We start from the raw sequence: 97402 nt of genomic DNA, 5'->3' as shown, positions 1-97402 counted from the left end.
TGAACACCACCATTGGCCCCAGCCCACCCGCGGCGGCGTCCAAGCCGTCCGTATCCAACGACCCCAACCCGCGAATCCGTAAAACAACGGCATTGAGCCTAGCCGTTCGTACCGACACCGGGGGACACGCTTCGGGCCGCCGCGCCCGACCAGGCTCCTCGAGCTCCGCGACGGGCTCGCGACACAGTGCTCAGCCCAAGTCGTCGAAGGCGTCCGCGAGATCCAGGCCCACCAGTTCCGCGGCGGGCGGTGAGGCGATGCGGGCCGCGAAGTCGTCGCGGCGGTGCACCGACGTCTCCGCGTGCACGTCCTTGTGCACGACCACCCAGACGGTCACTTCGCCACGCGCGTCGTCGCGCACGCCCCAGTCGTCGGCCAGAGCCGTGATGATGTTGAGTCCGCGGCCGCCGCGCGCGGTCACCGACGGAGTGGCCGGAACCGGTCGGGTCGGGCCACCGCCGTCCGTCACCTCGACCGTGAGCCGGCCCCGGTCGTCCACCTCCCAGGTGACGCGTACGTCCCCGTCCTCTTTCATGTCGTCGCCCAGCGGTCTGCCGTGCCGGCACGCATTACTGAGCAGCTCGGAAAGGATCAGAACCGCATCGTCGACGATCGACTCCGGCACTCCGCTGCATCGCAGCTGATCACGCATCCGGTGTCGTGCTTCCCCCACGCCCGCAGGGCCATGGGGTACGGCCATGCACGACGACGCAGGCACCTCCTGTGCCACCACAAACGCCACCCCCGAGACCTCCTTTGCCCCACGCCACGGTGTGGATGCCCCAATGGACTGGACCGGAAACCGGCCAAACGGCCCTCGGTGGCGCACTCGAAACGATCGAACACGGAGCGAACGCGCCGGAGCACTCCTTGTGACGAATGGCGGCGAAGGTGGCCGAAAATCATCCCCGTCCGAGGTGCTTCAGCACCGCCGCCGGCCGGTTGGTGATGATCGCGTGCACGCCGAGGCGGACACAGAGGTCGACATCCTCGGGTTCGTTCACCGTCCACACGTGAACCTGGTGCCCCGCGCGCGTGAGCTTCTCGATGTACGCGGGATGGCTGCGCACGATCCGGATGCCGGGACCCGCGATCCGCACGCCCTGGGGCAGGCGCCCCTCGCGGTGGCGGGGCGAGACGAACTGCATCAGATAGACGGTCGGCAGGGTCGGTGACGCCTCCTGGATGCGCAACAGGGAACGGGCCGAAAAACTCATCACGCGCACGCGCGAGGGCTCGTCCGGCGACGGCGCATCCAGGCCGAATCGCTTGAGCAGGAGCAGCAGCCGCTCCTCGACCTGCCCCGCCCACCTGGTGGGGTGCTTGGTCTCGATGGCCAGCTCGACCCGGCGTCCGGCGTCCACGACCAGTTCGAGCAGCCGCTCCAGGGTCAGTACGGAGGTGTCGGCCGCGTTCCCCGCCCAGTCCGGGCTTTCCTCCAGATCCCTGCCGCCCTTGAGCTCCTTCAGATCCTTCCAGGAGCCGAAGTCGAGGGCGGCCAGATCGGCGAGCTCCAGGGCCGAGACGGCTCCGCGACCGTTCGACGTACGGTTGACGCGCCGGTCGTGCACGCAGACGAGATGGCCGTCCGCCGTGAGCCGTACATCGCACTCGAGGGCATCGGCACCGTCCTCGATCGCCTTCTTGTACGCGGCCAACGTGTGCTCGGGGGCGTCCTGCGAGGCACCGCGGTGGGCGACGACCTGGATGCGTTGCTGTCGTGCGTGGGTCACCGCGTCATGGTGCCACCGCGCGCGTGGGCAGCGAGAAAGTTCGGCCTAGCGGATGCGTCCGTTTCGCCCGGCATAAAGGATGGCAGCGGACGCACAGGAACGCCTTATGGTGCCCTGACGGCCGGTGGGAAAAGCTGAGCGCGTACAACTGCACACCTGGCCATACAACTGGTTCGTGACAGGACCATGCCGGTAATACGGGTGACAGTGGCTGCCCGAGCGCCGCTGTGAAGACCGTACGAGACCGGGCGGAGCGGCGCTCAAGGACGAGCGCCCACCCAGTCCGACCGGCGACGAAGCCGTGGATCGAGGAGAGAAGCTGTGAGCACCGAGAACGAGGGCACTGCGGTCCCACCGGCCCCGTCCGCACCTCCCGTGCCGGTGGACGCTCCCGCTGCTCCCGCCGCACAGACCCCGCCCGCACCCGGGCAGACGCCGTCCGGCGCCGAGGGCGTCCGCTACGACGACACGATGCGGCAGGGCGCGACGCCGCCCGTGGGCCACGGGGCGCCCGGCGCCGAGGCCGGTTCCCCCGAACCCGGGCCCGCGCCCGCCGGGGACTGGCCCCCTCCGCCGCCGGCGGTCCCGTCGTACGCGGGCGGTGACGGCGGCAATCACAACTGGGGCGCTTCCTACCAGCCGCCGCAGCCCAAGCCGGGCGGCCGGCGCGGCGGGCTGCTCGCGGGGGTCGTCGCGGCGGCCCTGATCGCGGGCGCCGTCGGCGGCGGCGTCGGCTACTGGGCCGCTGAGCGCGACGACAGTGCGGGCACCGGCTCGACGACCGTCTCCGCCTCGAACCCCGCTGACCTCAAGCGCGACCCCGGCACCGTCGCGAACGTGGCGGCCAAGGCGCTGCCCAGCACGGTCACCATCGAGGCCGAGGGCAACAACGGCGAGGGCGGCACCGGCACCGGCTTCGTATACGACAAGCAGGGCCACATCCTCACCAACAACCACGTGGTGGCGGAGGCCGTCGACGGCGGCAAGCTGTCGGCCACGTTTTCGAACGGCAAGAAGTACGACGCCGAGGTCATCGGCAACGCGCAGGGTTACGACGTCGCGGTCATCAAGCTGAAGAACGCGCCCAGCGACCTCAAGCCCCTCACGCTCGGCGACTCCGACAAGGTCGCCGTCGGCGACTCGACGATCGCGATCGGCGCGCCCTTCGGCCTGTCGAACACCGTGACGACCGGCATCGTCTCGGCCAAGGACCGTCCGGTGGCCTCCAGCGACGGCTCGGGCAGTAGCAAGGCCTCGTACATGAGCGCCCTGCAGACCGACGCCTCGATCAACCCGGGCAACTCCGGCGGACCGCTCCTCGACGGCAACGGCCATGTGATCGGCATCAACTCCGCGATTCAGTCCGCGTCCAGCGGCGGCCTGGGCGGCGGCTCGGGCCAGGCCGGTTCGATCGGCCTCGGCTTCGCCATCCCGATCAACCAGGCCAAGATGGTCGCCACGCAGCTCATCAGGACCGGCCAGCCGGTCTACCCGGTGATCGGCGCCTCGGTCTCCCTGGAGGAGGGCACCGGCGGCGCGAAGATCACCGAGCAGGGCGCGAGCGGCTCGGCGGCGGTCACGGCGAACGGCCCGGCGGACAAGGCCGGCCTGAAGCCCGGCGACGTCATCACCAAGCTGGACGACTCCGTGATCGACTCGGGTCCGACCCTGATCGGCCAGATCTGGACGCACAAGCCGGGCGACACCGTGAAGCTCACCTACACGCGCGGTGGCCAGGAGCGCACCACCAACGTGACGTTGGGCGAACGCAAGGGCGACAGCTGACCGACCCCGTTCCGCGACCCGCTACCCTGGTCCCGCGCCACCGCATCGCCGTTCAACGGCTTCGGGGGCGCGGGGTGGGTTGCCCGAGCGGCCTAAGGGAACGGTCTTGAAAACCGTCGTGGCGCGAGTCACCGTGGGTTCAAATCCCACACCCACCGCGCAGGTTGAAGGCCCCTGACCAGCACCATCGGTCAGGGGCCTTCGTCGTCTCAGCTCCGCCTCGCTACGCACTGATCCATCGGGGACGGGCGTCCGGGCGTCCGTACCGAAGGACGCGCGGCAGGACCGCACGCAGGCGGGCCAGGTCCTCTGCCGGGGCTTGAAGCCGCGCCTCGACGACAGGGTCGGTCAGTCCGAGGTCGTCCAGCGACTCGGGAGACAAGGACACCCGCAGCACGTCATCGTCCAACCGGACTTCTTGTACACAGCCATAGGCAGTGCCCTGGTCAGGTGTGATGAGGCAATGCGTGTTCATGCCCAACGACACTTCCTGTGCGTCGGGCTCGTCGAAGTCGCACATGAACAGCAGCGAGAACGCGTCCTCGTCGTCCGACTCCGCGACGCCTGCCATCAGGCAGTCGTCCGCGTCCGGATCGTCAAGCCCGCACGCGATCAATGCCGTGAACCTGTATGTCATGCAGGTGTTCTAGCGCTGAGGTCTGACAGGGAGCGGGCATAGTTCATGGTGAGAGGCGGCAGGAGCGGGTGTGTGACGTGAGGGATGTCCCCCGGATCATCGACCCCGCCTTGCCGGGCGTCGGGGGCCCTGTAGAGCGGGTCTGGTACGCCTCCTACGGTTCGAACATGCATCGCGACCGGCTCGCCGCGTACATCCAAGGTGGCCGTCCAGCCGGGGCTGGGCGGATGTACCCCGGCTGTCGCGACACCGCCATGCCGGCCCGCACCGTGCCGGTCGAGCTGCCAGGAGCGCTGTACTTCGCTACGAAGTCTCCGGTGTGGGGAGGGGGACGCGCGTTCTACGACCCTGGGATGACAGGGCGCGTGCTCGCTGTGGCGCACCTGGTGACGGCGCAGCAGTTCGCCGACATTGCCGCGCAGGAGATGTACCGGGAGCCGGGTACGGACCTCGACCTGTCCGGAGCGGTGACGGGAGGCCGCGCGGTGATGGGCGCAGGGCGGTACGAGACGCTGGTGTGCGCGGGCCGGTTCGGCGGGGTGCCCATACTGACGTTCACCGCGCCTTGGGGCCAGGACGACGTCCCCTGGGTCGCGCCGTCCAGCGCCTACCTGCGCTTCCTCGCGACTGGCCTCCTTGCCGCGGAGGCATGGACGGTCGCAGAGATCGCGAGCTACGTCACCGCGTGCCCCGGCGCGACAGGGCGCTGGACGCAGGAGCGCGTGACCGACCTTCTGCGCAAGGAGGCGGACTGAGCAGCGGGGCCGAGCAACAGGTACTACCTGCACGCAGTCAGTCGCGCCGCCGAGGCGATCGTGGAGCGCGCCTCCCGGTCCGTCAGGCCCGTGCGGATCGCGGCGTCCACCAGGGACTCGGTGAGGGTGGCGCCGAGACCGCTCTCGTAGGCGCGGCAGGCCGCCCAGAAGAGGCGGGTGTTGCGTTGCCCTTCATGGGCGCCGAGGACGAACTGGACGAGGCCCAGACCGTGCTGTCCCGGTCGGCCCGGATCCGGGTGGTGCGTGCGTGGAGGGGGCGTGAGCAGCCGCAGGAGCGTAGGCGGGCAGGGTGCGGGCGGCAGATGGGCGGTGCCCGGCACGGTCGCATAGACGCCGTGTTCGGTACGGGACCCGGGCCCGACCAGGTAACCGCCGGCGCCGCGGATGTCGATAGCCGGGGCGAGACGGCCCGCGGAGTTGGGCACAACGACGTGCGGCGGACCGGACAGCCATAGGTGCCGGCCGCCGCTCGGCGTGGCCACGACCACCGTGTCGGGGATCGTGAAGAGATGGCGTAAGGCCAGCTCACGCAGGGACGCGGAGGAGTTGGTACCGGTCTTGGTGTCCAGGTCGACGCCGATCAGGTGGTGCGGAGGAAGGCCACACGCGATGCCGTATCCGGTCGCCCTGGGCGCGGCGGTGAACAGCGCGCGGATGCGGCGCGGATCGGTCGTCGCGTCGTACACGCCATGACCGGCGAGGCCGCACTCGCCGTGGCAGCGCGGGGCCGACGGAGGGTCGTTGCGGTGCGGCGAGGGCAGCGCAGGCAGCTTGGTGTGGGAGAGCGGGAAGACGGCGAAGCCGCGCGCGGCGGCAGACAAGGCGTGCGCGAGCGCCAGGGTCGCGGGGGACGCGGTCGGAACGTAGGGCGGGGAATGCCGGTCGGTCGGAGCCATGAGCCTATTTTCGTACGAGTGTTCGAAGAAGGGAAGGTGGACGGGTCGGCTGAGGGTCTGTTCGCCAAAAATGTGCCGAAACGCTTCCTCGCTTGCGGCGACTGGGTTGTGATCACCCGGTCGGAGGTGTGCCTGGTGAAATGCTGCTATGTGGGGCGGAAGCAGGTTTATCGACATGTCCTCACGCTTGCGAGGGAAAAGCGCTGAACGGGGTGGTCCGGTGGAGATTCGGTGGGCAACTCTGGTCTCGCGACGTCGTGCACATCACTGGGGCGGTCGGCCAACTGCCCCGAAGCTTCCCGTACTTACCGGGCGCCGGATATCCGTCCGTGCCTCGGAGTACCGCCCTTCTGGAGGAAAACATGGCTTCCATCCGTACTGCTCGCGTTCTCGCCACCGTCGCCGCTCTGCCCCTTGCCGCGGCCCTGTTCTCCGGGGTGGCGACGGCCGACAACGGCTCGTTCGCGGACGACGGATCGAACGCGGGGGTGGCGACGGTCTCCGGCAGCGGGGTCGGACACAACAACAACGGCAACTCGTCCACCACGCAACAGCAGGCCGTCGGCGACGGCGCCTCGAACCAGAACAACAGCGCGCAGGTCAACGGCTCCGGTTTCACGGCCATCGAGCAGACCAACGCGCGCTACGTAGTGAACTTCTCCGATCTCTGGTGAGCTGACGGCCCCTGCCGGCAGGGGCCTTCCTCGGGGTGCGTGACAACTGCGCGGCGGTGCTTCGGCGCCGCCGCGCAGGCGTGTCAGGGGGCGCTGCCGGAGCTTGGTCCTTCTCCTTGACACTCGTACGGGACCTGACGGACAGTCAGGAAACCTTGTCGTTCGAGGTCCGGGAGGGCCGCCGCCGTGCACCTCGCCCCCACCGAGCGCCAGCATGCGCTGCGTGCCGAACTGCGCCAGAGCTTTCGTGCGTTGATGCCGCAGGGCCCGCCCGCGGCCGACGACCTCGCGGGGCAACGCCGAGTGCTGCGGCGCATGGGGGCGGAGGGGCTCCTGGGGCTCGGCTGGCCGGTCGCTTATGGCGGACAGGGGCGCGGCCCCGACGAACAGTTCGTGTTCTTCGACGAGGCGTACCGCGCGGGCGCGCCGGTCTCCATGGTCACGCTGAACACGGTCGGTCCTACGTTGATGAAGTACGGGACCGAGGAGCAGAAGGCGTACTTCCTGCCCCGGATCCTCAGCGGCGACCTGGTCTTCGCGATCGGTTACAGCGAGCCGTCGGCCGGGACCGACCTCGCGGCGCTGCGGACGCGGGCCGTGCGGGAGGACGCCACGGGTGACTGGCTCGTGGACGGCCAGAAGATCTTCACGTCGAACGCGCAGAACGCCGACTGGATCTGGCTTGCCTGCCGCACCGACCCCGAGGCCCCCAAGCACCGGGGCATCTCGATCATCCTCGTGCCGACCGACGCCCCGGGATTCTCGTGGACCCCGATCGAGACGGTCGGAGGACAGACCACGACGGCCACGTACTACGACGGAATCCGGGTCCCCGGCGCACATCTGGTCGGTGCGGAGAACGGCGGCTGGCAGCTGATCACCAACCAGCTCAATCACGAACGGGTGGCGCTCGCCGCGATCGGGATGCAGGCCGAGGACTTCTTCGACCAGGTCCTGGCCGCGGCGCGCACGCCCGATCCGGTGACGGGCGAGCGCCGCGTTGACGCTCCGTGGGTCCGGTCACAGTTGGCTGAGGCGCATGTCCGGCTGGCGGCAACGCGCCTGCTCAGCTGGCGTCTGGTAGGGGCTGTCGGGGCGGACCGGCTGAGTCCGGGGGACGCCAGCGGCGTGAAGTTCGCCGGAACCGAATCGGCGGTCGAGGTGTACCAGATATGTCAGCGGGTCGCGGGTGAGGTCGGGTGGCTGCGGAGGGGGTCGCCCGGGGCGTTCGGGTCGGGCGGTGGTGTGGACGCGGCGGGCGGTGGCGCCCACGTGGTGGGGGACGGGGAGCTGGAGCGGATGAATCGGGCGGCGCAGATCAACACGTTCGGGGGCGGGGTGAGCGAGGTGCAGCGGGAGATCGTGGCCACGATGCGGCTCGGGATGAAGCGGGGGAAGCGGTGAGCGGCATGGCGGTGGAGGTGGAGCAGGAGATGTTGTCCTACGAGAGGTTGCGGGCGTTCGAGGGGCTGGCCGCTGCCACGGCCGGCGAGGGCAGGGACCCGGTCAACGCACCGATGATCCGGCACTGGTGCGAGGCCATGGGCGACACCAACCCGGCGTACGAGGGGTCGGACGCCATAGCACCGCCGACGATGCTGCAGGCGTGGACGATGGCGGGCCTGTCCGGCTACGCGGGGCGCTCGGGGGCCTACGACGATCTGCTCTCGCTCCTTGACGGGGCTGGGTACACCTCAGTGGTCGCCACCGACTGCGAGCAGGAGTATCTGCGCCCGTTGCGGCCCGGCGACTCGATCGGTTTCGACGCGGTGATCGAGTCGGTGTCACCGCTCAAGACGACGAAGCTGGGTGCGGGGCACTTCGTCACGACGCGGATGGATGTCCGGGCGGGAGGGGAACTCGCTGGGACCCATCGCTTCAGGATCTTGAAGTACGCGCCGAGGCAGCGGGGGGCCAGCCCTCCGGCATCGTCGTCGGGGACAGGTTCCGCGTCCGCGTCGGCATCCGGATCCGCGTCCGCGTCTACGTTGGCGTCCGGAACCGGAACCGGAATCGCATCCGGAACCGGAATCGCATCCGGAACCGGAACCGCATCCGGAACCGCACCGAGGACAGCGCGCCCTCGTCCCGTCATGAACCGTGACAACAAGGGGTTCTGGGACGGTGTGGCAGCCCGTTGTCTGCTCATCCAGCGCTGCGGCGACTGTGCCGCGCTGCGCTTCCCCTGGCTACCGGGGTGCAATGGGTGCGGCAGTCAGGAGTGGGACACGGTCCGGGCGAGCGGTGAGGGCACGGTCTTCAGCTACGTCGTCATGCACCACCCGCCCTTTCCTGCCTTCGAGCCTCCGTACGCGGTGGGTTTGATCGAGCTGGCCGAGGGCGTGCGCATCGTCAGCAACGTCGTCGGGGTGCCCGCTGAGGAGGTACGCATCGGCATGCCGGTGCGGCTCGAGTTCCTGCGCGTGGACGCGGAGTACGAGCTGCCCGTGTTCCGGGTTCTTGAGGGTGGTGAGGCGTGAGATGGACTTCACCCCCACCACTGAGCAGGCGGCGGCCCGGGACCTGGCCGCGCAAATCTTCGGCGACCTCTCCACACCGGAGCGGCTCGCGCGTCTCGGCGGCGCCACGGACAGCGAACTGTGGAAGGCGCTGACGGATGCCGGCCTGGTCGGCGCCGTGGAGGAGACCGGGCTGCTCGGGCTCGTGCTGATGCTGGAGGAGCAGGGCCGGACGACGGCTCAGGTCCCGTTCGCCGTTCACTGTGTCTACGGGCTGCTCGCGGTGGCTGCCCACGGAAGCGAGGAACAGCGGAAACGACTGCTGCCGGGTCCGCGGGAGGGCTCGGCGGTGGTGACCGGGGCCTTCTCGGGGCGCGCCGGTGTCGAGGTGAGCACCACTGACGAGCCGGGGCGGGCACGGCTCACCGGGGCTGTGCCGTGGGTGCCCTGGTTGCGGGACGCGACGCACGTACTGGTGGCGGTACGGGACGAAGCCGCGTCCGCTGCCCACAGCCTGTGGATGATGCGGACGGCGGACACGCGGTGCGAGCCGGTGGAGCTGACCGCACCGTGGTCGGCCGGGCGGCTCGTGCTCGACGGGGCGGCTGCCGAGCGGATCGGAGGCCCGGCGGCGTACGAGGAGGTGCGGGCGGTGGCGCGGACGGCGTTCGCCGGGCTGCAGGCAGGTGTGTGTGCCGGGTCCTTGGCCAGGGCGGTGGCGCACACGAACCAGCGGGAACAGTTCGGCATGGCTCTCGCCGCCAAGCAGGGCGTGCAGCTCAGGGCCGCGGAAGCGCACATGGATGTCGAGGCCATACGGGTCACCGCGTACGAGGCGGCCTGGCGGCACGATGAGGGGCTCGCCTACCGGAATCAGGCGCTGACCGCCTCGTGGTGGGCGTCCGAGGGAGGTCGGCGCGTCGTGCATACGGGCCAGCATCTGCACGGCGGGGCAGGTGCCGATCTAGATCACCCGGTGCACCGGCACTTCTTGTGGGGGCGGCAGATGGACGGGTACCTCGGCGGAGGCCCCGAGATTCTGGAGGAGCTGGGCGGGCTGCTCGCCGCTCCGGAAGTGCGGGCGGAAGGAGAGCGCGTATGAGCGGCGACGAGGCACTGCGCGAGGCGTTGCTGAGGCCGGGCGCGGAGCTGCCGCCGCTGGAGATCCCGATCACCCGGACATTGATCGTCGCCGGGGCGATCGCCTCCCGCGACTACCAGGACGTGCACCACGACGCGGAGACGGCCCGGCAGAAGGGCTCGCCCGACATCTTCATGAACATCCTCACGACGAACGGGCTGGTGGGCCGCTACATCACCGATCACTTCGGACCCGCGGCGGTGCTGAGGAAGGTGGCGATACGTCTTGGGGTGCCCAACTACCCGGGGGACATCATGGTGCTGACGGGGACGGTCACGGAGGTCGTGAAGGCCGAAAGCAGCGGTGCCACAGCCACAGCCACAGCCACAGCCACAGCCACGGCCACGGCCACGGCCACGGACCTGTACGTGCCCCCTGCCACAACCACAGCCCATGTGAGAGTCACCGGCAGGAACGGCCTCGGCAACCATGTCACCGGCACCGTGACCATCACTGTGCCTACAGCAGTCACCATGCCTACAGCAGCCACCATGCCCACAGCAGCGCCCACAGATGAGGGGAGCCCCTCATGAGTGTGCGCGGCCGGGACCGACTGGGCGGCAAGGCAGCTGTCGTCGGGATCGGGGCGACCGAGTTCTCCAAGAATTCCGGGCGCAGTGAGCTGAAGCTCGCGGTGGAGGCGGTGCACGCGGCGCTGGACGACGCGGGCCTCTCCCCCGCCGACGTGGACGGCCTGGTCACCTTCACCATGGACACCAATCCGGAGATCACCGTGGCGCAGGCGACGGGGATGGGGGAGCTGTCCTTCTTCTCGCGGGTGCACTACGGCGGTGGCGCGGCCTGCGCGACGGTGCAGCAGGCAGCGCTCGCGGTCGCCGCGGGCGTGGCCGAGGTGGTGGTCTGCTATCGGGCGTTCAATGAACGGTCGGGCAGACGGTTCGGCTCGGGGGTGCGGCACCGGGAACCGTCGGCGGAGGGCGCGGCGCTCGGCTGGAACCTGCCGTTCGGGCTGCTCACCCCGGCGTCCTGGGTGGCGATGGCGGCGCAGCGGTATCTGCACGCGTTCGGGCTGACCCCGGGGGCGTTCGGCCACGTCGCGGTGGTGGACCGCATGTACGCGGCGACGAACCCGGCCGCGTACTTCCACGGCAAGCCGATCACTCTCGCCGATCACGAGGCATCGCGTTGGATCGTCGAACCGTTGAGGTTGCTCGACTGTTGCCAGGAGACGGACGGGGGGCAGGCGATCGTCGTCACCAGCGTCGAGCGGGCCCGCGATTTGCCGCACGTACCCGTCGTGATTGCCGCCGCGGCGCAGGGCGCGGGCCGGGCGCAGGAGCAGATGACCAGCTTCTACCGGGACGATCTGACAGGGCTGCCCGAGATGGGCGTGGTGGCTCGGCAGCTGTGGCGAACGGCCGGGGCGGGGCCCGGCGACGTGGACGTGGGGATCCTCTACGACCACTTCACACCGTTCGTGCTGATGCAGCTGGAGGAGTTCGGGTTCTGCGCGCCCGGTGAGGCAGCCGGGTTCGTGGCGGAGGAGCGGTTGCCGATCAACACGCACGGCGGCCAGTTGGGAGAGGCCTATCTGCACGGGATGAACGGCATAGCGGAGGGGGTGCGGCAGCTGCGGGGCACTGCTGTGAACCAGATATCCGGCGCGGCCACGGCTCTGGTCACCGCTGGCACCGGCGTCCCCACATCGGGTCTGATTCTGCGGGCGTACGGCTGAACGGGGCGCGTGTCCCCGGTCCGTGTGTGAGAGCGGCCCCTTCACTCGGTCCATGGATCGACAAAAGATGATCATTGGACTTGTGGGGCTCGCCCTGAGCCTCGGCGCGCTGCCCGCGACCGCGGCGGACGGAGCGCCGAAGGCCACCGCGATGAAAGCCACCGCGATGGAAGTCACCGCGGTGAAGGCCACCGCGACGAGGGGGATGGCGGAGTCCACCCAGTGGGGCCCCGAGGTGCGTACCTTCACCGGCTGGGCGTTCGACGTGTGCAGGGCGCCGTCGCTGGACAGCATGGAGCGCTGGCGGGCGTCGAACTACCAGGCGCTGGGCGTCTACTTCGGCGGCCGGGGGCGGGCGTGCCGGCACCAGCCGGAGCTGAACCGGACGTGGACACGGCAGGTGAACACCATGGGGTGGGGGATGTTGCCGGTGTACGTGGGGTCGCAGTCACCCTGCGTCGCGGCGCAGCACAAGAAGGGGGTGCGGATCGGGAAATATCCGTGGGGGCAGGGGGTGCAGGAGGCGCGGGACGCGGTCCGCAGAGCAGCGGCGCTCGCTATCGCGCGGTACAGCCCGCTCTATCTGGACATGGAGGCCTATAACTATCGGAAGCCGAAGTGCGCGCACACGACGCTGACGTTCGTGCGGGCCTGGAACAGGGAGGTGCGACGGTACGGCTATGTCCCGGGGTTCTACAGCAGCGCCGACTCGGGGGTGCGGCACATGGAGATCGCGCGGCGGGCCGGGGTGCGGGATCTGCCGTCGGTGATGTGGTTCGCCCGCTGGAACAGGAAACCGCATCTGTACCGGGAGCCCTCGCTGTGGAAGTACGCGTGGCATCCGCAGCGCAGGATTCACCAGTACGCGGGGAACGTGAAGGAGCGGCACGGCGGCCGCACGATGGTGATCGACCGGAACCTGGTGAGCGCCCCGGTGGCGCGGATCGGGTGAGGGGGCAGCGAGTGAGGGGGATCGGGTGAGGGGGAGGCGGCCACGGCGGTCCCTGTGGACATACTCTCCCGTAGTCGTACGCTCGGGGTGCGGTTCTCAGGGCCGGACCCTCAGGGTCCTCACCCCCTCCTCCACCTTCAGGAGGTGGGGATACCACCCCTCGTACAACCTGAGGCGGACGTGGCTTCGGGACCTCCGGCCGATCCGCAGGAGTGGGGCCGCTCATAGCGTGGAGCCATGACCGCAACCCTGGCGCCTGTCTGCACCAGCGCATCGAAGTCGGCGACGCGAACCCCGGCGGGAACGCACACCGCGCACCCGGCGCACCCCGCGCACAGCGGGCACTCCGCACCGGCCGTCCACCCCGGGCAGTCGGCCTACCCGTCCTTCGCTTCGTACGTCCGGGCGCGCCAGCCCGTGCTGCTGCGTACGGCCCGGTCACTGACCGCTAATCCGTGCGATGCCGAGGATCTGCTGCAGACGGCGTTGGCGAAGACGTACGTCGCCTGGGACCGGATCGAGGACCACCGGGCGCTCGACGGTTATGTGCGCAGGGCTCTGCTGAACACGCGGACCTCGCAGTGGCGCAAGCGCAAGGTCGACGAGTTCGTCTGCGACGAGCTGCCGGAGCCCGCGACCCCGGTGGCGGCGGACCCGGCCGAACAGCAGGCGCTGCACGACGCGATGTGGCGTGCCATCACGAGGCTGCCCGCGCGGCAGCGGGCGATGGTCGTCCTGCGGTATTACGAGGATCTGAGCGAGGCGCAGACGGCGGAGGTGCTCGGGGTCTCCATCGGCACCGTCAAGAGCGCGGTCTCGCGGGCGCTCGGCAAGCTCCGCGAGGACCCTGAGCTGCTGCCCGCGCGCAGCTGAGCACGGTGGTCAGCGGGCGGATGCACTGATCGATCATTCCCGGGAGTAGTGACATACCGCCTGGTATGCAGTGAGAATCGGCGGAACCCTACTGCTCCGTAGCGCCCCGGGAGGACGCCGTGCTGAGCACGATGCAGGACGTACCGCTGACCGTCACCCGTCTCCTCACGCACGGGGTGCGTGTGCACGGCACCTCGCGGATCACCACATGGACGGGCGAGGGTGAGCCGCACCGCCGTACGTTCGCCGAGGTGGGAGCCCGTGTGGCCCAGCTCGTGCACGCGCTCAGGGACGACCTCGGGGTGCGCGACGACGATCGTGTCGCGACCCTCATGTGGAACAACGCTGAGCATGTCGAGGCCTACTTCGCCGTCCCCGCGATGGGCGCGGTCCTGCACACGCTCAATCTCCGGCTGCCCGCGCAGCAGCTGGCGTGGATCGTGAACCACGCGGCCGATCGCGTGATCATCGTCAACGGCTCACTGCTGCCGCTGCTCGCGCCGCTGCTGCCCGGCCTGGAGACGGTCGAGCACATCGTCGTTTCCGGACCCGGAGACCGTTCGGTGCTTGAGGGCGCCGGTGCGCAGGTACACGAGTACGAGGAGCTGATCGCGGGGAAGCCGACCGCGTACGACTGGCCGGAGCTGGACGAACGTTCGGCCGCCGCCATGTGCTACACCTCCGGCACCACGGGGGATCCGAAGGGCGTCGTCTACTCGCACCGTTCGATCTACCTGCACTCCATGCAGGTGAACATGGCCCAGTCCATGGGCCTGACCGACTCCGACACCTCGCTCGTCGTCGTCCCGCAGTTCCATGTGAACGCGTGGGGGCTGCCGCACGCCACGTTCATGACCGGTGTGAACATGCTGATGCCGGACCGTTTCCTGCAGCCGGGACCGCTGGCCGAGATGATCGAGGCCGAACGGCCCACGCACGCCGCCGCCGTCCCCACCATCTGGCAGGGACTGCTCGCCGAGCTGACCGCGAAGCCGCGCGACGTATCGACGCTCACCCAGGTCACCATCGGCGGCTCGGCATGCCCGGCGTCCCTGATGAAGGCGTTCGACGACCTCGGTATGCGGGTCTGTCACGCCTGGGGCATGACCGAGACGTCGCCGCTCGGCACGGTGTCGCGGCCCCCGGCCGGGGTCGAGCCGGACAGCGAGGAGGAGTTCGCGTACCGGCTCACGCAGGGCCGTTTCCCGGCCGGCGTCGAGGCGCGGCTGAGCGGACCCGGCGGCGAGATCCTGCCCTGGGACGGCGAGTCCGCGGGTGAGCTGGAGGTCCGCGGCAACTGGATCGCGGGCGCGTACTACGGCGGCGTGGACGGGGAGCCGCAGCGCCCCGCCGACAAGTTCAGCGAGGACGGCTGGTTGAAGACCGGCGACGTCGGCACGATCAGCCACGACGGCTACCTCACCCTCACCGACCGCGCCAAGGACGTCATCAAGTCCGGCGGCGAGTGGATCTCCAGCGTGGATCTGGAGAACGCGTTGATGTCGCACCCAGATGTCGCCGAGGCCGCAGTCGTCGCCGTTCCCGACGACAAGTGGGGTGAGCGTCCGCTCGCTACGGTCGTGCTGAAGGAGGGCGCGAGCGCCGACTTCGAGACGCTGCGTGCCTTCCTCGCCGAGAAGGTCGCCAAGTGGCAGCTGCCCGAGCGCTGGACCATCATCCCCGCGGTCCCGAAGACCAGCGTCGGCAAGTTCGACAAGAAGGTGCTGCGCAAGCAGTACGCGGACGGGGAGCTGGCCGTCACCCAGCTCTGAGCACCAGCTGCTCTCAGCGCGCCGTTTCACGTGAAACGAGGGCCGCCCGTAACGGGCGGCCCTCGGTCGTGTCAGTTGGTGCCGATCCTCGCCAGCAGGTCCACGATCCGGCTCTGCACCTCGGTGCTCGTCGACCGCTCCGCCAGGAACAGCACCGTCTCCCCCGCCGCGAGCCGTGGCAGGTCGGCGTGGTCGACGGCGGCCGTGTAGACGACGAGGGGCGTGCGGTTCAGCTGCCCGTTGGCGCGCAGCCAGTCGATGATGCCCGCGCGCCGACGTCGTACCTGGAGCAAGTCCATGACCACCAGGTTCGGCCGCATCTGGCCCGCCAGCGTCACCGCGTCCGCGTCGCTCGAGGCTCGCGCCACCTGCATCCCGCGCCGTTCAAGGGTGGCGGTCAGGGCGAGCGCGATCTCCTCGTGCTGCTCGATGAGCAGGACCCGGGGCGGGTGCTGCTCACTGTCGCGCGGCGCCAGCGCCTTCAGGAGGACGGCGGGATCGGCCCCGTACGCTGCCTCGCGCGTCGCCTGTCCGAGGCCCGCGGTCACCAGGACCGGCACCTCGGCCGCGACGGCGGCCTGGCGCAGCGACTGCAGCGCGGTGCGCGTGATCGGCCCGGTCAGCGGGTCGACGAAGAGCGCGGCCGGGAACGCGGCGATCTGCGCGTCGACCTCCTCGCGCGAGTGCACGGTCACCGGACGGTAGCCGCGGTCGCTGAGCGCCTGCTGCGTCGTCACGTCCGGCGCGGGCCACACGAGGAGCCGGCGCGGGTTGTCGAGCGGCTCCGGGGGCAGCTCGTCGTCCATGGGCTGCGGCTGCGGCCTGACGGCGACCTCGACGGCGCCGCCCGGACCGTCCAGCGGCTCGGGCCCCTCGTCGGCGTCCTGGTCGGGCGCGCCGATCGTGTAGGAGCGGCCCTGGCCCTCGGACGCGTTCGGCGGCAGCAGAGGAGGCTGCGGCTGCGGATGCGGCCGGGCGGTCGCGCTCCGAGCAGGGGGCGGTGTGGCCCGGCGCGGCTGCGACGGCGGCTGCGCGATGCCACGCGGCGGGGTCTGCGTCGCTCCCAGGCCCGGCGTCTGCGGTTCGGCGGCGTCGTTCTGCTCGGGACCGGTCGACAGCCTGCGCCGCCGACCCGAACCGCCACCTTGCGACTGACCGCCTTGCGACTGACCACCCTGCGACTGACCGCCCTGAGACAAGCCCCCCTGGGACTGGCCCCCTTGCGACTGGCCCTCCTGCGGTACACCCTGCGGCGGCGTGGCACCGGGTCGGGCGGGCGGCTGCGCCGGAGCGGGAGCGGTCCCCTGCGGACGTCGCTGCTGGTCAGCGGTGCGCCGACCGAACGGCACTCCCTGCCCGAGCGTGCGCACGCTGAACGCGCGGCCCTGCGTCGAGTTCGTGTCACCGGCCGGCTGCTGCGGGGCCTCCGCGGGCAGTGGCTGGGCGGCACGCGGCCGCGGCGCGTTCTCCCGGGGCAGGGGGGCCGGGGCGGGCGTGCCCTGCGCCGGGTGCGGCTGCGGCGGCGTGTGGTCCTCCGCCAGATGTGCTGCGGCGGCGTGCTGCTGAGGCTCGTCCGGCGCCGCCACGGGCTGCGCTCCAGCGCCCTGCGCCGTTCCGGGAAGGGGTGTACCAGAAGCAGGAGGGGGCGTACCGGGAACAGGAAGGGGCGTACCGGGAAGGGGCGCGCCGCGGCGTCGCCCACCGCCGACAGCACCCGGCTGTACGTCATCAGCCGCGTCAGCCGAGTTAGCCGAGTTAGCCGCGTCCGCGCCCTCAGCGGCGTCGGTCACCTTCCGCTGTACGTCCAGGGGGGCGGGCCCGGGCATGGCCGCGAGCCTGGCCGCGGTGTCTGCCACATCGAACGGTACGGGTCCGGGAGCGGCCGCCTCCGGTGCCCGGTCGGCCTGCGCGGGGGGCAGGGCGAACACCTCGCGGGGCGCCGCCTCGTCCGTGGTCGCCGCGGCCTGGGCGGTGCCAAGGGCGCGCCGCGCCCGCCGCCCGGAAGGCTGCCCGGTGCCTGCACTGGCACCGGCTCCCGTGCCCGCCAGCTCGAGTTCGCCGTGGTGCGGACCGGACTCCTGCGCGGAACCGGACGGCAGCGCGGGCAGCGCCGCCTGCTCCGGGTCGCCCGCACGCCGGGCGCGTCGGCCGGTGGGCGCGGGCACGCCTTGCGGCGGCACCGTCTGACCCAACGCAGGGGAGCCTGCCGCGTGTTCGGCCGCCGTCAGCACGGCACCCTCGGCCGCCGCACCGGCCTCGGCGGAACGTGCCCGCCGCCGCCCGGTACCGCTGCCGGAAACCTCGGGGCCCGCCTCGGCCACGGGTGCCACGGGCTGCTCGTGCCCTTCCGTCGCGCCGACCGGCTCGGCGGCGCGCCGCCCGCGCCGACGGCCCGTACCGCCGGAGGGCCCGCTCTCCGTCTGCGCCTCGCCGCTGTCCAGGAAGGAGTCGACCGAGGGCCCGGCAGCGCGCCTGGCCCTGCGCCGCCCGCCGCCCGTGGCGGCGGTGGCCTGCTCGGGAAGGCCCGCGACCAGATCGGTGACCGGCTCGGCGACCGGCTCGGTGACCGGTGCGGCGGCTGGCTCAGTGATGGGTTCGGCGTACGGCTCGGCAGGGGCCGGAACGACTCCGGCGCCGCTGCCGATCGGCACCTCGAGCACGTACGCGCTGCCGCCCATGCCGGGCATCTCGTGCGTCTGCAGTACACCGCCGTGCGCCCGGACGATGCCCCGCACGATCGGCTCGTGCACCGGGTCGCCGCCCGCGTACGGGCCGCGCACCTCGATGCGTACGGTCTCGCCGCGCTGTGCCGCGGCCACGACGACGGTCGAGTCGACGTATCCGGCGCCCGCGGGGACCCGCGCATTGCCCGTGGCGTCGATCCCGGCGACGTCGGCGATCAGGTGCGCGAGCGCGGTGGCGAGGCGGCCCGCGTCGACCTCGGCCTCGATCGGCGGCGCGTGCACGGCGAACTGGACGCGTCCGGGTCCGATCAGCTCCACGGCCCCGTCGACCCCCGCGGCGACGACGGCGTCCAGCATCACCGGCGTACGGAGGAGCCGCTCGCCGCCCGCGTCGAGGAGCTGGTAGGCGAGCACGTTGTCGACGAGGGTCGTGATGCGGGAGTAGCCGGCGGCCAGGTGGTGCAGGACCTGGTTGGCCTCGGGCCACAGCTGCCCGGCGTCGTCCGCGGCCAGCTGGCCCAGCTCGTGCCGCAGCTCGTCGAGGGGCCCGCGCAGCGACTGGCCGAGGACGGCGAGCAGTTGGGAGTGGCGGGCGGCCAGCTCCTCGAACCGGTCCTTCTCGCGCTCGGCGAAGGCGGCGCCGCGCTCGCGCTCGGCGGACAGCTCCTCGGCGTGCTCCTCGCGCGCGGCGGCCAACTCGGCGCCCAGCTCCTCGCGCGTGGCGGCGAGTTCGGCGCCCAGCTCCTCGCGGACCCGCGCCAGCTCGGCGGCGTGCTCCTCGCGCTCCTGCTCGGCGGCCTCGTCGCGCCGGGCGAGCTCCTCGGTGTGCTCGGTGACGAGCTTCTCGTACGGGCGACGGTCGGTGAAGGTCATGACGGCGCCGACCAGTTGGTCACCGTCACGAACGGGCGCCGTCGTCATGTCGACGGGCACCTTTTCGCCCTTCTTGTTCCACAGCACCTGGCCGCGGACGCGGTGCTTGCGTCCGGAGCGCAGGGTGTCGGCGAGGGGCGACTCGGCGTACGGGAACGGATCGCCGTCGGGCCGCGAGTGCAGGACGAGCGGGTGCAGCTCCTGCCCGCCGAGATCGCTGGCGCGGAAGCCGAGGATCTGCGCGGCGGCCGGGTTGACGAGGACGATCCGCCCGTCCGTGTCGGTGCCCACGACGCCTTCGGCGGCGGCCCGCAGGATCATCTCGGTCTGTCGCTGCGAACGGGCCAGCTCGGCCTCGGTGTCGAGCGTCCCGGAGAGATCGCGGACGACGAGCATCAGCAGCTCGGACCCGCTGTACGAGGTGCCGCCCGTGCTGTACGGGTCCACGGCGTCCCGGGCGCCGTCCGCCACGTTCGCGCTGGTCACCTCGACGGGGAACTCGGTGCCGTCGGTCCGCCGCGCGATCATCCGCGTCGGCTTCGTCCGCCCGCGCTCGTCGGTGACGGTGTCGGGGCTGCGCATCGAGCCAGGGATCAGCCGGGAGTCGAACTCCGGCAGCAGGTCGAGCAGTCCGCGGCCGACGAGGGCCGTGCCCGGGGCCTCGAAGGCCTCCAGGGCGATCGCGTTGGCGTTGACCACCGTCCCGTTGGTGTTGACCAGCACCAACGCATCGGGAAGTGCATCGAGTATGGCTGCGAGGCGAGCAGCGCCTCGGGATGGCCTGCTGCTCACGACGACGCTTCCTCCCTGATCCACCGCGGCTTGCCGACCGTGCGGGCCATCTTGCCTCGCGGCCCGCAGCGTGTCACGGGAGGGAGTCTACGGGCACCGGTTGTCATCGCGGCGCCGGATGAGAGGGAGCCCACGTGGAGGGGTGGAGGTTGTGCGGACCCCGTGCACGCCGGGTCGGGGCGATGTGACCGCCTGACCGACGGTCACGACGCCGTCGCGGGCAGCACGGGGATCATCCGGTGCCACCGGGAGATCTCGCAGCCGTTGGTCAGCTTGTACGTGGCGTCGACGGGCCGGCCGTGCCAGGTCCCGGTGATGTGCGCGGTGGCGTCGCCGCCGTACTGCATCGTGCAGGCCGTCCCCTTCGGCACCGGCGCGAACGGGTCCTGCCCGCTGTGGTCGAGCTCCTGGAGCCGGTCGCAGGCGGCGGCCGGGTCGGTGTGGGTGCCGCCTGCGGGGCCGCACTTCAGTTCGTGCGTGCCGTCGCTGCTGGTGCCCGAGTCGGTGACGGAGACGGTGAGGCGGTCGCCCCCGTCGCCGAGGTTCCCGAACCCGTCGCCGATGCCGCCGAACGTGCCCGGGTCCATGAGCCCGTCGAGCGAGCCGAACGGGGACGGTGGCACCCGGGTCGGTCCGGTGTCGGCGTGCGCGGCGGCCGGAACGGCGGCGAGGGCCGCGGCCGAGGCGACGGCGGTCAGCAGGAGGCGGGGAGCGAGACGGGGCGCGAGGCGAGGAGCGAGACGGGGCCCGGGGTGGGAGGAGAGTCGGGAGGAGAAACGTCGCATCAACATGCCGTGCTTAACGCGCGCCCCGCCATGACGTTGCGCTCCGCCCCGGGGCTTTGCTCTCCGGCCTGCCCGCCTAGTACCGTGGGGGGCGATTGGTGACGCGGCGCTCAGCTGTGTCATCATCTGCACGCACCGATTCGCGCCAGCGCGGAGCGGTTGTGCTGGAGGCGTCGCCTAGTCCGGTCTATGGCGCCGCACTGCTAATGCGGTTTGGGACTTAAATCCCATCGAGGGTTCAAATCCCTCCGCCTCCGCCCCAAGATCGAAGCCCCGGTCCACATGGACCGGGGCTTCGGCGTTTCCGGGGCGCCCGCGACGTGGCCCCGGCCCGGGGTGCGCCTGTGACCGCAACCGCGTTTCCGCAGGTCACAATGGGTGCGCCTAACGGATTTCACATGACGGCGGCAGTCATGTAATGTTCTTCCTGTCGCCGGGAACGAGCCGAAAGGCAAGGGGCCGGAGACAAAAACTGAAAAGACAAGCACTCGTAGCTTAACGGATAGAGCATCTGACTACGGATCAGAAGGTTGCAGGTTCGAATCCTGCCGAGTGCACACAGTGAAGAAGCCCCCGGAGATTCTCCGGGGGCTTCTTCGTGTGCGCGGTGGGCGGGGGCGTTGTCAGTGGGGCGCGGCATGCTGGGGGCATGACGTGGTGGTGCACCGGGATGCGGTGGGGCGGGGGGCGGCCCGCGTTCGGCTGGATGGGGGAAAGGGGGGAGCGGGAGAGCGTCGTGCGGCTCGGGGAGCCGGTGGCTTTCCGGGTCGGTGGGGCGCGGCGGTGTCTCGGGGTCTGGCGCGGTGGACGGCGGGCCGTCTGTCCGGGGTGGGAGGACGTGCCGGTGCGGGGGACGCGGGCGCAGTGCGGGGCGTGTGCCGGGATCGACCGGGCGCACTCCGTCGCCGCCGACACCATGGCCGATGATCCGCGGCCGTACCACGTGTATCTGGCCTGGTTCGGGGACGGGCTCGTGAAGGCGGGGATCACGGGTGTGGGGCGGGGCAGCGCGCGGTTGCTGGAGCAGGGGGCCGTGGCTTTTACGTGGCTCGGGCGGGGGCCGCTGATGGCGGCTCGGCGGGCCGAGGAGCTGCTGCGCGTGGCGCTCGGGGTGCCCGACCGGATCCCGTACGAGCGCAAGCGCGGTGTTCGGGTGGGGCTTGTGCAGGCGCGGGGGTGGAGCGAGGAGCTTGCGCGGGCGCATGCCGTTGCCGTGCGGCTCGGGGACGGACCGGGCGGGGGCGGGTGGCCCGAGGCGCTCGAGCCGTTGCCGTGTCGGGTCGTCGAACACGCCGAGGCGTTCGCGCTGGCCGCTGTCGACCGGGTCGATGCGGTTGTGGCCGGGCTCGCGGAGGGGGCTGTGGTGGCCGGCACCGTCGTCGCGGCCGCCGGGCCCGATCTGCATCTCGTCGAGGCGGGTGGGCGGCGGCTCGTCCTCGATACGCGGGTGCTGGCGGGGTGGCCGTTGGAGGGGGCGCCGGTGGGAACGGACGTTGCGGGGGTCGAGGTGCGGGAGGTGCCTGTGGTGCGAGGGGTGCAGGGTGGGTTGTTCTAGCGAGTGGCGGGCCGTCGGGGAGCACCGGGACGCGCAGAAGCGTGGCCGGGCCGAGTGGTACGAGCAGTGCACCGTGCACATCGCCGAAGTGGAGCGCAGCCATGGGTTCGTGCGTGACTGAGTCGCAGGGCGGGGAGGGTGAGGCTGCGCTTGTCGCCGGCTTTCTGCGGCGGCATCAGCTGCCTGGGCTCGTCGACGTGCACACCCATTTCATGCCCCAGCGGGTGCTCGACAAGGTGTGGGCGTATTTCGACGCGGCCGGGCCGCTCGTGGGGACCGTGTGGCCGATCACGTACCGGGAGGAGGAGCGGGAGCGGCTGGCGCGGCTGCGCGGGTTCGGGGTCACTGCCTTCACCTCCATGCTCTATCCGCACAAGGCGGGTATGGCCGAGTGGCTGAACGGGTGGGCCGCCGACTTCGCCGCGCGGACGCCCGACTGTCTGCACACCGCCACGTTCTATCCCGAGCCGGGCGTGGAACTGTATGTGCGGCAGGCCCTGGAGCGAGGGGCCCGGGTCTTCAAGGCACATGTGCAGGTGGGAGCGTACGACCCCAACGATCCGCTGCTGGATCCTGTGTGGGGGCTGCTCGCCGAGGCAGGGGTGCCGGTCGTCGCGCACTGCGGGTCGGGGCCCGCGCCCGGCGCCTTCACCGGGCCCGGACCCATGGCCGAGGTGCTCGCCCGGCATCCGCGGCTGCCGCTGATCGTCGCCCATATGGGGATGCCGGAGTACAGCGAGTTCCTCGACCTCGCCGAGCGGTACCCCGAGGTGCGGCTCGACACGACCATGGCGTTCACCGGCTTCAGTGAGGCGCGGGCGCCGTTCCCGAAGGGGGAGACCGGGCGGCTCGCCGAGCTCGGTCTCGGCGGGCGGATTCTGCTCGGCAGCGACTTTCCCAATCTGCCCTATCCGTACGTGCATCAGCTGGAGGCCATCGAGGGGCTCGGGCTCGGGAGTGCGTGGGTGCGGGCGGTGTGCCACACGAATGGCGCCGAGCTGTTCCTCGAGCCGCCCCCGCGCTAGGCCCCGCGTGCCCTGAGAGGCCCCTGTTCGTTTCTCAGGAATTTCACAGGTACGGAAAAGGGTGTTCTCACAGGCGCGTCGCACTCTTGCGGTATGACGACGACCTCGCCCCAGGGGCGCACCGAACTGCTGAGGCCGGACGGGAGCCCCGTCCGGGTGCTTGTCGTGGACGACGAGCAGTCGATCACCGAGCTGCTGTCCATGGCCCTGCGTTACGAGGGCTGGCAGATACGGGCCGCCGGTGACGGGGCCGCAGCCGTGCAGACCGCGCGGGAGTTCCGGCCCGACGCCGTCGTGCTCGACATGATGCTGCCGGACATGGACGGGCTCAGCGTCCTCGGGCGGATGCGCCGCGAACTGCCCGACGTGCCGGTGCTCTTCCTGACCGCGAAGGACGCCGTCGAGGACCGGATCGCCGGGCTCACGGCCGGCGGCGACGACTACGTCACCAAGCCGTTCAGCCTGGAGGAGGTCGTCGCGCGGCTGCGCGGGCTGATCCGGCGGACCGGCGCGGCGGACCGGCGCAGCGAGTCCGTCCTCGTCGTCGGCGATCTGATGCTCGACGAGGACAGCCATGAGGTGTCGCGCGGCGGGGCCAACATCCACCTCACCGCGACCGAGTTCGAGCTGCTGCGCTTCCTGATGCGCAATCCGCGGCGTGTGCTCAGCAAGGCGCAGATCCTCGACCGGGTGTGGAGCTATGACTTCGGCGGGCAGGCCAACGTCGTCGAGCTGTACATCTCCTACCTGCGGCGGAAGATCGACGCGGGGCGTGAGCCGATGATCCACACGCGGCGCGGTGCCGGTTATCTGATCAAGCCTGCCGCCACGACGGTTTCGTGAGGCGGCGCCGTACGCGGACGCTGCGGACCCGCCTCGTCGTCACCGCGGTCGGACTGATCGCGCTGGTCGGCGTGGTCATCGGCACGGTGACGACGCTGGCCCTGCACACGTACCTGTACGGACAGCTCGACGACAAGGTCGGCCAGGTCGTCCGCATGGCCGGGGGCGGCCCCGGTGAGAAGCCGCAGCCCGGCGCGGGGGCACGCGAGAACGACCTTTCGTTCCTGGGCCTTCCGGGCCCCGGCGGCGAGAAGACCGTGGGCGCGCTGGTCGGCGCCGACGGATCGATCACCGAGGCGGCCGGTTCCGACCGCTACTCGCCCACCCGCACCACCGATCTGACCGACGCCCAGTCCGACGCCCTCGACACCGTCCCCCGTGACGGCAAGGCGCACAGCGTGAACCTGCCCGGTCTCGGGGAGTACCGCGTCCAGTCGTCCGGTGACGGCCGCTTGCTGGCCGGGCTTCCCGCCGACGACATCGAATCCACCCTCAACACCCTCATCCTCATCGAGGTCAGCGTCACCGGCGCCGGTCTGCTGGCCGCCGGGGTGACCGGGATCGTCATGGTCGGTGTCGCCCTGCGGCCCCTGCGCCGGGTCGCCGCGACAGCGACCCGCGTCTCCGAGCTGCCCCTCCACAGCGGCGAAGTCGCCCTGTACGAGCGTGTGCCGGACGCCGAGGCCGACCCGCACACCGAGGTCGGCCAGGTCGGCGCCGCGCTCAACCGCATGCTCGACCATGTGCACGGCGCGCTCCAGGCGCGGCAGCAGAGCGAGACGCGCGTACGGCAGTTCGTCGCGGACGCCAGCCATGAGCTGCGCACGCCGCTCGCCTCGATCCGGGGGTACGCCGAGCTGACCCGGCGCGGGCGCGAGGAGACCGGGCCCGACACCCGGCACGCGCTCGGCCGCATCGAGTCCGAGGCGCACCGGATGACCGGCCTGGTCGAGGATCTGCTGCTGCTCGCCCGGCTCGACGCGGGCCGACCCCTGTCGTACGAGCCGACGGACGTGTCGCCGCTCGTCGTCGACGCGCTCAGCGATGCCCGTGCCGCGGGCCAGGATCACGTCTGGCGGCTCGAACTGCCCGAGGAACCGGCCACCGTACTCGCCGATTCCGCACGCCTGCATCAGGTCCTCGTCAACCTCCTTGCGAACGCCCGTACGCACACGCCACCGGGCACCACCGTCACCGCGCGCGTGCACCGGCACGGGCCCTGGGTCTGTCTCGACGTGCAGGACGACGGGCCCGGCATCCCCGCCGAGCTGCTGCCGCGCGTCTTCGAACGGTTCGCGCGCGGAGACTCGTCGCGGTCGCGCAAGGCGGGCTCCACAGGGCTCGGCCTCGCCATCGTGCAGGCCGTCGCCGCCGCGCACGGGGGCGACGTGACCGTGGACAGCGTGCCCGGCCGCCGGACGACGTTCACCGTGCATCTGCCTGCCCACCAGGAGGCGGCCCAGCCACGGATCGAGCCCCGCACGTACTCACAGGCAGGCCAAAGCTTCACCACACAGCGCTAACAGGGCAGTTGGCGAATGTCGATGGCATGCGAACCGACTCTTCCGAAGGCCTCGGCCCGTTGGCCGGCCGCGCCACGACGTTCCGTGCGCTGCCCGCGCGGGAGCACCTTCCCGTGGGCAGCGGTGGCACTCCCGGCACGCCCGGCACCCCCGTTCTGGACGTCGTCATCCCCGTCTACAACGAGGAGAAGGACCTCGGCGCCTGCGTCCGCAGACTCCACGACCATCTGCTCCGCACCTTCCCCTACCGCTTCCGCATCACCATCGCGGACAACGCGTCCACGGACAGCACGCCCCAGGAGGCCGGCCGGCTGACCGCGGACCTGCCCGAGGTCCGGTACTCACGGCTCGAACAGAAGGGGCGCGGGCGCGCGCTGCGCACCGTGTGGTCGGCGTCCGAGGCGCCGGTCCTCGCCTACATGGACGTGGACCTCTCCACCGACCTCAACGCGCTGCTTCCGCTCGTCGCCCCGCTCATCTCCGGCCACTCCGACCTGGCGATCGGGTCGCGGCTCGCCCGCAGCTCACGGGTGGTGCGCGGCCCGAAGCGGGAGTTCATCTCGCGCGCCTACAACCTGATTCTGCGCGGTTCGCTGCAGGCCCGTTTCTCGGACGCTCAGTGTGGGTTCAAGGCGATCCGGCGCGACGTGGCGCAGGTGCTGCTGCCGCTGGTCGAGGACACCGGCTGGTTCTTCGACACGGAGATGCTGGTGCTCGCCGAGCGCGCGGGGCTCCGTATCCACGAAGTGCCCGTCGACTGGGTCGACGACCCGGACTCGACCGTCCACATCGTCAAGACGGCGACCGAGGACCTCAAGGGTGTGTGGAGGGTCGGCAAGGCGCTCGCCACCGGCTCGCTCCCCCTCGACCGGCTCGCGCGCCCCTTCGGGGACGATCCGCGCGACCGCCGGCTGCCCGGCGTGCCCAAGGGGCTCGCCCGCCAGCTCGTCGGGTTCTGCGTCGTCGGCGGCCTGTCGACCCTGCTCTACCTGCTGCTCTACTCCGGCTTCCGGGCGTTCTCGGGTGCCCAGATCGCCAACGCGCTCGCGCTGCTCGTCTCCGCGGTCGCCAACACCGCCGCCAACCGGCGCCTCACCTTCGGCGTCCGCGGGCGCGACCGGGCCGTGCGCCACCAGGCCCAGGGCCTCGTCGTCTTCGGCATCGGCCTCGCCCTGACCAGCGGTTCCCTCGCCGCCCTCAACGCGGCGTCCGGCGCGCCCGCGCACTCCACCGAGCTCGCCGTGCTCATCGCCGCCAACCTCGCGGCGACCGTGCTGCGCTTCCTGCTCTTCCGGGCGTGGGTCTTCACCGACCAGACCGAACAGCCGTCCGAGCGTACCCACCAGCCGCTGGAGCGCACTCACCAGCCGCTGGAGCGCACCCACCAGCCGTCCGAGCGCACCCACCAACTGCCCGAGCGCACCCACCGGCCGCCCGAGCGGACGCATGACCCCGTCCCCGAGCCCAGGGATCTCCGATGACCACAGACATCCGTCCGTACGACGTGGCTCCGGCCCACCCGGTGCCGGGTCACGGTCGCCCGAGGACCTCCTTCCCGCGCCGCGTGTGGCGCGGCCGGGCCGAGGACGCGCGCTGGGTGCGCCCCGCCTTCCTCGCCCTCCTCCTCGTCGTCGGCCTCGCCTACCTCTGGAACCTGTCGGCCTCCGGCTACGCCAACTCCTTCTACTCCGCCGCAGTCCAGGCGGGCAGCGAGAGCTGGAAGGCGATGTTCTTCGGCTCGTCCGACGCGGCCAACGCCATCACCGTCGACAAGCCGCCGGCCGCGCTGTGGCCGATGGTGCTGTCCGTCCGCCTCTTCGGTCTCAGCTCCTGGGCGATCCTCGTTCCCGAGGTACTGATGGCGCTGGCCACGGCGGGTGTTCTGTACGGGGCCGTACGCCGTCGGTTCAGTGCCGTCGCGGGTCTCATCACGGTCGCCGTGTTCGCCACGACGCCCGTCGCCGCGCTCATGTTCCGGTTCAACAACCCTGACGCGCTCCTCGCCCTGCTCATGACCGTCACCGTGTACTGCGTACTGCGGGCCATGGAGCACGCCCGTACGAAGTGGCTGGTCATCGCCGGTGCCGCCGTCGGTCTCGCCTTTCTGACCAAGACGTTGCAGGCCTTCCTGATCCTGCCGCCGCTCGCCCTGCTCTACGGGGTCTTCGCACCGACCCGGCTGCGCAGGCGGCTCGGCCAGCTGGCCCTCGCCGGGCTCGCGATGACCGTCGCGGGCGGCTGGTGGGTGGCGGTCGTGGAGCTGTGGCCCGCGTCCTCACGCCCGTACATCGGCGGCTCCCAGAACAACTCGTTCCTCGAACTCACCTTCGGCTACAACGGCCTCGGGCGGATCAACGGTGACGAGACCGGGTCCGTCGGCGGTGGGGGCGGCGGTGGCGGCATGGGCGGTGGCACCGGGCAGTGGGGGGAGACCGGGCTCGGGCGGATGTTCAACTCCGAGATCGGCAGTCAGATCTCGTGGCTGATCCCCGCCGCGCTGATTCTGCTCGTCGCGGGTGTCGTCCTCACGTGGAAGGCCAAGCGGGTCGACACGGCGCGCGCCGCGTTCCTCGCGTGGGGTGGGTGTCTCGTGATGACCGGGCTCGTCTTCAGCTTCATGGCCGGGATCTTCCACCAGTACTACACGGTGGCTCTCGCTCCTTACATCGCGGCGCTGGTCGGTATGGGCGCCACGGTGCTCTGGGAGGAGCGGTCCCGGGTCGGCGCCTCCGTGGCGCTCGGTGCGGCCGTCGTCGTCAGTGCGGTGTGGGCGTATGTGCTGCTCGGGCGGGTGCCGGAGTATCTGCCCTGGTTGCGGTGGGTCGTGCTCGTCGGGGGGCTGTCGGCGGGGGCCGGGCTTGCCCTTGCGGGGAGGGCCGGGCGGCAGGTCGCGCTCGGGGCCGCCGGGCTCGGGGTTGTCGTCTCGCTTGCGGCGCCGGTCGCTTACACCGTCAGTACGTTGAACACCGGGCATACCGGGTCGATCGTCACGGCTGGGCCTTCGGGGGCCAGTGCGATGGGTATGCCCGGTGGTGGGGGTGGAGGTCGTGGTGGGGGGCCTGGGGGCGGCGGTGGTGATGGTGGTGGTGGTATGCAGCCGCCTGGTGGGCAGCAGCAGGGTCAGGGGCAGGCGCCGGGGCAAGGTCAGAAACAGGGTGGGTTCCCTGGTGGGGGCCCCGGTGGAGGCATGCCCGGGCAGAGCCAGAACCAGAACCCGGGCGCGGAGATGTCGCAGCAACGGGGCGGCGGGATGGGTGGTCTTCTCAACGGGGCCGATGTCAGCGCCAAGGCCAAGAAGCTCCTCCAGAGGAACGCCGGGGACTACACCTGGGTCGCCGCCACCGTCGGGTCGCAGAACCAGGCCAGTTATCAGCTCGCCACGGGTGATCCCGTCATGGCCGTCGGTGGGTTCAACGGGACGGATCCGGCTCCTACGCTTGCTCAGTTCAAGCAGTACGTCGAGGACGGGAAGATCCACTACTTCATCGGTAGTGGGGGGACGGGTGCCGGGGCCGGGGCCGGGTCGGGATCCGGGGCCTCTTCGAAGATCGCTTCCTGGGTGGAGGGGAACTTCGTCAAGGTGACGGTCGGGAGCGCCACGTTCTACGACCTGACTCAGCCCATCTGACTCAGCCCACCTGACTCAGGCCGAGAGTTGAGATCTCCCCACCCCGCCCCTTCCCGAAATCGGCGCTTCGCGTCACGGGGAGGGGCGGGTCGTCTGTCGGCGCGCCCGCCGTCGTGGCTGGTCGCGCAGTTCCCCGCGCCCCTAGCGGGGCAGCAGTACCTCCGCGATCACTGGGCGGTGGTCCGATGCCGTTGGCTCCTCCGGGATCGAGACGGCTCGGGGGCGTACGCCCTTGCCCACCGCCACGTAGTCGATCCGGCGCGTCGGTGCGTTCGCCGGGTAGGTGCCGCCCTCGGGCGGGCCCGCGTCCGTCAGTTCGGTCCACAAGGGGGCGAGCTCCGGGGCGGAGGGCACCGCGTTGAAGTCGCCCAGCAGTACTTGGCGTGCGCCGGGGACGGACTGGCTTTCGGCCGACATGATGCGGCGGGCGTCCGCGACCTGGGCCGCCCGGACGGCGGGGTCCGCGCGGTAGTCCAGGTGGGTCACGAAGACCTGTACCGGTACGCCGCGGACCTTCAGGGTGACCTCGCCGAAGCCGGGTGCCAGGGCCGGGACGGGGTCCGGGTCCTGCGTGGACAGGCGGGTGATCTCGTGGTTCGCGGCGGCCCGGATCGGATACCGGGACAGCACCGCCACCCCGAACTCGCGCCGCGGTTCCCCGGCCGCCGCCGGGTCGAGGCTGTATATCGGCGCGAACGACACCCGCATCCCGAGGCGGTCCGCCAACTCGCGGGCCACGTCGAGGTTCTGGCTGCGCGCCCCCCAGTGGACGTCGACCTCCTGGAGGCCGATCACGTCCGCGCGCAGCGCCCGTAGCGCCGCCGCCTGCCGGTCCAGGTCGAAGACCTCGTCCATGCCGGAGCCGGCGTGGATGTTGTACGTGGCGATCCGCAGAGGGACGGGGCGGTGGTGGCGGGCCGCGGCGGAGGCGGACGGCGCGGCCGTCGCGGCGATGCCCAGCAAGGCCGCGGACAGGGCCAGATGAGGCAGTGCTGGCAGTGCTCCAGTACGCGTCGGCATGCCGGAACCGTATGCCGAAAATCGAGTTGTACACCGTAAAGCTCCTCCCTTACGGTGTACAGGAAAGGAATGCGGCAGCGGCATCGACGACCACCCCAGGGGGACACATGACCACCACGACAACAGACAACGGCGCCTCGCCACTCGCGCCTCCCGAGCGTCACCCGCAGCGCTGGATCATCCTCGGCGTCATCTGTCTCGCCCAGCTGACCGTGCTGCTCGACAACACCGTCCTGAACGTCGCCATCCCCTCCCTGACCAGGGAGCTGGACGCGTCGACCGCCGACATCCAGTGGGTCATCAGCGCGTACTCGCTCGTGCAGTCGGGGCTGCTGCTCACCGCGGGCAGCACGGCCGACCGGTACGGGCGCAAGAAGATGCTCGCGGCGGGGCTCGTCCTGTTCGGGGCGGGGTCGCTGGTCGCCGGGCTCGCCCAGTCCACCGGGCAGCTGATCGCCGCCCGCGCGGGCATGGGCGTCGGCGGCGCGCTCCTGATGACCACGACGCTCGCCGTCATCGTGCAGGTCTTCGACGACGCCGAGCGCGTGAAGGCGATCGGGCTGTGGGCGACGGTCAACTCGCTCGGGTTCGCCGTCGGGCCGCTGCTCGGCGGGTTCATGCTCGACCACTTCTGGTGGGGCGCGATCTTCCTGATCAACATTCCGGTCGCGGTCGTCGGGCTCGTCGCCACGCTCGTCCTCGTACCGGAGTCGAAGAACCCGCGCGGCGACCGGCCCGACCTGCTGGGCGCGGTGCTGTCCACGATCGGCATGACCGGGGTCGTCTACGCCATCATCTCCGGGCCCGACGAGGGGTGGACGTCCGCGACCACGCTCACCTCCGCCGCCGTCGGTGTCGTCGTCATGGGCGCCTTCGTGGCGTGGGAGCTGCGCATCCCGTACCCGATGCTCGACATGCACTTCTTCCGGAATCAGAAGTTCACGGGCGCGGTGGCCGGGGCGATCCTCGTCGCGTTCGGCATGGGCGGGTCGTTGTTCCTGCTCACGCAGCACCTCCAGTTCGTGCTCGGGTACGGGCCGCTGGAGGCGGGGCTGCGGACCGCGCCGCTCGCGCTCACCGTCGTCGCGCTCAACCTCACCGGGATCGGGGCGCGGCTGCTGCCCAGGCTCGGTACGCCGCTGACCATCGCGTCCGGGATGACGTGCCTGGCGGCCGGGCTCGCGGTGATCTCCCTGCTCGGCGGGGACAGTTACGGCGGCATGCTGGCGGGCCTGATCGTCATGGGCGCCGGGATCGCGCTGGCCATGCCGGCCATGGCCAACGCCATCATGAGCGCGATCCCGCCGGAGAAGGCGGGCGTCGGCGCGGGCGTCAACGGCACGCTCGCCGAGTTCGGCAACGGTCTCGGCGTCGCCGTGCTCGGCGCGGTCCTCAACGCCCGGTTCGCGGCGCTCGTATCGGTCTCGGCCGCCTCGCTGCCCGCGGCGCTCGCGGCGGCGACGTCGGACGCGGAGCGGGCCCGGATCTCCGACGCGTTCTCCTCGGGCCTGGAGACCAGTCAGCTGGTCGGGGCCGTCGCCGTGCTCGTCGGCGGACTGCTCGCCGCCGCGTTGCTGCGGCGGGCGGAGAGGGCAGACTCAGCGGTGGCCGCCTCTTCCGTATAGCGGGTGGTGGCTTCCGCATAGCATCGACACCGGGCGGACGGACGGATTCCGTGGACCATCGTGGATCATGAAGGCCCACGGAACTCGACCCTCCGCCCGCTCATGGGCGAGCGACTTCTGGGAGGGTGCGCCATGGCCAAGGCAGCGCGGATGAGTATCTGGCTGGAGAACCCCGCGGCCAGGACGCCACGCACCCGGCGCAGTGAGCAGCCGAGCGGCCTGGACCGGGACCGCATCACCGAGGCCAGCGTGCGGCTGCTCGACGCGGAGGGGCTCGCCAAGTTCTCCATGCGGCGCCTCGCGGGCGAGCTGGGGGTGACCGCGATGTCCGTGTACTGGTACGTCGACACCAAGGACGACCTGCTCGAACTCGCCTTGGACCGGGTCTTCGGCGAGTTGGAGGTACCGGGGCCGCAGGACGTGGACGCCGGGGACTGGCGGGAGCACGTACGGAAGCTGGCGGCCGGTTACCGGGCCCTGATGGTGCGCCATCCGTGGGTCTCCCCCCAGATCGGCAACTACCTGAACATCGGGCCGAACTCGCTGCGGTTCGCGCGCGCCGTCCAGCGTGTCATCGGCGCCACCGGGCTGCCGATGGCCGCGCAGCGCGGCGCCATCGCGTCCGTCTTCCAGTTCGTCTACGGCTACGGCACGATCGAGGGCCACTTCCGTCAGCGGTGCGCCGAGGCGGGCATGTCTCAGGACGACTACTTCGCCGAGGCGATGGCGGCGTTCCGGGTGCCGGAGGAGATGGCCGAGGACTTCCGGCACGCGGAGTACATGGTGGCGGAGGCGGGCAGCCGGACCGTCGAGGAGATGCGCGACGCGGACTTCCAGGTCGCGCTCGACCTGCTGATCGGGGGCATCGAGGCCTTGGTCGCCGCCCAGCCGTCCGAGCGGCCCTGAACGTCGGTCTCCGCCCTGGAAGTCAGTCCCGCGCGAGCCGCGCCGGGAACCCGCCCGTGGCAACCGGCCCCCACTTCTCCGGCGTCACGCGGATGATCGACTTGCCCTGCTCGACCATCGCCGCGCGGTACTCGTCCCAGTCCGGGTGCTCACCCGAGATGTTCCGGAAGTACTCCACGAGCGGCTCGACCGAGTCGGGCGCGTCGATGACCTCGGCGGCCCCGTCGACCTGGACCCACGGGCCGTTCCACTCGTCGCTGAGGACCAGCACGCTCACGCGCGGGTTCCGCTTGGCGTTGCGCGTCTTGGCGCGCTCCGGGTAGGTGGACATGACGATCCGCCCGGAGTCGTCGACGCCGCAGGTCAGCGGCGACGCCTGCGGGGTGCCGTCGGCGCGGGCGGTGATCAGGAGGGCGCGGTGGCGGGGGCGTACGAAGTCGAGCAGCCCGTCGAGGGAGACGCGGGTGTTGGTCGCGATGTTCGGAGCCATGCGCTCAGCCTATGCCGCGCCCGGACGAGCCCCCGGAGGCCTCACTCCTCGCACGCCCGTAACGCCTCCTCCACGGTGTCGTGCATCGGCACGTCCCGTCTGACCTGGGACAGGGTCAGCACGCGCCGTACCGGCCCGCCCGGCGGGACGGCGACCCGCATGGCGGTGCCGTAGAGCCGCAGGTAGCGGCGCAGGTCGAGCAGGAGACGTACGCCCTGTGAGTCGAGGAACGTGGTGCGGGTCAGATCGAGGACGAACTCGCGGCTGCGCTCCGCCCGCTCGTCGGCCAGGGCGCAGGCCTCGGTGAGCAGGACCGGCGCGTTGCCGAGATCGATCTCCGGCGGAAACGTGACGACGGTGCGCTCGGCGATGTCGACGAGCGCGAGGTGAACGGGAGTGGCCACAGGGCACACCTGCCAGACCGGTCTCGTGGTCGGTCGGTGGACGACGAGCCGCTTCCTGACCCGGCTTCCATTGCACCACCCACGGGGGACCCGCGTCGCACTCCTTGCCAAATCCACTTCTTCTTATGGAAACGGCTAGAGTTCTGTCCGTCCTGCGCTCGCAGTCGGGAATGTGCTGCGGAGCTCTCCCCGCGCATGGCCATACGGTCATGCTCGCTGAAGAGGTTCGTGGTGGTTGCGCCCAGTTTTCCCGAAGTTCCGCCGTCTTCTGCTGCCGATTTCCGGCTGGCCGAGGCGTTCACCGTCGCAGCGCGTCAGCTGCACGAGCAGTCCAACCCGCGTGCCACCCTGCGCACCGCCGTACGCCTCGCCGTGCACCTGGTGCCCGGGGCCGACCACGCCGGCATCGTCACCGTCGGCCGCGACCTCGTGCCCGAGTCGGTGGCCTGGAGCGACGACGTGGCTCGCAGCGCCCAGGCGGTGACCGGGATGCCGGGCCACCGCACGTTCTGGGAGCGGCTGTGGGAGGCGCCCGTAGCGGTTCTGGAGGACACCGCCGAGGTCAACGGGGCGGGACAGTCCCTGCCCGTCCTCGGTGTGGGCTGTGTGCTCGCGCTGCGGCTGCGCGCCGAGCGGCGGCAGCTGACGGCGCTCGTGCTCTACGGGCGCAAGCCGGGCGGCCACGACGAGCGCAGCCTGCGCGTCGGCCGGATGCTCGCCGCGCACGTATCCCTCGCGCACGACTCGGCCACCGTGCAGGAACAGCTCACGGAGGCGATGCGCACCCGGGACCTCATCGGCCAGGCCACCGGCCTCCTGATGGCGCGTGAGGGGGTCGACGCGGCCGAGGCGTTCGACCACCTCGTACGGGCCTCGCAGCAGCAGAACATAAAGCTGAGAGAGCTGGCGCAGCGTTACGTGGAGTCCGCCGCACGGTCCCGGGACGCGTGAGCGACCGGGCGCGGTACGCGTGAGCGACCGATTCCGGGTCACTAGTAGGAAATGACCAATCCTGCCGAATTCCCAGTCCCTGATTCGGAAGACGGTCGGCCCGAGGCGCGGACGCTGGACACCGGCGCCCTCTACCGGGCCCTGGCCGAGTGTGACGGTCTCGACGGCTTTCTCCAGGAGCTGACCGTTCGGGCGGCGCGCGTCGTGCGGCCCGGCGGGTGCAGCGTCACGCTGCACCGCGCCCACCGGCTGCGCACCGTCGCGGCCAGCGAGGGCGTGGTGAGCGGGCTCGACCAGCTCCAGTACGAGGCCGACACCGGGCCGTGCGTGACCGCCGCGCGCGAATGTGTGGAGCAGCACACCCCGGACCTGGCGGTCGAGAGGCGCTGGGGTCCGTTCCCCGCCGAGGCGTGGCAGTGCGGCATCCGGTCCATGCTGGCGCTGCCGCTCACCCTGAACCACGGGGTCTACGGCGCCCTCAACTTCTACGCGCGTACCCACGACGCGTTCCGCGAGCGGCGCGAGATCGCGCGCAAGCTCGCCGCGCAGGCGTCCGGCGCCGTGGCGGTGGCGCTGCGGATCGAGCACGAGCGCGAGGTCGGCCTCGACCTGCGCACCGCGATGCTCTCGCGCAGCGTCATCGACCAGGCCATCGGCATCGTGATGGGGCGGCGCCGGTGCGACGCGGACGCCGCGCTCGGGCTGCTGCGCCGCCGCTCCCAGGACGAGAACGTCAAGCTGCGGGAGCTGTGCGCCCGGATCGTGACGCAGGTGGGCGGCGCACCACCGCGCCGGGGCGACTTCACCGCACGCCTCCCCGGCTGACCCCCCTCGACAGCGGTACTAGACCTGCGGAAGCGCGTCGCCCTGGACCGCCTGGATGTCCAGCTCCACCTTGAGCGTCGCGCCGATCGCCGCGATGCCGGCCTGGACGACCTGGTTGTAGTTCATGGCGAAGTCCTCGCGCTTCAGCTCGGCCGTCGCCTTGAACGCGGCGCGGGTGCCGCCCCACGGGTCGGCGCCGGTGCCGAGGTAGCTGAGGTCGAGGTCGACCTGGCGGGCGACGCCGTGCAGGCCCAGCTCACCGTGGACGGTCCAGCGGTCCGGCCCCGCCGGGGTCAGAGCGGTGCTCCTGAAGGTGATCTCGGGGTACGTCTCGACGTCCAGGAAGTCCGGCGACTTCAGGTGGCCGTCGCGCATGCCGTTGCCGGTGTCGATCGACGCGGCCTTGATCACGGCCTCGACGCGGGACTTCTCCACGTCCTGCGCGATGTCCACGCGGGCGGTGAAGTCGGTGAAGCGGCCGTGCACGCTGGTGATCCCCAGGTGCTGCGCGGTCGCCGCGACGGCGGAGTGGGCGGGGTCGACCGTCCACGGTCCGGGCGGCGGCAGCTCGGCGCCGCCCTGCCGCGCGAGCACGACCGTGCCCACCTCGGCGCGGCCGGTCGCCGTCACCAGCGCGGTGGAGGCCGCGGGGGCGTACCCGACAGCGGTCACGATCACGGTGTAGGGGCCGGGGGTGAGGACCGACGCGTCGTGCACGGCCCCCTCGTCGTCGGCCTCGGCGCGCAGCACCTGCGCGCCGGTCATGTCGGTCACCGTGACGACGGCGTGCGGCAGGGCCCAGCCGTCCCGCGTACGGATCCGCGCACTCAGTCCCATCAGTCACAACTCCTAGCTCAAGTTCTCACACACGTAAGGAAATCAAGGTGGCCCCGGACGCGAACGGGCCCCGGCCCGTGACGTCTCGGCCGTCCCCTGCCGTTAACGACGCCACCGGGTCCGGGGCCCATTTCCCACAACCGGTCCGGGAGGCCCGCGTCTCCGCTCGAAGCGCGGGCCGCCCGGTCCGGGGTCCTGTCAGGGACTCACTGGTCTTGCAGCGAACTGCTCGGACTACTCGCCGGGGTGCGAGAGTTCGATGTCGTGGCCGTCGACGCCACTGCCCTGCACGCTGAGGTGCGTGGCCACCGGCGGGTAGCCGGTCGCGATGACCGTGTACTCGCCGCCGTCCAGGTCGGTGAAGGCGTACGCGCCGTCCTCACCGGTGGTCGACGTCGCCACGACGTTGCCCGCGGCGTCGATGAGCGTGACCCGGGCGTCGTTCAGGGAGCGGCCCGCGGCGCGCACGGTGCCCTGCACCTGCGAACCGGCGTTCAGCTCGATCTCGACGCGGGTGACACCCGTGCCGCCGACCTCGACGGGCAGCGCGAGCGGCCGGTGTCCGGCGGCGTTCACCGCGACGGTCACGGCGCCGGGCACCAGCTCGGCGAAGGTGAACTCACCCTCGGGGCCCGAGAGCCCGGTGGCGAGGACGTCACCGCGGACGTCGGTCACGATGACCATGGCGCCGACGACGGCGGCCTTGGTCTCCGCGGCCTTGACCACACCGCTCAGGCCGCTGGTGCCGCTGAGCAGGATGTCGTACGCGACCGGCTCCTCGCCGACGACGACGGTGGAGGCCTGCGGCTGGTAGCCGTCGGCCGAGGCGATCAGCACGTAGGAGCCGGCGCCGGGGGCGTCGATCCCGTACTGGCCGTCGCCCTGGGCGACCGCGCGGCCCAGCTGCCGTCCGCCGAGGGAGATCAGCGTGACCGCGGCCCGCGGGACCGGGGCGGACTCGGCGCCGCGGACGAAACCGCGCACCGGGATGCCGCCGCCGACGGCCTGCGCCGGGGCGTCCCCGGAGGAGACGGACGCGGTGGCGGCCAGCGGCTGCGTCTGCGTGTCACCGACCGGCTCACCCGCGCCGACCAGGCTCGGCACCCGCTCGTCCTGGCCCTGGACGGGCTGGGCGGCGGCGGGGGCCGGGGCACCGGCGCCCTGGGCGTCGCCGGCGGCCTGTTCGAGAGCTCCGGACGTACGCAGCGGAACCTCCTTGATGAAGATGGTGACGAGGAACGCCAGGAAGGCGATCGGCGCGACGTAGAGGAAGATGTCGCCGATGCCGTGCCCGTAGGCGCTCTCCAGCCAGGTGCGGATGTGCGGGGGCAGCAGGTCCATGTTCGGGATGCCGCTGCCGCCCATCGCCTTGCCGGCCGCCGCCTGCTCCTGCGGGTCGAGCGTGCCGATGGAGTCCTTCGCGTAGTGGCTGATGCGCGTGGTCATCACGGAGCCGAGCGCCGAGACGCCGATGGCACCACCGAGGGAACGGAAGAACGTCACCGTGGAGGAGGCGGAACCGAGGTCCTTCGGCGCGACCTGGTTCTGCGTGCTCAGCACGAGGTTCTGCATCATCATGCCGACGCCGAGACCCATCAGCGCCATGAAGATCGCGATGTGCCAGTACGGGGTGTCGTAGCGCATGGTGCCGAGCAGGCCGAGGCCCGCGGTCAGGAACGCGCCGCCGGCGACCAGCCACGCCTTCCACTTGCCGGTCCGGGTGATGACCTGGCCGGAGACGGTGGACGAGATGAACAGGCCACCGATCATCGGGATCGTCATGACGCCCGACATCGTCGGCGACTTGTCGCGCGCCAGCTGGAAGTACTGCGAGAAGTACACGGTGCCCGCGAACATCGCGACACCGACGAACAGCGAGGCGATCGAGGCCAGCGTGATGGTGCGGTTCTTGAAGAGCCGCAGCGGGATGATCGGCTCGGACGCCTTGGACTCGGCCAGGACGAAGAGGAGCGCGAGCACGATCGCGCCACCGACCATCGTGTAGGTCTGCCACGACACCCAGTCGTACTTGTCGGAGGCGAAGGTGACCCACAGGAGCAGCAGGCAGGCCGCGGCGGTGATGAAGAAGGCGCCGGCCCAGTCGACCTTGACCTTCCGCTTCACGACGGGCAGGTGCAGCGTCTTCTGCAGCACGATGAGCGCGATCAGCGCGAAGGGCACACCGACGTACAGGCAGTAGCGCCAGCCGAGGAAGCTCGTGTCGGTGATGACACCACCGATCAGCGGGCCGCCGACGGTCGCGACCGCGAACGTCGCGCCCAGGTAACCGGAGTACCGGCCACGCTCACGCGGCGAGATCATCGCCGCCATGACGATCTGCGCCAGGGCCGAGAGACCACCGGCGCCGATGCCCTGGATGGCACGCGCGGAGATCAGCATCGCCGGGTTCTGCGCGAGACCGGCGATGACGGAGCCCGCCACGTAGACGATCAGGGCTATCTGGACGAGCGCCTTCTTGCTGAAGAGGTCGGCCATCTTGCCCCACAGGGGCGTGGTGGCCGTCATCGCGAGCAGCGAGGCGGTGACGACCCAGGTGTACGCGGACTGGCCGCCGCCCAGGTCGCCGATGATCTCCGGGAGGGCGTTGGTGACGACCGTCGAGGAGATGATCGCGGCGAACATGCCGAGCAGCAGCCCGGACAGCGCCTCCATGATCTGCCGGTGCGTCATCGGAGCGCCGCCGTCGGAAGGCGCGCCTCCGTGCTTGGCGGCATGGCTGCCCCGCACACCGGACGGTGTGGATGTTGCCATGGGATTCCTTTTCTTACGTTTACGCGGGTGTACGGGTGGTCTGCACCGACGCCGGGCTCTGCGCGGCGACGGGGAGCTGGGTGCGGGACGCCGTCGTCCGGCAGTCCCCGAAGCTGTCGCGCAGGCGCGTCATGAGGGTGATCAACTGGTTGACCTCGTCGTCCGACCAGTCGCTCAGCCGGTCGGCGAGCAGCTCCGTCGTGCGGACGTTCAGGTCGTCCATCTGCGCGTTCCCCTCTGCGGTGAGAGTAAGAATGCGCGAACGTTTGTCGGCGGGGTCGGGGCGACGCTCGATCCAGCCGCGGTCGGCGGTGTGGGCCACGTGGCGGCTCGCCACGGACATGTCCACCGCGAGGAGCTCGGCCAGCCTGCTCATCCGCATGTCGCCGTACCGCTTGAGCAGTGTGAGGACTGCGGCTGAACCGGCCGGGCACTCGGGCGGCAGGATGCGTGCCATATCCCTTTTGACGGCGCCGAAGGCACTGAGCTGACGGGCCAGCTCGTCGTAATGACGCTGTGCGGCCACGGCACCTCCTGACCAGTATTTTATTCGTTGCTTAGGGCAACCATAGAACCAGTTGGTTGCCGCAGGCAAACTAAAAGGGACGTAGGAAGATAAAATGAGGGCAAAGGGGAGTGCTAGCGCTTGTAAAAGTGCAGCTCACGTGGGTCATCGGCGGGCTGTGGCGCCCGTCGCGCCGATTCGCTAGGGTCCTGGCCCATGGCAAACAACCCCCAGGGCCCGAACCCCGAAGGCAACTACGACCCCGCGGGCAGCACCCAGATGTTCCGCGCCTTCGTCGACGAGGGCGGCACCCCCACCGTGCGCGCGCAGGCGGCCCCGGTGAAGTCCGGTCCCGGCGCCGGTCTGATCATCGGCATCGTCGTCGCGGTCGTCGTGATCGCGGCGGTGGCGTGGCTGGCGCTGAAGTAACGCTCACCCTCTTGGCCCCGGTCGACTTCCTACCTTCCGGCCGACCTCTTATTCCCAGTCGACGGAGACGTCGCGGGTCTCGATGTGCATCCCCAGCGGGACCCGCCAGGACTCCACACACACGGTCCACGTCTTCTTCTTCTCCTCCCCGGCGCCGATGGGCACGGGGAGTTTTTCCGTGGACTCGACCGTCGCCCAGTCGACCCCGAGCGAGCCGATGATGTGCGTCCTGAACGTCACCGTGCCCGCACGCACCGCGCTGCCACCGGAGTTGCGCAGCGCGAGCGTCACCTTCTGGCACCAGCGCTTGTCGGCGCCCTGCAGGACGGGCTCGCCGACCTTGAGCGCGGCGGGCCCCGCGGTGGCCGGCGCGGAGGGGGTGCCCGGGGCCGAGGTTCCGGGTGGGGCGGGTGTTCTCGTGCCTTGTGCAGAGCCGGCGCCAGTACCGGAGCCGGCACCAGATCCGGAGCCGGTTCCGGCGCCTGTACGGGTGCCGCTGCCGGCGCCGCCTCGGCCGGTGCCCCGGGCGGTGTCCGGCCCCGGGGCCGAGCCGCGGTCCCGGCCCGCTGATCCGTCGCCGGACGCCCTGGACCCCGTAGCCCCGCCTTCGGCCGAGGCGGACTCCTCCGTGTCCGGTGAGTCCGGTGACCCGGTGGGCGGCTGCCGGGGCGGCTCGGTCCCGTCCGGGTCCAGCGGTACGAGCCGGACCTCACCGCTGGGCGCGGTGCCCGGCGACTGCTTGCCGCCGGCCGTGCCCACGGCGACGTAACCGTCGGGTCCGGCGCCCCCGCCGAAGGCGGCGACAGCGCCGAGACAGGCCACGGCGGCGCATCCGGCACCTACTGCGGCCCCACGACGCCCTCGCATCCACGTCCGCACCATCGCGCCAGTGTGTCTGACGACCCGTCAATTGGGAAGGGTGCGGCGTCAGTCCGCGATCAGGCCGTCACGCAGCTGTGCCAGGGTCCGTGTGAGCAGCCGGGAGACGTGCATCTGCGAGATGCCGACCTCCTCGCCGATCTGCGACTGCGTCATGTTCGCGAAGAACCGCAGCATGATGATCCGGCGCTCGCGCGGCGGCAGCTTGGCGAGGAGCGGCTTGAGCGACTCCCGGTACTCGACGCCCTCGAGCGCCGTGTCCTCGTAGCCGAGCCGGTCCGCGAGGGAGCCCTCGCCGCCGTCGTCCTCGGGGGCCGGGGAGTCGAGGGAGGACGCCGTGTACGCGTTCCCCACCGCCAGGCCGTCGACCACGTCCTCCTCCGAGACGCCGAGCACCGCGGCGAGTTCGGGGACGGTGGGCGAGCGGTCCAGCTTCTGCGCGAGCTCGTCGGACGCCTTGGTGAGCGCGAGCCGCAGCTCCTGGAGGCGCCGGGGCACCCGCACCGACCAGGACGTGTCCCGGAAGAAGCGCTTGATCTCGCCGACGACGGTCGGCATGGCGAAGGTCGGGAACTCGACGCCACGCTCGCAGTCGAACCGGTCGATCGCCTTGATCAGGCCGATCGTGCCGACCTGGACGATGTCCTCCATCGGCTCGTTGCGGCTGCGGAAGCGGGCCGCCGCGTACCGCACGAGCGGCAGGTTCAGCTCGATGAGGGTGTCGCGGACGTAGGCCCGCTCGGGGCTGTGCTCGTCGAGCGCGGCCAGGCGCAGGAACAGGGAGCGGGACAGGGTCCGGGTGTCGATGGATGCCGATGACACCGAGGACACGGCCTGCTCCGGCGCCTCCGTCACCTCCGCCGCCTCTGCGGGAGGGGAGTCGATCGGCGCGGTGGTCGTGGACGCACTCGCGTCATCGGACACACCGGGCGGGAGCGTGAGCACCTTCGAGCTGCCCTGGTCTGCGGACATGCCACCCCCTTGAGGTCGCGGACGGTCGCGGCGGACGCTCCCGTCAGGTAAGAGCGCAGCCTCCACCTGAATACCGGACGTGGAGCCGCGCCAAACGCCGTTCCAGCAGAATGTCACATGTCGGCAACACGCTGTAGTGACATGTCGACATGGAAGGGACGAATCGCCGCAGGAGGCAGGGGGTGTGGCCAAAGTGGACGGGGTTTCTGTCGGAAAAACCCCGCTCGGTGGGTCTACCCGTTCCAGCTACGCGTCGATCCTGTTTGCGGATCGAAGTCGCGCGAAGCTGCGGGCGAGGAGCCTTGACACATGCATCTGGGAGACACCCAGTTCGGCGCTGATCTGCGACTGGGTCAGGTTGTTGTAGTAGCGCAGGAGCAGGATCCGCTGCTCGCGCTCGGGGAGCTGGACCAGGAGGTGCCGGACGAGGTCGCGGTGTTCGACGCCGTCGAGTTCGGGGTCCTCGTAGCCGAGCCGGTCGAGGAGTCCGGGCATGCCGTCGCCCTCCTGCGCGGCCTCCAGGGACGTCGCGTGGTACGAGCGCCCGGCCTCGATGCAGGCGAGCACCTCGTCCTCGGGGATGCGAAGCCGCTCGGCGATCTCACCGGTGGTGGGGGAGCGGCCGAAGGCGGTGGTCAGGTCCTCGCTCGCGGCGTTCACCTGGACCCACAGCTCGTGCAGGCGGCGCGGCACGTGCACGGTCCGTACGTTGTCGCGGAAGTACCGCTTGATCTCGCCGACCACGGTCGGCATGGCGAAGGTCGGGAACTGCACGCCGCGCTCCGGGTCGAACCGGTCGATGGCGTTGATGAGCCCGATCGTGCCGACCTGGACGACGTCCTCCATCGGTTCGTTCCGGCTGCGGAAGCGGGCCGCCGCGTACCGCACGAGCGGCAGGTTGGCCTCGATGAGCGCGCCGCGCACCCGGGAGTGCTCGGGGCTGCCCGGCGGGAGGTTCTTGAGCTGTGCGAAGAGGACCTGTGTGAGGGCCCGTGTGTCGGCACCGCGCGTGGACTTCGCGGGCGGTGCCTGAGGCGCAGTACTGGCCGGCACGGTCAACCCCACCTCTGTTTCGTCAGCTGTATCTGTCAGCTGTGTGCGTCAGCTCATCCGTCAACTCATTGATCAAAAGCGGTCATAGCATCACAACACATGAGCACTGTGTGCAAGCACCTTATAACTACGTGTTGCAGGGCAAGTTGAGACGGTTCCGGATGAGGACGTGAAAAAGCCCCCCGCTGTCGCAGCGGAGGGCCGTTTGGCCGTACAGGCCGGCTCTGTGGGCTCAGAACTCGTAGTCGGCGATCACCCACGTGGCGAACTCGCGCCACAGGGCCACGCCCGCCTGGTGCGCGGGGTGTTCGAGGTACCGCTTCAGGGCGTCGGTGTCCTCGACCGCCGAGTTGATCGCGAAGTCGTACGCGATGGGGCGGTCGGTGATGTTCCAGTCGCACTCCCAGAACGTCAGCTCGGGGATCTGAGCGCCGAGCGCGCGGAAGGCTTCGACGCCCTCGACGACGCGCGGTTCGTCACGGCTCACACCGTCGTCGAGCTTGAACAGGACCAGGTGGCGGATCACGGCTGTGCTCTCCCTGAGGGACCTGAAGGGGCCGGGCTGCTTCGCCTACTTGCCGCCGTTGGCGACCCAGGTCATGAAGTCGCCGACGGACTGCGCGGCGGTCGAGACGCCCTCGAACCCTATCTGGACGTAGTCGGCGGCCTTGGCGGGGTCGGTGATGACCACGTAGAGCACGAAGACGACCACGACGAACAGACCTATCTTCTTCGGCTGCACTACGTTCGGCCTCCCCATGCCCGCGCCCTGTTGCCGGGCGCGAGTCTATCTCGGTCACTTGTTCACACCGAGGAACACGAGAACCAACATCCACAGAACCTGTGCAGGACATGCAGAACGCCCCTCTTCCTCGGAAACCCGTGGAAGAGGGGCGTTGTCAGCGGTAGCGGAGGGATTTGAACCCTCGGTGAGTTTCCCCACACTCGCTTTCGAGGCGAGCTCCTTCGGCCGCTCGGACACGCTACCGAGAGGAACTCTAGCCCAAGGTGGGGCCAGGTCTGAAATCCGTTTCGCGGAAGAAGCGCGTGAGGGGTTCGGCGCACTCCCGGGCGAGGACCTCGGCCACGACTTCGGGGCGGTGGTTGAGGCGCCGGTCGCGGATCACGTCCCACAGCGAACCGGCCGCCCCGGCCTTCTCGTCGCGGGCTCCGTAGACGACGCGGTCGAGCCGGGACTGGACGATGGCGCCCGCGCACATGGTGCACGGTTCGAGGGTGACGACGAGCGTGCAGCCGGTCAGCCGCCACTCGCCGAGCACCCGCGCCGCCCGCCGGATCGCGAGGACTTCGGCGTGGGCGGTGGGGTCACCGGTCAGCTCGCGCTCGTTGTGCGCGGTGGCCAGCACGGTCGTCCCGTCCGGGGCCAGCAGCACGGCGCCGACCGGTACGTCACCGGCCGCCGCGGCGAGCCCGGCCTCGGCCAGGGCCTGCCGCATCACCGGCCGCCAGGGGTCTCGTACGGGATCGAACTCGGGAGACTCGGAGGACTTGAGGGGCTCAGGGGACTCAGGGGAGTCAGGGGGTGTCACGGGCAGGAATGTAACCCCGGCCGGCGGCCCCCTCCGCTCAGCGCACCGTCTCGAGCACCTCCGCCGCCCCGAGCACGTCCGCGATCTCGCTGAGCGCGTCCGTCCCGTCGAGGGCGAGCAGCTCCTTCTCGGGGAAGCCCAGGTCGGCGAGGATCTCGGTGTCGCCGAGCGGTCCGGCGGGCACGACCTCGTCGCCCGCGCCACCGCTCGCCTCGTCCCCGTCCTCGCCGTCGGCCGCCCTGGACTCGCCGTCCTCCGTGCCGTCCAGGTCGAGGGCGTCCAGATCGTCGTCGGCGGCGTCCGGATCCTTGCCCAGCAGCTCATCGGTGAGCAGGATCTCGCCATAGCTGCTGCGGGCGGCGGCCGCCGCGTCCGAGATGAAGATGCGAGGGTCGTCCTCGCCGTCCACCCGGACGACGCCGAACCACGCGTCCTCCTGTTCGATGAAGACGAGGACGGTGTCGTCCTCGGCGTCGGCCGCTGCCAACGCCTCGCGGGCCAGATCGGACAGGTCCGACAAGGTCTCCACGTCGTCGAGCTCTGTGTCGCTCGCTTCCCACCCGTCTTCGGTGCGCGCGAGCAGTGCGGCGAAGTACACCGTGACTCTCCCACTGGTCTCAGGTGCCGGTCGGGGATCCCCCCGGCGGAGCTTGGAGGCGGGGAGTGCAGTTCAAGCCCCGCCCACTCGGAATCGTGGCAGAAAGTCGGGCTCCAAGAGAGGTCTTCCGCGCGCTGTGTTGGCGTCGCACCCCGATCGGGAGTGTCCGGTGTGAGGCCGGTCACCTGTACGTCACCTGTGTGTCACCGGCGAAACGCGGGCGTCACCAGCGAAACGTGCGCATCCGCATCTGGCGGCGCATCCGTGCGGCCCGCGCGCGTCGCGGCTGGACCCGGGCGCGCAGCTCGCGCGCCTCGGTCAGTTCGCGCAGGAACACGGCGCGCCTGCGCCTGCGTTCGGCGTCCGACTCCGCGGGCCCCCCGGGCGCCGCCCGCACCTCGGGCCGCCCCTGCCGCTCCTCGTCGGGCATCGCCGCACCACCACCCCAGTCCCTCGCGTTCCCTCCACTTTCCCCCGGTCACCGCTGTTGATGCCACCGCGCGGGGGAGCCCCGGTCCTGGGCCCCGGTTACTGTTGAGGACATGCGGATCCACGTCGTCGACCACCCGCTGGTGGCGCACAAACTCACCACGCTGCGCGACAAGCGCACCGATTCCCCGACCTTCCGGCGCCTCGCCGACGAGCTGGTCACCCTGCTCGCGTACGAGGCGACCCGGGACGTGCGCACCGAGCAGGTCGACATCGACACCCCCGTCGCGCGGACGACCGGTGTCAAGCTGTCGCACCCGCGCCCCCTGGTGGTGCCGATCCTGCGCGCCGGTCTCGGCATGCTGGACGGCATGGTCCGGCTGCTGCCGACCGCCGAGGTCGGCTTCCTCGGCATGGTGCGCGACGAGGAGACGCTGCAGGCCTCCACGTACGCCACCCGGATGCCGGACGACCTGTCCGGCCGTCAGGTCTACGTCCTGGACCCGATGCTCGCCACGGGCGGCACGCTCGTCGCGGCGATCCAGGAGCTCATCAAGCGCGGCGCGGACGACGTCACCGCCGTGGTGCTGCTCGCCGCGCCGGAGGGTGTCGAGATCATGGAGCGGGAGCTGGCGGGGACGCCGGTGACCGTGGTGACCGCGTCGGTCGACGAGCGGCTCAACGAGAACGGGTACATCGTGCCGGGTCTCGGCGACGCGGGCGACCGTATGTACGGGGCCGCTGAATAGCGGGCCCCGTCCCGTACAGACCAGAAAGCCGCGGACGCGTCCGGCCCATGACCGGGCCGATGCGTCCGCGGCTTTTTCGTGGTCGCCCGCGCTGTTCCCGCGCCCCTCTACGAGCAGGCCGGTGATGACGACGGTGCGGGTTTCGGGGCGTTCAGGGCCGCCAGGGCCCTGTCCGCCGCCGGCTTCGTCGCGAGGGACTTGAAAGCGGTGCCGATGATCAGGTCGACCTCGGTGGGCTTGGCGCGGGTGTCGGTCTTCTGCTCGGCGCCGGTCAGCTGCGTGCCGAGCACCGGGAGCGCCGCGTCGGTCGCCGCCTCGGCGCCGAGCAGCAGTCCGACGCCCTTGACCTTCTTGTCGTACTCCTTCGTCGCGTTGCCCACGTCGCCGATGGAGAAGCCGCGCTTCTTCAGCTCGTCGGCGGTCTTCTTCGCCAGGCCGCCGCGCGCCGTGGCGTTCAGGACGTTCACCTTGATCTGCTTCGGGGCGGGCGGCTTCCTGCCCGCGGACGCGGTGGACGAGGCGGAGGCTTCCGGCCGTTTCGTGCAGTCGGCGGGGGCGGCGCCCGCGGCCTTGGCCGTGCCGCCGCCGGTGAAGACGTCGACCAGTTGGAGCGATCCCCAGCCGATCAGACCGAGCACGGCGACGGACGCGACGACGGCGAGCACGATCCTGCCGCGCGGGCGACCGCGGCGCATCCGGGGGTACTTGTCCCCCGTGATGCGGTACTTACCGCCCATGCCGGGGGGAGTGAGCATGCTCATGAGCGCAGCGTAATGCCGTGCGGCGGTGATGCCTATTAAATGATCACCGCTCGGGGGGCAGGGCAACCCAAAAGGGCCAATGTGCGCCCGGTCACTGGACAGCCGGGGCGCGTCGGCCCGGTTCTCGGCCTGGCTCTCAGCCCGGTTCTCAGCCCGGTTCTCAGCCCAGTTCGAGGACGCGGGCGTGCAGCACCTGGCGCTGCTGGAGCGCGGCGCGCACCGCGCGGTGCAGGCCGTCCTCCAGATAGAGGTCGCCCTGCCACTTCACGACGTGTGCGAAGAGGTCGCCGTAGAACGTGGAGTCCTCGGCGAGCAGCGTTTCGAGGTCGAGCTGGCCCTTGGTCGTCACCAGCTGATCGAGGCGGACCGGGCGCGGCGCGACATCCGCCCACTGCCGGGTGCTTTCCCGGCCGTGGTCGGGGTACGGCCGGCCGTTTCCGATGCGCTTGAAGATCACACGGAAAGCCTACCGGGCCGGGCTCGCCGGGCGCAGCCATGGAGACGCAGGACGAGTCTGGTAGATACCCGCAGTAAACGGTGTGAACCGGGAGGGCGGCCGCCCGGGACAGGGCCGGAATCAGGCGCCGCGGGCGCTGTCGCCGTGCGGGCCGCAGTCTCCGGCGCCCGGGGCCGGAGGGCAAGGGCTCGTCCGGGGGAGCGGTGAGCGCGGCGTTGACGGGTGGAGGTGGGAGGGGCTTCTCCCCTGTGGTCGTCCCGCCTCCCCCGCCGTTCCTTCAGCGGTCGTTCTGGTCGTGCGGAGCGGCTTGCGCGCGGCGCGGGCTCGCCGGGGGCGGGGCGGTCCTCTCCCGCGGCGGCACCTTTCGGGCGCGGTTGTCGCGGGTCGCTTCCGCGCGTACGAGGGCGCGCAGCAGCGCGTACGGGTCCTTGGGCATGCGGGGGTGTCCTTCCGTGTCCTGCGGAGGTCGTGCGGTGCGTGCGGTGCGTTCGGTGCGGGGCGGCCGGGGCCGGTGACCCTTCTGGACGGGCCGGTGACCCTTCTGGACGGCCGGGGCCGGTGACCGTCAGCAGCGCAGGACGACGGTGCGCAGGGCGCGGTGGGACGGGGGCGTGAGGTGTTCGGCGGGGCCGGTGGCCAGGGACGCCGGCACGTACGGGCGCGGGCGCCGGTCCGCGGGGCGCCGCGTCGGGTGGCCGGTCGGGCGGCGCAGGGTCGCCTCGGGGGCGTCCTGGTGGAGTTCGCCGGGTTCGAGGGAGGACGCGGCGGCCGGGGGCGGGGCCGCGGTCTGCGCGGGCGTCGCGGCGAGCGGCGTGACCAGCGCGGCGAGCACGAGGACGAGCAGAGGGACGAGCAGAGGAGCAAGCAGAGGGACGAGCAGGCGTACGAAGAGCGGCGCGCCGGTTCCGGCCCGTTCCCGCCGGGGGCACGGGCCCGCGGTCGTCCCGGCGTTCGGGACGGACATGGCGGCGCTCATACGGGGTCTTGTCCCCCGGGTCCGGCCGTGACCTGCGTCGAAGCCGCCAGATCCGTCCTCATGGGCTAAGCGCGGCGCGCCGCTTTGACGGCGGCCCGGAATTGGCCGGTCCTCATCGGTCCACTTCTCCGACTCCAGTGCGAATTAGGTTAGGGTCCCCTAACGAATCGTGGAGAGCGAGTGGAGGACGCGTGACCGTGACCGTCATCGGCGCAACGGGCGTGGCGGACTTCGAGGTCTTCCGGGACGCGTGGGGAATCCCGCACCTGCGGGCGGAGGACGCCTCGTCGCTCGCGTACGCGCAGGGATACGTGACCGCCGTCGACCGTGCCTGGCAGCTGGAGACCGAGCGGCACCGGCTGCTCGGCACCTCCGCCCGGCCGCTCGGCCCCGACGCCCGCGCCTGGGACGTGTTCGCGCGCCAGGCCCGGCTCGCCGACACCGCGCGGCGCTGCTACGACGCCCTGGAAGGGGACACGCGCGCGTGGGTCGGCGCCTACGTCGACGGCGTCAACCACGGGCTGCGCGAACGCGGCGCCGACGCACCGGAGTTCGCGCGCGCCGGTGTCGCGCCCGGCCACTGGGAGCCGTGGACCCCGCTCGGGGTGTGGCTGTCGACGCACGTACTGTTCGCCGGGTTCCCCGCCAAGCTGTGGCGGGACGAGGTCGTGCGGCGGCTCGGCGCGGACACCGTCGCCCTGTTCGCCACCGACGGGCCCGCCACCTCTGGGAGCAACGGCTGGCTCGTCGACGCGGCCCGCGCCACCGGCGGCGGCGCGCTGATCGCCGGGGACCCGCACCGGTTCATCGAGGACCCGGGCGTCTACCAGCAGATCCGGCTCGCCTGCCCCGAGTTCGACGTGGTCGGCCTCGCCGTCCCCGGCGTCCCCGGTATCGGCCACTTCGGGCACGCCGGTCCGGTCGCCTGGGCGATCACCAACGCCATGGCCGACTACCAGGACCTCTACCGCGAGCGGCTGCGGCGCACGGCGGACGGCGGCGTGGAGGCGTACGGCCCCGACGGCTGGCAGGCCGCTCACGCGCACACGGAGGACGGCGTCGAGGTCGTCGAGACCGAGCGCGGGGTCGTCGTCATCGGCGGCCCCGACCATGACGGTGGCGAGGGCATCAGCCTGCGCCAGCCCGCGCGCGTCTACGAGGACCTCGGGTTCTCCGCGCTTCCCGGCCTGCTCCGCGCCCGCACCGTCGCCGACGTCGACCGCGCCTTCGACCGCTGGGCCGAGCCGGTCAACGTCGTCCTCGCCGCCGACACCGGGGGCGGCCTGCTGCACCGCGTCGCGGGCACCGTCCCCGTACGCGATCCGGAGAACATGCTGCGCGTGGTGCCCGCCTGGGAGGAGCGGTACGCGTGGCAAGGGCGGCACGAGCCCCTGCCGCGCGCCGGGGTCGAGGGTGTCGCCGTCATGGCCAACGAGCGCTCGCTCGCCGCCCCCCTCGGCGTCGAGTTCGCCCCGCCCCACCGTGCACGGCGCATCCGCGAACTGCTCGACGAGCGGGCGTCCTGGCAGGCCGAGGACATGAGCCGCGTGCACACCGACACGGAACTGGCCTCCTGCAAGCCCCTCCTTGAGCTGGTGGCGCGGCTCGACAACCTCTCCCCGGCGGCGGCCGGCCTGCGCGAGCGCCTGCTCAACTGGGACCGCCGGATGGTGGCGGGCAGTGTGCGGGCGGCCGCCTACGCGCGCGTGCGCTCGCGCGTGGTGCGGCGTCTCGCCGAGCACGAACGGTTCGCGCCCCTCGCCGGCCTCACCCCCGCCTGTCCGGAGGTGTTCCGGCCCTGGCTGGCGCTCGTGCCGCGGATCGCCTTCGCCCTGGAACACCTGCTGGCCGACGACCTGCTCCCCTACGAGGACCGCCTCGCGGCCGTCCGCGAAGCGGTCGAGGAAGGAGCGGACGACCCCGACACCACCTGGGGCGAACTCCACCGGCTCGCGCCCTGGCAGGCGCTGCCCGACCCGGACACCGTATGGCCGGCCCTCGACGGCGATCACGACTGCGTCCTGTCGACGTCGAGCGTGCCCGGCCTGACCGACCTCAGCGCGCGCGGGCCCGCCGCCCGCTACGTGTGGGACCTCGCACGGCGCGACGACAGCCGCTGGATCGTGCCGCTCGGCGCGTCCGGGGTCTCCGGCTCCGCACACCACCGGGACCAGCTGCCGCTGTGGCTGCGCGGCGAACTGGCGCCCGTCGTCACCGATTTCGACCGCCTGATCGAGGAGCCGCGCCCCGTGACCGGAGCCCTGCCCGCGACGGGCGTCGCGTACGAGGAGACCGTCGAGGGGCTCGGCACGTTCCGGATCACGCGCCTCGACCCGGCCGGCGCCGACATCGACGTACTGCACGCCTGGGTGAGCGAGGAGCGGGCCCGGTTCTGGGGCATGACGGGCCTCGGCCGGGAGGACGTACGCGAGATCTACGCGCACCTCGACTCCCTCACCACGCACCACGCCTGGCTCGTCCGGCTCGACGGCACACCCGTCGCGCTGTTCCAGACGTACGAGCCCGAGGCCGACCGGGTCAGCGAGTGCTACGAGGCGCGCGACGGCGACCTCGGCGTGCATCTGCTGGTCGGCCCGGCCGGGAAGGAAGGCGCCGTGCACGGGTTCACCGAGGCGCTGGCGCGCGTGTTCATCTCGTACGGGCTCGACGGCCTGGGCCGCAAGCGGCTCGTGGTGGAGCCGGACGCGCGCAACGACAAGGCGATCGCGCTGCTGCGGCGCGCGGGCTTCGAGTTCAGCGGGGAGATCGTGCTTCCGGAGATCGACCTGCCGGACGTGAAGCTGGCGGAGAAGCGAGCCCGGCTGGGGTTCTACAGCCGCTAGCCCAAAGGCGCGTTCATGGGCGCGCGATCAGGAGCACCGAGGCCGTCACGCCGACCGTGACGATGACCGCGCGCATCGCGGCCGGCGGCAGCCGGCGGCCGAGCCGGGCGCCGAGCAGGCCGCCCGCCGTGGACCCGGCGGCGATCAGCGCGGCCACCGTCCAGTCGATGTCGGCGGCGATGACGAAGACGACCGCGGCGACGCCGTTGACCAGCGAGGCGAGGACGTTCTTGGCGGCGTTCAGACGCTGCAGGTCGTCGCGGAGCACGGCGCCGAACATGCCCATGAGCAGAACGCCCTGGGCCGCGCCGAAGTAACCGCCGTAGACGCCGGTGCCGAGGACGCCGAGCCACATCGGGACACCGCCGTCGGCGCGGGCGTCTTCCTGCCGCCGGTTCCTCATCCAGCGGTTCAGGCGCGGCTGGAGCAGGACGAGGACGCAGGCGGTCAGGATCAGCACGGGCACGATGGCGCGGAACGCGGCGTCCGGGAGGCGCAGCAGGAGCAGCGCGCCCACGAGCCCGCCGAGCAGGGAGGCGGCGCCGAACCGCACGAGACGGCGGCGCTGGCCGCGCAGTTCGCGCCGGTAGCCGTAGGCGGCGCTGAGCACGCCCGGCACGAGCCCGACGTTGTTGGAGACGTTGGCGAGGACCGCCGGGTACCCGAAGGCGAGCAGCGTGGGAAAGGTGATCAGGGTCCCGGACCCCACGACGGCGTTCATACCCCCCGCGGCGATCCCCGCTCCGCCGATGGCCACGGCCTCCATGACGTCCACGAGCCCTCCGGCACTGTTCGACGGCCCGCGACGGGACGCACCCGGCGGGGGTACGGGTCGGCACCCGACGGAAGTTCGCGAACTCCGCGACGGGTTGCCGCCCTTGGATCGACCCGGAATCGATCGTGCTCCGGCCGCCACCCCAAGTCAATCCTCGGGTCGTCTTGCACACCCCCAAGCGATACCTTGGCTGCCATGACCCTCGACGACCTCCGCGTCTTCGTCGCCGTCTGCCGTGCGGGCAGTCTCAGCGCCGTCGCCCGCGAGCTGTCCTGCACGCAGTCCGCGGTCAGCCAGCACGTCAAACGGCTGGAGAAGGAGGTCGGCACCGGCCTCGTCGAGCGGCACGCGCGCGGGGTCGTGCCCACCCCCGCGGGCCGCATCCTGCGCGCCGCCGCGGCGGACGGCCTTGGCGCCCTCGACCAGGCGCTGCGCCGCCTCGACGACTTGTCGCGCGGCGAGAGCGGCTCGGTGCGGGTGGCGACCGGCGCCACGTCCGTACGTCACTTCATGGCGGCGGCGATCGTCGCGTTCCGCCGCACGCACCCGCAGGTCAGCCTGGAGTTCCAGACGGTCAGCTCCAGCCGCAGCTGCTTCGAGGCGCTCGCCGCGCACGACCTCGACCTGGCCTGGATCACCATGGGCCCGCCGGAGCGCGGCGTCGAACTGCGTCCCGTCGTGGAGCTGCCCTGGGTCCTGGCGGTGAGCGAGGACGACCCCCTGGCGGCGAAGGCGACGGCCACCCCCGAGGACCTGGGCGCCTCCGCCCAGCTGATCCTCCCGCCCGCGCACGCGACGTCCCGCGCCCACCTCGACAGCCACTTCACCGACCTCGGCCTCGGCAAGGGCCCCGCCTCCGGCACCGGGATCGCCGACTGGGACACCGCGGTCCACCTGGCCGAACTGGGCCTGGGCCACGCCCTGGTCCCCGACCTCCCGGGCCTGCGCACCCCGCCCCACACGCCCCTGACCCTGCTCCCGGTCCCCTCCCTCCCCCCGCTCCGGGTCGGCTGGGCGGTCCGCCGCTGGTCCGCGCTCTCCCCGCCGGCCAGGGCGTTCGCGGACACGGTGGACGAGAACTGCCCGGGACGCCGCCCGGTGCGGCCTGAACCGATCGGCTGACGCCACGTCGCGCTCCGCGCCCGCCCGGTCCACGCTGGGCCCATGACGACGACGTACGACCTTCCCGCCCTGGCCGACGAGCACCTGGCCGCCGCCCACCGCGACGCGCACGGCCGCAGCGCCGAAGTGCTCGTCCGCGAGGACCCCCTGCGCCAGAGCGTCATCGCGCTGACCGAGGGCAGCGCCCTGGAGGAGCACAACACCCCGCAGGCCGCCACCCTCCTCGTCCTGCGCGGCCGCGTCCGCCTGACCGCGGTCTCCGGCGACGCGGAACTCGCCCAGAACGAACTCCGCGCCATCCCGCAGGAACGCCACGGGCTGCTCGCACTGACGGACGCGGTGGTGCTGTTGACCGCGGTGATGGCCTGACCGGATCGTGTTCCCGTCTCTCCAGGCGCTGAACGAAACTGGACGAAGGGCGGGCCGATGACGTCGTACGAGGAAGTCTTCCGCGCGAGTACGCAGGACCCCGAGAGGTTCTGGCTGGCCGCCGCCGGGGCGATCGACTGGGACGTGGCGCCCGCGCGGGCGCTGGACGCGGGGCGGGCGCCGTTTGGCCGGTGGTTCCCGGACGGACGCCTGAACGTCTGCCACAACGCCCTCGACCGGCACGTGGCCGCGGGGCGCGGGGAGCAGGCCGCGCTGATCCACGACTCGCCGGTGACGGGCACGCGACGCACGTACACCTACGCCGAACTGACGGCCGACGTCGCCACGTTCGCCGGGGCGCTCGTCCGGCTCGGGGTCGGGCACGGCGACCGCGTCGTCCTCTACATGCCGATGGTGCCGGAGGCGGTCGTCGCGATGCTGGCGTGCGCGCGGATCGGGGCGGTGCACTCCGTGGTGTTCGGCGGGTTCGCGGCGCCCGAACTGGCCGTGCGCATCGACGACGCGGCGCCGAAGGTCGTCGTCTCGGCGTCCTGCGGGATCGAGGGGTCCCGCGTGGTCCCGTACAAGCCGCTCCTGGACCGGGCGGTGGAGCTGGCGACCCACAAGCCCGAGGCGTGCGTGATCCTGCAACGCCCGCAGGCGGAAGCCGACCTGGGCCCGCGGGACATCGACTGGCGGGAGGCGATGCGCGCGGCGGCCGACAGCCCGGCGGAGCCCGTGCCCGTCGCGGCCACCGACCCGCTCTACATCCTCTACACCTCCGGAACCACCGGAAAGCCGAAGGGTGTCGTGCGCGACTGCGGCGGCTACGCGGTCGCGCTGCGCTGGTCCATGAAGGCCGTGTACGACGTCGGGCCGGGCGAGGTGATGTTCACCGCGTCGGACGTGGGCTGGGTCGTCGGCCACTCCTACATCGTCTACGGCCCGCTCCTCGCGGGCGCGACGACCGTGCTGTACGAGGGAAAGCCGGTCGGGACGCCGGACGCGGGCCAGTTCTGGCGGGTCGCCGAGGCGTACGGGGTGAAAGCGCTGTTCACGGCGCCGACCGCGTTCCGGGCGATCAAGAAGGTGGACCCGGAGGGAGAGCTCGCTCGGCGCTACGACCTCGGCCGCCTCACCCACCTCTTCCTCGCCGGGGAGCGCCTCGACCCGGAGACGTACCACTGGGCGAGCGACCTGCTGCGCATCCCGGTCGTCGACCACTGGTGGCAGACCGAGACCGGCTGGCCGATCGTCGCCAACCCGGTGGGCATCGAGGCGGCGCCCGTGAAACCGGGCTCGGCCACGTACCCGCTCCCCGGCTGGGACGTACGGGTCCTGGACGCGTCCGGCAAGGAGGCGCCGACGGGCGAGGACGGAGCGATCGTGGTGAAACTCCCGATGCCGCCGGGCTCGCTGCCCACCCTCTGGAACGACGACGAGCGTTTCGTCGCCTCCTACCTCTCCGCGTACGACGGGTACTACCTGACCGGAGACGGCGGCCACATCGACAAGGACGGCTACGTCTTCGTCATGGGCCGCACCGACGACGTCATCAACGTCGCGGGCCACCGCCTGTCCACCGGCGCCATGGAGGAGGTCCTGGCCGCCCACCCCGCGGTCGCCGAGTGCGCGGTGATCGGCGTGGCGGACGCGCTGAAGGGGCAGGTGCCGAGGGGCCTCGTGGTCCTGAAGGCGGGCGCGGAGGCGGACCCGGGCGCCGTGGAGGCGGAGCTGATCGCGCTCGTACGGGACCGGATCGGCGCCGTCGCCTCGCTCAGGGAGGTCACGGTGGTCGCCGCGCTGCCGAAGACGAGGTCCGGGAAGATCCTGCGCAGGACCATGCGGGGCATCGCGGACGGACTCGACGAACCGGTGCCGTCGACGGTCGACGACGCGACCGTCCTTGACGCGCTGCGCCCGGTACTCACGCGGAACCGCTCAGCGGGACAGCAGTGAGCGGATCGCGACGCGGTCGACGTTGGTGAGCCCGCGCACGAGCAGCGGCGTCAGGAACACGAGGACGAACCCGATCGCCGAGACGCCGGCGACCTGCGCGGGCGACTCGATGTAGTAGGCGTGGTGCGCGCCCGCGTCGGTCGTGAAGTCGTAGACGCGGTACCCGGGCCAGTCCAGGTAGCGGTGGAACACCCAGGAGTACGTCGGGAACAGCGCGACGGCCCACCCGGTGACCAGAAACGTCACGGACACGACGAACGACAGCACCCGCCACGGGAACATCACCGTGTGGAACAGCAGCGCCTTCCACCCGGCGGCGTCCGTGAGCCTGCCGCGCAGACCGGGCGCGGGGTCGCTCCGCGGGCCGGGGACGTCGAGGGCGAGGAGGGCGCGGGCCCGGTTCCGTTCGGCGGTGCCGAGCCCACGGGCCCCGGCCAGCGCCCCCGCGAGCACGGGCAGCCCGACCCAGACGACCAGGGTGCTCATCCCGAGGGCGACCATCGTCACGGAGAAGACGAACCCCGCGATCGCCACGGGCAACGAGGTCAGCGTGTGCCCGATCTCGCGGTACGTGGAACGGGCGAAGGGGGCACGCCAGAAAGCGGCGGGGGCTTGCCGCGGCGCGGGATGCGTCGTGGAGGTCGTCGTCAGGGTCGTCGTCGAGGTCATGGGTACAGCGTCCCGTCCGGGAAGGGGCGGGGACATGGGGGGACTTGGGGTTTTGGAGGTGGGGTTAACCCCCGGGGGCCGCGGGCCCGGGGGTGCAGTCGGCAGCCCGTGAGCGAAGGGCCAGCGGACCAGCGGCAATTGAAGAGCGAATCCGAACCGTGGCCCAGCACAGTGCTCCCCAGGCCGCACGGCGTCCGTCTCTCCCCGGGGCTGACGGTCAACGGCATCGAGGAGGGCGACGCGGACGCCCTCCTCGTCCACGCCGACCCGTCATCGCCCCACTACCGGCAGATCCGCTTCCCCGCTCCCGCGATGGAAGGGCTACGGGCCGGCGCCAGCACCTGATCCGTAGCCCCGCGGCAGTGATACGTCAGCTCTGTGCGGTGTCGTCGCCCGCCTGCCCGGTGCCCTCGGCCGAGCCTGTCTTCTCGCGCATCTTGCGCACCAGCTCCGCCTTCTGGTCGGCCGCACGCCGGCGGTCGAGGTTGCGGTACGGACCGTTGTTCCGCAGTTCGGCGCGGGACTGCTTCTTGCGCTGGCCGCCGCCCTGGCCCACGGGATTGTTGATGTTCTTGCTGTCGGTCATGGGTTCTCCCGGCGGTGATGTGAAGTGATCCACCGATTATCGGTGGGTGCGGGCGGCGACGTCGAAGAACGCTGGCAGGGGCCCGCCACCGTGCTCCTGACCCGCTGCATGCGTGTGAAAGGCGACCATGCTCCGCAAGGTCGCCCAGCAAGTCGGAGAGTGCTCCGGATGCTGCCCGGCACCGAGGAACAAGTCGGCTGAGACAAGAATTGAGACGGACAACGGCGAAGGGCCCCACCGCGAACAGTGGGGCCCTTCGACGTTAGTGCCCGGTGAGGCACTGGCGGAGGATACGAGATTCGAACTCGTGAGGGGTTGCCCCCAACACGCTTTCCAAGCGTGCGCCCTAGGCCACTAGGCGAATCCTCCGCGGCAAACAATACAAGACGTTTGAGGGTGCTCGCGAACCCGTTCCTCTGGCCCGGAGGGAACTCGTTCCAAGGCCCCGGAGCATGTACTCTGGGCGCAGCCCCTCACGTGGCGCTATCTGACTGAACTCCCCCAGGGCCGGAAGGCAGCAAGGGTAGGTTGGCTCTGGCGGGTGCGTGGGGGGCGTCTGCGTTCCCGGCGCATGTGTTCTCAGGGGCCGGGCCGGGGCGGGGCCGGTTGTCAGTGGGCGCCTATAACCTCGTAGATGTGTCGTCTCTCGCGCTGTACCGCCGTTATCGCCCGGAGTCGTTCGCCGAGGTCATCGGGCAGGAACATGTAACCGACCCGTTGCAGCAGGCGCTGCGGAACAACCGGGTCAATCACGCGTACCTGTTCAGTGGTCCGCGCGGCTGCGGCAAGACGACCAGTGCGCGCATCCTGGCCCGCTGCCTGAACTGCGAGCAGGGCCCTACGCCCACCCCGTGCGGCGAGTGCCAGTCCTGTCAGGACCTCGCGCGCAACGGGCCGGGTTCGATCGACGTCATCGAGATCGACGCCGCTTCGCACGGTGGTGTGGACGACGCCCGTGACCTGCGCGAGAAGGCATTCTTCGGGCCGGCCTCCAGTCGTTACAAGATCTACATCATCGACGAGGCCCACATGGTCACGTCGGCGGGTTTCAACGCCCTGCTCAAGGTCGTCGAGGAGCCGCCCGAGCACCTCAAGTTCATCTTCGCGACCACCGAGCCCGAGAAGGTCATCGGGACGATCCGGTCGCGTACGCACCACTATCCGTTCCGGCTCGTGCCGCCGGGGACGCTCCGCGAGTACCTGGGCGAGGTCTGTGGCAAGGAGGACAGCCGCGTCGAGGAGGGCGTGCTGCCGCTCGTTGTGCGCGCCGGGGCCGGGTCCGTGCGTGACTCGATGTCCGTGATGGACCAGTTGCTCGCCGGTGCTGGTGAGGACGGTGTGACGTACGCCATGGCGACGTCCCTGCTGGGTTACACGGACGGCTCGCTGCTCGACTCCGTCGTCGAGGCCTTCGCCACCGGGGACGGGGCCGCCGCCTTCGAGGTCGTGGACCATGTCATCGAGGGCGGCAACGATCCGCGTCGGTTCGTCACCGATCTGCTCGAGCGGTTGCGGGACCTCGTCATCCTCGCCGCCGTTCCGGACGCCGCCGAGAAGGGGCTCATCGACGCCCCCGCCGATGTGGTCGAGCGGATGCAGGCGCAGGCCTCCACGTTCGGCGCCGCCGAGCTCAGCCGCGCCGCCGACCTGGTCAACGAGGGCCTGACCGAGATGCGCGGCGCCAACTCGCCGCGCCTCCAGCTCGAGCTGATCTGCGCGCGCGTGCTGCTGCCCGCCGCGTACGACGACGCCCGTTCCGTGATGGCCCGCCTCGACCGCATCGAGCGCGGCGGCGTCTTCACACCGGGTGGGCAGGGGCCCGGCCCCGCCATGGCGTACGTTCCCGGGCCGGACGCGCACGCTCCCGTCGCTCCGGGCGGTGGGCCCGCCGCGGCCCGCGCCGCCGTACGCGGCACCGCTCCGGAGACCCCGGCTCAGGCCGCGGCTCAGGCCCCGGCCCCGGCTCAGGCCCCAATGCAGGCCCCGGTGCAGGCTCCCGTCGCAGCTCAGCCGTCGTCCCCGGCTCCGGCCCCAGCTCCGGCTCCGGCCCCCGCTCCCGCCCCGGAACCCGCCCCCGCCGCCCCCGGCGCCTGGCCCACCGCCGCCCCGGCGGGCGGAGGAGGCGGCGCCCGCCGGCCCGGCGGCTGGCCCACGGCCGCGTCCACCGGGTCCGCCCAGCCGCCCGCCCCCGCGACAGCCGCGCCGCAGCAGCACGCCCCGGCCCAGCCCGCCGCACCCGCGCAGGCAGCCCCGGCCGGCGGCCTGGACCCCCGTACCCTCTGGCCGAACATCCTGGAGGCGGTGAAGAACAAGCGCCGCTTCACCTGGATCCTGCTGAGCCAGAACGCGCAGGTCACAGGGTTCGACGGGACCACACTCCAGCTCGGCTTCGTCAACGCCGGCGCTCGGGACAACTTCGTGAGCAGCGGCAGCGAGGACGTCCTGCGCGCCGCCCTGACCGAACAGTTCAGCGTGAACTGGAAGGTCGAAGCGGTCGTCGACAGTGCCGGAGGCCCTCCGGCACCCCCCGCCTCCGGCGGCGGTTACGGGAACAGCGGCGGCTACGGCAACGGCGGTGGCTACGGCAACCCCGGAGGCGGAGGCGGAGGCGGGAGCTACGGGGGCGGCTACCCCCAGCCCCAGCCCCAGCCCCCGACCCAGGCCGCCGCCCCCGCCCCGGCCGCGTCCCCCACCCCGCCGACAGCGACCTCCGCACCTTCCCCGGCCCCGGCTCGGTCCGCCCCCGCACCGGCCCCGGCGCCCGCCCCGGCCCGCCCGCCGGTCTCGGTCGAGGACGACATCCCGGAGGACGACGACCCGGACCTGGACGAGAACGCGTTGTCCGGCCACGAGCTGATCGTCCGCGAACTCGGTGCGACGGTGGTCGAGGAATTCACCAACGAGTAGCCCTGACGCCTCTCGTGCCCCGTCCCCGCCGTGCTCCTGTAGGAACCCACAAGCTCCACTCCGTCTCACCCTAGGAAGCCCGTACAGGACCACCCCACCCGTACGGATAGGCTGACCGGCGTGAAGGTCCTCGTCATCGGCGGCGGCGCCCGCGAACACGCCCTGTGCCGCTCTCTGTCCCTCGACCCCGCCGTCTCCGCCCTGCACTGCGCCCCTGGCAACGCAGGCATCGCCGAGGTCGCCGAACTGTGCCCCGTCGACGCGCTCGACGGCGCAGCGGTCGCGAGCCTCGCCCAGGAGCTGGAGGCCGAGCTCGTCGTCGTGGGGCCCGAGGCCCCCCTGGTCGCGGGCGTCGCCGACGCCGTCCGGGCGGTCGGCATCCCGGTCTTCGGCCCGTCCGCCGAGGCCGCGCGGCTGGAGGGCTCGAAGGCGTTCGCGAAGGACGTCATGGCGGGCGCCGGTGTGCCGACGGCCCGGTCCTACGTCTGCACGAACCCGGCCGAGGTCGACGAGGCGCTCGACGCGTTCGGCGCCCCGTACGTCGTGAAGGACGACGGGCTCGCCGCCGGCAAGGGCGTCGTCGTCACGGACGACATCGAGCAGGCCCGCGCCCACGCGAACGCCTGCGAGCGCGTCGTCATCGAGGAGTTCCTCGACGGGCCCGAGGTCTCGCTCTTCGCGATCACCGACGGCACGACGGTCGTTCCGCTCCAGCCCGCGCAGGACTTCAAGCGCGCGCTCGACAACGACGAGGGTCCCAACACGGGCGGTATGGGCGCCTATTCGCCGCTTCCGTGGGCCGACCCGAAGCTGGTGCGGGAGGTGCTGGACACCGTCCTGCAGCCGACGGTCGACGAGATGCGCAAGCGCGGCACCACCTTCTCCGGGCTGCTCTACGCCGGTCTCGCCATCACGAGCCGCGGCGTGCGCGTGATCGAGTTCAACGCCCGCTTCGGCGACCCCGAGACGCAGGTCGTGCTCGCCCGGCTGCGGACCCCGCTGGCCGGTGTCCTGCTGGCCGCCGCGAACGGCACGCTGGCCGACCTGGAGCCGCTGCGGTGGAGCGACGACGCGGCCGTCACGGTCGTCATCGCCTCGCACAACTATCCGGACACTCCGCGCACCGGTGACCCGATCACCGGCCTAGACGCGGTGGCCGCGCAGGACGCCCCGCACGCGTACGTCCTGCACGCCGGGACGAAGAAGGACGGCGAGGACGGGCCGGTGCTGAGCGCCGGTGGCCGGGTCCTGTCGGTCACCGCGACGGGCGGCGACCTCGCGCAGGCCCGCGAGCGCGCGTACACCGCGGTGGGCCGCATCGGCCTCGACGGGTCGCAGCACCGTACGGACATCGCCGCGAAGGCCGCCTCGGAGAGCTGACCGCGGCTCCGGCCCCTCGGATCCGGCCTGAACGGCCTGGCTTGAACGACCCGGTCCGAACACGGCCGACCACGATCGACCGGAGTCGGCCTCTTCGCATATGACCGAAGACGTTTCTTGGCGTCGGGTGGGTGTCACCCTCTCCCGCCCGGCCCCCTGATGTCAGCCACCTTTGCCCAAAGCCATTCCATCGAGTGACCGATGGCCCATCCTGCTGACGGTGGCCCGAGCCCCAACTAGGGTGCGGCGCACGGCGTTCAGACACCCCGCGAAGTGCACCCTTACGCGTCGGGAACGGTCCGGTGAACGGACAGATCCGGACGGACCACCGGCATTGCGATGTCGGTGGCGGGTGCCACAGTGGGGGAGTGAGCAACGCCACCAACGTCCCGCCACGGGCCTCGGTCCGCAGGCGGGCAAGGAGCACAGGCAGCAGGGGGTGACATCGATCGTGTCCGGTATGGGTGCGGAAGCGGGTGCGCAGGCAGCGCGCTCCCGGGCCGTCGCCGTGCTGCGCATCCGCGGCAGGGCCACCGCCCTCGCGCTGCTGCCCGCGGCCGCGTCGGTGATCCTGCTCGTGGGCGGCGCCACCAGCCATCTGACGGGCGGTGGCTGGGATGCCGCGCGCCTCGCGGTGACCGTCCTCGCGGTGCTCGTGCTCCTCGTCGCGGCGGCCGTGGCGCTGGTCGTGGCGCGGGCCAGGCCCGCCCTCAGCCCGACCGTCCCGATCGCCGAGGAGACCGCCCCCGACCTGTACCGCCTGGTGCGGGACCTGGCCGACCGGCTCGACGTCCCGGCGCCCTCGGCCATAGCGCTCACCCCGGACTGCGACAGCTGGCTGGAGGACCGCACCCATCCGGCCCACGGCCCGCCCAAACCGGCCGCACCGGCCACGGAAGCCGCCCGAGCGGGGCGCGAAGCCCAGGACGCCGGGCACGGCGGCGCGAAGGCCCCGACCGCGCCCGTCCTCGTCATCGGCTCCCCCTTCCTCTGGTGGATGCGCGTCGCCGAGCTGCGCGCCGTCCTCGCCCCGGTCGTCGCCGGTACGGGCCCGTCGGCACACCCCGACATAGCGGCGGCCCGGCGCTTCGTGCGCGGTCTCGACGCGGCCGTCGCGGTCGCCACCACACCCGGCCGCGGCCCCGTCGCCCGGCTCGTGCTCGGCGGCGTCGGCCGGATCGCCCGCCTGATGCTGCGGGGCTGCCGGGTGCACGCCGCCGAGATGGAGCGCGGGGTCGCCGCCGCCGGCGCCGAGCGCGCACAGGCTGTGGACTACGGGCTGCGGATCGTCGCGCAGGAGCAGGTCGGACTCGCGTACGCGGGCTGGGACCGGCTGCTCACCCGGGTCGCGCTGCCCGCCTGGCGCATGGGCCGCTGGCCCTCCCGGCTCGACGTGGGCGTGGTCGCCGCCCTCACCGAGCTGTCCCGGCGCGACCGCCTCGCGGAGGGGTTCGCCTCCCGCCTCGGCGAGCGCCCCGCCTGTGACCTCCTCGAGGAGCCCGGCACCGTGGACGAGGCCGCCTCCCTGCTCGCCGCCCGCCTCTTCCACGGCGGCCCCGCCGAGCCGGGCCCGGACTGGGCGCCGGTGAACTGGCAGGAGTACCCGGACGAGGTCGTGGACCGCACCTGGCGTGCCGACGCCGCCCGGCTGCACCGCGTCCTGGACACGCTGGGCGTGCGCAGCACCCGGACCGATGCGTCGAGCGCCCCCGAGGGCCCGACCCTGGCGCGCGTCCTCGACCACTTGACGGCGGAGCCCGGGGCCCGCCCGGTGAACGGGGACCTGCCTGGGGACGCGGCCCCGGAGACGTACACCGACGCCGAACTGGAAGCACTGCTCGCCCCGGCCCCCCGCCCCGAGGCCGACTCCCTCTCGGCGGGGCTCAGCGCCGAGCTGGCCCGCGAGGAGACCTCGCGCCCCGAGGCGTCCGCGCCGACGAGCAAGAGCCCGGACGACGCGCTCTGGGACGAGGGCGCACTGCCGCTGTTTCCGCTCCAACCGCCGCGCGTCGGGCGGGAGTTGCTCGCTGATCATGTCACGGCTATGGTCTGCTGCGCGGCGGTGGACACGGCCGGTGCGGTCCCGGGTCTCGACTGGCTCGACGGCCCCGCGCTGCTCGTCGACGGGGAGCGCGCGGGCGACCTCGCGCCCCGTGTCCTGAGCCTGGTGGAGGACGGCGATCCGGAGCCGCTGAAGGGCTGGCTGGCGCGGCTCGGCATCCGCCCGGAGAAGCCCGTCCGCCTCGTCTGACCTCCACAGCGGCGCAGGTTCGACCCCGGCTCCGGCCGGGGATCAGGCGCCCCGCCCTACCCGGAGGCAAACGTTCCACTCTCGTCAATTCACGACGAACGGTGACGTTGTGCGTGCGTAATGTGATGTGCTGGAGACCGGTCGCGGAACAACACCGCGCATCAGGGCTCGGGGGCGCGAGGGAGGGGAGCAGCCATGGGGCCGGACAGCGTGGGGCACCCGGAGGACGCGGCAGCGCACGGCGCCGCGCCGCCTCCCCGCACGCGCACGCGCCGCTGGGAGTCGGGCGCGATGGCGCACGCGGTCAGCGACCCGTTCGGCCAGGGCCCGCTGCCCTGGCTGCGCGGCAGCGAGAACTACTTCGACGACACCGGCCAGGTCGTGCCCTGGTACGTGGACACGGTCGCGCAGTCCGGCGGCGTGGGCCCGATCCCGTCGCCGCGCACCAACGGCCCGCGCACCGCCGACGACGTGCACCGCCAGATCAAAGGATTCGCCTCCACCGGGGCCGCCGCGCCCGGCGAGGCGATCGACTTCCACATCACGGTCGACCCGCCGCAGCAGTTCAGCGTGGACATCTACCGCATCGGCCACTACGGCGGCGACGGCGCCCGCAAGATCACCACGAGCCCGCGCCTGTCCGGCATCGTCCAGCCCGCCCCGCTGACCGCCGACCGCACGGTCTCCTGCCACCACTGGTGGCTCTCCTGGCGCCTGCAGATCCCGTCGTACTGGAACGTGGGGGCGTACGTGGCCGTCCTCACCACCGTCGGCGGCCACCGCTCGCACGTTCCCTTCACGGTCCGCGACGCCCAGCCCGCCGACCTGCTCCTGCTGCTGCCGGACGTCACCTGGCAGGCGTACAACCTGTATCCGGAGGACGGCCGGACCGGCGCCAGCCTCTACCACGCGTGGGACGAGGCGGGCCGGCTCCTCGGCGAGGGCGAGGCCGCGATCACGGTCTCCTTCGACCGGCCGTACGCGGGCGCGGGCCTGCCCCTGCACGTGGGCCACGCCTACGACTTCATCCGCTGGGCCGAGCGGTACGGCTACGACCTCGCCTACGCCGACGCCCGTGACCTGCACGCGGGCCGCATCGACCCGACGCGCTACCGGGGCCTGGTCTTCCCCGGCCACGACGAGTACTGGTCGGCGAACATGCGCCGCACCACCGAGCTGGCCCGCGAGTCCGGCACCTCCCTCGTCTTCCTCTCCGCCAACACCATGTACTGGCAGGTCGAGCTGGGCCCGTCGGCGTCCGGTGTGCCGGACCGGCTGCTGACCTGCCGCAAGCGGCGCGGGCCCGGGAAACCGGCGCTCTGGCGCGAGATCGACAAACCCGAGCAGCAGCTCCTGGGCATCCAGTACGCGGGCCGTGTCCCCGAGCCGCACCCCTTGGTCGTACGGAACGCGGACCACTGGCTGTGGGAGGCGACGGGCGCGCACGAGGGCGACGAGATCGAGGGCCTGGTCGCCGGGGAGGCCGACCGTTACTTCCCGCGCACGGCCCTGCCCGAGCACGAGGACCGCATCCTGCTCGCCCACTCCCCGTACCGGGACGGCGACACGGTCCGCCGCCATCAGGAGACGTCCCTGTACCGGGCGCCGTCGGGCGCGCTGGTCTTCGCGTCCGGGACGTTCGCCTGGTCCCCGGCGCTCGACCGGCCGGGCCACGTCGACCCGCGGATCCAGCGCGCGACGGCCAACCTGCTCGACCGCATCTGCAAACGGGACTGAACGCGCGGCGCCGCGCGCCACCCCTGGCCAGAACTCGTCCCCTCGTACGGGAGAATCAGGGAGCACTCGTACAGAACCACGGGGAGGAACCGTGTCCGGATTCGTCGAAAAGCCCGAGCCTCCGCAGGTGCCGGGCCTGACGCACCTCCACACCGGCAAGGTGCGGGAGCTGTACCAGAACGACACGGGCGACCTGATCATGGTCGCCAGTGACCGCCTGTCCGCCTACGACTGGGTGCTGCCCTCGCTGATCCCGGACAAGGGCCGCGTCCTGACCCAGCTCTCGCTGTGGTGGTTCGAGCAGCTCCAGGACCTCATGCCGAACCACGTGATCTCCACGGAGCTGCCGGCCGGCGCCCCCGCCGACTGGGCGGGCCGCACGCTCGTCTGCAAGTCCCTGGAGATGGTCCCGGTCGAGTGCGTGGCCCGCGGCTACCTCACCGGCTCCGGGCTCGTGGAGTACAACGAGACGCGTACGGTCTGCGGCCTCGCCCTGCCCCACGGTCTGGAGGACGGCTCGGAGCTGCCCGCGCCGATCTTCACCCCGGCCACCAAGGCGGAGGTCGGCGAGCACGACGAGAACGTCAGCTACGAGGAGGTCGCCCGCCAGGTCGGCGCCGAGACCGCCGCGCAGCTGCGCCAGTCGACGCTCGCCGTCTACAGCAGGGCCCGGGACATCGCGCGCGAGCGCGGCATCATCCTGGCCGACACGAAGTTCGAGTTCGGCTTCGACAAGGAGGGCGCGCTGCTCCTTGCCGACGAGGTGCTCACCCCGGACTCCTCGCGCTTCTGGCCGGCCGACCAGTGGCAGCCGGGCCGCGCGCAGCCCAGCTACGACAAGCAGTTCGTGCGCGACTGGCTGACCTCGGACGCCTCCGGCTGGGACCGCAAGAGCGAGCAGCCTCCGCCACCCCTGCCCGAGGACGTCGTCGCGGCGACGCGCGGCAAGTACATCGAGGCGTACGAGCTGCTGACCGGGACGCCCTGGTCGTAGCCCCGCGGCTGGATACGCCGAGAGCCCCGGTCCTGAGGACCGGGGCTCTCGTACGATCTGGAGCGAACGACCGGGTTCGAACCGGCGACCTCAACCTTGGCAAGGTTGCGCTCTACCAACTGAGCTACGTTCGCAAGCTCCGCTTTCGCGGTGCTCCGTGCGCCGAAGCGCGACGCCTACTATACCCAACCCCGCTCGCGCGCGATCCGCACCGCCGCGTGCCGGTTCTCGGCGCCGAGCTTCGAGACGGCCGACGACAGGTAGTTCCGCACGGTGCCCTGCGACAGCGCGGCCCGCTCGGCGATCTCCGTGACGGGCGCCCCGTCGGCCGCCAGCTCAAGCACCTCGGCCTCGCGCGCGGTCAGCGGCGAGTCCCCGGCGGAGATCGCGTCGGCCGCCAACTCCGGGTCCACGTAACGGTTCCCGGCGTGCACGGTCCGGATGATCTCGGCGAGCCGCTGCGCGCTGACGGTCTTCGGCACGAACCCGCGCACGCCTGCGGCCAGTGCCCGTTTCAGATGCCCGGGACGCCCATGACTGGTCACGATCATGGTCCGGCAGCCGGGCAGCTCGGCCCGGAGCGTTGTGGCCACACTCACACCGTCGGCGCCCGGCATCTGCAGATCGAGCACGGCGACATCGGGAGTGTGCGCCCGCGCCATGGCGAGCGCCTCGGGCCCACTGGCCGCCTCGGCGACCACGACGAGATCCTCCTCAAGGGAGAGCAGGGCGGCGAGCGCGCCCCGGATCAGGTGCTCGTCATCGGCGAGCAGGACACGCAACGCCATCAGGCCCCCTCCTCCCGCTCGGGCCGCGCCGCGGGTGTCGCTGTCGCCGCCGCGGCCGCAGCCGCATTCGTCACCGGCACCGGCACGGTCGCCGTCAGGCGGAACGTCCCGTCCCGCACCACAGCAGCCTTCAACGTCCCCTCCAGTACCGCCAGCCGCTCCCGCAGCCCGGCGAGGCCCGAGCCCCTGCCACCCGTGCCGGACTCGCCGGCCCCGTCGTTCTCCACGGTCAGCAGAATCTCCCTCGGCCCCTTCGCCAGCTCCACCCGGCAGGCCGTCGCGTCGCCGTGCCGCAGGACGTTCGTCGTGGCCTCCCGGACGACCCAGCCGAGCGCGGACTGCACCTCGGGCGGGAGCCCGGCCGCGGACCCGGACACCGTGCAGTCGATTCCGGCGGCACTCAAGACACCGCGCGCCCCCGCCAGTTCGGCGCCGAGATCGGCTTCGCGATAGCCCCGTACGACATCGCGTACCTCCTTCTGCGAGTCCTGCGCGATGCGCTGTACCTCGATCATCTGGGTCACGGCGTCCTCGGTCCGTCCGCGCCGGGCCAGCTGGACCGCCAGCTCGCTCTTGAGGGCGACCACGGCGAGATTGCGGCCCATGACGTCGTGCAGGTCGCGGCCGAACCGGAGACGTTCCTCGGCGACGGCGAGCCGGGCCTCGACCTCGCGGGCATGCTCGGAATCCCACATGACGCCGAGGTTCCAGGCGCTGCACCGTGCGCACAGCAGCTCCAGGGGGATGGTGAGGCCCAGTACGAGGGCGACCGCGGCGAGCTGGCCGAGATTGTCGCTCACGGTCGCGAACAGGGCCACGGCGGCGGCGACGGCGAGCGCGCCGCGCTTCAGGAACGTGGAAACCGGCACCGTCAAGACGTACGCGCCGCCGAACGGCATCGGCACGAACAGCAGCGGTAGCGCGATCATGCCGTCAGGGGCGACGCTGTCCGTCGCGATGAGCGCGGCGATCAGTCCGAGCGCCACGACGGTCAGGCCCGCCGCCGTACGGGTCAGGGTGGGCGGCACGGTGCCGCGCCCCAGGTACTGGTCCAGGGCGGCGTTCACATGGCGGTTGGCGACGGCGCACTGGACCACGTTCACCGCGGCCAGCGCGGCGCCCAGGGCCACGGCGACGTCCCCGCGGTGCAGACAGCCGGCCAGCGTGGGTCCTGACCAGGCAAGGAAGTACAGCCAGTTGACGGCCCGCAGCATGATGCGGCTCTGCCACTCGACCCGCTCGATCTTGCTGTGCGCCCGCCACCGGCCCCGCGTCCACACCGCTGTGCTCCCCCCGCCTCACCGTCGTGGCTCCCAGCGGAACCACCGGCGTACAGCAAACACCGCGAGGACGATCCAGGCCACCGACGTGGCGAGGGCGCCGAGGGCGTCGTAGGCGCTCAGCTCGCCGCTCCAGCCGCCGCGGACCAGGGTCAGCGGTCCGGTGAGCGGCAGCAGTTCGCACAGGGAGGCCAGCTTGTCCGGCATGACCTCAAGCGGGACGAAGGTGCCCGAGCCGAACATCGAGACGAGCACCATCGGCATGGCGGCGACCTGCGCGCTCTCCACACTGCGGCTGAAGACGGTGGTCACCGCGGCGAGCGCGACACACAGCGGGAAGCCCAACAGGAGACCCAGCACGGCGTACTGAGGCGCGCCGGGGGCGCCCACGTCGAGCGCCACGCTGCACGCGGCGGCCAGGACGACGCACTGGACGAGCCCGATCGCGACGGACGGCAGCGCCGCCCCGGTGAGGATCTCGGTGTCGCGCAGCTCGCCGGTGCGCAGCCGCTTGAGGACGAGTTCCTCGCGCCGTGCCGCGTACACGCTGACCAGCGCGCTGTAGACGGCGAAGAGCAGGGAGAAGCCGATGGCCCCGGTCAGCACGACGACCCCGACGCTGAGACCGGTGCCCTTCAGCGCCTCCTCGTCGAGGGACGCGCTTGCGCTGAACGGCAGCACCAGAGGCACGAACACGGCGCTGAACAGCACGCCCTTGCTCCGTCCGAGCAAGGTCAGTTCGGCCCGCGCGAGGGCCCGCAGACGTCCCGCCGGGGTGGTCGTCATCGTCGCCGTGCTCATGCCGCCATCTCCTTCGCCCGCTCGTCGCCCCGCTGTACGGGTCCGTCCTTCGCGTCCCGCGCGATCCGCAGGAACGCCTCTTCGAGGGAGGCCCCGCGCACATCGAGGCGGCGCAGTTCCACACCCGCGTCCCTGGCCCAGACGAGCAGTCCGGTGGCGGCGCGCTGGAGTTCGTCGGTACGAAGGCGGACCATGCGCCCGTTGATCTCGTGGTCGCCGACGCCGAGCGAGCCGAGTGGCGGAAGATCGCCCACGTGGTAGCCGTCAGGCAGCTCGAACGAGACGTGCGAGGGCTGAGCGGCGACGACCTCGTCCACGCGCCCCTCGGCGGCGATCCGCCCCTCGTGCAGGATGGCCAGCCGGTCGGCGAGCGACTCCGCCTCTTCGAGGTAGTGGGTGGTGAGCAGCACGGTCGTGCCGTCGGTGCGCAGGCGGCGCACCAGTTCCCAGGTCTCGCGGCGCCCCTCGGCGTCGAGCCCGGTCGTCGGCTCGTCGAGGAAGAGCACCTCGGGCCGGCCGATCAGCGCGAGCGCGAGGTCGAGCCGTCGCTTCTCGCCGCCGGACAGCTGCTTGACCCGGACCTTCCCGCGGCCGGTGAGCCCCACCATCTCCAGGGCTTCCCCGACGGGCCGCGCCCCGCTGGTGCAGCCGGCCCACATCCGTACGGTCTCGGCGACGGTCAGCTCGGCGGGGAACCCGCCCTCCTGGAGCATGACGCCGATCCGCGGCCGTAGGCGGTCGCGCTCTGCGCGCGGGTCGTGGCCGAGCACCCGCACCTGGCCGCCGGCAGGGGCCGCGAGTCCTTCGAGGAGTTCGACGGTGGAGGTCTTGCCCGCGCCGTTGGTGCCGAGAAGGGCGAAGAGTTCGCCGCGGCCCACGGAGAAGCTGATTCCGCGCACCGCCTCGTAGGAGCCCTGTTTGCCGCCCCCGTACACGCGGCGCAGATCAGTGACATCGATCACGCGCTCGTTGCTGGTCATGTGTCCAGCCTCGCGGCGGCCGGGGGCGGAAAGCAGTGCGCGCTGTCATCGGCCCGCATGACAAATGTCAGGTGCCTCACGCACGCATGCGAAAGGCCCCGGATCCTGTGGATCCGGGGCCTTTCCTTTCTGGAGCGAACGACCGGGTTCGAACCGGCGACCTCAACCTTGGCAAGGTTGCGCTCTACCAACTGAGCTACGTTCGCATTGCCTCCGACCAGCTCTCACTGACCGGCGCGAGCATCAGCCTACCGCACTCGCAGGAGTGCCTGGTACGCGATGCGGAGCGGGTGACAGGAATTGCACACTGCGCCTTCCCCCTGGAAGGGGGATGTTCTACTACTGAACTACACCCGCACAACCTCGTGGGCTGCGGCTTTGTCGGCCTTGCCCCTCGGCGTGCTCCAGACTTTAGCCGACCGCCGGGGGTGCAGCGCAAGTCGGTTGTGCCGAGGGGCTCCTGACGGGGCACAGCCGTCGGCCGGCGCCCCTCAGTTGGCCTCGGCGAACGCCTCGTAGACCCGCTTCGGGATCCGGCCGCGCGGCGGCACCTCGAACCGGTTGGAGCGGGCCCAGGCGCGCACGGCGGCCGGGTCCGGGCTCAGATCGGTGTGGGTGAACGCCTTGCCGGTCCGGCTGGAGCGCTTGCGGCCCGCCTCCAGGTACGGGGCCAGGGCCGAGCGGAGTTTCTCGGCATTGGCTTGATTGAGGTCGATCTCGTACGACCTGCCGTCGAGACCGAAGACGACCGTTTCCGCCGCTTCCCCGCCGTCGATGTCGTCAAAGAGAGTGACCACGACACGCTGCGCCACGAATATCGGTCCCTTCGTCCGGCACCCCCGCTTTGACGTGCGGTGATGTCGACTGTCCAGCTCTGTATGAGCAATGCTCGGGCTAAACGCGCGCCCGAGTGCAGGCAGGCTGCCTGTATGCGCCATTTCCTTTTTACCCTGCCCGGCATTGTGCTGGGAAGACCAGTTAATAACCTGCGCGTGTCCGCGGCGCGAGTTATCCGGAGTCTTTCCCGCGATTTTCCGTGCGGATCTCCACTTGTTGCCGTAACGTGACGCGGCTCTCGTAGCTTCCTACCGTCTACGCGAGTAGAAGATTTGGGCAGGTACGCTGAACGGACCTGCTCAGCACCACACACCGGGAGTGCCAGTGGCACGCGTCGTAGTCGACGTCATGCTCAAGCCGGAGATCCTCGACCCCCAGGGCCAGGCGGTGCAGCGCGCGCTGCCGCGCCTCGGTTTCGACGGCATCTCCGACGTTCGCCAGGGAAAGCGATTCGAGCTCGAAGTGGACGGGCCGGTGGATGACGCCGCCCTCGCCCGTATCCACGAGCTCGCGGAAAGCTTCCTCGCCAACACGGTGATCGAGAACTTCATCGTGAAGGTGGAAGACGCCGCGGGCGCGGAAGAGCCCGTTTCCTCCGCGGCGGGGGCCGAAAAGTGACCGCTCGTATTGGCGTCGTCACCTTTCCGGGTTCCCTCGACGACCGGGACACCCAGCGCGCGATCCGCCTTGCCGGTGCCGAGCCGGTTGCCCTGTGGCACAAGGACAAGGATCTGAAGCAGGTCGACGCGGTCGTCCTGCCCGGCGGATTCAGTTACGGCGATTACCTGCGCGCGGGCGCCATCTCGCGTTTCTCGCCGGTCATGGAGACGCTGATCGACCAGGCGAAGGCGGGCCTGCCCGTCCTCGGCATCTGCAACGGGTTCCAGGTCCTCACCGAGGCCCACCTGCTCCCCGGCGGCATGCTCGGCAACGACCACCTGCACTTCATCTGCCGCGACCAGAAGCTGCGCGTGGAGAGTGCGGACACCGCCTGGACCGCCGACTACGAGGCCGGCCAGGAGATCCACATCCCGCTGAAGAACATGGACGGGCGGTACGTCGCCGACGAGCGCACGCTCGACATGCTGGAGGCGGAGGGCCGCGTCGTCTTCCGCTACCTCGACGTCAACCCGAACGGCTCGCTGCGCGACATCGCCGGCATCACGAACGAGGCGGGCAACGTCGTCGGTCTGATGCCGCACCCGGAGCACGCCGTGGAGCCCCTCGTCGGCTCCGGCCGCACCGACGGCCTCCCCTTCTTCACCTCGATCCTCAAGAAGCTGGTCGCCGCCTCATGAGCCTCGACACCGTAGAGAACGCGAGCAAGACCCCCGACGTCGAGCTCCCCTGGGCCGAACTCGGCCTCAAGAAGGAGGAGTACGCGCGCGTGGTCGAGATTCTTGGCCGTCGCCCGACCGGCGCCGAGCTCGCCATGTACTCGGTCATGTGGTCCGAGCACTGCTCGTACAAGTCCTCCAAGGTCCACCTGCGCCAGTTCGGCGAGAAGGCGCCGCAGTCGGACGCCATGCTCGTCGGCATCGGTGAGAACGCCGGTGTGGTCGACGTCGGCCAGGGCTACGCCGTCACCTTCAAGGTGGAGTCCCACAACCACCCCTCCTACGTCGAGCCCTACCAGGGCGCGGCCACGGGCGTGGGCGGCATCGTGCGCGACATCATCGCGATGGGTGCGCGGCCGGTCGCCGTGGTCGACCCGCTGCGCTTCGGCGCCGCCGACCACCCCGACACCAAGCGCGTGCTGCCCGGCGTCGTCGCCGGCATCGGCGGCTACGGCAACTGCCTGGGCCTGCCGAACATCGGCGGCGAGGTCGTCTTCGACGCCTGCTACCAGGGGAACCCGCTGGTCAACGCCGGTGCCATCGGTGTCATGAGGCACGAGGACATCCACCTCGCCAAGGCGTCAGGCGCGGGTAACAAGGTCATCATGTACGGGGCCCGGACGGGCGGCGACGGCATCGGCGGCGCCTCCATCCTGGCCTCCGAGACCTTCGACGACGCCAAGCCGTCGAAGCGCCCCGCCGTGCAGGTCGGTGACCCGTTCCAGGAGAAGCTGCTCATCGAGTGCACCCTGGAGGCGTTCGCCGAGAAGCTCGTCGTCGGCATCCAGGACCTCGGCGCGGCAGGTATCTCCTGCGCCACGAGCGAGCTGGCGTCCAACGGCTCGGGCGGTATGCGCGTCGAGCTGGACGACGTACCGCTGCGCGACTCCACGCTCTCGCCCGAGGAGATCCTCATGAGCGAGTCGCAGGAACGCATGTGCGCCGTCGTGGAGCCGGAGAAGGTCGACCGCTTCCTGGAGATCTGCGAGAAGTGGGACGTCATCGCCACCGTCATCGGTGAGGTGACCGACGGCGACCGCCTGGAGATCTTCTGGCACGGCGAGAAGATCGTCGACGTCGACCCGCGCACGGTCGCCCATGACGGCCCGGTCTATGAGCGCCCCTACGCGCGCCCCGAGTGGCAGGACGCGCTCCAGGCCGACGACGCGAACAAGCTGCCGCGCCCTTCCTCGAGCGATGAGCTGAAGGCGCAGGTCCTCGCGCTCGTCTCCTCGCCGAACCAGGCGTCCAAGAAGTGGATCACCTCGCAGTACGACCACTTCGTGCAGGGCAACACCGTCCTCGCGCAGCCCGAGGACTCGGGCATGATCCGCATCGACGAGGAGACCGGCCTCGGCGTCGCCATCGCGACGGACGGCAACGGCCGGTACGCGAAGCTCGACCCGTACACGGGCGCGCAGCTCGCCCTCGCGGAGGCGTACCGCAACGTCGCGACGACGGGCGCCAAGCCCCTCGCGGTCTCCGACTGCCTGAACTTCGGCTCGCCCGAGGACCCGGCCGTCATGTGGCAGTTCTCGGAGGCCGTCCGCGGTCTCGCCGACGGCTGCCTGCAGCTCGGCACCCCGGTGACCGGCGGCAACGTGTCGCTCTACAACCAGACGGGCGAGGCGGCCATCCACCCGACGCCGGTCGTCGCGGTCCTGGGCGTCATCGACGACGTGGCCCGCCGCACCCCGGTCGCCTTCCGGGAGGAGGGCCAGCTGCTCTACCTTCTCGGCGACACCCGCGAGGAGTTCGGCGGTTCGGCCTGGTCGCAGGTGGTCCACGACCACCTCGGCGGGCTTCCGCCGCAGGTCGACCTGGAGCGCGAGCGGCTGCTCGGCGACATCCTCATCTCGGCCTCCCGCGACGGCATGATCGACGCGGCGCACGACCTCTCCGACGGCGGTCTGGTCCAGGCCGTCATCGAGTCGGCGCTCCTCGGCGACAAGGGCGCGCGCCTGGTCGTCCCGGACGGGCTGGACGCGTTCACGTTCCTCTTCTCCGAGTCGGCGGGCCGCGCGGTCGTCGCCGTCCCGAGGAGCGAGGAGCTGCGGTTCACCGACATGTGCGGGGCGCGGGGTCTGCCCGTCACGCGCATCGGAGTCGTGGACGGTTCGGGCGCCGAGGCGACGGTGGACGTGCAGGGCGAGTTCGCTCTGCCGCTGTCGGAGCTGCGCGAGGCGCACGAGGGGACGATCCCGGCGCTGCTGGCGTAAGCGTTTCTCAGGCGTCTCAGGCGTCTCAGGTCTCGAGCCTCTTGGGCCTCTTGGGCGTCTTGAGCATTGAAGTCCCCTGCCCGGGTCGGGCAGGGGACTTCGTCGTGTTCTCGGGTTCGCTCGAACGAGGGATTGCTCGGTTCTACGTAATTACGTAATCTCGATGCATGACGAATCTTGAGCGGCGCGTCGCCGAGCTGGAGCGGCGGCTCGACGCCTTGGAGAGCGGGCACGGGAGCGGCGCCGAAGCGCCGACGGTCGCCCCGGGCACGTTCTGGGCGCTCGAAGGGCTGAAGGAGCAGCTCGCCGACGTCGCGAGCGGAGGCGTGCTGTTCACCGGGGCGGTGCGCCTGCCGGGCCCGGAGGAGGGCCGGAGATACGAGTGGCAGTACGGGGCTGTCACCGACGAGCTGCTCGCGTCCGACTGGACGGACGTGGCCGAGGCGTTCGCGGCGCTGGGCCACGCCCTGCGGCTCAGACTGCTCCGCGAGGTCCTGGGCGGCCGCACCTCGGCCACGGAGCTGGCCGAGCTGGACGACGTGGGGACCAGCGGCCAGATCTACCACCACCTGCGGCAACTGACCGCTGCCGGGTGGCTGCGCTCAGCGGGACGGGGGCGCTATGAGGTCCCGGCAGGCCGGGTCGTGCCACTCCTGGTGGCACTGACCGCGGCGCGACCGGCCTGAGGAGACAGAGGAAGACGAGCGGTACGAACTGGGGGAACCATGACGGTGGGTAAGCGCAAAGCGGCGATGGTGACCTATCGCCTGCTGCAGCTGGTGTTCCTGGCCATGATCGTCGGAGAGCTCATCGACGGCTGGCCGCTGCCGTGGGGCTGGGCGTTCCTGCCGGGAGGACTCTCCTTCGCGCTGGCCTTGGCCCTCGGCCGGTCCGGGCCGAAGCCCACGGACCCCGCCCGGGAGCCGGTCGAGGTGGCCGCGCTGGTGCGTGGGCGCTGGTCCGCGGTGAACAGCCCGGCCGACAAGGTGCCGAGCCACGGCACGCACGCGTATGGGCAGACGTACGCGATCGACATCGTGGCGGAGGGGGAGACAGAGGCGGAGGGGGAGGCGGAGGTGGCAGGAGCCGAGGGACAGGGCGCCCGGCCCGGATTCGCGGCTGTGTGGCCCATAGCCCGGCGGCCCCGGTCCTTCCCCGCGTTCGGCGCACCGCTGCACGCCGTCGCCGATGCCACGGTCGTCCACGCCTCCGATTGGCGCCGCGACCATCTCAGCCGCAATTCCTGGCCGGGGTACGCCTACCTGATGTTGGTGGAGAGCGTGCTCCGGGAGGCCTTCGGCGCGGGCTGGATCGTCGGCAACCACGTGGTGCTCGACCTGGGCGACGGGGTCCACGCGATGTACGCGCATCTGCGTCGCGGCTCCCTCACCGTGCGCCCCGGCGATTGGGTCCGGGCCGGTCAGGTCCTGGCCCGGTGCGGCAACTCGGGCAACTCGACGGAGCCGCACGTCCACTTCCAGCTGATGGACGGGCCCGACCTGGACTCGGCGGCGGGCATCCCGTTCCGGTGGAGCGGGATCGGCGGAATCGGCGGGGTCGGGGTGCCGGGGAACGGCGAGATGTTCACGGCGTCCCCGGCGTTCCCTGATCCCGCGGCGACCGACGGCGCGGGATCAGGGAACGCAGGAGGCGCGGAGCGGGACGCAGGCGGCGCGGAGCGCGACCCGGACGAGGCGGAGCGCGACAGAACGGGCCCGAGCAGTGTCGGCGGGCGGGCGTAGGGTCGCCGACATGACTCCTTCGCCGACCGGGAGGGGCGCGGGCGCCCCGGGCAGGAAGCGCACCCGTACCTACGCTCCCGCCAAGATCCGCAATGCTGTGCTGGCCCAGTTCGGGAACGTACGGAAGGCGGCCGGGACCCTCACGTCGGAGCAGCTCGCGGGGCCGACGCGGCTCGGGGACTGGACCGTGCGGGAGCTGCTCGCGCACCTGTCGATGGCGCTCGGCGCGGTCGACCGGGCCCTCGATCAGCCGGAGCCGGGCAAGGCCGAGGTCGCCGCACTCGACTGGCCGTTCGTCACCGCGGCGAACGCCGGAGGCATCGCCGACCGCAGCCGGGCCATCGCCGCCGAGAACCCCGACATCCCGGTGCTGCTGGCCCGTACCGAGGAGCGTTTCGCGGTGAACCTGGACGACACCGCCGACAGCCGGGTGCTCGCGGTGGGGGCCGGCGCCATGACGTTCGCCGACTACCTGGTCACCCGTACCGTCGAGCTCGTCGTGCACACCGACGACCTGAACGACGCGGTGCCGGGGCTCGACGTCCCCGTCGACCGGCAGGCACTGGCCGCCTGCACGCGGCTGCTCGCCGACGCGCTCGCCGTGAAGGCGCCGGGCGCTTCGACGGAGGTGCGGATCCCGCCGTTCGCCGTCGTCCAGTGCGTCGAGGGGCCCCGGCACACGCGCGGCACCCCGCCGAACGTCGTCGAGACGGACCCGCTCACCTGGGTCCGCCTGGCCACGGGGCGTACGCGATGGACGGTGGCGATCGACGACGCGCTCGTCAGCGCCAGCGGTGAACGGGCCGATCTGACGGCCGTGTTGCCGATCATGGCCTGAACGGTCCTGCCGGATGTGGGTGCGGGGACGGAACCGAACACGGGGGTCGTCCCGTCACATCGGCATGTTCACGCAACGCAGTACCCGCGCCCTGTTCACCGCCGCTCTCCCCCTGGTCGCGCTCACCACCGTCGCGGCCTGCGGGAACGAGAAGGCGTCCGACGAGAACGCGTCCAACGCGAAGGCACCCGGCACGGTGGAGGTCGGTGGCGCCCCGGTCACCGGTGTCACCTGGCACGTGCGGAGCATGACGGTGAACGGGACGACGACCAAGGCACCGGACAGCGCACACCTGCAGTTCGTCTCGGACAAGCGTGTGCGCGGCAACTACGGCTGCAACGACTTCGACGCGCAGGCCGAGGTCGACGGCGACAGCGTCGACCTGGGCAAGGTGCGCACCACTCTCATGGCCTGCGCCGACAAGAAGGAGAGCGCGTTCGAGAAGAGCCTCGCCCGCGCACTCGCCGACAAGAACACCGTGCGGGCCGACGGCGACGACCGGCTCACCCTCACCCGCGCCAACGGGGACACCGTCACCCTGGCCGACGAACCCGAGCCGGACGGCGCCACGCTCACCGGCACCCGCTGGACCGTCGAGACCCTGCACCACGATGACGTGGCCGAGTCCCTGCCGAAGGCGGCGCGGGACCGGGCCCGGCTCGTCTTCGGCGAGGACGGCCACGTCGACGCTCGCCTCGGCTGCAACAGCGGCCGCGCCAAGGCCACCGTCAGGGACGGCCACATCGCCTTCTCCGCCCTGGTCAGCACCAAGATGGGCTGCGTCGGCGACGCCGCCGGGGTGGAGAGGGCGATGAAGAAGGTCCTCGGCGGCGACGCGACCGTGGCGTACGAGATCAAGGGCGACACCCTCACCCTGACCGCGCCCGACGGCACGGGCGTCGGCCTCACCGCGCGGAAGCAGAAGGCGTGAGGGTGCGAGAACGAGCGGGTCAGGCCGGGTACGGAAGAAGCTGCTTGTCCGTCTTCTCCCACACCGCCTTCAGCTCGGCCAGGATCCTGGGCTCGTCCGCGGCCCGGTCGGCCTGTTCGCGCCGGTCGGCGGAGAGATCGAACAGCTGGTCCGTGCCGCCCTTGCCGCGGTAGTACTTCCAGTTCCCGCGCCGCACGGCCCGCTCCCCGCGCACCCGCCAGAACAGATCGCGCTCGGGCAGCCGCTCGCCGCGCAGCAGATATCCGGCGAGGCTGGTCCCGTCGAGCGGGTGGGCGCGGTCGGGCCGGGCCCCGCCGATCTCCAGGAGCGTCGCCGTCCAGTCGGGTGTGAAGACCGGCTCGTGGCTGACCTGCCCACCGTCGAGCCGCGCGGGCCAGCGCACGATCGTCGGCACGCGGATGCCGCCCTCCTGGAGGGACGACTTGTTGCCGGAGAGCGGCCAGTTGTAGGAGAAGCGCTCGCCGCCGTTGTCCGAGGCGAAGAAGACGAGGGTGTCCTTCTCCTGCCCGGACTCCTTGAGCGCCTTCAGGACCTGCCCGACCGACCGGTCCAGGTCCTGCACCATCTGTGTGTACTTCTCGACGGAGCCGCCGTCGTTGTGGAAGAGCGCCCGGCCGTCCCCGGCCCTGATCCGCCGGACGACCTCGGCGCTCTCCTCCTCGTCCCCGTCGGCTATCCAGGGCCAGTGCGGGGTGGTGAAGTTCAGGTTGAGCAGCCACGGCTTGCCCCGGTGGTCCCGGCGCACGTACTCGCTCGCCCGCTCCGTCAGGATCCGCGTGTAGTACCGCAGGTCCTTGTACTCGGCGTCGCCCTCCCGTACGTCGCCCTCGTACAGGTCGTACTCGCCGCCGAGCCCGAGCTTCGAGTAGTACTCCAGGGCCCCGCCGAAGTTCCCGAAGAACTCGTCCCAGCCGGACTTGGTCGGCGAGTAGTCCGGCAGGTAGCCGCAGTGCCACTTGCCGATCAGCGCGGTCGCGTACCCGGCGCCGCGCAGCAGCGAGGCGAGCGTGGGGTGGTTCGGGTCGAGGCCGACGGACCGGTCGGCGATCGGCTCGGCGAGCCCTCCCTTCGTGCGGCCCGGATAGCGGCCCGTGTAGAGGCTGAACCGGGTCGGCGAGCAGGTCGCGGAGCCGCTGTACGCGTCGGTGAACCGGACGCCCTGCCGCGCCAGCTTGTCCAGATTCGGGGTCTTGATGTGCGGAGCGCCGTACGAGGACAGATCGGCCCAGCCCAGGTCGTCACCCAGGATGAACAGGATGTTGGGCCGCTTGGCGGACCGCCCGGCAGCGGCGCGGAACGGGCGTTCCACAGGGCCGGTAGCAGCACCACTACCCGTACCCGTACCCGTACCCGTACCGGTACTGATACCGGTGCCAGTGGCGGCTTCGGCGGGCGTGGTCGTCGTGCCGAGCGCGGCGGCGGTCGCCGAGGCGCCGACCACCCCGCCGAAGGCGCGCCGGGACAGCTTCGAGGCATGCGAAGGCATGAAGGGACTCCGAGAGACAGGAGGGGGAGAAAGGCGCGGAAACGGGAGGTCACGCTCCTCCGGCGCAAAGGAGCGGAACCCGTGACAGGTCAGGCGATACGGAACAGTCCGTACAGATCAGGCGGTGAACAGATCAGGCGGTGAGACCGCTCAGACGCAGCGGCGACAGATCGCGCTGGCGACACGGACGAGGTCGACGTGCCGGCGCTCCACGAGAGTGACCGTGCGGTCACGGAGGAGGGGCTGCATGATCCAGGACCATGCCGAGCGTGACCCACACCTGTCAACGACGGTCCGCAGTACGGACGCCCGGAGTGCGACCCGTCACATTCGGCCGCGCGCCCGTCCCCGGACCCGGCCGAGCCACTGTTTACCCCGGTGAACAGCGCTCCAGCCCTGGAATCACAGGCCCGAGCGCCCCTCTGGCCTACCCCGCGCTACGCGCGTCCAGTGGGTTCCACCAACCACGCGAGCCCCTCCGGAACGTAGGAACCACCTATCCCCAATTCGGACCAGTGGTCGATCTCGCCTACACTCGAAAACGTGCCACGTGGTGACGGTCGACTCAATCACGATCTGCTCCCCGGCGAGAAAGGCCCCCAGGACGCTTGTGGCGTCTTCGGTGTCTGGGCTCCGGGCGAAGAGGTCGCAAAGCTCACGTACTTCGGGCTCTACGCCCTCCAGCATCGGGGCCAGGAATCCGCGGGAATCGCGGTCAGCAACGGCTCCCAGATCCTCGTCTTCAAGGACATGGGCCTCGTGTCCCAGGTCTTCGACGAGACTTCCCTTGGCTCCCTCCAGGGTCATATCGCGGTCGGTCACGCCCGCTACTCGACCACCGGGGCCTCCGTGTGGGAGAACGCCCAGCCGACGTTCCGCGCCACCGCGCACGGTTCGATCGCGCTCGGCCACAACGGCAACCTGGTCAACACGGCGCAGCTCGCCGAGATGGTCGCCGCCCTCCCCAAAGAGAACGGGCGTGCGACGCAGGTCGCCGCCACCAACGACACCGATCTCGTCACCGCCCTGCTCGCAGGCCAGGTCAACGAGGACGGCAAGCCGCTGACCATAGAAGAGGCGGCGCCCAAGGTGCTGCCCCAGGTCCAGGGCGCGTTCTCGCTCGTCTTCATGAACGAGAACACCCTGTACGCGGCCCGCGACCCGCAGGGCATCCGCCCGCTGGTCCTCGGCCGCCTGGAGCGCGGCTGGGTCGTCGCCTCGGAGTCCGCCGCGCTCGACATCTGCGGCGCCTCGTTCGTCCGCGAGATCGAGCCGGGCGAGTTCGTGGCAATCGACGAGAACGGGCTGCGAACATCCCGCTTCGCCGAAGCAAAGCCCAAGGGCTGCGTCTTCGAGTACGTCTATCTGGCCCGTCCCGACACCGACATCGCCGGCCGGAACGTGTACCTCTCCCGCGTGGAGATGGGCCGCCGCCTGGCGAAGGAAGCGCCGGTCGAGGCCGACCTCGTCATAGCGACCCCGGAGTCCGGCACGCCGGCCGCGATCGGCTACGCCGAGGCCAGCGGGATTCCGTTCGGTGCGGGTCTGGTGAAGAACGCCTATGTGGGCCGCACCTTCATCCAGCCCAGCCAGACGATCCGCCAGCTCGGCATCCGGCTGAAGCTGAACCCCCTCAAGGAAGTCATCAAGGGCAAGAAGCTCGTGGTCGTCGACGACTCGATCGTCCGCGGCAACACGCAGCGCGCCCTGGTCCGCATGCTCCGCGAGGCCGGCGCGGCCGAGGTCCACATCCGGATCTCGTCCCCGCCCGTGAAGTGGCCGTGCTTCTTCGGCATCGACTTCGCGACCCGCGCCGAGCTGATCGCCAACGGCATGTCGGTCGAGGAGATCGGCACCTCGCTCGGCGCCGACTCGCTCTCGTACATCTCCATCGACGGCATGATCGAGGCGACCACCATCGCCAAGCCGAACCTCTGCCGCGCCTGCTTCGACGGCGAGTACCCGATGGACCTGCCCGACCCCGAGCTGCTCGGTAAGCAGCTTCTGGAGACGGAGCTGGCGGCGGGCCCGGCGGCCACGGCGGCGAACGACGCGATCCGTCGTCCGTAGCCATCTCCGCGACACACCCCCGCACCTCTCGTCAGCCCGTCAGCCCGTCAGCGCGACAGCTCGACCGCCTCGACACGAAAGCTCTCTCACCCATGTCTTCTGAGTCTTCCGGTGCCAGCTACGCCTCCGCGGGCGTGGACATCGAGGCGGGCGACCGCGCCGTCGAGCTGATGAAGGAGTGGGTGAAGAAGACGCGGCGCCCCGAGGTCCTGGGCGGCCTCGGCGGCTTCGCCGGCCTCTTCGACGCCTCCGCCCTCAAGAAGTACGAGCGTCCGCTTCTGGCCTCCGCCACGGACGGCGTCGGCACGAAGGTCGACATCGCCCGCCGCCTCGGCGTGTACGACACGATCGGCCACGACCTCGTCGCGATGGTCATGGACGACATCGTGGTGTGCGGTGCCGAGCCGCTGTTCATGACCGACTACATCTGTGTCGGCAAGGTCCACCCCGAGCGGGTCGCGGCCATCGTGAAGGGCATCGCCGAGGGCTGCGTCCTCGCGGGCTGCGCCCTGGTCGGCGGTGAGACGGCGGAACACCCCGGGCTGCTCGGCCCGGACGACTTCGACGTCGCGGGCGCCGGCACGGGCGTCGTGGAGTACGAGAACCTGCTCGGCCCCGACCGCATCCGTGAGGGTGACGCGGTCATCGCCATGGAGTCGTCCGGCCTTCACTCGAACGGGTACTCACTGGTCCGCCACGTCCTCCTGGAGCGCGCCGGGATGGCCCTGGAGCAGCAGGTCGACGAGCTGGGCCGGACGCTCGGCGAGGAGCTCCTGGAGCCGACGAAGATCTACTCCCTGGACTGCCTCTCCCTCACCAGCACCACCGAGGTCCACGCCTACAGCCACATCACCGGCGGCGGCCTGGCGGCCAACCTCGCCCGGGTGATCCCGGACGGCCTGCACGCCACCGTGGACCGCTCCACGTGGGCGCCGGGCGCGATCTTCGACCTCGTCGGCAAGGCCGGTCAGGTGGAGCGCCTGGAGCTGGAGAAGACGCTCAACATGGGCGTGGGCATGATGGCGATCGTGCCGCAGGAGTCGGTCGAGGTCGCGCTCACCACGCTCGCGGACCGCGGCGTGGAGTCCTGGGTGGCCGGCGAGATCACCGACCGCGGCGCGCACACCACGGGCGCCGAGCTGACCGGCGACTACGCCAAGTAGAAGCGGTCGCCGCCCGTCGCGAGGCGGGCAGCGGCTACGGCGACGGCCGTGCTTCGGACAGCACAAAACCCGGTCCGGCGTGGTGGACCACTCCGGACCGGGTGTGAGTGCAGCAGTAAGCAGAAATCAGTCGGCTGAGAACAGCTTCAGCTGAGATCGGTTACGTGCCGGCAGCTGTCACGAGGTCAAGCGCCGCGGCGCTGAGACGACGGACCGGACTCGTCGGAGTCCTCGTCCTCGCCCTCGTTGTACAGATCCGCATAGCGGGCGTACGGGTCGTCTTCCTCGTCGTCGTCATCGAAAGGCTCGCCGTTCGGCGGCTGATTCGATACTGGGTTCGACGTCGATGCGCCCAGCTCATTGGCCAGACGCGACAGGTCAGTCCCGCCGCTGCTGTACTTCAGCTGGCGGGCGACCTTCGTCTGCTTGGCCTTTGCCCGGCCGCGCCCCATGGCTCGACCCCCTCGGATACGGGGCTCGACGGCCCCAGAGTCTTGACACGCGTTCATGATCTAGAACGGGCTCCCCGCGAGGAGACCGGTCCGTAGGGCTTCCACGGTACCTGAGCCCACGCCCATACGGTACGTCGCCCGCAGGACGCGCCTGCCCACAGGACCAGCAAGGAGCCCTGTCCTCGCTGGTCAGCTGCGATTTTAACCTCTTCTGGACCTGCGACCCGCCGAAGAGCGTGACACTGGTCATGTCCGCGCCGTGATCAGCGGGACGAGCGCGCCTCCGCCATCCGCTGCTCGGCGATCCGGTCGGCCGCGGCGGCCGGCGGAATACCGTCAGCCTTTGCGCGAGCGAAGATGGAAAGCGTGGTGTCGAAGATCTTCGCGGCCTTGGCCTTGCACCGGTCGAAGTCGAAACCGTGCAGCTCGTCGGCGACCTGGATGACGCCGCCCGCGTTCACCACGTAGTCCGGGGCGTAGAGGATCCCGCGTTCGGCGAGGTCCTTCTCGACGCCCGGGTGCGCGAGCTGGTTGTTGGCCGCGCCGCACACCACCTTCGCGGTGAGCACCGGCACGGAGTCGTCGTTCAGGGCGCCGCCGAGCGCGCAGGGCGCGTAGATGTCGAGGCCCTCCACCCGGATCAGCTCGTCGGTGTCCGCGACGACCGAGACGGACGGGTACTGGTCGGTGATCCGGCGCACGGACTCGGCGCGCACGTCCGTCACCACGACCTCGGCCCCGTCCGCGAGGAGGTGCCCGACGAGGTGGTAGCCGACCTTGCCGACGCCCGCGACGCCGACCTTGCGGCCGCGCAGCGTCGGGTCGCCCCACAGGTACTGGGCGCTGGCGCGCATGCCCTGGAAGACACCGAAGGCGGTGAGCACGGAGGAGTCGCCCGCTCCGCCGTTCTCGGGGGAGCGCCCGGTGGTCCAGCGGCACTCGCGCGCCACCACGTCCATGTCGGCCACGTACGTACCCACGTCGCAGGCCGTCACGTAGCGGCCGCCGAGCGAGGCGACGAAGCGGCCGTAGGCGAGGAGCAGCGCCTCGCTCTTGATCACGGCGGGGTCGCCGATGATGACGGCCTTGCCGCCGCCGTGGTCGAGCCCGGCCATGGCGTTCTTGTACGACATGCCGCGGGCCAGGTTCAGCGCGTCGGCGACGGCCTCGGCCTCGGTGGCGTACGGGTAGAAGCGGGTGCCGCCGAGGGCCGGGCCGAGGGCGGTGTTGTGGAGGGCGATGACGGCCTTGAGGCCGCTCGCGCGGTCCTGGCAGAGCACGACCTGCTCGTGCCCGCCCTGGTCCGAGTGGAAGAGGGTGGTCAGGACGTCCGGGGCGGCGGTGGAGCCGGAGGTGGTGACAGGGTCGCCGGTCACATCGGTCACTGTGGTGACTCCCAAGTACATAGCGGCGGTTGGGCGGAATCCCGTGCGGGTGGCGGGCTTTCCACCGTTCGTGGGCAAGAGGTTAGAACGTGTGGGGGCCCGCCACGGCCGCAGTGCCGAGGATCACTCTCTCGCGTGGGGCGGCGGCGGAAGTACGGTCGAATCCCGCCGCGTCCCACGGGAGCCCGTCGTGGGACGATTTGCAGTGTTTTCCAACCGATGGGCGGGGGAGGAGCAGCCGTGCCCGAGGTGTCGCCGGTGACCGTTCCGTATGCGGCGTACTTGCGTGTGTACGAGCCCCTCGCGGCGTTCCCGCAGCCTGAGCGGGACCACTGGGAGCGGTACGCGAAGCGCGAGCGCCACCCCTCCTACCAGGACGAACTCCGCCGTTCTCTGGCCGACTTGCTGCCCACGCCACCGGTCCCGGTGCCGGTGCACGAGAGCGACGACGCGTTCGTGACCGAGATCGAGGGCGTCCTGTGCGTGTGCCCGTGGCGCACCCGGCTGCGCGGCTGGCAGGCGCTGGAGGAGCTGCCGGGTCAGTTGCCGGCCCCGCTCCTGGACGCGGTGCTCCCGCCGGTGGTGCGCCGGCAGGCGGCCGGCGACTACGAGCGCTGGCTGGAGCGCAATCCGGACGCCCGGCCGTGGATCCGCACGGAGACCTGGCAGGTGCCGATCAACTGGTTCGTGCTCGTCTCCGACGAGGAGCGCGTCTACGAGGCGAAGCCCGACGAGCAGGGGGAGGGCGGGCCCGCGCTGCGCTACCGCACCCCGATGGTGCAGGCCCGGCGCAGGGTCGCGCGCGCGCTCAAGGCGCTGCGGGACGCGGTCGACGAGGGGCCGTTGATCGACGGCCTGTTGGACGTGGGGCGCTGGCTGGAGGAGTTCCACCCGCGCTCGTACGTCGAACTCGACTACGGCGGACTTGTGTACGTGCTCCCGCCGGACCTGCTCGACGAGGATCACTCGGCTGCCGATGTCGCCGAGGGAATCGAAGCACTCCGCCGCGGCGACGCGGACGGAGCGAGCGAGGCGTACGCCCGGCTCGTGGAGCGGTGGCGCGCGGTGCGGGACCGGCGCCAGGCCAACTGAGACGCCGACGGCGCGTCGAAGGGCGCGTCAAGTGACGGGGCGCGCGGGCTCCTTCGGGACCTACGTCCCGATCCGGGCGTTTGACTCAAGCGTGACGGACTGCACTAACTTCACCCTTGCGCCCATCGCCCCTCCTCGTGCCAAAATAGGACAAGGAGCCCGGGGAGGGCTCCATCCGTCCATCTATGTCCATCCATAGGCAGCCATGGACGGATTACTCAGCATTGCATTGCCGCTGGGGGGTCTGACGACTCCTGATCGCTCTGTGACTGATCGTCACTGTGGCGTGACTGTCCGCTATGGCATGGTCCATCGGCTTCCGTCGCTGATGAACACCTGGGAGGGCAATTCCATCGGTTTGGCCGACGAGGCTGGACGGATGGTGTAGTTGTAGTGCCGAGGACAAGCCGTTCGTCCTATAACCGACTCGACCCGTGTCCGCCATTTCGGGCAACGCGGGTCAAGGTGCAGAATTTAAAGGAAAGAACCGAGAAGGTTCGGTTCTCCCGAGGAGGCCGCTCATGACCGCTCGCACCCCTGATGCCGAGCCGCTGCTGACCCCCGCCGAGGTCGCCACGATGTTCCGCGTGGACCCGAAGACCGTCACGCGCTGGGCCAAGGCTGGCAAGCTCACGTCGATCCGCACGCTCGGCGGGCACCGCCGTTACCGCGAGGCCGAGGTCCGCGCCCTGCTGGCGGGAATCCCCCAGCAGCGCAGCGAGGCCTGAGGCACCGCACAACGCAGCATTACCGGGCGTTCCGGGCCCCCCAACCCGTACCGCGCCCACCACTGGCTCCACACGACGCGGGTTCTGCCCCAACGGAACCCGTGCCCACTGAAGTGTCATCTCAACTGCATCACGGGCGCGTCGTCGATCGCGCTGGACTCCGCCGGGTCCAGCGCGATCTTTTTTGTGCGCAAGAGGGGGCGGCCGGCGTCCTGCGGCGGTGATCTGTGGGCGCCCTTGTGAGGGCTTGATCGGTCCCTGGTGGGTACCTGGCGGTCAGCTGTGAGGGCAGTGCAATTGCACATATTAAATTGAGCAGTTGTAGGGAGGGTGTAAGAAACGGTGTTTCCAAAACTAGTTCGGTGACACCCGTCACACCCCGGGGAGCTTGTTGCTGGTGACGCCCGTGCGCTAAAGGGGATCTGTCCCGGAACCTGCCTTCAGAGTGCCACTTCCTGAGAGGCGCGCGGGTCGGCTTTGGTCACTGCTTCCGGGGACTTTCGTCCCCGTCCTCCTCCCGGGCGCTCCTGGGCCCGTCATGGGCCTCTGTGGCGGGCTCCAGGGCGAGACGGAGCAGCCGGTGGCAGATCGGGCAGTGCCGGGTCAGATGGCGGTGTCCGGAGGCGGCGGCGAGGTGGGCGCGCAGGAGCGCCCTGACTTCGTGACGCTGTACGGGTGCCGCCATGGGTCCGCCTCTCGCCGTGCCGGGCGCTGTTTCTGGTTCCGGAGTACCGAGGGCCTGTGCCGGAGTCAAGGGCGCGGTGCGAGCGCGGGTGCGGATGCGCGTGCGGGGCGCGCACGCGAAGAAGCCCGCACCATGACGGTGCGGGCTTCTCGATCTGTGCGGTCCTGACGGGATTTGAACCCGCGGCCTCCACCTTGACAGGGTGGCGAGCACTCCAAACTGCTCCACAGGACCTTGCTCTTTGCTGCGCTGTTACCGCGTTGCGCTGCGAGCAGGACTCTACAGCAGTGCAGGCCCGCAGGTCGAACTCACTCCATGTGCCTGGGTGATCACGGTGCCGCGGCGTCGATCGCCTTCACGATCCGCTTGTCCGAGACGGGGTAGGCCGTGCCCAGCGCGTGCGCGAAGTAGCTGACCCGCAGCTCCTCGATCATCCAGCGGATGTCCAGGACCTCCTGCGGCACGGGCCGTCCCTGCGGCAGTTGTTCGAGCAGCCAGGCGTACTCGTCCTGCATCTCGTGGACCTTCTCCATGCGGGTGGTGTCCCGCTGGACGCTCGTCGGCATCTGCTGGAGCCGCCGGTCGGCCGCGACGAGATAGCGCATCAGGTCGGGCAGCCGGCGAAGGCCGGTGTCCGTCACGAAGCCGGGGTGCACGAGCGCCGTCAGCTGCGTGCGCACGTCCTGCCGGTTGGGCAGCAGCGTCGGGCTGGTGGTGGCCTTCAGGCGACGCTCGCACGCCTGCCAGGCGGCGAGGACCTGCTGCACCTGCCCGACCGTCCGCACAGTCGTGTCGACGATCTCCGCGCGCACCTTCTCGTAGAGCTTGCGGTACGACTCCTCGTCCCACGCGGGGCCGCCGAAGTCCGCGATCAGCTTGTCCGCCGCCGCCATCGCGCAGTCGTCGAAGAGGGCCTGCACGGTGCCGTGCGGGTTCGCGGACAGGGCGAGCTTCTGGGCGTTGGTCAGCTTGTCCGAGGCGAACTTGCCCGGGTTGACCGGGATGTTGCGCAGGATGAGCCGGCGCGTGCCCTTCCACATGGCCTGGGCCTGCTCGGCCTCGGTGTCGAAGAGACGTACGGACACGGTGTCCCCGTCGTCGACGAGCGCCGGGTACGCCTTGACCGGCTGGCCGGCCCTTCGCGTCTCGAAGACGCGGGAGAGCGTGCCGAGCGTCCAGTCGGTCAGGCCCGTGCGCTCGACGGACTCGCCGCCCGAGCGCTCGGCCGTCGCCGCGGCCGCCTTGGAGATGGCCTGGCGCGCCTTGGGCCGCAGCTTCAGCTTGAGCGCTTCCAGGTCCTTGTCCTCGGCGAGCTTGCGGCGCCGCTCGTCGACGATCCGGAAGGTGATCTTCAGGTGGTCCGGGACGCGGCTCAGGTCGAAGTCGTCGGCCGACACCGGGACGCCGACCATCCGCTGCAACTCGCGCGCGAGCGTCATCGGCAGCGGCTCCTTGAGGGGCACGGCCCGGTCCAGGAACGCCTTCGCGAAGTTGGGCGCGGGCACGTAGTTGCGCCGGATCGGCTTCGGCAGCGAGCGGATCAGCTCGACCACCACGTCCTCGCGCAGGCCCGGGATCTGCCAGTCGAAGCCCTCGTCCGTGACCTGGTTGAGGACCTGGAGCGGGATGTGTACGGTCACGCCGTCCGCGTCCGCGCCCGGCTCGAACTGGTACGTCACCCGGAACTTCAGATTCCGCTGGCGCCAGACGTCCGGGTAGTCGTCCTTGGTGACGGCCTCCGCGGACTCGCGGATGAGCATGGAGCGCTCGAAGTCGAGCAGCTCCGGCTCCTCGCGCTGCTTCTTCTTCCACCAGGAGTCGAAGTGCGCGCCGGAGACGACGTCCTCGGGCACCCGCTGGTCGTAGAAGTCGTAGAGGGTGTCGTCGTCGACCACGATGTCGCGGCGGCGCGCGCGATGCTCCAGCTCCTCGACCTCGGTGAGCAGCGCGCGGTTGGCGGCGAAGAACTTGTGGTGGGTGCGCCAGTCGCCCTCGACGAGCGCGTTGCGGATGAACAGCTCGCGGCTGACCTCGGGGTCGATCCGCCCGTAGTTGATCTTCCGCTGGGCGACGAGCGGAACGCCGTACAGCGTCACCTTCTCGTACGCCATCACGGCCGCCTGGTCCTTCTCCCAGTGCGGCTCGCTGTACGTGCGCTTCAGGAGGTGCTCGGCAAGGGGCTCGACCCACTCGGGCTCGATCCTGGCGTTGACCCGCGCCCAGAGCCGCGAGGTCTCCACCAGCTCCGCCGACATCACGAAGCGCGGCGGCTTCCGGAAGAGGGCCGAGCCGGGGAAGATCGCGAACTTGGCGTTGCGGGCGCCGACGTACTCATTGCGCCCGCCCCCGCGCTCGCGCTGCTTCGGGTCCTTCTGGACGGACTCCTTGGTCTCCTTCACGTCCTTCATCCCGATGTGGGAGAGGAGGCCGGAGAGGAGGGAGATGTGCACGGAGTCGCCGGGGGCGTCCTCCTCGTTGAGGTGGATGCCCATCTGCTTGGCGACCGTGCGCAGCTGCGTGTAGATGTCCTGCCACTCACGGATGCGCAGGAAGTTCAGGAACTCGCGCTTGCACATCCGGCGGAAGGCGGAGGAGCCCAGCTCCCTCTGCTGCTCGCGCACGTACCGCCACAGGTTCAGGAAGGCCAGGAAGTCGCTGGTCTCGTCCTTGAAACGGGCGTGGTTCTGGTCCGCCTGCTGCTGCTTGTCGGAGGGGCGCTCGCGCGGGTCCTGGATGGAGAGGGCCGCCGCGATGACCATGACCTCGCGGACGCAGCCGTTCTTGTCGGCCTCGAGGACCATGCGGGCCAGCCGCGGGTCGACGGGGAGCTGGGCGAGCTTGCGGCCCTGCTGCGTCAGCCGTTTCCGTACGTCCTTCTCGCCCGGGTCCAGCGCGCCCAGCTCCTGGAGGAGCTGGACGCCGTCGCGGATGTTGCGGTGGTCCGGCGGGTCGATGAAGGGGAACTTCTCGATGTCGCCGAGGCCGGCCGCCGTCATCTGGAGGATGACCGAGGCGAGGTTCGTGCGCAGGATCTCGGCGTCCGTGAACTCGGGGCGCGCGAGGAAGTCGTCCTCGGAGTAGAGGCGGATGCAGATGCCGTCGGAGGTACGGCCGCAGCGGCCCTTGCGCTGGTTGGCGCTGGCCTGGCTGATCGCCTCGATGGGGAGGCGCTGCACCTTCGTACGGTGGCTGTAGCGCGAGATGCGGGCGGTGCCCGGGTCGATGACGTACTTGATGCCCGGGACGGTCAGGGAGGTCTCGGCGACGTTCGTGGCCAGCACGATGCGTCTGCCCGTGTGCTGCTGGAAGACGCGATGCTGCTCGGCGTGCGAGAGGCGCGCGTACAGCGGCAGTACTTCAGTGAACCGATACTTCTTCTTCTCCAGGGCGTCCGCGGTGTCACGGATCTCGCGCTCGCCGGAGAGGAAGACGAGGATGTCGCCGTCGGCGCCCTCGCGCTGGAGCTCCTCGACGGCGTCCGTGATCGCGGTGATCTGGTCGCGGTCGGAGTCGTCCGAGTCCTCCTCCAGGAGCGGCCTGTAGCGCACCTCGACCGGGTACGTACGCCCGCTGACCTCGACGATCGGCGCGTCCCCGAAGTGCCGTGCGAACCGCTCCGGGTCGATCGTCGCCGAGGTGATGACGACCTTCAGGTCCGGGCGCTTCGGCAGCAGCTGGGCCAGATAGCCGAGCAGGAAGTCGATGTTGAGGGACCGCTCGTGGGCCTCGTCGATGATGATCGTGTCGTACGCGCGCAGCTCGCGGTCGGTCTGGATCTCGGCCAGCAGGATGCCGTCCGTCATCAGCTTGACGAAGGTGGCGTCCTGGTCGACCTGGTCGGTGAAGCGGACCTTCCAGCCGACCGCCTCGCCCAGCGGCGTGTGCAGCTCGTCGGCGACGCGCTCGGCGACCGTACGGGCCGCGATCCGGCGGGGCTGGGTGTGCCCGATCATGCCGCGCACGCCCCGGCCGAGGTCGAGACAGATCTTCGGGATCTGCGTCGTCTTGCCGGAGCCGGTCTCGCCGGCGACGATCACGACCTGGTGGTCGCGGATCGCGTCGGCGATCTCGTCCTTCTTCTGGCTGACGGGCAGCTGCTCGGGGTACGTGACGTCGAGCGCGGCCCGGCGCTCACGCCGGACGGCCGTACGGACCTCGGCCTTCGCCGCCTCGGCGTCGATCTCGGCGATCACGGCGGCGCGCGCCTCGGGCTTGCGGATCTTGCGCGCGCCTTCGAGCCTGCGGCCCAGGCGGTGCGCGTCACGGAGGGACAGCTCGGACAGGCGCCGCGCTACGGCGGCGATCCGGTCGGCGGCGGCGGGGGCAGGCTGCGTAGACATACGTCCTCCAGGATCTCACCTCGGGGAAATTGGTGGCGAACGGTTTTGCCCGGGGCCGGACCCGGCGCCCGTCGCGTCGCCAGGCACACGCTGCCTCGCGCGGTGGTTTTCAGGGTGTAGGTCCCTTATGCCTGCCTTAGCGTTCCTGGTATGTCTTCCTTGTCCGAACCGGAACCACCGCGCCCGCATCCGCCCCACGGGGAGCACGGACGGCCGCCGACGGGGTCCGAGCGCTGGGCCTCGTACAAGAAGTCCCCGTTCCTGCCGGCGTGCGTGCTCGTCGTCATCCTGGCCGCGGCGGCGGCGCTGTTCGCGGCCTCGTACACGTACTCGATGGCCAATCCGACGCCGCACGACATCTCGACGGCGGTGACCGGGGAGCCGGACGCGGCGCGGCGCAGTGCCTTCGTCGGCGCGATGGAGAAGGCGCTCGACGCGCAGCTCGATCTGAAGCACTACGCCACCCGGGCGCAGGCCCGTCGGGCCATCGACGAGCAGCGGGTCTTCGCCGTGCTCGACGTGCGCGACAAGGGGGCCCGCGTCGAGCTGGACCTCTCCAGCGCGTCCGGCGTCTCCGTGGCCCAGGTGTTCCAGCAGGCGGCGCCGGTGGTCAGCAAGAAGACCGGCGTCCCGGTGGCGGTGAAGGACCTGAACCCGCTGCAGAAGGGCGATCCGCGCGGGCTCGCGATCTTCTACATCTCCCTCGCGGCCGTGATCATCGGCTTTGTCGGGGCGATCCAGCTGAGCGTCCACGCGCGCGGGCTGAACCCGGCCGAACGGATCGCGTTCACGATCGCCTACGCGCTGTTCGGCGGGTTCGCCGTGGCGGCGGTCGTGGACTGGGGGCTCGGCGCCCTCGACCTGCCGTTCGTCGAGTCCTGGCTGATCCTCGCGCTGACGATGTTCAGCTGCGGGATGGTCTTCACGATGTTCAACACGTTCTTCCACCGCTGGGCGATGATCCCGACCTGGGGGCTGCTCGTCCTGGTGGGCAACCCGGCGTCGGGCGGCGCGGTGGCGCCGCCGCTGCTGCCCACCGTGATCGGCCGCCTGGGCCAGTGGCTGCCGCCGGGGGCGTCGGTGAACGCGCAGCACACGGCGGTCTACTTCCAGGGCCACCAGCACGCCTTCCCGTTCCTGGTGCTCGCCGGGTGGGCGGTGGTGTCGAGCGGCCTGTTCTGGTTCTGGCGCCACAAGCACCCGGGCGGACGCGGGACGCAGCCGCTGCACGCGGCACCCGTGTGAACGTACGCGGCCACGCGACGGGCCCGTACAACGCGTTAGGCCCCGTCCGGAGACGGGGCCTAATTCCTGTGGCTGGGGCCGGGATCGAACCGGCGACCTATCGCTTTTCAGGCGATCGCTCGTACCAACTGAGCTACCCAGCCACGAAGTCCACGAGGAACTTCAGCGGTCCTGACGGGATTTGAACCCGCGGCCTCCACCTTGACAGGGTGGCGAGCACTCCAAACTGCTCCACAGGACCAAGCTTGTGTGCGACAGTCTCGCACACGATCTTGCGTGCCCCCAACGGGATTCGAACCCGTGCTACCGCCTTGAAAGGGCGGCGTCCTAGGCCGCTAGACGATGAGGGCTATCGGCCCGCCTGGGCGCTTCGCAGCGCGTCGGGGACGTGAGAAGCATATGGGATGCGGGGAGCTATCGCCAAAACGGTTTACGGCGGGCCCGCGGACGACTCCGGGGACGGGGTCGCCCCGGGCTGGTTCTCCTTCGGCAGATGGCGGCTGACCTCGGCCGTCGTCAGGCCCAGACCGCCGAGCCTGATCTCGTCCCAGGCCTGGAGCCGCTTGGTCGCGCTGTCCAGGTAGAGCACGGACGCCTCTACCGGGTCGGGGTCCTCGCCCTCGACCGCGCGCAGGCCGCTGCCGCCGGTCGAGCCCTCGGTGCGGAGCCGGGTGCCGAGCGGGAGCACCTCCATCCTCTGGCGGTGGATGTGCCCGGCCAGGGCCAGCGGCACGGTGCCGTCCGTCTCGCGCGCGGCCGCCGGTTCGTGTGCGAGGGCGATGTCGACCGGGGTGCCCGCGGCCCGCTGGTCGCGGACGGCCGAGGCGAGCCGGATGCCTGCCAGCCGCTCGGCCGCGTCGCCCAGGGCCTCGGTCGAGCGGTCGGGCGTGTACTGCGGGTCGCCGGTGCCTGCGATGCGAAGCCCGGCGACCGTGACGGCCCTGCCGTCGTCGAGCACGCGCACGTTCGGGAACCGCTTGCGGGACGACAGGTACTTCTGTGTCGTCCTCGAGTCGTGGTTGCCGCGGACCCACACATAGGGCGCGCCCAGGTCCTTGACCGGGTCCAGGAAGGCGTTCTCGGCGGCGGAGCCGTGGTCCATGGTGTCGCCGGTGTCGATGATCACCGAGATCCTGTACTGCTCGACGAGCGAGCCGATGATCTTCCACGAGGCCGGGTTCAGATGGATGTCGGAGACGTGCAGGACGCGGATCGTGGACGGGTCGGGGCGGTACGTGGGCAGCGTGGACGTCACGTCGTAGAGCTTGGTGACGTTGGTGACCAGGCGGGCCAGTTCCCGCTGGTAGACGTCGAACTCGGTGACGATCGAGCGCGCGTTGCCGACCACCGAGGGCGCCGAGGAGAGCAGCCCGGAGAACCGGGGTTCCAGGACCGAGTTCGGGTTCCAGGTGGCGTACGCGGTGCCGCCCGACGCCGCGAGGAGGGTCAGGGCGAGACCGCCGGCGGCCAGGGCGCGGCGCGGGCGCCGGTAGACGGCGAGGCCGAGCGCGGTCGCCCCGGAGACGACCGCCACGCAGGAGCGGACGGCCAGGTCGAGGGTGCCGTGCTCGACGTCGCGGGCCACCTCGTCCTGGAGCCCGGAGATGCGCTCGGGGTGGTCGACGAGGGCGCGGGAGCGGACCGGGTCGAGCCGGTCCACGTCGACGTCGAGGCGGATCGGTGCCGTGTGCGAGTCCAGCTCCAGGGCGCCGAGCGGCGACACGTTGATCTTCGTGCCGCCGGACAGGGACGGGCGCAGCGTCATCCGGGTGTCCATCGGCCCGACGGGCGTACGGACGCTGCCGACGACCAGGAGGCCGAGCCAGGCGCCGAGCAGGACGACCGCGACCAGGCCGAGGGCGCGCATGTACGGGTGGGGCGCGTGGTCCGCCGACAGGGCCGGGGTCCTGTGGTGGCGGGAGCGGTGGCGGCGGAGGACGGCCGACGAGAGGGTGCGGGCGCCCCGGATCCGGTAGAGGGCTCGGCGCATGGCGACAGCGGGCGGTCGGGCCATTGCTCCCGTATGCCCAAGTCGGCGGGTGGACATGCGGGGCCGTACCCGACAATGGCCGTGTGCTGGAGATGACGCGCGAGGAGTTCGAGGAACTGGTGGCCGAGGCGCTCGACCGGATTCCACCCGAGTTGACGCGGCTCATGGACAACGTCGCGGTGTTCGTCGAGGACGAACCGCCGTCCGACGATCCCGAGCTGCTCGGGCTCTACGAGGGGACGCCGCTCACCGACCGCGGCGAGTGGTACGCGGGTGTCCTGCCGGACCGGATCACGATCTACCGGGGGCCGACGCTGCGGATGTGCGACTCCCGGGAGGATGTCGTCGCCGAGACGGAGATCACCGTGGTGCACGAGATCGCGCACCACTTCGGGATCGACGACGCGCGGCTGCATGCGCTCGGGTACGGGTGAGACACCGGTACGGGTACGGGGCGGGGCGGGGGCGCTTCTTTGTGCGGGCTTTGTGCGGTGCGTGCGCCGCGCGTGTCCTCTTGCGGGGCACGGGAGTTGGGACGGGTGTCCCCGTCACATGCCCGGAGGTGCTTGCCCGTGAGCCGGCTGCCCGTACCGCTTTGTGCCCTTCGCCTCGGCCGTCTGGCCGCGACCACGGTCGCCGTCGCCGCTGCCGCCGGATGCATGAGCGTCGCAGATGACGACGACGGCCGCCCGCCCGCGCCCTCGCACTCCGCGACCCACCGCGGCGAGGGCACCGCGCCCGACGGGGGCACGGTGATCGCCGACGGTGTCGGCCCGGCCGGTGCGCGGGCCGGGGAGCGGCCCGCGAGCCCGGAGGGCTCCGCCACGGCGTCGGCGGCGGAAGGGGACGCGTCGCCCGCCGCCGCCGCGACGCACGGCGGGGCGCGGACCCCGTCGAGGCAGGCGCCGCCCGTCCGGCACATCCCGTCCGCGCGGCCGAGCACTCCGCGTGCCACCCCGTCGACGCCCACGCCGACGCCGACGAGGGAGACGCCGTCCCCGACGCCGACGCCGTCCCCGACGACCGCGGAACCGTCGTCGTCCGCGCACGAGCAGCGGGCCTCCCCGCAGCTGATGGGGGAGCCGGAGCCACGGGCCGGGAGCCCGGCGTAGGGCGTGGCTCCCGAGGTCTGTGTGACCGGGGTCTCAGGCGGGTGGTTTGCCTTCGGGGGTGGGGGGTGCGTATGGTGGTAGATCGTTTGATCCCATTTGCCCGGCGCCGTACAGGAGCGCCGCGTGGCGCGTACTCTCCCTTGCCGTGGCTGGACCGCATTGAGGCGGTCGATTTGCGAAACCGCGAATACACGGAGTTGACGGGCGCGTGCCGAAACTCCGGAAGGTTTCGCATTTCGCATGTCCATTTCTGCTGACCAGAACATCATCGAGAACAACACGGTCGACAACGCCGAGCTCGTGGCCGAGCTCGAAGAGGCCGTCGACACCACGGCCGAGGCCGCCGTCGACAACAACGTCGACAACATCGACAACAGCGTCGACACCGCCGTCGAGAACGACGAGCCCACCCTCACCTTCGCCGACCTCGGGCTGCCCGAGCCGGTCGTGCGCAAGCTCGCGCAGAACGGTGTGACCACCCCCTTCCCGATCCAGGCCGCGACCATCCCGGACGCCCTGGCCGGCAAGGACATCCTCGGCCGTGGCCGCACCGGCTCCGGCAAGACGCTCTCCTTCGGCCTGCCGACGCTGGCCCGCCTCACCGGCGGCCGCAGCGAGAAGCACAAGCCGCGCGCCGTCATCCTCACGCCGACGCGTGAGCTGGCCATGCAGGTCGCGGACGCCCTGCAGCCCTACGGCGACCAGGTCGGCCTCAAGATGAAGGTCGTCTGCGGCGGTACGTCGATGGGCAACCAGATCTACGCCCTGGAGCGCGGCGTCGACATCCTCGTCGCCACCCCGGGCCGGCTGCGCGACCTCATCAACCGAGGCGCCTGCGACCTGAGCAACATCGAGGTCGCCGTCCTCGACGAGGCCGACCAGATGTCCGACCTGGGCTTCCTGCCCGAGGTCACCGAGCTGCTCGACCAGGTTCCGGCCGGCGGCCAGCGGATGCTCTTCTCCGCCACCATGGAGAACGAGATCAAGACGCTCGTCACCCGTTACCTGAACAACCCGGTCAGCCACGAGGTCGACGCCGCCCAGGGCGCCGTCACGACCATGTCGCACCACATCCTCATCGTGAAGCCCAAGGACAAGGCGCCGGTCACCGCGGCCATCGCCTCCCGCAAGGGCCGCACGATCATCTTCGTCCGCACACAGCTGGGCGCCGACCGCATCGCCGAGCAGCTCCGCGACGCGGGCGTGAAGGCCGACGCGCTGCACGGCGGCATGACGCAGGGCGCGCGCACCCGCACCCTCGCCGACTTCAAGGACGGCTACGTCAACGCGCTGGTCGCCACCGACGTCGCCGCCCGCGGCATCCACGTCGACGGCATCGACCTCGTCCTGAACGTGGACCCGGCCGGCGACCACAAGGACTACCTGCACCGCGCGGGCCGCACCGCGCGCGCCGGCCGTACCGGCACGGTCGTCTCGCTCTCGCTGCCGCACCAGCGCCGCCAGATCTTCCGCCTGATGGAGGACGCGGGCGTCGACGCCGGGCGCCACATCATCCAGGGCGGCGCCGCCTTCGACCCGGAGGTCGCGGAGATCACCGGGGCCCGGTCCATGACCGAGGTCGAGGCCGAGTCCGCGGGCAACGCCGCGCAGCAGGCCGAGCGTGAGGTCACCCAGCTGACCAAGCAGCTGGAGCGCGCCACCCGTCGCGCCGCCGAGCTGCGCGAGCAGGCCGACCGCCTCACCGCCCGCGCCGCCCGTGACCGCGGCGAGGACGAGGAGGGCGTGGCCGCGGCCGTCGCCGCCGCAGCGGAGGCCGCCGCCGCGCAGGTCGCCGAGGCCGTCGCCGCCGAGGTGCCGCAGCAGTCCGAGCGCGCCGAGCGTTCGTCCTCGTACGAGCAGCCGCGTCAGCGCCGCGACGAGCGGGGCAACTTCGAGCGCCGCGACCGTCGTGACGACCGTGGTGGCCGTGGTGGCTTCGAGCGCCGTGACAACGACCGTGGCGGTTTCCGCCGCGACAACGACCGTCGTGACGACCGT

88 protein-coding genes, 12 tRNA genes and 1 other RNA gene are annotated in these 97402 nt (G+C 71.2%); 53 read left to right on the top strand and 48 right to left on the bottom strand.

Features of this window, described 5'->3' with window-relative positions; translation table 11 throughout:
* Window positions 1-190 precede the first annotated feature (190 nt).
* Entirely contained in the window at window positions 191-829 is a 639-nt protein-coding gene (locus ACH4RC_RS34750) for an ATP-binding protein (RefSeq protein WP_398207945.1), read from the bottom strand.
* Between the two features lie 73 nt (window positions 830-902).
* Window positions 903-1733, bottom strand: a complete 831-nt coding sequence (locus ACH4RC_RS34745; RefSeq protein WP_398207944.1) for a glycerophosphodiester phosphodiesterase — start codon at window positions 1731-1733, stop codon at window positions 903-905.
* A gap of 321 nt (window positions 1734-2054) precedes the next feature.
* Between ACH4RC_RS34745 and ACH4RC_RS34740 the strand changes: the two genes are divergently transcribed.
* Both ACH4RC_RS34740 and ACH4RC_RS34735 read left to right on the top strand, forming a co-directional pair.
* The gene (locus tag ACH4RC_RS34740; RefSeq protein ID WP_398207942.1) at window positions 2055-3518 is read left to right on the top strand and encodes a S1C family serine protease; all 1464 of its coding nucleotides are present in this window, start codon (window positions 2055-2057) and stop codon (window positions 3516-3518) included.
* Between the two features lie 73 nt (window positions 3519-3591).
* A tRNA-Ser gene (locus ACH4RC_RS34735) sits at window positions 3592-3676 on the top strand.
* A 65-nt stretch (window positions 3677-3741) separates the two neighbouring features.
* Here the strand turns inward: ACH4RC_RS34735 and ACH4RC_RS34730 are convergent.
* Window positions 3742-4155 (bottom strand): Imm10 family immunity protein, encoded by a 414-nt coding sequence (locus tag ACH4RC_RS34730; RefSeq protein WP_398207940.1) that lies wholly within the window; start codon window positions 4153-4155, stop codon window positions 3742-3744.
* 353 nt (window positions 4156-4508) lie between these two features.
* On the opposite strand from ACH4RC_RS34730, the gene ACH4RC_RS34725 reads away from it, so the two are divergent.
* The gene (locus ACH4RC_RS34725) at window positions 4509-4910 is read left to right on the top strand and encodes a hypothetical protein (protein ID WP_398207939.1); all 402 of its coding nucleotides are present in this window, start codon (window positions 4509-4511) and stop codon (window positions 4908-4910) included.
* A gap of 23 nt (window positions 4911-4933) precedes the next feature.
* On the opposite strand, the gene ACH4RC_RS34720 is transcribed toward ACH4RC_RS34725, so the two are convergent.
* A complete protein-coding gene (locus ACH4RC_RS34720; RefSeq protein WP_398207937.1) occupies window positions 4934-5827 on the bottom strand; it encodes a bifunctional DNA primase/polymerase in 894 nt (297 codons plus the stop codon).
* 362 nt (window positions 5828-6189) lie between these two features.
* Between ACH4RC_RS34720 and ACH4RC_RS34715 the strand changes: the two genes are divergently transcribed.
* The 9 genes from ACH4RC_RS34715 to ACH4RC_RS34675 all read left to right on the top strand — a co-directional run bounded on the left by ACH4RC_RS34715 (window position 6190) and on the right by ACH4RC_RS34675 (window position 15394).
* Window positions 6190-6501, top strand: a complete 312-nt coding sequence (locus ACH4RC_RS34715; protein WP_398207935.1) for a hypothetical protein — start codon at window positions 6190-6192, stop codon at window positions 6499-6501.
* Between the two features lie 186 nt (window positions 6502-6687).
* A complete protein-coding gene (locus ACH4RC_RS34710) occupies window positions 6688-7905 on the top strand; it encodes an acyl-CoA dehydrogenase family protein (protein WP_398207934.1) in 1218 nt (405 codons plus the stop codon).
* Between the two features lie 5 nt (window positions 7906-7910).
* On the top strand, window positions 7911-8981 hold the full coding sequence (locus ACH4RC_RS34705) for a bifunctional MaoC family dehydratase N-terminal/OB-fold nucleic acid binding domain-containing protein (protein ID WP_398207933.1): 1071 nt from the start codon (window positions 7911-7913) through the stop codon (window positions 8979-8981).
* Between the two features lies 1 nt (window position 8982).
* On the top strand, window positions 8983-10062 hold the full coding sequence (locus tag ACH4RC_RS34700) for an acyl-CoA dehydrogenase family protein (RefSeq protein WP_398207931.1): 1080 nt from the start codon (window positions 8983-8985) through the stop codon (window positions 10060-10062).
* Between the two features lie 29 nt (window positions 10063-10091).
* On the top strand, window positions 10092-10634 hold the full coding sequence (locus tag ACH4RC_RS34695) for an acyl dehydratase (RefSeq protein WP_398207959.1): 543 nt from the start codon (window positions 10092-10094) through the stop codon (window positions 10632-10634).
* Complete coding sequence (locus ACH4RC_RS34690; protein WP_398207930.1) at window positions 10631-11797, top strand: lipid-transfer protein; 1167 nt, start codon at window positions 10631-10633, stop codon at window positions 11795-11797. The genes ACH4RC_RS34695 and ACH4RC_RS34690 overlap by 4 nt, the downstream gene beginning before the upstream one ends.
* 67 nt (window positions 11798-11864) lie before the next feature.
* Window positions 11865-12749, top strand: a complete 885-nt coding sequence (locus tag ACH4RC_RS34685; protein WP_398207929.1) for a DUF1906 domain-containing protein — start codon at window positions 11865-11867, stop codon at window positions 12747-12749.
* A gap of 237 nt (window positions 12750-12986) precedes the next feature.
* A complete protein-coding gene (locus ACH4RC_RS34680; protein WP_398207927.1) occupies window positions 12987-13622 on the top strand; it encodes a SigE family RNA polymerase sigma factor in 636 nt (211 codons plus the stop codon).
* 131 nt (window positions 13623-13753) lie between these two features.
* Entirely contained in the window at window positions 13754-15394 is a 1641-nt protein-coding gene (locus tag ACH4RC_RS34675) for a long-chain fatty acid--CoA ligase (protein WP_398207957.1), read from the top strand.
* 71 nt (window positions 15395-15465) lie between these two features.
* On the opposite strand, the gene ACH4RC_RS34670 is transcribed toward ACH4RC_RS34675, so the two are convergent.
* The gene (locus ACH4RC_RS34670) at window positions 15466-19743 is read right to left on the bottom strand and encodes a PAS domain-containing protein (protein WP_398207925.1); all 4278 of its coding nucleotides are present in this window, start codon (window positions 19741-19743) and stop codon (window positions 15466-15468) included.
* Window positions 19744-19946: 203 nt separating this feature from the next.
* Window positions 19947-20528: an SSI family serine proteinase inhibitor gene (locus tag ACH4RC_RS34665; RefSeq protein ID WP_398207924.1), complete on the bottom strand. Its 582-nt coding sequence runs from the start codon at window positions 20526-20528 to the stop codon at window positions 19947-19949.
* A 166-nt stretch (window positions 20529-20694) separates the two neighbouring features.
* On the opposite strand from ACH4RC_RS34665, the gene ACH4RC_RS34660 reads away from it, so the two are divergent.
* The 9 genes from ACH4RC_RS34660 to ACH4RC_RS34620 all read left to right on the top strand — a co-directional run bounded on the left by ACH4RC_RS34660 (window position 20695) and on the right by ACH4RC_RS34620 (window position 29102).
* Window positions 20695-20785, top strand: a tRNA-Ser gene (locus ACH4RC_RS34660).
* 227 nt (window positions 20786-21012) lie between these two features.
* Window positions 21013-21085: transfer RNA gene (locus ACH4RC_RS34655), tRNA-Arg, on the top strand.
* Between the two features lie 92 nt (window positions 21086-21177).
* Window positions 21178-22083 carry a DUF2797 domain-containing protein gene (locus ACH4RC_RS34650; protein WP_398207922.1) on the top strand — a complete coding sequence of 302 codons (906 nt, stop codon included), beginning with the start codon at window positions 21178-21180 and terminating at the stop codon, window positions 22081-22083.
* Window positions 22070-22204: a hypothetical protein gene (locus tag ACH4RC_RS34645; RefSeq protein ID WP_398207920.1), complete on the top strand. Its 135-nt coding sequence runs from the start codon at window positions 22070-22072 to the stop codon at window positions 22202-22204. Before ACH4RC_RS34650 ends, ACH4RC_RS34645 begins: the two co-directional genes overlap by 14 nt.
* Window positions 22185-23108, top strand: a complete 924-nt coding sequence (locus ACH4RC_RS34640) for an amidohydrolase family protein (protein WP_398207918.1) — start codon at window positions 22185-22187, stop codon at window positions 23106-23108. Before ACH4RC_RS34645 ends, ACH4RC_RS34640 begins: the two co-directional genes overlap by 20 nt.
* Window positions 23109-23201: 93 nt before the next feature.
* Entirely contained in the window at window positions 23202-23951 is a 750-nt protein-coding gene (locus ACH4RC_RS34635) for a response regulator transcription factor (protein WP_398207917.1), read from the top strand.
* Window positions 23948-25474: a sensor histidine kinase gene (locus ACH4RC_RS34630; protein ID WP_398207916.1), complete on the top strand. Its 1527-nt coding sequence runs from the start codon at window positions 23948-23950 to the stop codon at window positions 25472-25474. Before ACH4RC_RS34635 ends, ACH4RC_RS34630 begins: the two co-directional genes overlap by 4 nt.
* A gap of 26 nt (window positions 25475-25500) precedes the next feature.
* On the top strand, window positions 25501-26955 hold the full coding sequence (locus tag ACH4RC_RS34625; protein ID WP_398207915.1) for a glycosyltransferase: 1455 nt from the start codon (window positions 25501-25503) through the stop codon (window positions 26953-26955).
* On the top strand, window positions 26952-29102 hold the full coding sequence (locus ACH4RC_RS34620; RefSeq protein ID WP_398207913.1) for an ArnT family glycosyltransferase: 2151 nt from the start codon (window positions 26952-26954) through the stop codon (window positions 29100-29102). Before ACH4RC_RS34625 ends, ACH4RC_RS34620 begins: the two co-directional genes overlap by 4 nt.
* Window positions 29103-29243: 141 nt before the next feature.
* Here the strand turns inward: ACH4RC_RS34620 and ACH4RC_RS34615 are convergent, their stop codons facing one another.
* The gene (locus tag ACH4RC_RS34615; protein ID WP_398207912.1) at window positions 29244-30122 is read right to left on the bottom strand and encodes an endonuclease/exonuclease/phosphatase family protein; all 879 of its coding nucleotides are present in this window, start codon (window positions 30120-30122) and stop codon (window positions 29244-29246) included.
* A 107-nt stretch (window positions 30123-30229) separates the two neighbouring features.
* Between ACH4RC_RS34615 and ACH4RC_RS34610 the strand changes: the two genes are divergently transcribed.
* Window positions 30230-31747 carry an MFS transporter gene (locus ACH4RC_RS34610; RefSeq protein ID WP_398207910.1) on the top strand — a complete coding sequence of 506 codons (1518 nt, stop codon included), beginning with the start codon at window positions 30230-30232 and terminating at the stop codon, window positions 31745-31747.
* Between the two features lie 132 nt (window positions 31748-31879).
* Window positions 31880-32653, top strand: coding sequence for a TetR/AcrR family transcriptional regulator (locus tag ACH4RC_RS34605; RefSeq protein ID WP_398207909.1), 774 nt, complete (start codon window positions 31880-31882; stop codon window positions 32651-32653).
* A gap of 22 nt (window positions 32654-32675) precedes the next feature.
* Here ACH4RC_RS34605 and ACH4RC_RS34600 read toward each other — a convergent pair whose 3' ends face one another.
* Both ACH4RC_RS34600 and ACH4RC_RS34595 read right to left on the bottom strand, forming a co-directional pair.
* Complete coding sequence (locus ACH4RC_RS34600; protein ID WP_398207908.1) at window positions 32676-33143, bottom strand: PPOX class F420-dependent oxidoreductase; 468 nt, start codon at window positions 33141-33143, stop codon at window positions 32676-32678.
* 41 nt (window positions 33144-33184) lie between these two features.
* On the bottom strand, window positions 33185-33547 hold the full coding sequence (locus ACH4RC_RS34595) for an STAS domain-containing protein (protein WP_398207906.1): 363 nt from the start codon (window positions 33545-33547) through the stop codon (window positions 33185-33187).
* A 195-nt stretch (window positions 33548-33742) separates the two neighbouring features.
* Here ACH4RC_RS34595 and ACH4RC_RS34590 point away from each other — a divergent pair, with 195 nt between their 5' ends.
* Both ACH4RC_RS34590 and ACH4RC_RS34585 read left to right on the top strand, forming a co-directional pair.
* Window positions 33743-34498, top strand: coding sequence for a GAF and ANTAR domain-containing protein (locus ACH4RC_RS34590; RefSeq protein ID WP_398207904.1), 756 nt, complete (start codon window positions 33743-33745; stop codon window positions 34496-34498).
* 51 nt (window positions 34499-34549) lie between these two features.
* Window positions 34550-35323 (top strand): ANTAR domain-containing protein, encoded by a 774-nt coding sequence (locus ACH4RC_RS34585; protein WP_398207902.1) that lies wholly within the window; start codon window positions 34550-34552, stop codon window positions 35321-35323.
* A gap of 18 nt (window positions 35324-35341) precedes the next feature.
* On the opposite strand, the gene ACH4RC_RS34580 is transcribed toward ACH4RC_RS34585, so the two are convergent.
* From ACH4RC_RS34580 to ACH4RC_RS34570, 3 genes are all read right to left on the bottom strand, one after another.
* Window positions 35342-36160, bottom strand: a complete 819-nt coding sequence (locus ACH4RC_RS34580) for a YceI family protein (RefSeq protein WP_398207900.1) — start codon at window positions 36158-36160, stop codon at window positions 35342-35344.
* 234 nt (window positions 36161-36394) lie between these two features.
* Entirely contained in the window at window positions 36395-38932 is a 2538-nt protein-coding gene (locus ACH4RC_RS34575) for an MFS transporter (RefSeq protein ID WP_398207898.1), read from the bottom strand.
* Window positions 38933-38951: 19 nt separating this feature from the next.
* Window positions 38952-39458, bottom strand: coding sequence for a MarR family winged helix-turn-helix transcriptional regulator (locus ACH4RC_RS34570; protein ID WP_398207897.1), 507 nt, complete (start codon window positions 39456-39458; stop codon window positions 38952-38954).
* Between the two features lie 195 nt (window positions 39459-39653).
* Here ACH4RC_RS34570 and ACH4RC_RS34565 point away from each other — a divergent pair, with 195 nt between their 5' ends.
* The gene (locus ACH4RC_RS34565; protein WP_398207895.1) at window positions 39654-39866 is read left to right on the top strand and encodes a hypothetical protein; all 213 of its coding nucleotides are present in this window, start codon (window positions 39654-39656) and stop codon (window positions 39864-39866) included.
* 48 nt (window positions 39867-39914) lie between these two features.
* Here ACH4RC_RS34565 and ACH4RC_RS34560 read toward each other — a convergent pair whose 3' ends face one another.
* The 9 genes from ACH4RC_RS34560 to ACH4RC_RS34520 form a co-directional block, all read right to left on the bottom strand.
* Window positions 39915-40688 (bottom strand): hypothetical protein, encoded by a 774-nt coding sequence (locus ACH4RC_RS34560; protein WP_398207894.1) that lies wholly within the window; start codon window positions 40686-40688, stop codon window positions 39915-39917.
* A 105-nt stretch (window positions 40689-40793) separates the two neighbouring features.
* Window positions 40794-41717, bottom strand: coding sequence for an RNA polymerase sigma factor SigF (locus ACH4RC_RS34555; protein ID WP_398207893.1), 924 nt, complete (start codon window positions 41715-41717; stop codon window positions 40794-40796).
* Between the two features lie 246 nt (window positions 41718-41963).
* Window positions 41964-42782, bottom strand: coding sequence for an RNA polymerase sigma factor SigF (locus ACH4RC_RS34550; RefSeq protein ID WP_398207891.1), 819 nt, complete (start codon window positions 42780-42782; stop codon window positions 41964-41966).
* Window positions 42783-43002: 220 nt separating this feature from the next.
* Window positions 43003-43296 carry a Dabb family protein gene (locus ACH4RC_RS34545; RefSeq protein WP_398207890.1) on the bottom strand — a complete coding sequence of 98 codons (294 nt, stop codon included), beginning with the start codon at window positions 43294-43296 and terminating at the stop codon, window positions 43003-43005.
* Window positions 43297-43341: 45 nt separating this feature from the next.
* Entirely contained in the window at window positions 43342-43530 is a 189-nt protein-coding gene (locus ACH4RC_RS34540; protein WP_398207888.1) for a hypothetical protein, read from the bottom strand.
* A gap of 143 nt (window positions 43531-43673) precedes the next feature.
* Window positions 43674-43758, bottom strand: a tRNA-Ser gene (locus tag ACH4RC_RS34535).
* 10 nt (window positions 43759-43768) lie between these two features.
* Window positions 43769-44227, bottom strand: coding sequence for a tRNA adenosine(34) deaminase TadA (gene tadA, locus ACH4RC_RS34530; RefSeq protein ID WP_398207955.1), 459 nt, complete (start codon window positions 44225-44227; stop codon window positions 43769-43771).
* A 130-nt stretch (window positions 44228-44357) separates the two neighbouring features.
* Window positions 44358-44918, bottom strand: a complete 561-nt coding sequence (locus tag ACH4RC_RS34525) for a hypothetical protein (RefSeq protein WP_398207887.1) — start codon at window positions 44916-44918, stop codon at window positions 44358-44360.
* A gap of 223 nt (window positions 44919-45141) precedes the next feature.
* A complete protein-coding gene (locus ACH4RC_RS34520; protein ID WP_398207886.1) occupies window positions 45142-45348 on the bottom strand; it encodes a hypothetical protein in 207 nt (68 codons plus the stop codon).
* Between the two features lie 112 nt (window positions 45349-45460).
* On the opposite strand from ACH4RC_RS34520, the gene upp reads away from it, so the two are divergent.
* Window positions 45461-46096: a uracil phosphoribosyltransferase gene (gene upp / locus ACH4RC_RS34515; protein ID WP_398207884.1), complete on the top strand. Its 636-nt coding sequence runs from the start codon at window positions 45461-45463 to the stop codon at window positions 46094-46096.
* Between the two features lie 107 nt (window positions 46097-46203).
* Here upp and ACH4RC_RS34510 read toward each other — a convergent pair whose 3' ends face one another.
* The 4 genes from ACH4RC_RS34510 to ACH4RC_RS34495 form a co-directional block, all read right to left on the bottom strand.
* Window positions 46204-46857 carry a LytR C-terminal domain-containing protein gene (locus ACH4RC_RS34510; protein ID WP_398207883.1) on the bottom strand — a complete coding sequence of 218 codons (654 nt, stop codon included), beginning with the start codon at window positions 46855-46857 and terminating at the stop codon, window positions 46204-46206.
* 160 nt (window positions 46858-47017) lie between these two features.
* On the bottom strand, window positions 47018-47314 hold the full coding sequence (locus ACH4RC_RS34505; RefSeq protein ID WP_003955420.1) for a type II toxin-antitoxin system VapB family antitoxin: 297 nt from the start codon (window positions 47312-47314) through the stop codon (window positions 47018-47020).
* Between the two features lie 277 nt (window positions 47315-47591).
* Complete coding sequence (locus ACH4RC_RS34500) at window positions 47592-47750, bottom strand: hypothetical protein (RefSeq protein ID WP_398207882.1); 159 nt, start codon at window positions 47748-47750, stop codon at window positions 47592-47594.
* A gap of 129 nt (window positions 47751-47879) precedes the next feature.
* Window positions 47880-48278 (bottom strand): hypothetical protein, encoded by a 399-nt coding sequence (locus ACH4RC_RS34495; protein WP_398207880.1) that lies wholly within the window; start codon window positions 48276-48278, stop codon window positions 47880-47882.
* 203 nt (window positions 48279-48481) lie between these two features.
* Between ACH4RC_RS34495 and ACH4RC_RS34490 the strand changes: the two genes are divergently transcribed.
* A complete protein-coding gene (locus ACH4RC_RS34490; RefSeq protein WP_398207879.1) occupies window positions 48482-51133 on the top strand; it encodes a GNAT family N-acetyltransferase in 2652 nt (883 codons plus the stop codon).
* A 13-nt stretch (window positions 51134-51146) separates the two neighbouring features.
* Here the strand turns inward: ACH4RC_RS34490 and ACH4RC_RS34485 are convergent, their stop codons facing one another.
* The gene (locus tag ACH4RC_RS34485) at window positions 51147-51899 is read right to left on the bottom strand and encodes a sulfite exporter TauE/SafE family protein (RefSeq protein WP_398207953.1); all 753 of its coding nucleotides are present in this window, start codon (window positions 51897-51899) and stop codon (window positions 51147-51149) included.
* Window positions 51900-52103: 204 nt separating this feature from the next.
* Here ACH4RC_RS34485 and ACH4RC_RS34480 point away from each other — a divergent pair, with 204 nt between their 5' ends.
* From ACH4RC_RS34480 to ACH4RC_RS34470, 3 genes are read left to right on the top strand one after another with little or no spacing between them, the layout of a single operon-like run.
* Window positions 52104-53030, top strand: coding sequence for a LysR family transcriptional regulator (locus ACH4RC_RS34480; RefSeq protein WP_398207877.1), 927 nt, complete (start codon window positions 52104-52106; stop codon window positions 53028-53030).
* Between the two features lie 42 nt (window positions 53031-53072).
* Entirely contained in the window at window positions 53073-53399 is a 327-nt protein-coding gene (locus tag ACH4RC_RS34475) for a cupin (RefSeq protein ID WP_398207875.1), read from the top strand.
* Between the two features lie 57 nt (window positions 53400-53456).
* A complete protein-coding gene (locus ACH4RC_RS34470) occupies window positions 53457-55358 on the top strand; it encodes a propionyl-CoA synthetase (protein WP_398207874.1) in 1902 nt (633 codons plus the stop codon).
* Here ACH4RC_RS34470 and ACH4RC_RS34465 read toward each other — a convergent pair.
* Window positions 55341-56027, bottom strand: coding sequence for a sensor domain-containing protein (locus tag ACH4RC_RS34465; protein ID WP_398207873.1), 687 nt, complete (start codon window positions 56025-56027; stop codon window positions 55341-55343). The genes ACH4RC_RS34470 and ACH4RC_RS34465 overlap by 18 nt on opposite strands.
* A gap of 138 nt (window positions 56028-56165) precedes the next feature.
* Between ACH4RC_RS34465 and ACH4RC_RS34460 the strand changes: the two genes are divergently transcribed.
* Window positions 56166-56372, top strand: coding sequence for a hypothetical protein (locus tag ACH4RC_RS34460; protein ID WP_398207872.1), 207 nt, complete (start codon window positions 56166-56168; stop codon window positions 56370-56372).
* Between the two features lie 25 nt (window positions 56373-56397).
* On the opposite strand, the gene ACH4RC_RS34455 is transcribed toward ACH4RC_RS34460, so the two are convergent.
* Both ACH4RC_RS34455 and ACH4RC_RS34450 read right to left on the bottom strand, forming a co-directional pair.
* Window positions 56398-56613 carry a DUF6243 family protein gene (locus ACH4RC_RS34455; RefSeq protein ID WP_398207870.1) on the bottom strand — a complete coding sequence of 72 codons (216 nt, stop codon included), beginning with the start codon at window positions 56611-56613 and terminating at the stop codon, window positions 56398-56400.
* 281 nt (window positions 56614-56894) lie between these two features.
* A tRNA-Ser gene (locus ACH4RC_RS34450) sits at window positions 56895-56982 on the bottom strand.
* A 95-nt stretch (window positions 56983-57077) separates the two neighbouring features.
* Between ACH4RC_RS34450 and ffs the strand changes: the two genes are divergently transcribed.
* The 6 genes from ffs to ACH4RC_RS34420 all read left to right on the top strand — a co-directional run bounded on the left by ffs (window position 57078) and on the right by ACH4RC_RS34420 (window position 65882).
* Window positions 57078-57174, top strand: an RNA gene (gene ffs / locus ACH4RC_RS34445) — signal recognition particle sRNA small type.
* A gap of 75 nt (window positions 57175-57249) precedes the next feature.
* Window positions 57250-59520, top strand: coding sequence for a DNA polymerase III subunit gamma and tau (locus tag ACH4RC_RS34440; protein WP_398207868.1), 2271 nt, complete (start codon window positions 57250-57252; stop codon window positions 59518-59520).
* A 120-nt stretch (window positions 59521-59640) separates the two neighbouring features.
* Entirely contained in the window at window positions 59641-60900 is a 1260-nt protein-coding gene (purD, locus tag ACH4RC_RS34435) for a phosphoribosylamine--glycine ligase (protein WP_398207866.1), read from the top strand.
* Between the two features lie 460 nt (window positions 60901-61360).
* Entirely contained in the window at window positions 61361-63151 is a 1791-nt protein-coding gene (locus tag ACH4RC_RS34430) for a hypothetical protein (RefSeq protein WP_398207864.1), read from the top strand.
* Window positions 63152-63442: 291 nt separating this feature from the next.
* Window positions 63443-64888, top strand: a complete 1446-nt coding sequence (locus tag ACH4RC_RS34425) for a N,N-dimethylformamidase beta subunit family domain-containing protein (RefSeq protein ID WP_398207951.1) — start codon at window positions 63443-63445, stop codon at window positions 64886-64888.
* 91 nt (window positions 64889-64979) lie between these two features.
* On the top strand, window positions 64980-65882 hold the full coding sequence (locus ACH4RC_RS34420; protein WP_398207862.1) for a phosphoribosylaminoimidazolesuccinocarboxamide synthase: 903 nt from the start codon (window positions 64980-64982) through the stop codon (window positions 65880-65882).
* Window positions 65883-65940: 58 nt separating this feature from the next.
* On the opposite strand, the gene ACH4RC_RS34415 is transcribed toward ACH4RC_RS34420, so the two are convergent.
* The 8 genes from ACH4RC_RS34415 to ACH4RC_RS34380 form a co-directional block, all read right to left on the bottom strand.
* Window positions 65941-66016, bottom strand: a tRNA-Gly gene (locus ACH4RC_RS34415).
* 45 nt (window positions 66017-66061) lie between these two features.
* The gene (locus ACH4RC_RS34410) at window positions 66062-66670 is read right to left on the bottom strand and encodes a response regulator (protein ID WP_398207860.1); all 609 of its coding nucleotides are present in this window, start codon (window positions 66668-66670) and stop codon (window positions 66062-66064) included.
* Window positions 66670-67950 carry a sensor histidine kinase gene (locus ACH4RC_RS34405; RefSeq protein ID WP_398207858.1) on the bottom strand — a complete coding sequence of 427 codons (1281 nt, stop codon included), beginning with the start codon at window positions 67948-67950 and terminating at the stop codon, window positions 66670-66672. Before ACH4RC_RS34405 ends, ACH4RC_RS34410 begins: the two co-directional genes overlap by 1 nt.
* Before the next feature lie 18 nt (window positions 67951-67968).
* Window positions 67969-68751: an ABC transporter permease gene (locus ACH4RC_RS34400; protein WP_398207856.1), complete on the bottom strand. Its 783-nt coding sequence runs from the start codon at window positions 68749-68751 to the stop codon at window positions 67969-67971.
* Window positions 68748-69731 carry an ABC transporter ATP-binding protein gene (locus ACH4RC_RS34395; RefSeq protein WP_398207855.1) on the bottom strand — a complete coding sequence of 328 codons (984 nt, stop codon included), beginning with the start codon at window positions 69729-69731 and terminating at the stop codon, window positions 68748-68750. Before ACH4RC_RS34395 ends, ACH4RC_RS34400 begins: the two co-directional genes overlap by 4 nt.
* A gap of 130 nt (window positions 69732-69861) precedes the next feature.
* Window positions 69862-69937: transfer RNA gene (locus ACH4RC_RS34390), tRNA-Gly, on the bottom strand.
* Between the two features lie 79 nt (window positions 69938-70016).
* Window positions 70017-70088 (bottom strand) — tRNA-Gly (locus tag ACH4RC_RS34385).
* A gap of 134 nt (window positions 70089-70222) precedes the next feature.
* Window positions 70223-70543 carry an Lsr2 family protein gene (locus ACH4RC_RS34380; RefSeq protein WP_398207853.1) on the bottom strand — a complete coding sequence of 107 codons (321 nt, stop codon included), beginning with the start codon at window positions 70541-70543 and terminating at the stop codon, window positions 70223-70225.
* A gap of 343 nt (window positions 70544-70886) precedes the next feature.
* Here ACH4RC_RS34380 and purS point away from each other — a divergent pair, with 343 nt between their 5' ends.
* From purS to ACH4RC_RS34345, 7 genes are all read left to right on the top strand, one after another.
* Window positions 70887-71186 (top strand): phosphoribosylformylglycinamidine synthase subunit PurS, encoded by a 300-nt coding sequence (gene purS / locus ACH4RC_RS34375; protein ID WP_398207851.1) that lies wholly within the window; start codon window positions 70887-70889, stop codon window positions 71184-71186.
* On the top strand, window positions 71183-71866 hold the full coding sequence (gene purQ, locus ACH4RC_RS34370; protein ID WP_324774090.1) for a phosphoribosylformylglycinamidine synthase subunit PurQ: 684 nt from the start codon (window positions 71183-71185) through the stop codon (window positions 71864-71866). Before purS ends, purQ begins: the two co-directional genes overlap by 4 nt.
* Window positions 71863-74124, top strand: coding sequence for a phosphoribosylformylglycinamidine synthase subunit PurL (gene purL / locus ACH4RC_RS34365; RefSeq protein ID WP_398207849.1), 2262 nt, complete (start codon window positions 71863-71865; stop codon window positions 74122-74124). The genes purQ and purL overlap by 4 nt, the downstream gene beginning before the upstream one ends.
* 167 nt (window positions 74125-74291) lie before the next feature.
* Window positions 74292-74810 carry an ArsR family transcriptional regulator gene (locus ACH4RC_RS34360; RefSeq protein WP_398207847.1) on the top strand — a complete coding sequence of 173 codons (519 nt, stop codon included), beginning with the start codon at window positions 74292-74294 and terminating at the stop codon, window positions 74808-74810.
* A gap of 45 nt (window positions 74811-74855) precedes the next feature.
* Window positions 74856-75866, top strand: coding sequence for a murein hydrolase activator EnvC family protein (locus tag ACH4RC_RS34355; protein ID WP_398207950.1), 1011 nt, complete (start codon window positions 74856-74858; stop codon window positions 75864-75866).
* Between the two features lie 10 nt (window positions 75867-75876).
* Window positions 75877-76704: a sterol carrier family protein gene (locus tag ACH4RC_RS34350; protein WP_398207845.1), complete on the top strand. Its 828-nt coding sequence runs from the start codon at window positions 75877-75879 to the stop codon at window positions 76702-76704.
* 64 nt (window positions 76705-76768) lie between these two features.
* Window positions 76769-77635, top strand: a complete 867-nt coding sequence (locus ACH4RC_RS34345) for an META domain-containing protein (RefSeq protein ID WP_398207843.1) — start codon at window positions 76769-76771, stop codon at window positions 77633-77635.
* A gap of 19 nt (window positions 77636-77654) precedes the next feature.
* On the opposite strand, the gene ACH4RC_RS34340 is transcribed toward ACH4RC_RS34345, so the two are convergent.
* Together ACH4RC_RS34340 and ACH4RC_RS34335 are read right to left on the bottom strand one after the other, a co-directional pair.
* Window positions 77655-79142, bottom strand: a complete 1488-nt coding sequence (locus tag ACH4RC_RS34340; protein ID WP_398207841.1) for a sulfatase — start codon at window positions 79140-79142, stop codon at window positions 77655-77657.
* A gap of 150 nt (window positions 79143-79292) precedes the next feature.
* Complete coding sequence (locus ACH4RC_RS34335) at window positions 79293-79391, bottom strand: putative leader peptide (RefSeq protein ID WP_398207840.1); 99 nt, start codon at window positions 79389-79391, stop codon at window positions 79293-79295.
* Window positions 79392-79685: 294 nt separating this feature from the next.
* Between ACH4RC_RS34335 and purF the strand changes: the two genes are divergently transcribed.
* Complete coding sequence (gene purF, locus ACH4RC_RS34330; protein ID WP_398207838.1) at window positions 79686-81212, top strand: amidophosphoribosyltransferase; 1527 nt, start codon at window positions 79686-79688, stop codon at window positions 81210-81212.
* Window positions 81213-81304: 92 nt separating this feature from the next.
* Window positions 81305-82375, top strand: coding sequence for a phosphoribosylformylglycinamidine cyclo-ligase (purM, locus tag ACH4RC_RS34325; RefSeq protein WP_398207836.1), 1071 nt, complete (start codon window positions 81305-81307; stop codon window positions 82373-82375).
* A gap of 185 nt (window positions 82376-82560) precedes the next feature.
* On the opposite strand, the gene ACH4RC_RS34320 is transcribed toward purM, so the two are convergent.
* Window positions 82561-82827 carry a DUF3073 domain-containing protein gene (locus tag ACH4RC_RS34320; RefSeq protein ID WP_394432651.1) on the bottom strand — a complete coding sequence of 89 codons (267 nt, stop codon included), beginning with the start codon at window positions 82825-82827 and terminating at the stop codon, window positions 82561-82563.
* A gap of 263 nt (window positions 82828-83090) precedes the next feature.
* Window positions 83091-84212 carry a Leu/Phe/Val dehydrogenase gene (locus tag ACH4RC_RS34315; RefSeq protein WP_398207835.1) on the bottom strand — a complete coding sequence of 374 codons (1122 nt, stop codon included), beginning with the start codon at window positions 84210-84212 and terminating at the stop codon, window positions 83091-83093.
* Between the two features lie 240 nt (window positions 84213-84452).
* Between ACH4RC_RS34315 and ACH4RC_RS34310 the strand changes: the two genes are divergently transcribed.
* Both ACH4RC_RS34310 and bldC read left to right on the top strand, forming a co-directional pair.
* Entirely contained in the window at window positions 84453-85304 is an 852-nt protein-coding gene (locus ACH4RC_RS34310) for a hypothetical protein (RefSeq protein ID WP_398207833.1), read from the top strand.
* Between the two features lie 521 nt (window positions 85305-85825).
* Window positions 85826-86032, top strand: coding sequence for a developmental transcriptional regulator BldC (bldC, locus tag ACH4RC_RS34305; protein WP_003949541.1), 207 nt, complete (start codon window positions 85826-85828; stop codon window positions 86030-86032).
* A 481-nt stretch (window positions 86033-86513) separates the two neighbouring features.
* Here the strand turns inward: bldC and ACH4RC_RS34300 are convergent, their stop codons facing one another.
* From ACH4RC_RS34300 to hrpA, 3 genes are all read right to left on the bottom strand, one after another.
* Window positions 86514-86717: a DUF6274 family protein gene (locus tag ACH4RC_RS34300; protein ID WP_398207832.1), complete on the bottom strand. Its 204-nt coding sequence runs from the start codon at window positions 86715-86717 to the stop codon at window positions 86514-86516.
* A gap of 159 nt (window positions 86718-86876) precedes the next feature.
* A tRNA-Asp gene (locus tag ACH4RC_RS34295) sits at window positions 86877-86951 on the bottom strand.
* Between the two features lie 95 nt (window positions 86952-87046).
* Window positions 87047-91057 (bottom strand): ATP-dependent RNA helicase HrpA, encoded by a 4011-nt coding sequence (hrpA, locus tag ACH4RC_RS34290; protein WP_398207830.1) that lies wholly within the window; start codon window positions 91055-91057, stop codon window positions 87047-87049.
* 150 nt (window positions 91058-91207) lie between these two features.
* On the opposite strand from hrpA, the gene ACH4RC_RS34285 reads away from it, so the two are divergent.
* On the top strand, window positions 91208-92302 hold the full coding sequence (locus ACH4RC_RS34285) for an ABC transporter permease (protein ID WP_398207828.1): 1095 nt from the start codon (window positions 91208-91210) through the stop codon (window positions 92300-92302).
* 69 nt (window positions 92303-92371) lie between these two features.
* On the opposite strand, the gene ACH4RC_RS34280 is transcribed toward ACH4RC_RS34285, so the two are convergent.
* From ACH4RC_RS34280 to ACH4RC_RS34265, 4 genes are all read right to left on the bottom strand, one after another.
* A tRNA-Phe gene (locus ACH4RC_RS34280) sits at window positions 92372-92445 on the bottom strand.
* A gap of 23 nt (window positions 92446-92468) precedes the next feature.
* Window positions 92469-92543: transfer RNA gene (locus tag ACH4RC_RS34275), tRNA-Asp, on the bottom strand.
* Between the two features lie 36 nt (window positions 92544-92579).
* Window positions 92580-92652: transfer RNA gene (locus tag ACH4RC_RS34270), tRNA-Glu, on the bottom strand.
* A gap of 80 nt (window positions 92653-92732) precedes the next feature.
* Window positions 92733-94316: a metallophosphoesterase gene (locus tag ACH4RC_RS34265; RefSeq protein WP_398207826.1), complete on the bottom strand. Its 1584-nt coding sequence runs from the start codon at window positions 94314-94316 to the stop codon at window positions 92733-92735.
* Between the two features lie 59 nt (window positions 94317-94375).
* Between ACH4RC_RS34265 and ACH4RC_RS34260 the strand changes: the two genes are divergently transcribed.
* The 3 genes from ACH4RC_RS34260 to ACH4RC_RS34250 all read left to right on the top strand — a co-directional run.
* Window positions 94376-94726 (top strand): metallopeptidase family protein, encoded by a 351-nt coding sequence (locus ACH4RC_RS34260; RefSeq protein WP_361076768.1) that lies wholly within the window; start codon window positions 94376-94378, stop codon window positions 94724-94726.
* 225 nt (window positions 94727-94951) lie between these two features.
* Complete coding sequence (locus ACH4RC_RS34255) at window positions 94952-95404, top strand: hypothetical protein (protein ID WP_398207825.1); 453 nt, start codon at window positions 94952-94954, stop codon at window positions 95402-95404.
* A 240-nt stretch (window positions 95405-95644) separates the two neighbouring features.
* On the top strand, window positions 95645-97402 hold a 1758-nt coding region (locus ACH4RC_RS34250), incomplete at its 3' end, for a DEAD/DEAH box helicase (protein WP_398207824.1).

Origin of the sequence: Streptomyces sp. NPDC016845, assembly GCF_044332585.1 — a bacterium.
Taxonomy (GTDB): Bacteria; Actinomycetota; Actinomycetes; order Streptomycetales; family Streptomycetaceae; genus Streptomyces.
The sequence above is the reverse complement of the archived record's forward strand: the minus strand, read 5'-3'. Positions and strand labels throughout refer to the sequence as shown.

What these genes read in the sequence shown, in the direction of transcription:
- ACH4RC_RS34335 (WP_398207840.1), bottom strand. Translation starts at nt 79,391, where the DNA reads ATGCAGCCCCTCCTCCGTGACCGCACGGTCACTCTCGTGGAGCGCCGG.
- ACH4RC_RS34565 (WP_398207895.1), top strand. Translation starts at nt 39,654, where the DNA reads ATGGCAAACAACCCCCAGGGCCCGAACCCCGAAGGCAACTACGACCCC.
- ACH4RC_RS34455 (WP_398207870.1), bottom strand. Translation starts at nt 56,613, where the DNA reads ATGACCGACAGCAAGAACATCAACAATCCCGTGGGCCAGGGCGGCGGC.
- ACH4RC_RS34665 (WP_398207924.1), bottom strand. Translation starts at nt 20,528, where the DNA reads ATGCGACGTTTCTCCTCCCGACTCTCCTCCCACCCCGGGCCCCGTCTC.
- ACH4RC_RS34590 (WP_398207904.1), top strand. Translation starts at nt 33,743, where the DNA reads ATGGCCATACGGTCATGCTCGCTGAAGAGGTTCGTGGTGGTTGCGCCC.
- ACH4RC_RS34715 (WP_398207935.1), top strand. Translation starts at nt 6,190, where the DNA reads ATGGCTTCCATCCGTACTGCTCGCGTTCTCGCCACCGTCGCCGCTCTG.
- ACH4RC_RS34425 (WP_398207951.1), top strand. Translation starts at nt 63,443, where the DNA reads ATGGCGCACGCGGTCAGCGACCCGTTCGGCCAGGGCCCGCTGCCCTGG.
- ACH4RC_RS34685 (WP_398207929.1), top strand. Translation starts at nt 11,865, where the DNA reads ATGATCATTGGACTTGTGGGGCTCGCCCTGAGCCTCGGCGCGCTGCCC.
- ACH4RC_RS34540 (WP_398207888.1), bottom strand. Translation starts at nt 43,530, where the DNA reads ATGGGGAGGCCGAACGTAGTGCAGCCGAAGAAGATAGGTCTGTTCGTC.
- ACH4RC_RS34635 (WP_398207917.1), top strand. Translation starts at nt 23,202, where the DNA reads ATGACGACGACCTCGCCCCAGGGGCGCACCGAACTGCTGAGGCCGGAC.
- ACH4RC_RS34520 (WP_398207886.1), bottom strand. Translation starts at nt 45,348, where the DNA reads ATGCCCGACGAGGAGCGGCAGGGGCGGCCCGAGGTGCGGGCGGCGCCC.
- ACH4RC_RS34360 (WP_398207847.1), top strand. Translation starts at nt 74,292, where the DNA reads ATGACGAATCTTGAGCGGCGCGTCGCCGAGCTGGAGCGGCGGCTCGAC.
- ACH4RC_RS34680 (WP_398207927.1), top strand. Translation starts at nt 12,987, where the DNA reads ATGACCGCAACCCTGGCGCCTGTCTGCACCAGCGCATCGAAGTCGGCG.
- ACH4RC_RS34720 (WP_398207937.1), bottom strand. Translation starts at nt 5,827, where the DNA reads ATGGCTCCGACCGACCGGCATTCCCCGCCCTACGTTCCGACCGCGTCC.
- ACH4RC_RS34255 (WP_398207825.1), top strand. Translation starts at nt 94,952, where the DNA reads ATGAGCGTCGCAGATGACGACGACGGCCGCCCGCCCGCGCCCTCGCAC.
- ACH4RC_RS34650 (WP_398207922.1), top strand. Translation starts at nt 21,178, where the DNA reads ATGACGTGGTGGTGCACCGGGATGCGGTGGGGCGGGGGGCGGCCCGCG.
- ACH4RC_RS34320 (WP_394432651.1), bottom strand. Translation starts at nt 82,827, where the DNA reads ATGGGGCGCGGCCGGGCAAAGGCCAAGCAGACGAAGGTCGCCCGCCAG.
- ACH4RC_RS34555 (WP_398207893.1), bottom strand. Translation starts at nt 41,717, where the DNA reads ATGTCCGCAGACCAGGGCAGCTCGAAGGTGCTCACGCTCCCGCCCGGT.
- ACH4RC_RS34580 (WP_398207900.1), bottom strand. Translation starts at nt 36,160, where the DNA reads ATGGGACTGAGTGCGCGGATCCGTACGCGGGACGGCTGGGCCCTGCCG.
- ACH4RC_RS34700 (WP_398207931.1), top strand. Translation starts at nt 8,983, where the DNA reads ATGGACTTCACCCCCACCACTGAGCAGGCGGCGGCCCGGGACCTGGCC.
- hrpA (WP_398207830.1), bottom strand. Translation starts at nt 91,057, where the DNA reads ATGTCTACGCAGCCTGCCCCCGCCGCCGCCGACCGGATCGCCGCCGTA.
- ACH4RC_RS34675 (WP_398207957.1), top strand. Translation starts at nt 13,754, where the DNA reads ATGCAGGACGTACCGCTGACCGTCACCCGTCTCCTCACGCACGGGGTG.
- ACH4RC_RS34640 (WP_398207918.1), top strand. Translation starts at nt 22,185, where the DNA reads ATGGGTTCGTGCGTGACTGAGTCGCAGGGCGGGGAGGGTGAGGCTGCG.
- ACH4RC_RS34605 (WP_398207909.1), top strand. Translation starts at nt 31,880, where the DNA reads ATGGCCAAGGCAGCGCGGATGAGTATCTGGCTGGAGAACCCCGCGGCC.
- ACH4RC_RS34615 (WP_398207912.1), bottom strand. Translation starts at nt 30,122, where the DNA reads ATGCCGACGCGTACTGGAGCACTGCCAGCACTGCCTCATCTGGCCCTG.
- ACH4RC_RS34495 (WP_398207880.1), bottom strand. Translation starts at nt 48,278, where the DNA reads ATGTCCGTCCCGAACGCCGGGACGACCGCGGGCCCGTGCCCCCGGCGG.
- ACH4RC_RS34610 (WP_398207910.1), top strand. Translation starts at nt 30,230, where the DNA reads ATGACCACCACGACAACAGACAACGGCGCCTCGCCACTCGCGCCTCCC.
- ACH4RC_RS34690 (WP_398207930.1), top strand. Translation starts at nt 10,631, where the DNA reads ATGAGTGTGCGCGGCCGGGACCGACTGGGCGGCAAGGCAGCTGTCGTC.
- ACH4RC_RS34585 (WP_398207902.1), top strand. Translation starts at nt 34,550, where the DNA reads ATGACCAATCCTGCCGAATTCCCAGTCCCTGATTCGGAAGACGGTCGG.
- ACH4RC_RS34485 (WP_398207953.1), bottom strand. Translation starts at nt 51,899, where the DNA reads ATGGAGGCCGTGGCCATCGGCGGAGCGGGGATCGCCGCGGGGGGTATG.
- ACH4RC_RS34480 (WP_398207877.1), top strand. Translation starts at nt 52,104, where the DNA reads ATGACCCTCGACGACCTCCGCGTCTTCGTCGCCGTCTGCCGTGCGGGC.
- ACH4RC_RS34395 (WP_398207855.1), bottom strand. Translation starts at nt 69,731, where the DNA reads ATGACCAGCAACGAGCGCGTGATCGATGTCACTGATCTGCGCCGCGTG.
- ACH4RC_RS34285 (WP_398207828.1), top strand. Translation starts at nt 91,208, where the DNA reads ATGTCTTCCTTGTCCGAACCGGAACCACCGCGCCCGCATCCGCCCCAC.
- ACH4RC_RS34400 (WP_398207856.1), bottom strand. Translation starts at nt 68,751, where the DNA reads ATGAGCACGGCGACGATGACGACCACCCCGGCGGGACGTCTGCGGGCC.
- ACH4RC_RS34620 (WP_398207913.1), top strand. Translation starts at nt 26,952, where the DNA reads ATGACCACAGACATCCGTCCGTACGACGTGGCTCCGGCCCACCCGGTG.
- bldC (WP_003949541.1), top strand. Translation starts at nt 85,826, where the DNA reads ATGACCGCTCGCACCCCTGATGCCGAGCCGCTGCTGACCCCCGCCGAG.
- ACH4RC_RS34725 (WP_398207939.1), top strand. Translation starts at nt 4,509, where the DNA reads ATGACAGGGCGCGTGCTCGCTGTGGCGCACCTGGTGACGGCGCAGCAG.
- ACH4RC_RS34705 (WP_398207933.1), top strand. Translation starts at nt 7,911, where the DNA reads ATGGCGGTGGAGGTGGAGCAGGAGATGTTGTCCTACGAGAGGTTGCGG.
- ACH4RC_RS34350 (WP_398207845.1), top strand. Translation starts at nt 75,877, where the DNA reads ATGACTCCTTCGCCGACCGGGAGGGGCGCGGGCGCCCCGGGCAGGAAG.
- ACH4RC_RS34470 (WP_398207874.1), top strand. Translation starts at nt 53,457, where the DNA reads ATGACGTCGTACGAGGAAGTCTTCCGCGCGAGTACGCAGGACCCCGAG.
- upp (WP_398207884.1), top strand. Translation starts at nt 45,461, where the DNA reads ATGCGGATCCACGTCGTCGACCACCCGCTGGTGGCGCACAAACTCACC.
- ACH4RC_RS34300 (WP_398207832.1), bottom strand. Translation starts at nt 86,717, where the DNA reads ATGGCGGCACCCGTACAGCGTCACGAAGTCAGGGCGCTCCTGCGCGCC.
- purL (WP_398207849.1), top strand. Translation starts at nt 71,863, where the DNA reads ATGAGCCTCGACACCGTAGAGAACGCGAGCAAGACCCCCGACGTCGAG.
- ACH4RC_RS34575 (WP_398207898.1), bottom strand. Translation starts at nt 38,932, where the DNA reads ATGGCAACATCCACACCGTCCGGTGTGCGGGGCAGCCATGCCGCCAAG.
- ACH4RC_RS34265 (WP_398207826.1), bottom strand. Translation starts at nt 94,316, where the DNA reads ATGGCCCGACCGCCCGCTGTCGCCATGCGCCGAGCCCTCTACCGGATC.
- ACH4RC_RS34500 (WP_398207882.1), bottom strand. Translation starts at nt 47,750, where the DNA reads ATGCCCAAGGACCCGTACGCGCTGCTGCGCGCCCTCGTACGCGCGGAA.
- ACH4RC_RS34340 (WP_398207841.1), bottom strand. Translation starts at nt 79,142, where the DNA reads ATGCCTTCGCATGCCTCGAAGCTGTCCCGGCGCGCCTTCGGCGGGGTG.
- ACH4RC_RS34730 (WP_398207940.1), bottom strand. Translation starts at nt 4,155, where the DNA reads ATGACATACAGGTTCACGGCATTGATCGCGTGCGGGCTTGACGATCCG.
- ACH4RC_RS34475 (WP_398207875.1), top strand. Translation starts at nt 53,073, where the DNA reads ATGACGACGACGTACGACCTTCCCGCCCTGGCCGACGAGCACCTGGCC.
- ACH4RC_RS34465 (WP_398207873.1), bottom strand. Translation starts at nt 56,027, where the DNA reads ATGACCTCGACGACGACCCTGACGACGACCTCCACGACGCATCCCGCG.
- purM (WP_398207836.1), top strand. Translation starts at nt 81,305, where the DNA reads ATGTCTTCTGAGTCTTCCGGTGCCAGCTACGCCTCCGCGGGCGTGGAC.
- ACH4RC_RS34410 (WP_398207860.1), bottom strand. Translation starts at nt 66,670, where the DNA reads ATGGCGTTGCGTGTCCTGCTCGCCGATGACGAGCACCTGATCCGGGGC.
- ACH4RC_RS34600 (WP_398207908.1), bottom strand. Translation starts at nt 33,143, where the DNA reads ATGGCTCCGAACATCGCGACCAACACCCGCGTCTCCCTCGACGGGCTG.
- ACH4RC_RS34345 (WP_398207843.1), top strand. Translation starts at nt 76,769, where the DNA reads ATGTTCACGCAACGCAGTACCCGCGCCCTGTTCACCGCCGCTCTCCCC.
- ACH4RC_RS34625 (WP_398207915.1), top strand. Translation starts at nt 25,501, where the DNA reads ATGCGAACCGACTCTTCCGAAGGCCTCGGCCCGTTGGCCGGCCGCGCC.
- ACH4RC_RS34510 (WP_398207883.1), bottom strand. Translation starts at nt 46,857, where the DNA reads ATGAGCATGCTCACTCCCCCCGGCATGGGCGGTAAGTACCGCATCACG.
- ACH4RC_RS34430 (WP_398207864.1), top strand. Translation starts at nt 61,361, where the DNA reads ATGGGTGCGGAAGCGGGTGCGCAGGCAGCGCGCTCCCGGGCCGTCGCC.
- tadA (WP_398207955.1), bottom strand. Translation starts at nt 44,227, where the DNA reads ATGCGGCAGGCCCTGGCCGAGGCCGGGCTCGCCGCGGCGGCCGGTGAC.